At 70.4% G+C, this 115,343-nt stretch carries 95 protein-coding genes, 1 tRNA gene and 1 pseudogene (1 of these 97 running past the window's edge); 69 read left to right on the plus strand and 28 right to left on the minus strand.

The annotated features are described in order from the left end of the window. Positions 1-72: 72 nt before the first annotated feature. Entirely contained in the window at positions 73-429 is a 357-nt protein-coding gene (locus H7827_RS23685; protein WP_432747279.1) for a DUF4333 domain-containing protein, read from the minus strand. 592 nt (positions 430-1,021) lie between these two features. Beyond that, a complete protein-coding gene (locus tag H7827_RS23690) occupies positions 1,022-1,174 on the minus strand; it encodes a hypothetical protein (RefSeq protein WP_200367913.1) in 153 nt (50 codons plus the stop codon). A gap of 200 nt (positions 1,175-1,374) precedes the next feature. Between H7827_RS23690 and H7827_RS23695 the strand changes: the two genes are divergently transcribed. The 3 genes and pseudogenes from H7827_RS23695 (at position 1,375) to H7827_RS23705 (ending at position 4,451) form a co-directional block, all read left to right on the plus strand. Next, a complete protein-coding gene (locus H7827_RS23695) occupies positions 1,375-2,556 on the plus strand; it encodes an NYN domain-containing protein (RefSeq protein WP_432747280.1) in 1,182 nt (393 codons plus the stop codon). A 234-nt stretch (positions 2,557-2,790) separates the two neighbouring features. Then, positions 2,791-3,297 (plus strand): annotated as a pseudogene (locus H7827_RS23700) (ABC transporter ATP-binding protein); the annotation flags it as partial. A 209-nt stretch (positions 3,298-3,506) separates the two neighbouring features. Further along, positions 3,507-4,451 (plus strand): ABC transporter permease, encoded by a 945-nt coding sequence (locus tag H7827_RS23705; protein ID WP_432748046.1) that lies wholly within the window; start codon positions 3,507-3,509, stop codon positions 4,449-4,451. Positions 4,452-4,466: 15 nt separating this feature from the next. Here the strand turns inward: H7827_RS23705 and H7827_RS23710 are convergent, their stop codons facing one another. Further along, positions 4,467-4,886: a VOC family protein gene (locus H7827_RS23710; protein WP_432747281.1), complete on the minus strand. Its 420-nt coding sequence runs from the start codon at positions 4,884-4,886 to the stop codon at positions 4,467-4,469. A gap of 223 nt (positions 4,887-5,109) precedes the next feature. On the opposite strand from H7827_RS23710, the gene H7827_RS23715 reads away from it, so the two are divergent. Continuing rightward, positions 5,110-5,769 (plus strand): ABC transporter permease, encoded by a 660-nt coding sequence (locus tag H7827_RS23715; protein ID WP_386541158.1) that lies wholly within the window; start codon positions 5,110-5,112, stop codon positions 5,767-5,769. A gap of 24 nt (positions 5,770-5,793) precedes the next feature. Here H7827_RS23715 and ybaK read toward each other — a convergent pair whose 3' ends face one another. Next, positions 5,794-6,294: a Cys-tRNA(Pro) deacylase gene (gene ybaK, locus H7827_RS23720; protein WP_200367922.1), complete on the minus strand. Its 501-nt coding sequence runs from the start codon at positions 6,292-6,294 to the stop codon at positions 5,794-5,796. A gap of 10 nt (positions 6,295-6,304) precedes the next feature. Further along, positions 6,305-7,096, minus strand: coding sequence for an LON peptidase substrate-binding domain-containing protein (locus H7827_RS23725; RefSeq protein WP_200367923.1), 792 nt, complete (start codon positions 7,094-7,096; stop codon positions 6,305-6,307). A gap of 115 nt (positions 7,097-7,211) precedes the next feature. Here H7827_RS23725 and hisD point away from each other — a divergent pair, with 115 nt between their 5' ends. The 9 genes from hisD to H7827_RS23770 all read left to right on the plus strand — a co-directional run bounded on the left by hisD (position 7,212) and on the right by H7827_RS23770 (position 14,037). Continuing rightward, positions 7,212-8,534 carry a histidinol dehydrogenase gene (hisD, locus tag H7827_RS23730; protein WP_432747282.1) on the plus strand — a complete coding sequence of 441 codons (1,323 nt, stop codon included), beginning with the start codon at positions 7,212-7,214 and terminating at the stop codon, positions 8,532-8,534. Beyond that, entirely contained in the window at positions 8,531-9,679 is a 1,149-nt protein-coding gene (locus tag H7827_RS23735; RefSeq protein WP_386541304.1) for a histidinol-phosphate transaminase, read from the plus strand. Before hisD ends, H7827_RS23735 begins: the two co-directional genes overlap by 4 nt. Then, positions 9,676-10,266 (plus strand): imidazoleglycerol-phosphate dehydratase HisB, encoded by a 591-nt coding sequence (hisB, locus tag H7827_RS23740; protein ID WP_386541302.1) that lies wholly within the window; start codon positions 9,676-9,678, stop codon positions 10,264-10,266. The genes H7827_RS23735 and hisB overlap by 4 nt, the downstream gene beginning before the upstream one ends. Further along, complete coding sequence (locus tag H7827_RS23745; protein WP_030734244.1) at positions 10,263-10,427, plus strand: hypothetical protein; 165 nt, start codon at positions 10,263-10,265, stop codon at positions 10,425-10,427. Before hisB ends, H7827_RS23745 begins: the two co-directional genes overlap by 4 nt. Further along, a complete protein-coding gene (hisH, locus tag H7827_RS23750; RefSeq protein WP_432747283.1) occupies positions 10,418-11,059 on the plus strand; it encodes an imidazole glycerol phosphate synthase subunit HisH in 642 nt (213 codons plus the stop codon). Before H7827_RS23745 ends, hisH begins: the two co-directional genes overlap by 10 nt. Beyond that, complete coding sequence (priA, locus tag H7827_RS23755) at positions 11,056-11,793, plus strand: bifunctional 1-(5-phosphoribosyl)-5-((5-phosphoribosylamino)methylideneamino)imidazole-4-carboxamide isomerase/phosphoribosylanthranilate isomerase PriA (protein ID WP_386541300.1); 738 nt, start codon at positions 11,056-11,058, stop codon at positions 11,791-11,793. Before hisH ends, priA begins: the two co-directional genes overlap by 4 nt. After that, positions 11,790-12,176: a Rid family hydrolase gene (locus tag H7827_RS23760; RefSeq protein ID WP_030734234.1), complete on the plus strand. Its 387-nt coding sequence runs from the start codon at positions 11,790-11,792 to the stop codon at positions 12,174-12,176. The genes priA and H7827_RS23760 overlap by 4 nt, the downstream gene beginning before the upstream one ends. Continuing rightward, entirely contained in the window at positions 12,173-12,943 is a 771-nt protein-coding gene (gene hisF / locus H7827_RS23765) for an imidazole glycerol phosphate synthase subunit HisF (RefSeq protein WP_030734232.1), read from the plus strand. The genes H7827_RS23760 and hisF overlap by 4 nt, the downstream gene beginning before the upstream one ends. 137 nt (positions 12,944-13,080) lie before the next feature. Continuing rightward, positions 13,081-14,037, plus strand: coding sequence for a DUF4328 domain-containing protein (locus H7827_RS23770; protein WP_432747284.1), 957 nt, complete (start codon positions 13,081-13,083; stop codon positions 14,035-14,037). 141 nt (positions 14,038-14,178) lie between these two features. On the opposite strand, the gene H7827_RS23775 is transcribed toward H7827_RS23770, so the two are convergent. Genes H7827_RS23775 through H7827_RS23785 form a run of 3 tightly spaced genes read right to left on the minus strand, consistent with a single transcriptional unit; the run spans position 14,179 to position 17,620 of the window. Further along, a complete protein-coding gene (locus H7827_RS23775; RefSeq protein ID WP_386541309.1) occupies positions 14,179-14,919 on the minus strand; it encodes a succinate dehydrogenase/fumarate reductase iron-sulfur subunit in 741 nt (246 codons plus the stop codon). Positions 14,920-14,930: 11 nt separating this feature from the next. After that, complete coding sequence (locus H7827_RS23780) at positions 14,931-16,883, minus strand: fumarate reductase/succinate dehydrogenase flavoprotein subunit (RefSeq protein ID WP_432748047.1); 1,953 nt, start codon at positions 16,881-16,883, stop codon at positions 14,931-14,933. A gap of 35 nt (positions 16,884-16,918) precedes the next feature. Further along, positions 16,919-17,620, minus strand: coding sequence for a succinate dehydrogenase cytochrome b subunit (locus tag H7827_RS23785; RefSeq protein ID WP_432747285.1), 702 nt, complete (start codon positions 17,618-17,620; stop codon positions 16,919-16,921). 98 nt (positions 17,621-17,718) lie between these two features. Between H7827_RS23785 and H7827_RS23790 the strand changes: the two genes are divergently transcribed. Next, complete coding sequence (locus H7827_RS23790) at positions 17,719-18,648, plus strand: LysR family transcriptional regulator (protein WP_386541296.1); 930 nt, start codon at positions 17,719-17,721, stop codon at positions 18,646-18,648. Positions 18,649-18,679: 31 nt separating this feature from the next. Here the strand turns inward: H7827_RS23790 and H7827_RS23795 are convergent, their stop codons facing one another. The 7 genes from H7827_RS23795 to H7827_RS23825 form a co-directional block, all read right to left on the minus strand. Further along, entirely contained in the window at positions 18,680-19,321 is a 642-nt protein-coding gene (locus H7827_RS23795) for a DUF624 domain-containing protein (RefSeq protein WP_432747286.1), read from the minus strand. A 6-nt stretch (positions 19,322-19,327) separates the two neighbouring features. Further along, positions 19,328-20,269 (minus strand): carbohydrate ABC transporter permease, encoded by a 942-nt coding sequence (locus tag H7827_RS23800; RefSeq protein WP_432747287.1) that lies wholly within the window; start codon positions 20,267-20,269, stop codon positions 19,328-19,330. Next, complete coding sequence (locus H7827_RS23805; RefSeq protein WP_386541292.1) at positions 20,266-21,228, minus strand: carbohydrate ABC transporter permease; 963 nt, start codon at positions 21,226-21,228, stop codon at positions 20,266-20,268. Before H7827_RS23805 ends, H7827_RS23800 begins: the two co-directional genes overlap by 4 nt. Before the next feature lie 49 nt (positions 21,229-21,277). Next, complete coding sequence (locus H7827_RS23810; protein ID WP_386541290.1) at positions 21,278-22,582, minus strand: ABC transporter substrate-binding protein; 1,305 nt, start codon at positions 22,580-22,582, stop codon at positions 21,278-21,280. 304 nt (positions 22,583-22,886) lie between these two features. Next, the gene (locus tag H7827_RS23815) at positions 22,887-24,866 is read right to left on the minus strand and encodes a rhamnogalacturonan lyase (RefSeq protein ID WP_432747288.1); all 1,980 of its coding nucleotides are present in this window, start codon (positions 24,864-24,866) and stop codon (positions 22,887-22,889) included. Positions 24,867-24,980: 114 nt separating this feature from the next. Next, positions 24,981-26,465 carry a GDSL-type esterase/lipase family protein gene (locus H7827_RS23820; protein WP_432747289.1) on the minus strand — a complete coding sequence of 495 codons (1,485 nt, stop codon included), beginning with the start codon at positions 26,463-26,465 and terminating at the stop codon, positions 24,981-24,983. Between the two features lie 295 nt (positions 26,466-26,760). Then, positions 26,761-27,258, minus strand: coding sequence for an NUDIX hydrolase (locus H7827_RS23825; RefSeq protein WP_432747290.1), 498 nt, complete (start codon positions 27,256-27,258; stop codon positions 26,761-26,763). An 80-nt stretch (positions 27,259-27,338) separates the two neighbouring features. On the opposite strand from H7827_RS23825, the gene H7827_RS23830 reads away from it, so the two are divergent. Both H7827_RS23830 and H7827_RS23835 read left to right on the plus strand, forming a co-directional pair. After that, positions 27,339-27,557 (plus strand): hypothetical protein, encoded by a 219-nt coding sequence (locus H7827_RS23830; protein WP_432747291.1) that lies wholly within the window; start codon positions 27,339-27,341, stop codon positions 27,555-27,557. Then, the gene (locus H7827_RS23835; protein WP_432747292.1) at positions 27,554-27,931 is read left to right on the plus strand and encodes a hypothetical protein; all 378 of its coding nucleotides are present in this window, start codon (positions 27,554-27,556) and stop codon (positions 27,929-27,931) included. Before H7827_RS23830 ends, H7827_RS23835 begins: the two co-directional genes overlap by 4 nt. Positions 27,932-27,991: 60 nt before the next feature. Here the strand turns inward: H7827_RS23835 and H7827_RS23840 are convergent, their stop codons facing one another. Then, positions 27,992-28,630, minus strand: a complete 639-nt coding sequence (locus tag H7827_RS23840; RefSeq protein ID WP_030734187.1) for a TIGR03085 family metal-binding protein — start codon at positions 28,628-28,630, stop codon at positions 27,992-27,994. A 67-nt stretch (positions 28,631-28,697) separates the two neighbouring features. Between H7827_RS23840 and hisI the strand changes: the two genes are divergently transcribed. The 17 genes from hisI (at position 28,698) to H7827_RS23925 (ending at position 58,261) form a co-directional block, all read left to right on the plus strand. Further along, positions 28,698-29,063 (plus strand): phosphoribosyl-AMP cyclohydrolase, encoded by a 366-nt coding sequence (gene hisI, locus H7827_RS23845; protein WP_386539391.1) that lies wholly within the window; start codon positions 28,698-28,700, stop codon positions 29,061-29,063. A gap of 11 nt (positions 29,064-29,074) precedes the next feature. Beyond that, positions 29,075-30,583: an anthranilate synthase component I gene (locus tag H7827_RS23850; protein ID WP_386539393.1), complete on the plus strand. Its 1,509-nt coding sequence runs from the start codon at positions 29,075-29,077 to the stop codon at positions 30,581-30,583. Next, entirely contained in the window at positions 30,580-31,215 is a 636-nt protein-coding gene (locus H7827_RS23855) for a TIGR02234 family membrane protein (protein ID WP_030734178.1), read from the plus strand. Before H7827_RS23850 ends, H7827_RS23855 begins: the two co-directional genes overlap by 4 nt. A 103-nt stretch (positions 31,216-31,318) precedes the next feature. Next, positions 31,319-31,600, plus strand: a complete 282-nt coding sequence (locus H7827_RS23860) for an HGxxPAAW family protein (RefSeq protein ID WP_432747293.1) — start codon at positions 31,319-31,321, stop codon at positions 31,598-31,600. Between the two features lie 138 nt (positions 31,601-31,738). Beyond that, complete coding sequence (locus tag H7827_RS23865; RefSeq protein ID WP_030734172.1) at positions 31,739-32,149, plus strand: DUF2752 domain-containing protein; 411 nt, start codon at positions 31,739-31,741, stop codon at positions 32,147-32,149. Positions 32,150-32,223: 74 nt separating this feature from the next. Continuing rightward, on the plus strand, positions 32,224-33,030 hold the full coding sequence (gene trpC / locus H7827_RS23870) for an indole-3-glycerol phosphate synthase TrpC (RefSeq protein ID WP_030734169.1): 807 nt from the start codon (positions 32,224-32,226) through the stop codon (positions 33,028-33,030). Between the two features lie 5 nt (positions 33,031-33,035). After that, on the plus strand, positions 33,036-33,215 hold the full coding sequence (trpM, locus tag H7827_RS23875) for a tryptophan biosynthesis modulator TrpM (protein ID WP_262832710.1): 180 nt from the start codon (positions 33,036-33,038) through the stop codon (positions 33,213-33,215). A gap of 238 nt (positions 33,216-33,453) precedes the next feature. Beyond that, a complete protein-coding gene (gene trpB, locus H7827_RS23880) occupies positions 33,454-34,710 on the plus strand; it encodes a tryptophan synthase subunit beta (protein WP_432747294.1) in 1,257 nt (418 codons plus the stop codon). Continuing rightward, on the plus strand, positions 34,707-35,525 hold the full coding sequence (trpA, locus tag H7827_RS23885) for a tryptophan synthase subunit alpha (protein ID WP_432747295.1): 819 nt from the start codon (positions 34,707-34,709) through the stop codon (positions 35,523-35,525). The genes trpB and trpA overlap by 4 nt, the downstream gene beginning before the upstream one ends. Positions 35,526-35,594: 69 nt before the next feature. Further along, a complete protein-coding gene (locus tag H7827_RS23890) occupies positions 35,595-36,812 on the plus strand; it encodes a DUF1266 domain-containing protein (RefSeq protein ID WP_030734158.1) in 1,218 nt (405 codons plus the stop codon). A gap of 142 nt (positions 36,813-36,954) precedes the next feature. After that, a complete protein-coding gene (locus tag H7827_RS23895; RefSeq protein WP_432747296.1) occupies positions 36,955-37,704 on the plus strand; it encodes a DsbA family protein in 750 nt (249 codons plus the stop codon). 181 nt (positions 37,705-37,885) lie between these two features. Then, positions 37,886-48,469 (plus strand): LamG-like jellyroll fold domain-containing protein, encoded by a 10,584-nt coding sequence (locus H7827_RS23900; protein ID WP_432747297.1) that lies wholly within the window; start codon positions 37,886-37,888, stop codon positions 48,467-48,469. Positions 48,470-48,482: 13 nt separating this feature from the next. Continuing rightward, positions 48,483-49,106, plus strand: a complete 624-nt coding sequence (locus H7827_RS23905; protein ID WP_432747298.1) for an SMI1/KNR4 family protein — start codon at positions 48,483-48,485, stop codon at positions 49,104-49,106. A 1,127-nt stretch (positions 49,107-50,233) separates the two neighbouring features. Then, complete coding sequence (gene lgt, locus H7827_RS23910; RefSeq protein ID WP_432747299.1) at positions 50,234-51,220, plus strand: prolipoprotein diacylglyceryl transferase; 987 nt, start codon at positions 50,234-50,236, stop codon at positions 51,218-51,220. Further along, a complete protein-coding gene (locus tag H7827_RS23915; protein WP_386539408.1) occupies positions 51,217-51,921 on the plus strand; it encodes a VIT1/CCC1 transporter family protein in 705 nt (234 codons plus the stop codon). The genes lgt and H7827_RS23915 overlap by 4 nt, the downstream gene beginning before the upstream one ends. Positions 51,922-52,236: 315 nt before the next feature. Further along, on the plus strand, positions 52,237-56,805 hold the full coding sequence (gene gltB, locus H7827_RS23920) for a glutamate synthase large subunit (RefSeq protein WP_432747300.1): 4,569 nt from the start codon (positions 52,237-52,239) through the stop codon (positions 56,803-56,805). After that, the gene (locus tag H7827_RS23925; RefSeq protein WP_432747301.1) at positions 56,798-58,261 is read left to right on the plus strand and encodes a glutamate synthase subunit beta; all 1,464 of its coding nucleotides are present in this window, start codon (positions 56,798-56,800) and stop codon (positions 58,259-58,261) included. Before gltB ends, H7827_RS23925 begins: the two co-directional genes overlap by 8 nt. Before the next feature lie 772 nt (positions 58,262-59,033). Here the strand turns inward: H7827_RS23925 and H7827_RS23930 are convergent. After that, positions 59,034-59,576, minus strand: coding sequence for a hypothetical protein (locus H7827_RS23930; protein ID WP_432747302.1), 543 nt, complete (start codon positions 59,574-59,576; stop codon positions 59,034-59,036). A 204-nt stretch (positions 59,577-59,780) separates the two neighbouring features. Between H7827_RS23930 and H7827_RS23935 the strand changes: the two genes are divergently transcribed. The 3 genes from H7827_RS23935 to H7827_RS23945 are packed head-to-tail and all read left to right on the plus strand — an operon-like array spanning position 59,781 to position 62,980. Further along, positions 59,781-61,085 carry a sugar ABC transporter substrate-binding protein gene (locus H7827_RS23935; protein WP_432747303.1) on the plus strand — a complete coding sequence of 435 codons (1,305 nt, stop codon included), beginning with the start codon at positions 59,781-59,783 and terminating at the stop codon, positions 61,083-61,085. A gap of 3 nt (positions 61,086-61,088) precedes the next feature. Next, positions 61,089-62,096 carry a carbohydrate ABC transporter permease gene (locus H7827_RS23940; protein ID WP_078635604.1) on the plus strand — a complete coding sequence of 336 codons (1,008 nt, stop codon included), beginning with the start codon at positions 61,089-61,091 and terminating at the stop codon, positions 62,094-62,096. A gap of 2 nt (positions 62,097-62,098) precedes the next feature. Then, positions 62,099-62,980, plus strand: coding sequence for a carbohydrate ABC transporter permease (locus H7827_RS23945; protein ID WP_432747304.1), 882 nt, complete (start codon positions 62,099-62,101; stop codon positions 62,978-62,980). A 22-nt stretch (positions 62,981-63,002) separates the two neighbouring features. Here the strand turns inward: H7827_RS23945 and H7827_RS23950 are convergent, their stop codons facing one another. Further along, the gene (locus H7827_RS23950) at positions 63,003-63,854 is read right to left on the minus strand and encodes a hypothetical protein (RefSeq protein WP_432747305.1); all 852 of its coding nucleotides are present in this window, start codon (positions 63,852-63,854) and stop codon (positions 63,003-63,005) included. 41 nt (positions 63,855-63,895) lie between these two features. Continuing rightward, positions 63,896-64,279 carry a VOC family protein gene (locus tag H7827_RS23955; protein WP_432747306.1) on the minus strand — a complete coding sequence of 128 codons (384 nt, stop codon included), beginning with the start codon at positions 64,277-64,279 and terminating at the stop codon, positions 63,896-63,898. A 32-nt stretch (positions 64,280-64,311) separates the two neighbouring features. Between H7827_RS23955 and H7827_RS23960 the strand changes: the two genes are divergently transcribed. The 10 genes from H7827_RS23960 (at position 64,312) to H7827_RS24005 (ending at position 76,649) form a co-directional block, all read left to right on the plus strand. Then, the gene (locus H7827_RS23960; RefSeq protein WP_030734120.1) at positions 64,312-64,641 is read left to right on the plus strand and encodes a chorismate mutase; all 330 of its coding nucleotides are present in this window, start codon (positions 64,312-64,314) and stop codon (positions 64,639-64,641) included. A gap of 140 nt (positions 64,642-64,781) precedes the next feature. Then, complete coding sequence (locus H7827_RS23965) at positions 64,782-65,324, plus strand: hypothetical protein (RefSeq protein ID WP_432747307.1); 543 nt, start codon at positions 64,782-64,784, stop codon at positions 65,322-65,324. 176 nt (positions 65,325-65,500) lie between these two features. Continuing rightward, on the plus strand, positions 65,501-66,097 hold the full coding sequence (locus H7827_RS23970) for a hypothetical protein (protein ID WP_432747308.1): 597 nt from the start codon (positions 65,501-65,503) through the stop codon (positions 66,095-66,097). 64 nt (positions 66,098-66,161) lie between these two features. Further along, a complete protein-coding gene (gene pepN, locus H7827_RS23975) occupies positions 66,162-68,645 on the plus strand; it encodes an aminopeptidase N (RefSeq protein ID WP_432747309.1) in 2,484 nt (827 codons plus the stop codon). Positions 68,646-69,017: 372 nt separating this feature from the next. Then, on the plus strand, positions 69,018-70,517 hold the full coding sequence (locus tag H7827_RS23980; protein ID WP_432747310.1) for a pyridoxal phosphate-dependent decarboxylase family protein: 1,500 nt from the start codon (positions 69,018-69,020) through the stop codon (positions 70,515-70,517). Continuing rightward, the gene (locus H7827_RS23985; protein ID WP_432747311.1) at positions 70,514-71,911 is read left to right on the plus strand and encodes a lysine N(6)-hydroxylase/L-ornithine N(5)-oxygenase family protein; all 1,398 of its coding nucleotides are present in this window, start codon (positions 70,514-70,516) and stop codon (positions 71,909-71,911) included. Before H7827_RS23980 ends, H7827_RS23985 begins: the two co-directional genes overlap by 4 nt. Before the next feature lie 207 nt (positions 71,912-72,118). Continuing rightward, positions 72,119-73,552, plus strand: coding sequence for a pyruvate kinase (gene pyk / locus H7827_RS23990; RefSeq protein ID WP_030734101.1), 1,434 nt, complete (start codon positions 72,119-72,121; stop codon positions 73,550-73,552). Between the two features lie 238 nt (positions 73,553-73,790). Continuing rightward, positions 73,791-74,948 (plus strand): Gfo/Idh/MocA family protein, encoded by a 1,158-nt coding sequence (locus H7827_RS23995; protein WP_262832694.1) that lies wholly within the window; start codon positions 73,791-73,793, stop codon positions 74,946-74,948. After that, positions 74,945-75,883: a PmoA family protein gene (locus H7827_RS24000; protein WP_432747312.1), complete on the plus strand. Its 939-nt coding sequence runs from the start codon at positions 74,945-74,947 to the stop codon at positions 75,881-75,883. The genes H7827_RS23995 and H7827_RS24000 overlap by 4 nt, the downstream gene beginning before the upstream one ends. 16 nt (positions 75,884-75,899) lie before the next feature. Next, on the plus strand, positions 75,900-76,649 hold the full coding sequence (locus tag H7827_RS24005) for a cupin domain-containing protein (protein WP_432747313.1): 750 nt from the start codon (positions 75,900-75,902) through the stop codon (positions 76,647-76,649). Positions 76,650-76,658: 9 nt separating this feature from the next. Here the strand turns inward: H7827_RS24005 and H7827_RS24010 are convergent, their stop codons facing one another. Both H7827_RS24010 and H7827_RS24015 read right to left on the minus strand, forming a co-directional pair. Then, positions 76,659-77,435: a transcriptional regulator gene (locus H7827_RS24010; protein WP_432747314.1), complete on the minus strand. Its 777-nt coding sequence runs from the start codon at positions 77,433-77,435 to the stop codon at positions 76,659-76,661. A gap of 109 nt (positions 77,436-77,544) precedes the next feature. Further along, positions 77,545-77,618: transfer RNA gene (locus H7827_RS24015), tRNA-Leu, on the minus strand. Positions 77,619-77,715: 97 nt separating this feature from the next. Here H7827_RS24015 and H7827_RS24020 point away from each other — a divergent pair. The 6 genes from H7827_RS24020 (at position 77,716) to H7827_RS24045 (ending at position 83,886) form a co-directional block, all read left to right on the plus strand. Further along, positions 77,716-78,381 (plus strand): ANTAR domain-containing response regulator, encoded by a 666-nt coding sequence (locus H7827_RS24020; RefSeq protein ID WP_030734086.1) that lies wholly within the window; start codon positions 77,716-77,718, stop codon positions 78,379-78,381. 273 nt (positions 78,382-78,654) lie between these two features. Further along, entirely contained in the window at positions 78,655-79,839 is a 1,185-nt protein-coding gene (locus tag H7827_RS24025) for a branched-chain amino acid ABC transporter substrate-binding protein (protein WP_386540131.1), read from the plus strand. A 100-nt stretch (positions 79,840-79,939) separates the two neighbouring features. Beyond that, positions 79,940-80,863: a branched-chain amino acid ABC transporter permease gene (locus tag H7827_RS24030; RefSeq protein ID WP_030734803.1), complete on the plus strand. Its 924-nt coding sequence runs from the start codon at positions 79,940-79,942 to the stop codon at positions 80,861-80,863. Then, on the plus strand, positions 80,860-82,203 hold the full coding sequence (locus H7827_RS24035; protein WP_432747315.1) for a branched-chain amino acid ABC transporter permease: 1,344 nt from the start codon (positions 80,860-80,862) through the stop codon (positions 82,201-82,203). Before H7827_RS24030 ends, H7827_RS24035 begins: the two co-directional genes overlap by 4 nt. Continuing rightward, positions 82,203-83,108, plus strand: a complete 906-nt coding sequence (locus tag H7827_RS24040) for an ABC transporter ATP-binding protein (protein WP_030734078.1) — start codon at positions 82,203-82,205, stop codon at positions 83,106-83,108. Before H7827_RS24035 ends, H7827_RS24040 begins: the two co-directional genes overlap by 1 nt. 7 nt (positions 83,109-83,115) lie before the next feature. After that, a complete protein-coding gene (locus H7827_RS24045) occupies positions 83,116-83,886 on the plus strand; it encodes an ABC transporter ATP-binding protein (protein WP_364244073.1) in 771 nt (256 codons plus the stop codon). A 37-nt stretch (positions 83,887-83,923) separates the two neighbouring features. Here the strand turns inward: H7827_RS24045 and H7827_RS24050 are convergent, their stop codons facing one another. Continuing rightward, entirely contained in the window at positions 83,924-84,421 is a 498-nt protein-coding gene (locus H7827_RS24050; RefSeq protein ID WP_432747316.1) for a PaaI family thioesterase, read from the minus strand. 79 nt (positions 84,422-84,500) lie between these two features. After that, positions 84,501-86,792, minus strand: a complete 2,292-nt coding sequence (locus H7827_RS24055) for an FdhF/YdeP family oxidoreductase (protein WP_432747317.1) — start codon at positions 86,790-86,792, stop codon at positions 84,501-84,503. A gap of 164 nt (positions 86,793-86,956) precedes the next feature. Here H7827_RS24055 and polA point away from each other — a divergent pair, with 164 nt between their 5' ends. The 5 genes from polA (at position 86,957) to coaE (ending at position 95,073) form a co-directional block, all read left to right on the plus strand. Further along, the gene (polA, locus tag H7827_RS24060; protein WP_432747318.1) at positions 86,957-89,665 is read left to right on the plus strand and encodes a DNA polymerase I; all 2,709 of its coding nucleotides are present in this window, start codon (positions 86,957-86,959) and stop codon (positions 89,663-89,665) included. Between the two features lie 268 nt (positions 89,666-89,933). Then, positions 89,934-91,409 carry a lytic murein transglycosylase gene (locus H7827_RS24065; RefSeq protein WP_432747319.1) on the plus strand — a complete coding sequence of 492 codons (1,476 nt, stop codon included), beginning with the start codon at positions 89,934-89,936 and terminating at the stop codon, positions 91,407-91,409. Between the two features lie 396 nt (positions 91,410-91,805). Continuing rightward, positions 91,806-93,317, plus strand: a complete 1,512-nt coding sequence (gene rpsA, locus H7827_RS24070) for a 30S ribosomal protein S1 (RefSeq protein WP_200367988.1) — start codon at positions 91,806-91,808, stop codon at positions 93,315-93,317. Between the two features lie 194 nt (positions 93,318-93,511). Continuing rightward, complete coding sequence (locus H7827_RS24075; protein WP_432748048.1) at positions 93,512-94,462, plus strand: proteasome assembly chaperone family protein; 951 nt, start codon at positions 93,512-93,514, stop codon at positions 94,460-94,462. A 14-nt stretch (positions 94,463-94,476) separates the two neighbouring features. After that, on the plus strand, positions 94,477-95,073 hold the full coding sequence (coaE, locus tag H7827_RS24080; RefSeq protein ID WP_432747320.1) for a dephospho-CoA kinase: 597 nt from the start codon (positions 94,477-94,479) through the stop codon (positions 95,071-95,073). Positions 95,074-95,149: 76 nt separating this feature from the next. Here the strand turns inward: coaE and H7827_RS24085 are convergent, their stop codons facing one another. After that, positions 95,150-96,403, minus strand: coding sequence for an FUSC family protein (locus H7827_RS24085; RefSeq protein ID WP_432747321.1), 1,254 nt, complete (start codon positions 96,401-96,403; stop codon positions 95,150-95,152). 82 nt (positions 96,404-96,485) lie between these two features. Here H7827_RS24085 and H7827_RS24090 point away from each other — a divergent pair, with 82 nt between their 5' ends. After that, positions 96,486-97,625: a glutathione-independent formaldehyde dehydrogenase gene (locus H7827_RS24090; protein WP_386541975.1), complete on the plus strand. Its 1,140-nt coding sequence runs from the start codon at positions 96,486-96,488 to the stop codon at positions 97,623-97,625. Positions 97,626-97,767: 142 nt separating this feature from the next. Beyond that, positions 97,768-98,646: an SAM-dependent methyltransferase gene (locus H7827_RS24095; RefSeq protein WP_386541977.1), complete on the plus strand. Its 879-nt coding sequence runs from the start codon at positions 97,768-97,770 to the stop codon at positions 98,644-98,646. On the opposite strand, the gene H7827_RS24100 is transcribed toward H7827_RS24095, so the two are convergent. After that, positions 98,639-99,622: a zinc-dependent alcohol dehydrogenase family protein gene (locus H7827_RS24100; RefSeq protein WP_432748049.1), complete on the minus strand. Its 984-nt coding sequence runs from the start codon at positions 99,620-99,622 to the stop codon at positions 98,639-98,641. The two genes, H7827_RS24095 and H7827_RS24100, sit on opposite strands and share 8 nt — an antisense overlap. A gap of 127 nt (positions 99,623-99,749) precedes the next feature. Between H7827_RS24100 and H7827_RS24105 the strand changes: the two genes are divergently transcribed. From H7827_RS24105 to H7827_RS24125, 5 genes are all read left to right on the plus strand, one after another. Next, entirely contained in the window at positions 99,750-101,024 is a 1,275-nt protein-coding gene (locus H7827_RS24105) for a VWA domain-containing protein (RefSeq protein WP_200367992.1), read from the plus strand. After that, a complete protein-coding gene (locus tag H7827_RS24110) occupies positions 101,024-101,854 on the plus strand; it encodes a hypothetical protein (protein ID WP_432747322.1) in 831 nt (276 codons plus the stop codon). Before H7827_RS24105 ends, H7827_RS24110 begins: the two co-directional genes overlap by 1 nt. A 154-nt stretch (positions 101,855-102,008) precedes the next feature. Next, positions 102,009-104,720, plus strand: a complete 2,712-nt coding sequence (locus tag H7827_RS24115; RefSeq protein ID WP_432747323.1) for an ATP-binding protein — start codon at positions 102,009-102,011, stop codon at positions 104,718-104,720. A gap of 46 nt (positions 104,721-104,766) precedes the next feature. Beyond that, positions 104,767-105,135 (plus strand): 6-pyruvoyl trahydropterin synthase family protein, encoded by a 369-nt coding sequence (locus H7827_RS24120; protein WP_432747324.1) that lies wholly within the window; start codon positions 104,767-104,769, stop codon positions 105,133-105,135. 66 nt (positions 105,136-105,201) lie between these two features. Next, the gene (locus tag H7827_RS24125) at positions 105,202-106,212 is read left to right on the plus strand and encodes a DUF5954 family protein (protein WP_386542039.1); all 1,011 of its coding nucleotides are present in this window, start codon (positions 105,202-105,204) and stop codon (positions 106,210-106,212) included. Between the two features lie 31 nt (positions 106,213-106,243). Here the strand turns inward: H7827_RS24125 and H7827_RS24130 are convergent, their stop codons facing one another. Next, a complete protein-coding gene (locus H7827_RS24130; protein ID WP_432747325.1) occupies positions 106,244-107,680 on the minus strand; it encodes a WGR domain-containing protein in 1,437 nt (478 codons plus the stop codon). Between the two features lie 91 nt (positions 107,681-107,771). Here H7827_RS24130 and H7827_RS24135 point away from each other — a divergent pair, with 91 nt between their 5' ends. The 3 genes from H7827_RS24135 to H7827_RS24145 all read left to right on the plus strand — a co-directional run bounded on the left by H7827_RS24135 (position 107,772) and on the right by H7827_RS24145 (position 110,128). Beyond that, positions 107,772-108,215 carry a type II toxin-antitoxin system PemK/MazF family toxin gene (locus H7827_RS24135; protein WP_030734035.1) on the plus strand — a complete coding sequence of 148 codons (444 nt, stop codon included), beginning with the start codon at positions 107,772-107,774 and terminating at the stop codon, positions 108,213-108,215. Positions 108,216-108,347: 132 nt separating this feature from the next. Then, positions 108,348-109,115 (plus strand): MHYT domain-containing protein, encoded by a 768-nt coding sequence (locus H7827_RS24140; protein WP_432747326.1) that lies wholly within the window; start codon positions 108,348-108,350, stop codon positions 109,113-109,115. Between the two features lie 371 nt (positions 109,116-109,486). Then, positions 109,487-110,128 (plus strand): M23 family metallopeptidase, encoded by a 642-nt coding sequence (locus H7827_RS24145; protein WP_200368001.1) that lies wholly within the window; start codon positions 109,487-109,489, stop codon positions 110,126-110,128. 256 nt (positions 110,129-110,384) lie between these two features. Here H7827_RS24145 and H7827_RS24150 read toward each other — a convergent pair whose 3' ends face one another. Continuing rightward, entirely contained in the window at positions 110,385-111,290 is a 906-nt protein-coding gene (locus H7827_RS24150; RefSeq protein ID WP_386542093.1) for a glycerophosphodiester phosphodiesterase, read from the minus strand. 171 nt (positions 111,291-111,461) lie between these two features. Here H7827_RS24150 and uvrB point away from each other — a divergent pair, with 171 nt between their 5' ends. Both uvrB and H7827_RS24160 read left to right on the plus strand, forming a co-directional pair. Then, positions 111,462-113,579, plus strand: coding sequence for an excinuclease ABC subunit UvrB (gene uvrB / locus H7827_RS24155; RefSeq protein WP_432747327.1), 2,118 nt, complete (start codon positions 111,462-111,464; stop codon positions 113,577-113,579). A gap of 55 nt (positions 113,580-113,634) precedes the next feature. Then, positions 113,635-114,219 carry a TerD family protein gene (locus H7827_RS24160; RefSeq protein WP_386542092.1) on the plus strand — a complete coding sequence of 195 codons (585 nt, stop codon included), beginning with the start codon at positions 113,635-113,637 and terminating at the stop codon, positions 114,217-114,219. A 73-nt stretch (positions 114,220-114,292) separates the two neighbouring features. Here the strand turns inward: H7827_RS24160 and H7827_RS24165 are convergent, their stop codons facing one another. After that, positions 114,293-115,343, minus strand: the end of a protein-coding gene (locus tag H7827_RS24165) for a phosphodiester glycosidase family protein (protein ID WP_432747328.1). The gene runs 2,393 nt beyond the window's last position; only the last 1,051 of its 3,444 coding nucleotides appear in the window; the start codon falls outside the window, past its right edge — the gene reads right to left on this strand; the stop codon is at positions 114,293-114,295.

Consider the following 115,343-nt stretch of genomic DNA (forward strand, 5'->3'; position numbering starts at 1 on the left):
GGTGGGGCCGGCGCGCGCGGCGCCCGGCGCCCGCCCTCCCCGCGCCCCGGGCGGGCGGGCCCGGGAGCGGGTCTATTGCGTGGGCTCGTCGTCGACCAGGATGTCGAACTCGGCGTTGTTCCCCTCGGCCGAGGTCGTGGTGATGGTCACGCCGTAGGTCCGGCCGCCCGCCGTCAGCTCGCAGCGGATGCTCGCCCCGACCTTGGCGGGGAGGTCCTCGGCGCAGGTGAGGTCGTCGGGGGCCTGACCGACCCGCTCCTCCAGCGCCGCGGACGCCTGTGCGGCCACCTCGTCCTTGTCCACCACGGGTTCGCCGCCGGAGCAGCCGGTGGCCAGGAGCAGTGACAGGGTCGCCAGGGCCGTGCCCGTGCCCACCCGGGTGCGCCGTGGGATGTGCCGCCTGACGGTCTGCTCGTGTGTGCGTGACATGCGGGGACGGACGCGGGTCGCCGGTGCTCCGGTTCGACGGCGGCCTGAAGCGAGATGATGTCGAGATTTTCGCGCCGGTGTCGCTCCCGGGAGATCGCCTGCGCGCGGCGGCGTTCAGCGGGCGACGGCCGTGGCGTTCGTGGCGTGGTGAGAAGGATGTTCCGGTCTTGATCGGATCATGAGATCGCCTTTACCGGAAAAGGAAACTGCTTTGCCCGAATGAGCAATTGGCGGCGTTACCTTCGATGTGGAGTGAATAGCCCGCTTGAGGGGTGGAATGCCGTGGAAGCCAGAATGATTGAGAAGGCCGTATTTCTTCTGCGTGAGGCACATGTCTCGCGTGGTGCGGTGATACGGGCGCTGGCCGAGTATTTCCCGGGGACCGCGTTCGACGATCGCACGCGGTGTGTGTACGAGGCGTGGGACCAGGTGCATCAGGGTGCACCGGCGCTCCCTTCCGTTCCCTCGGAGCTGTCCCAGGCACGTACGTTCGCGGCGGCGCACGAACGGCACGGATTCTCCGACTGAGCGGCGACGGAATCGCGCACACAGCGAGGGCGCACCCCGGCGGGGGTGCGCCCTCGTGCTGTGGTCAGTTGTGGCCGAAGCGGCGGGGTTTGCCGGAGGGGGCCTCGGACTGCTCGCGTATCTGCTGCTGCTCGCGTTCGTTCATGCGGCGTTCGTCGTCGCCGGAGCGTCCGCTTCTGGGCTGCTGCTGATCGCGGCCGCGTTTCTTCTTGCTCATGATCGCCTCCAGGCTGCGGGAATCAGTGGGCGCGATCAGATTCGCATGATCGTACAGACTTCGCATTTCGGGCAGGTTGCGCGATGTCCCCTGTATGACCGGTTCCTGTCCGACTCGCCACGCCGATGATCGAGTTCAGGCTGATAACGGTGACGCGGTCGGGCAGACTCCAGAAAACGGCTCGGTGAAAGAGGTGCCACGTGGACCGCTGCGTCGTCCTGGTCGATGCCGGGTATCTGCTCGGGGCCGCCGCGAGCCTCCTGGCCGGTGAACCCTCCCGACCTCGCATCAGCGTGGACCACACCGCCCTCATCCAAGGGCTGCGGGAGGGCGCGGAGGCGGACACCGGATGCGATCTGCTGCGCATCTACTGGTTCGACGGTGCCCCGGACCGGGTCCCGCAGCCCGAACACCGGCGACTTCGCGTCATGCCCCGTGTCACCGTACGGCTGGGCGCCCTCACCCGCAGCGACGGACGGTGGGCGCAGAAGGGCGTGGACGCCGCCATGCACGCCGAACTCACCGAACTGGCGCGGAACCGGGCCTGCGCCGACATCGTGCTCATCACGGGCGACGGCGATCTGCTCCCGGGCCTGGTCTCCGCAAAGGAACACGGGGTCGCCGTGCACCTGTGGGCCGTCCAGGCCGCCGACGGCGACTACAACCAGTCCGAGGACCTCGTCGCCGAGGCGGACGAACGACGGGTGCTCGACCGCGCCTGGATCACCAGGGCCATCCGGGTGAAGGAGGCCCAGCCGCAGCCGAGGCCCGAGATCGCCGCGATCCTCTCCGCCCCGCCGGCCCAGGCCAAGAACGGCGAACAGGTGCGGGCCACCACCGCCGCCGTGAGCACCGAGCCGTGCGCCACCGCCACCGAGACCGAGCCGGTGGGAAAAGTGCCCACCCCCAAGGACCTCGCCTCGCTGGGCCGCCCCGCGCAGGCACCCCCGGCCTCCGCCACGCTGCGCTGGTCCTCCGACCGCGGATGGGTGGAGCGCGGCCCCGAGGAGTCGCCGGAGACGGCGGCACTGCCGATGCTGTCGCACCTGACGACCGCCGAGCAGCGCTGGGCCGACCGGGAGGAGGACATCACGGCGGTCAGCGGTGACCCCTTCGAGGTCGGCCAGGTCTTCGCCCGCCGCTGGGCGGAACGGCTCGGCGGCACAAAACCGTTCGCACAGCTGTCGGCCCTGTCCGCCGACTACCCGCGCATCCCGCACCGCATCGACGGCGAGCTGCTGCGCTACGCGGCCCGCTTCGGACTGCTGGCGCACAAGGACGACCAGATCGACGAACGGGACCGGTACGCGATCCGGGCCGGGTTCTGGCGGGAGATCGACGAACGGACGGACACGGTCCGCGCCGCGGGCCCCGAATCCTGAGGCCCGCCCCGAAGAAGGCCCCGGGTCCCGGCCGACGGCGGGCGCCACGTAGGGTCAGGGGCTGTGGGCCCCATTACCGCATGGGTCGGGCGGTCGAAGTCCGGCGTTCAGCAGACAGCGGCGGACAGCGGTGATGCTGTGACCGCGCTGACCGTGCGCGGGCTCGTCAAGACCTACCCGGCGCCGCGCGGCTGGCGGCGCTCCCGGGGCGCCCCGGTGGTGGCCAGCGACGGCGTGGACCTCGACGTCACGGCCGGGGAGATCTTCGGCCTGCTGGGGCCCAACGGGGCCGGCAAGACCACCCTCGTACGACAGCTCACCGGACTCCTGCGACCCGACGCCGGGAGTATCGAACTGCTGGGACACGACCTGGTGCGGCACCCGCGGCGCGCCGCCCGGCTGCTGGCGTACCTGGGGCAGGAATCCAGCGCGCTGGACGAACTGACCGTGGCGCTGGCCGCCGAGACCACCGCACGGCTGCGCGGGCTGGACACCGCGGCGGCGCGGCGGGAACGGGACGCCGTCATCGAGGAGCTGGGCCTGGGGCCCATCGCCGGGCGGCCGCTCAAGAAGCTCTCCGGCGGGCAGCGCCGGCTGGCCTGCGTGGCCACCGCCCTGGTGGCCGGCCGCCCCGTCCTCGTCCTGGACGAGCCCACCACCGGCATGGACCCCGTCGCCCGGCGCGCGGTGTGGGCCGCCATCGACCGGCGGCGCGCGGAGCACGGGACCACCGTGGTCCTGGTGACCCACAACGTGATCGAGGCGGAGACCGTACTCGACCGGGTCGCCGTCCTCGACGCGGGCCGGGTCATCGCCTGCGACACCCCCGGCGGGCTGAAGGCCCTGGTGGGGGACGAGGTGCGGCTGGACCTGGTGTGGCGCGACGAGCCGCCGCTGTGGGTGCCGGCCATCGCCGCGCTGCGCCCCGGGGCCGTGGAGGCCGGGCGGCGCTGGACACTGCGGCTGCCCCCCGAGCGGGCGCGGGCGGCCGTGACCGAGGTGACCACCGGGCCGGCGTTCGCCGCCCTCGACGACTTCACCCTGGCCACCCCCACGCTCGAGGACGTCTACCTCGCGCTGGGCGGCCAGGGGGACGGGCTGGTACGGGCGTGAGCGCTGCCGTTCCCCATCCGCTGGCCCCCGCCGTACGGCTGTGGCCCTCGCTGCGGGCCGTCTACGTCGCGCAGCTGTCGCGGGCGCGGGTGGCCAGGATCCCGCTGCTGTTCGTGGCCACCTTCCAGTCCATCGGGATCATGATCCTGATGCGCGGGGTGGTCGACGGCGGCACCGGGGACGAGGCGCGGGCGGTCGTGGCGGGCTCCTCGGTGCTGGTGGTGGCGTTCGTCGCGCTGAACCTGCTGGCCCAGCACTTCGGGCAGCTGCGCGCGAGCGGCGGCATCGACCACTACGCGACGCTGCCGGTGCCGGCCGCCTCGGTGGCGCTGGGGACGGCGGCGGCGTACGCCTCGTTCACGGTGCCGGGGGTGATCGTCACGGCGGTCTCCGGCAGTGTGCTGTTCCAGTTGCCGCTGGGCGGGCTGTGGGTGCTGCTGGCGGTGATCCCGCTGGCCGGGGCCGCGCTGGCGGGGCTCGGGGCGGCGCTCGGACTGCTGGCGCCCCGGCCCGAGCTGGCCACCCTGTGCGGGCAGCTGGGCATGTCGGCGGCGCTGCTGCTGGGCGTGCTGCCGGCCGGGCGGATGCCGGAGCCGGTGCGGTGGCTGCGCGAGCTGCTGCCGTCCACCTACGGGGTGGAGGCGCTGGCCGAGGTGCTGCGGCCGGGGCCGGACTGGGGGTCGGTGGTCGCGAACCTCGGGGTGTGCGCGGCGGTGGGGGCGCTGGCGCTGACCCTGGCGACCTGGGCCTACCGGCGGGCCGCCATCAGCCGGGCGTTCTGACCCGGTGCCCGCTGTTCAGCCGTTGGACCAGTTCCGGGTGGACAGCACCAGCCGATAGCCGTCGGGGTCCTGGACAGTGACGCCCCACTTGTCCCAGTACGGATTGTGCGCCCGGACGCGTCGGCCGCCGTGATCTTCGAGCCGGTTCACCAGGGAGTCGGGGACGGGCGTGCCCAGGTAGAGAACCAGCAGGCCCTCGGGGGTGGGCCGGGGCTCCACGATGGCCAGCGGGTCCTGCACGAGCTCCAGGTGCCAGGAGGCGTCCGGGCGGCCGAGCATGAGCAGGTGGTGGCGGTGGGCGGGTGTGCCGTCGGCGGCCTGCCGGTACAGCACCTGGAACCCGAGGCCGTCGTGCCAGAAGCGCTCCGCCGCGCCGAGGTCCCGGGAGGGGCGGGCGATGCGCAGGTGGGGGGTGGGGTCGACCGCCTCGGACATGAGGTGCTCCTGTCGGTGTCGGTGTCGGTGTCGGTGTCGTTGCCGTTGCCGCGCCGTGAGCCTAGTGAGCGGTCGGGACGGGCGCCTCGGGCGCCGGCCCTGGGGCGGGAGTCGGACCGGGTCTCGGTCGGGCGACCCTTGCCACGGTGTCGATGATCCGCTCATACATCCGAACGGTCCTACCGATGCCCGAACAGGTGGCCGGTGCTGGCAAGATGTTGGGGTGATCGCGCCCCAGCCTTCCGAGGACCACCGCTCGCCCGCCATGGGCGGCGGCCATGACCCCTGGTCGGTTCCCGCCCAGCCCTCGCCGGAGCGTGCGCGCCCGCAGTGGGGCCGGGAGACAGGGACCGCGCTGCTGGTGGCGCTCCCCGTCGCCGTACTGGCCGGGCTGGCGCTCGGCGCGCTGTGGCCGCTGCTGGCGCCCCGGGTCCCCGTGGTGTCCAACGGCCGTGCGGTGATGCTCCAGAACTCCGAGGGGCAGCAGTCCATCGCGATTGACGGGACGTTTCTGCTGACCGGCCTCGCGGTGGGGGCGGTCGCCGGGGCGCTGGTCTTCTTGCTGCGGCGGCGCAAGGGCGGGATCGCCGAGGTGCTCGGGCTCGCGGCCGGCGCGCTGGCCGGCGCTTTCCTCGCCTGGCGCGTCGGCATGTGGCTGGGGCCCGAGCAGGACCTGGTGGCGCACGCACGCCGGGTGGGGGAGGGCGTGGTCTTCGACGGGCCGCTCAAGCTGGAGGCGAAGGGCGTCCTGGTGGGCCTGCCGTTCGGCGCGGTCGGGGCCCATCTGCTGTGCACCGCGCTGTGGGGTCCGCGCGATCCGCTGCCGGCGCCGGGGCGGACGGTGCCGCAGTGGCCGTCCAAGCCGTCCGGGCCCTCCGCCTGACGGGTGCGGCCCCGCCGGGCGGTCTCAGTCCTTGCCGATCGGGGCCGTCACCGCTGAGGTGAGGGCGATCAGATCGGCCGGGGCCAGCTCGATCTCCAGACCGCGCCGGCCGGCCGAGACGAAGACCGTCCCGTACGCGGTGGCGGAGGCGTCCAGCACGGTGGGCAGCCGCTTGCGCTGGCCCAGCGGCGAGATGCCGCCCCGTACGTAGCCGGTGGTGCGCTCCGCCGCCGCCGGATCGGCCATCGCCGCGCGCTTGCCGCCGACCGCCGCCGCCAGGGCCTTGAGGTCGAGGGAACCGGCGACCGGCACCACCGCCACGGTCAGCGCCCCGTCCACGTCGGCGACCAGCGTCTTGAACACCTGCCGGGGATCGTTGCCCAGCGCCCGGACCGCCTCCTCGCCGTACGAGGAGGAGCCGGGATCGTGGTCGTAGGCGTGCAGGGTGAACCGTACGCCCGCCCCGGTGGCCGCCACCGTGGCCGGAGTGCCGCCCCCGCCCGTCCGCTGCTTCTTCTTCGCCACCGCCGGCCTCTCAGTTCATGCTGGTGGGGCGCAGCGTGTACTCGGCGCCCGGAACCGAGGGCAGCCTACTGATCAGGGTGGTCTCACGGCGCAGGATTTTCAGCTCCTCCGCCAGCCGGGTCGCGGTGTCCTTGGCCTGGAGCAGCCGCTGTTTGTCCGAGGTGTACATGACGGTGGCCGCCGCCACCAGGTACGAGACGACCGAGGGGTCCTCGGGCAGCTCCTGACCGGAGGCCAGGGTGCGTTCGTTGGCGCCCGCCAGCTCCTTCTGGTAGCCGCGGAACGCCCGCAGCACCCCGGAGGCCAGGGCGCCGGCGCCCTCGCCGGGGTCCTCGGGCAGGGTCTCCACCTCGGCCGTGAGATACGGCCCGGTGCTCTCCACGGACAGCAGCCGGAACCGCGTTGTTCCGGTGGCCAGCACCTCGTAGCCGTCGGCGGCCGCCTCCGGCTCGCCCTCCTCGGCGAGCACGGCCGCCGCCGAGGCCGCGCGCGGCCGGATGGTGGAGGCGTCCGCGATGCAGCCGACCCCGTGGAAGGAGTCCATCGGATCGGCGGCGAAGCCCGCTCCGGGCCCGGCCTCCGGCAGCGGCGCGTCGGGCTCGGGCAGTCCGATGGCGCTGGGCGCCACCTCGTGTCCGTCCCTGATCGCGACCACCCCGAACGGCCGTGGACCGTCCTCGGGGAGGTCCAGCAGATCCCGCATCAGGGCCCGGTAGCGCGCCTCGAAGACGTTCAGCGGCAGCACGAGCCCGGGGAAGAGCACGGTGTTGAGCGGAAACAGTGGCAGGCGCGTGGTGGTCACGACCGGCCAGCCTACTGGCTGTGTGGCCCCCCGCAACGGTGGGTCGCCGCTCATCCGGGGACCGCATGGTGAAACGCGCGATCGCCGTGTCACAGGGGTCTGAGAGACTGGAGAAGTGCTGAACCGAATCGATCTGCGCGATTCTCCCTCGTCAGAGGGTGCGATCGACCGCGACCTGCTGCCCCGCGCCGAACTCGACGTCGAGGCCGCCCTGGAGAAGGTGCGGCCCATCTGCGAGGACGTGCGCCATCGTGGCACGGCGGCGCTGGTCGAGTACGCACGGCGGTTCGACCGGGTGGAGATCGAGCGGGTACGGGTCCCGGCCGACCGGATCCAGCGGGCGCTGGCCGAGCTGGATCCCGCCGTGCGGGCGGCGCTGGAGGAGTCGATCCGGCGCGCGCGTCTGGTCCACCGTGACCAGCGGCGTACCGACTCCACCGTGCGCGTGGTGCCGGGCGGCACCGTCAGCGAGCGGTGGGTGCCGGTGGAGCGCGTCGGGCTGTACGTGCCCGGCGGGCAGGCGGTGTACCCGTCGTCCGTGGTGATGAACGTGGTGCCCGCGCAGGAGGCGGGCGTCGCCTCGCTGGCGGTCTCCTCGCCCCCGCAGCGCGAGCACGGCGGGCTGCCGCACCCCACCATCCTGGCGGCGTGCGCGCTGCTGGGCGTCGACGAGGTGTACGCGGCCGGCGGCGCGCAGGCGATCGCCATGTTCGCCTACGGCACCGACGAGTGCGCCCCGGCGCAACTGGTGACCGGCCCCGGCAATGTGTACGTGGCGGCGGCGAAGCGGCTGCTCAAGGGCCGGATCGGGATCGACGCCGAGGCCGGGCCCACGGAGATCGCGGTGCTGGCGGACGACAGCGCCGACCCGCGCCACGTGGCGGCCGACCTGATCAGCCAGGCCGAGCACGACGAGCTGGCGGCGGCGGTGCTGGTGACCGACTCGGCGGCGCTGGCGGAGGCCGTCGAGTCGGAGGTGCGGGCGCAGGTCGCGCTCACCAAGCACCAGGAGCGGGTGACGGCGGCGCTGACCGGCCGGCAGTCCGGGATCGTGCTGGTGGACGGTGTCGAGCAGGGGCTCGCGGTCGTCAACGCGTACGCGGCCGAGCACCTGGAGATCCTCACCCGGGACGCGGCGGCGGTCGCGGCGCGGGTGCGCAACGCCGGCGCGGTGTTCGTCGGCCCCTGGGCACCGGTCTCGCTGGGCGACTACGCGGCCGGCTCCAACCACGTCCTGCCCACCGGTGGCTGTGCCTGCCACTCCTCGGGGCTCTCCGTGCAGTCCTTCCTGCGCGGCATCCATGTCGTGGAGTACGACCGCGCGGCGCTGGCCGAGGTGGCCGGCCATGTGGTCACGCTCGCGGAGGCGGAGGATCTGCCCGCCCACGGTGCCGCGGTGAAGGCACGGTTCGATGGGAAGGTTCCGGACAGCAAGTGACCCGTATCGACGACTTGCCGCTGCGCGACGAACTGCGCGGCAAGACCCCCTATGGCGCGCCGCAGCTCGATGTGCCGGTGCGCCTGAACACGAACGAGAACCCGTACCCGCTCCCCGACGCGCTGGTGCGCCGGATCGCCGAGCGCGTCTCGGACGCGGCGCGCGGGCTGAACCGCTACCCGGACCGGGACGCGGTGGAGCTGCGGACGGCGCTGGCCGGCTATCTGACCCAGACCACCGGGTACGCGGTCGGCCCGCGGCAGGTGTGGGCCGCCAACGGCTCGAACGAGATCCTGCAGCAGCTGCTCCAGGCGTTCGGTGGTCCCGGGCGCACGGCGCTCGGCTTCGACCCCTCGTACTCCATGCACGCGCTCATCGCGCGCGGCACCGGTACGGGGTGGGTCTCCGGGGCGCGGGACGAGGCGGACTTCACCATCGACGAGCCGGCCGCGGTGGAGTTCGTCACCACGCACCGGCCCGACGTGCTGTTCATCTGCTCACCGAACAACCCGACCGGTACGGCGGTCGAGCCCGAAACCGTCCTGGCGCTGTACGACGCGGCCCAGCGGGCGGCGAAGGGCCGGCACGGTGCGCTGGTGGTGGTCGACGAGGCGTACGCCGAGTTCAGCCACCGGCCCTCGCTGCTGCCGCTGATCGAGGGCCGGCCGAACCTGGTCCTCTCGCGGACCATGTCCAAGGCGTTCGGTGCGGCCGGGCTGCGGCTGGGCTATCTGGCCGCGGACCCCGCGCTGGTGGACGCCGTGCAACTGGTCCGGCTGCCGTACCACCTGTCCGCCGTCACCCAGGCCACCGCGCACGCCGCGCTGGAGTTCGCCCCCACGCTGCTGGGCTACGTCCAGGAGCTGAAGTCCGAACGCGACCGGCTGGTGCGCGAACTGCGGGCGATGGGCCTGGAGGTGACGGAGTCGGACGCCAACTTCATCCAGTTCGGGAGCTTCGCCGATCCGCACGCCTTCTGGGAGAAGGTGCTGGAACACGGCGTGCTCATCCGGGACAACGGAGTGCCGGGCCGGCTGCGCGTCAGCGTCGGCACCCCGGCCGAGAACGACACGTTCCTGGAGGCGGCGCGGGCCGCGCTCAAGGAGACGCAAGCAGCAGCACCAGAGAGCGAGGAACGCCCATGAGCCGCGTGGGGCGGGTGGCACGGACCACCAAGGAAACGTCGGTCGTCGTCGAGATCGACCTCGACGGCACCGGGCAGGTCGATGTGTCGACCGGGGTCGGCTTCTACGACCACATGCTCGACCAGCTGGGGCGGCACGGGCTGTTCGACCTGACCGTGAAGACCGAGGGTGATCTGCACATCGACACTCACCACACCATCGAGGACACGGCGCTTGCGCTCGGCGCGGCGTTCAAGCAGGCGCTGGGCGACAAGCGCGGGATCGTCCGGTTCGCCGACGCCTCCGTGCCGCTGGACGAATCGCTGGCGCGGGTGACGGTGGACCTGTCGGGCCGGCCGTACCTCGTGCACAGCGAGCCCGACGGCATGGCGCCGATGATCGGGTCGTACGACACGACGATGACCCGGCACATCCTGGAATCGTTCGTGGCCCAGGCACAGATCGCACTGCACGTCCACGTGCCGTACGGGCGCAACGCGCACCACATCGTGGAGTGCCAGTTCAAGGCGCTGGCGCGGGCGCTGCGCGGCGCCAGCGAGATCGACCCCCGGCAGACCGGGATTCCGTCGACGAAGGGCGCGCTGTGAACTGGGCCTCGATCCTGCTGTTCGCGGGCGGGCTGTTCCTCGGCGGGGGCACGTACTCCTTCATCCAGCAGAAGATGCCGCGCGGCGTCACCGTGCTGCTGGGCATAGGCGCCCTGATGTGTGTCGTGGCCGGTGTCATGGTGCTGGAGGTGTGGGAGTGACGGCCTCGGTGGTCGTGTTCGACTACGGCTTCGGCAACATCCGCTCCGCGGAGCGGGCGCTCGCCCGGGCCGGGGCCCAGGTGGAGATCACCCGGGACTTCGACACCGCGCTGAACGCGGACGGCCTGCTGGTGCCCGGCGTCGGCGCCTTCGCCGCCTGCATGGCGGGCCTGCGCGAGGCGCGCGGCGACTGGGTCATCGGGCGGCGGCTGGCCGGCGGCCGGCCGGTGCTCGGGATCTGCGTGGGGATGCAGATCCTGTTCGCCCGCGGCATCGAGCACGGCGTCGAGAGCGAGGGCCTGGACGAATGGCCCGGCACGGTCGGGCCGCTGACGGCCGACGTGGTGCCGCACATGGGGTGGAACACGGTGACGGCGCCCGCCGGGTCACGGCTGTTCGCGGGCCTGTCGCAAGAGGACCGCTACTACTTCGTGCACTCGTACGCGGTGGCCGAATGGGAGCTGGAGGCGCACAACGAGGCGCTGACCGCCCCGCTGGTCACCTGGGCCACACACGGTGCGCCCTTCGTCGCGGCGGTGGAGAACGGCCCGCTGACCGCGACACAGTTCCACCCGGAGAAGTCCGGCGATGCCGGCGCCCAGCTGCTGAAGAACTGGATTGAGACGCTGTGACGAACACCGCGAACACCGCGAAGTTGGAACTCCTGCCGGCCGTCGACGTACGGGACGGGCAGGCCGTACGGCTGGTGCACGGCGAGTCGGGGTCGGAGACCTCCTACGGCGACCCGCTGGCCGCCGCCCTGGAGTGGCAGCGGGCGGGCGCCGAGTGGCTGCACCTGGTGGACCTGGACGCGGCGTTCGGAACCGGCGACAACCGCGAGCAGATCGCCGAGGTGGTGCGCTCGATGGACATCAAGGTCGAACTGTCCGGCGGCATCCGGGACGACGCCTCGCTGGCGGCGGCCCTGGGCACCGGCTGCACCCGGGTCAACCTGGGCACGGCGGCGCTGGAGTCGCCCGCGTGGGTGGCGCGGATCATCGCCGAGTACGGCGACCGGATCGCGGTGGGCCTGGACGTGCGCGGCACGACGCTGCGCGGGCGCGGCTGGACGCGGGACGGCGGCGACCTGTACGAGACGCTGGCCCGGCTCGACTCCGAGGGCTGCGCGCGGTACGTGGTGACCGACATCGCCAAGGACGGCACCCTTCAGGGCCCCAACCTGGAGTTGCTGACGAACGTCTGCGCGGCGACCGACCGTCCCGTGGTGGCCTCCGGCGGCGTGTCCTCCCTCGATGACCTGCGGGCCCTTGCGACGCTGGTGCCGCAGGGTGTGGAGGGTGCGATCGTCGGCAAGGCGCTGTATGCCAAGGCATTCACGCTGGAGGAGGCGCTGAAGTCCGTATGAGCGGCAGCACGTGGGAAGACACGCTCGGCTCGGCGCGGGCGGTGGCGGCCGGGGACCGGGTGCTGGTCTCCGGGACGGCGCCGCTCGCGGACGGCGGCCGGATGTCGGTGTCGGCCACCGACGACCCGTACGAGCAGACCCGGGCCGCCTTCGGCGACGCGGTGGAGGCGCTGCGGCCGTACGGCCTGGGCCTGGAGGCCGTGGTGCGCACCCGCATGTACCTCAGCCACGTCCGGGACGTGGAGGAGGTGGCCCGGGCGCACCGGGAACTGTTCGAGGCGGTACGGCCGGTGTCGACCGTCCTCGTGACCGCCGGATTCGTGGACCCGAGGGTACTGGTGACGGTGGAGCTGGAAGCGTACCGAGGGGATGAGCGGGGATGAGCCTGGCGATACGGGTCATTCCGTGCCTGGACGTGGACGCCGGCCGGGTGGTCAAGGGCGTCAACTTCCAGAACCTGCGCGATGCCGGGGACCCGGTGGAGATGGCCAAGGTGTACGACGCGGAGGGCGCCGACGAGCTGACCTTCCTCGACATCACCGCCTCCTCGGGCAACCGGGAGACCACCTACGACGTGGTGCGGCGCACGGCGGAGCAGGTGTTCATCCCGCTGACGGTGGGCGGCGGCGTACGCACCACGGACGACGTGGACCGGCTGCTGCGGGCGGGCGCCGACAAGGTGGGCGTGAACACGGCGGCCATCGCGCGGCCCGAGCTGATCCGCGAGATCGCGGAGCGGTTCGGCAGCCAGGTCCTGGTGCTGTCGGTGGACGCGCGGCGGTGCCCCGAGGGCACCGTGACGGCCTCGGGCTTCGAGGTCACCACGCACGGCGGCCGGCGCGGGACGGGCATCGACGCGGTGGAATGGGCGGAGCGGGCCGCGGGCCTGGGCGCCGGTGAGATCCTGCTCAACTCGATGGACGCCGACGGCACGAAGGACGGCTACGACACGGCGATGATCGCGTCGGTGCGCAAGCGGGTGAGCATCCCCGTGATCGCCTCCGGCGGGGCGGGACGGCTCGACCACTTCCCGCCGGCCATCGAGGCCGGCGCGGACGCGGTGCTGGCGGCGTCGGTGTTCCACTTCGGCGATCTGCGGATCGGCGAGGTGAAGGGCGCCCTGCGGGCGGCGGGACATCCGGTGCGCTGAGGCACCGCCCCAGTGGGCCGGGCACGTTGAGCGACTCCGCACGGGTCGCTCAACGTGCCCGGCCCGCGCCACACCGTTCGCACAACGCTGCTAAGGTCAGGCGTTTGTGCTGAACGGGTGAAGAGGGTGGGTCATTGATGAACGCGCCACAGTGCTGGAACTGTTGGCAGCGGCCGGCCGCCTTGCCGGACGGGCTGTGTCAGCCGTGCGCGCAGGCGGTTCCGTATCCGCAGCGGCAGCCGCAGGGCGTACCGCCGTACGCCGGGGCGCCGCAGGGCGGACCGCAGCCGTACCCCGTGCCGCACGGTGGACCGCAGCCGTACTACGGTGCTCCGCCTCAGCCGTACCCGCCGCACGGGCCGGCTCACTTCGCCGACCCGCAAGGGCTGGCGACGGCGGTCACGGTGCTGTTGGGGGTGTGCATAGCCGCCTGGACCGTCGCCGTGCTGGCGGGCGGACGGTTGTACGGGTTGCTGCTCGATGTGGAGCAGGGGCGTTTCGTCAGCAGCAGCACGGCGGACAGCGCCGATTCCTTCTACACGATGTCCGGCGCCCTGCAGGCGTTGGCGATGCTGGCCACCGCCGTGGTGTTCATCATGTGGTTCTACCGGGTCAGGGTGAACGCCGAGGTCTTCGACCCGTACGGGCAGCGGATGAAGCGGGGCTGGGCGGTGGGCGGTTGGCTGGTGCCGATCGTCAACTTCTGGTTCCCGAAGAAGATCGCCAACGACATCTGGCGGGCCAGCGCCCCCGGCGGGGAGCGCCAGGGGACCGGGGTGCTCACCGCCTGGTGGGTGTTGTGGCTGATCACGGTATTCCTGGACAGGGCGTCCTTCCGGACCATGAACCGACAGGAGGAGAGCTTCGCCGAGGAACTGAGCAATATGCAGCAGTCGGTCAGTATGACGCTCCTGAGTGATCTGCTGGGCATCGTCGCCGCGGTGCTGGCCATCGTCGTCGTCCGCCGGCTGACCCAGTGGCAGCTCATGAAGTACGCGCAGGGCCCGATGCCGATGCCGAAGGCCGCGCCGTACCCGCCGGTCACCGCGCCCTGGCCGCCGCAGGCGCCCGGCACTCCGCCGCCCCCGATGTGACCCCGTGCGGCATGGCGGCCCCCGTCGCCGTGCCGCTTCCGCCGAGCCGCGGCGGCTGCGCCGGAACGCCTTGGTGGGTGCGAACGCACCGGCCCGGCACACCGGGACGATCGGTGTGCCGGGCCGGAGTGTGGGTGCGGCTCAGCGCTTGCGCAGGGCTCGCAGGTATTCGCGGTTCATGCTCGTGATCGAGGTCAGCGGGATGCCCTTGGGGCAGGCCGTCGCGCACTCCCCGGTGTTGGTGCAGCCGCCGAACCCCTCGGCGTCCATCGTGCCGACCATGTCCAGGACCCGGCTCTCCCGCTCCGGGGCGCCCTGCGGCAGCACGTTGAGATGGACCACCTTCGCCGAGGTGAACAGCATCGCCGAACCGTTGGGGCAGGCCGCCACGCAGGCGCCGCAGCCGATGCACTCGGCGTGCTCGAACGCCAGGTCCGCGTCCGGTTTGGGCACGGGCGTGGCGTGGGCCTCGGGGGCGGCGCCGGTCGGCGCCGTGATGTAGCCGCCCGAGCCGATGATCCGGTCGAACGCCGACCGGTCCACCACCAGGTCCTTCACCACCGGGAAGGCCGCCGCCCGCCACGGCTCGATGTCGATCGTGTCGCCGTCCGCGAAGTTCCGCATGTGCAGCTGGCAGGTGGTGGTGCGCTCCGGGCCGTGCGCCGATCCGTTGATGACCATCCCGCAGGCGCCGCAGATACCCTCCCGGCAGTCGTGGTCGAAGGCCACCGGCTCCTCGTCCGCCAGGATCAGCTCCTCGTTGAGGGTGTCCAGCATCTCCAGGAAGGACATGTCCGGGGAGATCCCGGAGACCTGATAGGTCGTCAGTCTTCCCTGGGCGTCCGGGCCCGGCTGGCGCCAGATGCGCAGGGTCAGGTTCATCGTCTTGGTGCTCACGCGTAGCTCCGCTGGGTGGGGTGGACGTACTCGAAGGTCAGCTCCTCGCGATGCAGTACGGGCGGGCTGCCCGTACCCCGGAACTCCCAGGCCGCCGCGTACGTGAACTCCTCGTCCCTGCGCTCCGCCTCCCCGTCCGGGGTGCGGCTCTCCTCACGGAAGTGGCCGCCGCAGGACTCGCCGCGGTGCAGGGCGTCCAGACACATCAGCTCGGCGAGTTCCAGATAGTCGGCGATGCGGTTGGCCTTCTCCAGCGACTGGTTGAGGTCCTGCCCGGAGCCGGTCACCTTGATCCGCTGCCAGAACTCCGCCCGCAGCGACGGGATACGGGCCAGCGCCTCGCGCAGCCCCTCCGCCGACCTGGCCATCCCGCAGTGGTCCCACAGCAGTTCGCCCAGCTCCCGGTGGAAGGAGTCGGGGGTGCGGTCACCGTTGTTGGAGACCAGCCGGTAGAGCCGGTCGCTGACCTCGAAGACCGCGTCGGTGACGGCCGGGTGGTCCTGCGGCACCTGCTCCATACCGGGGTTGCGCCCCAGGTAGTCGGCGAGCGTGGCGGGCAGGATGAAGTAGCCGTCGGCCAGGCCCTGCATCAGCGCGGAGGCGCCCAGCCGGTTGGCGCCGTGGTCGGAGAAGTTGGCCTCACCGATGGCGAACAGGCCCGGGATCGTGGTCTGGAGGTCGTAGTCCACCCACAGCCCGCCCATGGTGTAGTGGATCGCGGGATAGATGCGCATCGGCACCTCGTACGGATTCTCGGCGGTGATCCGCTCGTACATCTCGAAGAGGTTGCCGTAGCGCGCCTCGACCGCTTCCCGGCCCAGCCGGGCGATGGCGTCGGCGAAGTCCAGGTACACGCCCTGTCCGCCGGGGCCCACCCCGCGGCCCTCGTCGCAGACGTTCTTCGCGGCCCGCGAGGCGATGTCGCGCGGCACCAGGTTGCCGAACGAGGGGTACTGGCGCTCCAGGTAGTAGTCCCGCTCCGCCTCCGGGATCTCGGCCGCCGGACGTGTGTCGCCCGCGCGGGCCGGCACCCAGATGCGGCCGTCGTTGCGCAGCGACTCGCTCATCAGGGTCAGCTTCGACTGGTGGTCGCCCGAGCGCGGGATGCAGGTGGGGTGGATCTGGGTGAAGCACGGGTTGGCGAAGTACGCGCCGCGCCGGTGGGCCCGCCAGATCGCCGTGGCGTTGGAGTTCTTGGCGTTGGTGGAGAGGTAGAAGACGTTGCCGTAGCCGCCGGAGGCCAGCACGACGGCATCCGCCACATAGGTGTCGATGCGCCCGGTGAGCAGATCGCGCGCCACGATGCCGCGCGCCCTGCCGTCGACGACGATCAGGTCCAGCATCTCGGTGCGGGCGTGCAGGGTGACGTTCCCCGCGTCGATCTGCCGGGACAGCGCCTGGTAGGCGCCCAGCAGCAGTTGCTGTCCGGTCTGGCCGCGGGCGTAGAACGTACGGGAGACCTGGACCCCGCCGAACGAGCGGGTGTCCAGCAGCCCGCCGTACTCCCGGGCGAACGGCACGCCCTGCGCCACGCACTGGTCGATGATCTCCACCGACAGCTGGGCGAGGCGGTGCACATTGGACTCGCGGGCCCGGAAGTCGCCGCCCTTGACGGTGTCGTAGAAGAGGCGGTGGATGGAGTCGCCGTCGTTGCGGTAGTTCTTGGCGGCGTTGATGCCGCCCTGCGCGGCGATGGAGTGGGCGCGGCGCGGCGAGTCCTGGTAGCAGAACTGCTCGACGTGGTAACCGGCTTCGGCGAGGGTGGCCCCGGCCGCACCGCCCGCCAGACCGGTACCGACCACGATCACCGTGTGTTTGCGGCGGTTGGCGGGGTTGACGAGTTTCGCCTCGAAGCGGCGGCGGTCCCAGCGTTCGGCGATCGGACCGTCGGGCGCGGCGGTGTCGCGCAGCGGGGTCTTCGCCGTGGTGTAGTCGGCGTACGGGGGCAGCTGGTCGGTGATCTCGGTCGTCTCAGTCATGTCTGTCAGCTCACGATTCCGGTCATGACGGCGAGGGGTACGGACACGAAGCCCGCGGTCAGCAGGAGCGCGAGGCCGTTGGAGGCGGCGCGCAGCGCGCGGTCGCGGGTGCGGCTGTTGAGGCCGAGGGTCTGCACGGCGCTCCACAGTCCGTGCCGGATGTGCAGGCCGACGGCGATCAGCGCGGTGATGTAGATGACGTTGCCGTACCAGGTGCTGAAGGTGGCGACGACGTTCTCGTACGCCTCGCCGTGCACGCCGTGCGGGTTCACCGTGCCGGTGGTGAGGTCCAGGATGTGCCAGACGATGAACAGCGCCAGGATGACCCCGCCCCAGCGCATGGTGCGGGTGGCGTAGGTGGTGCGGCGGCGGGTGTGCGCGTACCGGACGGGGCGGGCGGCCCGGTCCAGGCGGCTGAGCTGGTACGCGCTCACGCCGTGGGCGACGACGGCGGCGAGCAGCGCGACGCGGGCGATCCAGATGAACCACTCGTGGCCCAGGAATGGCTCGCCGATGGTGCGCAGCCAGTGCGCGTAGCCGTTCATGTCGTCGGGTCCGAAGAAGACCTTCAGATTGCCGAGCATGTGGGTGATCAGGTAGAGGAGCATGATCAGCCCGGAGACGGCCATCACGATCTTCTTGCCGATGGTGGATCGCCAGATGAGGACAGGGGTGCTGCGGCTGCTCGTCCGCGTCGCCAGAGCCATGACACCCGACGGTAGGGAGTGGTGCCGCGATCCGTCCAAGACATAGAACGGGTCATCTCGATAGCTGATGCCTATCATCGCGGGTAGGGTGCGTGGTCATGCAGTTCCAGCAGCTCCGCTATTTCGCCGCCGTCGCGGACACCCGGCACTTCACCCGCGCCGCCGAGCGCGAGCACGTCGCCCAGCCCTCGCTGTCCCAGCAGATCCGGGCGCTGGAGCGGGAGCTGGGCGCGGAGCTGTTCCACCGGGCGCGCGGGCACATCACGCTCACCGACGCCGGGACGGCGCTGCTGCCGCTGGCCCGGCGGATCCTGGCGGACGCGGAGACCGCGCGCCGCGAGGTGCAGGAGGTGGCACAGCTGCGGCGCGGGCGGGTACGGCTGGGCGCCACCCCGAGCCTGTGCGCCTCGCTGGTGCCGGACGTGCTGCGGACCTTCAAGGACCGCTACCCGGGCGTGGACCTGCTGGTGCACGAGGGCGGCTCGCGGGACCTGGTGCGGCTGCTGGCGTCCGGGGAGCTGGATCTGGCCCTGGTCATCACCCCGCTCCAGGCGGACGCGCCGGCGCTGGTGACCAGCGAGCTGCTGCGGGAGGAACTGGTGCTGATCTCGGCGCCGGACGGGCCGCAGGTACCGGGTGCGGGGCGCGGCCGGGCACCGGGGCGGGGGAGCGGGCGCGGGCGGCGGGCCATCGGGGTGGCGGACCTGCGGGAGGTGCCGCTGGTGATGTTCCGGCGCGGCTACGACCTGCGGGAGCTGACGGTCGCGGCGTGCCAGCAGGCCGGGTTCGAGCCGGTGTTCAGCGTGGAGGGCGGGGAGATGGACGCGGTGCTCGGCTTCGTGCGGGCCGGGCTGGGGGTGGCGGTGGTGCCCAGCATGGTCGCGGCCCGCTCCGGGCTGCCCACGACCCCGTTCATGTCCCCGGGCCTGCACCGTACGGTCTCGGTCGCCCACCGCGGGGACGTCTCGCCACCCCGGGCGGCACGCGAGCTCCAGCGGATCCTGATGACCCACCGGGACGGGCTGTGACGGGCCGGGGCAGCGGCGGGCCGGTGAGTGTTCAGCGGGTGGTGGAAAGGCCCTCGGGGTCCTCGGCGCTCTCCGCGTCGTTCGCCGCCGCCTTCGCCGCGAAGCGGTACTGCACCGCCAGGGCGGCCAGGGCCAGCAGCCCGCCCGCCAGCAGGACCATCGGGAGCAGCATCCACACGAAGACCACGCACATCACGGCGGCCAGGGCCAGCAGCAGCGAGCCGGTGAGATCCTCCCGGGCGGCCACCGCCGCCTCGCGGACGGCGCGGCCCGCGGTGGTGTCCCGGTGCCACGCCGCGGCGGTGCGCAGCAGCAGCACCGCCCACACCGCCAGCGCCGTCATCGACACCAGCCGGACCCCGGCCCCACCGGGCAGCAGCCCCGTCTCCGCCAGCGACAGATTCCACAGCAGCAGCAGAGCGGCGGCCGGGAAGGCCAGCGCCAGTGGCCACAGGGCGCGACAGGCGGCGGTGAAGTCCGCCCAGACGTCCGCCATCCGTACGCTGTCGCCGGTCAGCTGGCGCCGCAGGTGGGCGATGCCGGCCGCCAGCGCGGGCAGCGCGGTGATCAGCGGAGCGGCCAGGACGGCCACCAGCACGCCGGTGATCACCACCTCGCCGAACAGCGTGAGACCCGCCCTGATACCGCCGCCCGCGCCGGCTCCGCTCGCCATGCCCGATCAGCCCTTCAGACCCGAGGTCGCCACACCGTCGACGATATAGCGCTGGAAGAGCATGAAGAAGATGATGACCGGGGCAAGGGCCAGGACCGCCGCCGCCATCTGGGCGCCGTAGTCCGAGACCGAGGTCTGGTCGGAGAACTGGCGCAGCATCAGCGGCAGCGGGTACTTGTCCGGGCTGCGCAGATAGATCAGCGGAGCCAGGAAGTCGTTCCAGCTCCAGATGAAGGCGAAGATCGACGCGGTGGCCAGCACCGGCCGCATCAGCGGCAGCATGATGAACCAGTAGATCCGGCCGTGGCCGGCGCCGTCGATGCGCGCCGACTCGTCCAGCTCGCGCGGCACTCCGCGCATGAACTGCACCATGAGGAAGACGAAGAACGCCTCGGCCGCCAGGAATTTGCCGATCAGCAGCGGGATGTAGGAATCGGTCCAGCCCAGTTCGTTGAACATGATGAACTGCGGGATGATCACCACGTGGAACGGCAGCAGAAGCGTGCCGATCATCAGGCCGAAGTACAGCTTTCGGCCGGGGAATTCGATCCGGGCGAAGGCGTAGGCGGCCACCGAGCAGGACAGGCAGACACCCACCACCGAACCGATGCCGAGAATCATCGAATTGCTGAAGAAGGTCCAGAAGGAAACCCCGCCGATGCCCTCGAAGGCCCGGGTGAAGTTGCCCAGGGTGGTCTCGCGCGGAATCAGCCCGACCTCGCCGATGATCTGATTCGACGGCCGGAACGAGGACAGCAGCATCCATACCCCGGGGTAGAGCATCACGATGCCCAGCGCCCAGGTGACCCCGTGGAACAGTACGGCCTTTCCGCCGCCGCGCAGTTTCGCCTTCCGCCGGGCCGCCTGTGCCTCCACGGAACGGGTTTCGGCGGCGGACGGTGCGGGTGGGGGTGTTTCCCCGGTGAGGGTGGGAGTGGTGTTGCTCATCGTGTCTCCCCGCCGTAGTGCACCCAGTATTTCGAGGTCTTGAAGAAGATCAGCGTGATGATGCCGACGACGATCACCAGCAGCCACGCCATGGCCGCCGCGTAACCGAGTTGCCCCTGGCCGAAGCCGCGCTGGTAGAGATACAGCGTGTAGAACAGCGTCGAGTTCGCGGGACCGCCCTTGCCCCCGGAGATGATGAAGGCGGAGGCGAAGACCTGGAAGGAGTTGATGGTCTCCAGCACCAGGTTGAAGAACAGCACCGGCGAGAGCATTGGCAGCGTGATCCGGAAGAACTTCCGCAGCGGACCGGCGCCGTCCACCTCGGCGGCCTCGTACAGCTCGTTCGGGATCTGCTTCAGACCCGCCAGGAAGATCACCATCGGGGCGCCGAACTGCCACACCGCCAGCAGGATCATCATCGGCAGCGTCATGTCCGGGTTGCCGACCCAGCCGCCGGGCTTCATCCCGAAGAACTGGCCGATCTCGTCCACGATGCCCTGGTCGTTGAACATCGCCTTCCAGATGATGGCGATGGAGACACTGGCGCCGATCAGCGACGGCGCGTAGAAGAGCGAGCGGTAGGTGCCCTGGCCGCGCCGCCGGTTGTTCAGCAGCATCGCCACACCCAGCGCGGCGGCCAGCTTGATCGGGGTGCCGACGACCGCGTACAGGCTGGTGACCTGCACCGAGTCCATGAAGCGCGGGTCATCGAAGAGCCGGGTGAAGTTGTCGAACCCGACCCAGCCCCAGTCCCGGATCGGGTGGAAGTTGGTGAAGGAGAGGTAGAGCGAGGCGATCATCGGGCCGGCTGTCAGGGTGATGAAGCCCAGCAGCCAGGGGGCGAGGAAGGCGTAGCCGGCCCGGGTCTCAGCACCCCGCCGCGGCGGGCGCCCATTGCGCGGTCGCCGGGCGGGGGTGCTGTTCGCCGATTCCCGGGACGCCTCATGCGTGAGTGACACGAGGAATCATCCGTTCGGTGCGTCTGTGAGGGGGCTCCGGGGATACCGGTCAGCGGATGAGGTGGTTGCCCGCCTCGGAGAACCAGCGCTGGACGAAGGCGTCGGTGTCGATCTGGCGGAAGTCGAACTCCTTGGCCAGCACCTCGACGTACTCGGTCTCCACCGCACCGAAGCCCTCGGGCTGGAAGGGCACGGTCGCCGTCATGTAGCCCTCGTCACGGGCCTGCTGCTGGTACTCGATGACCCGCTCGTCCAGGCTGCCGGGCTCGATCTCCAGGGCGTCGAGCCGCTCGGCGGAGGCCGGCACGCCCAGGTCGGTGCCGATGATGGCGCCGGCCTCGGGGGAGTTGATGAGGAAGTCGACCAGCAGGGCGGCCTCTTCGGGGTGCTTGGTGTTGGCGCCCATGCTCAGCTGCATGGTGGGCTTGAAGAACATGTGCTTCTGGCCGTCGGCGCCACTGGGCACCGGCATCAGCTGGACGTTGTCGCTGTCGAGGTCGTGCGAGTAGTTGTGGATGAAGTTGTCCCAGTGGAACTCCATCACGGCCTCGCCGTTGGTGAACCCGCCCAGCGGGTCCAGCTGTTCGACCCGCTCGGCGGGGAAGACCTGGTTGTCGGGAGAGCGCAGGGAGGCCGCGCTGTCGATGAAGTCCCGCATGTCGTCCTCGGTGAAGTTCAGTTCACCGGTCTCGCTGAACGGCTCGATGCCCTGCTGCACCAGGTTCTGCATGAACAGCCACCACACCATGGTGGGGTCGTTGGCACCGTACACGCGCGGGCTGTGGTCCGCGCCGGCCGCGCTCACCTCGGAGAGGAAGGCGAAGTACTCGTCCCAGGTGTAGTCCCAGTCCGGTATCTCCAGGCCGAGTTCCTCGATGAGGTCCGGGTTGTACATCAGGGTGAGGGTATTGGTGCCGGTGGGGATGGCCACCAGCTCGCCATTGGCCTCGCCGGAGCTGAGGAGTTCGGCGTCGATCTGCGAGGTGTCCAGCTGATTGCCGGCGTAGTCGTCGAAACCGAGCAGCAGGCCCGAGCCCGCGTACTCCAGAAGCCGGGAGGCGTCCATCTGGAAGACGTCCGGGAGTTCACCGGAGGTGGCGTCCGTGGAGCGCTGCGTCCAATAGTCGGGGAACGCGGCGAAAGACGTCTGGACCTTGATGCCCGGGTTCTGGTCCTCGAACAGATCGATGGCCTGCTCATAACGGGAGGCCCGCTCGTCGCCGCCCCACCAGGTGAACTTGAGGGTGACATTCCCTCCGTCACCACTGCCGCCATCGGAGCCGCACGCCGTAAGAGCCAGAGATCCGGCTGCGGCGATCGCGAGACCACGCAGCGCGGTCTTCTTGAATGACATGTAGAGCCTCCTTGCTCCGTTATGCACAACGGCACTCCACGGGAGGTGTCAATGGCTTCTGATCGCCTTACCGGCCCCCGGTGACACCCGAAGTGAATCGTTACAATACCGCCGGGGCCTGCTCCGGCAACCGGGCGGCGGATAACTTTTCGGAAACGCCGACGTCACGTCGGCGGGGTACGAACGCGGCCGGGCGGCCCGTTGATCGGGCCGCCCGGCGCCAGTCGGACCATGGTCGAACTATGTTCGGTCCTGGTGATTCATGCGCTGACCTGCGCTGTTATGGGGATAGAGGTTCGCCCGCTCAGCGGGCGTTCGGCGCCGCCACGTACCGGATCTGCGGCTTCGAGGGCCGGCTCATCCCGTCCCCGATGAAGAAGGACGGATGCGGCGGCTGGTTGTACGCGACGTTCTGCCACGCGATCGCCAGCCGGTACTGCGGGTCGTGCATGAGCGTGCGCAGCCGCAGATCCGTCTCCTCCACCGTGGTGAACACCCGCAGCGCGGAGTCGTCCTGGGTCCGGTAGACGACCTCCTCACGCCAGTCGCCGTACAGGTCTGCCTGGATCACCGGCGTGCCCTTGGTCCAGTTGTTGGAGTAGACGCCCTGCGGGTGGAAGATCTCCACCTGCCGCTGGTTCTCCCAGTCCCACTTGGCGATGAACGGCGCGCCGGCCGGGTCGTTCGCCTCGTCGAAGGTGTGGTCCAGGATCTCCCGCAGCGGATCGCCGTCCCACCAGATCATGAAGTTGGCCGACGGGATGTCCGTGCCGATCAGGGTGCCGTCCGCGGCGCGCAACTGTCCCTCGCGCGAGTTCCACGCCCCGGTGGCGGTCACCGCCCAGCCCTCCGCGCCCGGATGGGTCGGGTCGATGTCGCCCACCGCGCCCCGGCCGATGTCCCGGGTGGCCGGCATGTCGTACAGGATCTCGCCGCTCGCCGCGTCCCGGAACGTCGCGCCCCGGTTGCCGGACGCCGACATGCTCTCGTGCGCGGCGAACACCTCCAGGCCCGGCCGGGAGGGGTCGAAGTCGCCCACGTGCAGCGCGTCGCCGTGCCCGAGCGTGGTGTTGTACAGCGGGGTGCCGTCGTCGTCGATCGTCAGCTGGCCGTAGACGATCTCGTCCCGGCCGTCGCCGTCCACGTCCGCCACCGACAGGCTGTGGCTGCCCTGCCCCTCGTACTCGCGGCCCCACTCCTTCGAGTCGAACGTCCAGCGCTCGGTGAGGGCGCCGTTCCGGTAGTCGTAGGCCACCAGCACCGTACGGGTGTAATAGCCGCGCGCGAAGACCACACTGGGGCGCTCGCCGTCCAGGTACGCCACCCCGGCCAGGAAGCGGTCCACGCGGTTGCCGTAGCCATCTCCCCACTCGGCGACATTGCCGCGCCCAGGCGCGTAGTCCACGGTCTCCACGGCCGCGCCGCTCTCGCCGTCGAAGACGGTCAGGAACTCGGGTCCGGACAGGATGTAGCCGCCGGAGTTGCGGTGATCGGCCGCCGGATCGCCCAGCACCGTACCGGTGCCGTCGACGGTGCCGTCCGCCGTCTTGACCACGACCTCCGCCTTCCCGTCACCGTCCAGGTCGTAGACCATCAGCTGGGTGTAGTGCGCCCCGGCCCGGATGTTGCGGCCCAGGTCGATGCGCCACAACTGCTCGCCGTCCAGGGTGTAGGCGTCGATGTAGACATTGCCGGTGTACCCGGAGTGGGAGTTGTCCTTGGCATTGCTCGGCGACCACAGCTGGACGATCTCGTACCGGCCGTCGCCGTCGAGGTCGCCGATGCTCGCGTCGCCCAGGTGGTACGTGTACTCCACACCGTCCGGAGTCGTCCCGCCGGCCGGGCGGCTGACCGGGATGTCGCGGTACTGCTGCGACCAGACGCCGAACTCCTCGGTGCGCTCACCGCGCGGGCCGTTGCCGCCCTGCACGACGGCGACCTGGTAGCGGGAGTCCGCGGTGCCCTGCGGATCGGTGTAGTTGGTGGCGCCGCGCACCGGCTGCCGGGTGATGCGCTCGCCGTCCCGGTAGACGTGGAAGGAGATGTGTTCCGGGTCCAGGCCCAGCATCCGCCAGCCCACGTACACGCCGTCCTCGGTGAGCACGGCGACCGGGGCGCGGTCCAGCTGCTCCATCGCGCGGACCGGCGCGGGGGAGGGGCGGCCGGCGGGCGCCGCGGTGCCCGCCGGGGCGGTCAGCAGCGACGCGGCGGTGGCCAGGGCGGCAAGCCCGGCGACGGCCAGGGTGCGGGTGGATCTTCGGACGGTTGCGGCTCGGAAAGCCATCCTTGCTCCTTGGTGCGATGGGCGCGAGGGTCTCGCGGGGTCGGTGGGGTGGCCCGGCCGGTGCGTGCCCCGGCGGAAAGAGGGCGCAGGGGGCGGGCCGGGCCGGCGAGGGGGTCAGCCGACCTTGGTCAGCTCAAGTCCGTTGAGATGCGCGGTCTGACCGGAGATGGTGACGTTCAGCTGCCCGTCGGTGACGGTGATCCCGTTGAACGTGGCCGTGGTGACGGCGCCGGTGCCGGCCGAGACCTGGCCGTGGTCCACGCCCTCGAAGGCGAGGACGGTACGGGCGGAGCCGAGCAGATCGCCCACGTGGACGGTGGCCGAGTACGTGCCGTTGGGGACATCGGCCCGGAATTCGTAGGTGCCGCCGAAGTACGCGACGAAGTCCCGTTGCACTGCGTCCAGCGCACCGCCCCGGTCGCGGTCGATGACGTTGGCGGTGCTGGTGAAGCCGTAGCCGCGCTGCGCGGTGTACAGCGTCTGGGTGTTGACCTCGGTGTAGCCGGCCGCGACCACCTGGCCCACCGGGCCGAAGTCGTAACGGTGGTCGGCGGAGCGGGTGGTGAGGGTGAGCGGGTCGGAGGGGGCCGACTCGCCCCGGGCGTTGACCGCGATCACCCGCACCTGGTGGGCGCTGCCCTCGGCCAGGCCGCCGATGTCGCCCAGCGGGAGGGTGGAGGTGGTGGCCGGCGTGTACTGGCTGTCGGGCGCGCCCTGCGGCTTGCGCTGGACCCGGTAGATGTCGGCGCCGGCCACCGCGTTCCAGGTGAGCCGGGCACCCTGGTGGGAGATGTTCTGCGCGGCGAGCCCGCCGGGCTTGGCCGGGACGGCGCCCGGGGTGCCGGCGCCGGTGACGCGGCCGGCGAGCGGGGTGTTCAGGGCGGCGACGTCCTGGGCGACCAGGCGGGCCATCTGGATGGCGCCGTACTCCTGGAAGTGGGTGTCGTCCACGGTGCCGGTGGGCCGGTTGGGGTAGACGCCGGCCGGGACGTGCAGGAAGACCGACTTGGCCTCCTCGGGACCGATGCTGTCCAGGTAGGCGCGGGAGGAGGCGGACAGGTCGATCAGCGGCACGTTCTCCTCCTGCGCGACCGCGATGGCGCGGTCCACGTACTGCGGGAAGGAGACGTTGAACCGGCCGGTGTCGGCGTCGAAGGAGCGGCGCGAGACCGGGGTGACGACGACCGGGATGGCGCCGCGTTCCTTGGCGCCCCGGATGTAGTCGTTGCGCAGGAATTCCTTGTAGTCGTCCGGCGGGGTGTAGCGCTCGGGCCGGTCGACCGTGGCGTCGTTGTGGCCGAACTGCACGAAGAGATAGTCGCCCGGCTTGATCTGGCCGAGGATGGCGTCGAGCCGTCCCTCCTCGATGAAGCTGCGGGAACTGCGGCCGCCGATCGCGTGGTTGGCGATGGTGACGTCATCGGTGAAGAACCGGTCGAAGACCTGGCCCCAGCCCGCCTGGGGGACCCAGTACGGGTCGTAGGTCTGCACGGTGGAGTCGCTGGCGAGGTACACGGTGATCGGCTCGGCGGCCTGGGCCTGGCCCGGCAGCGCGAGACCCACCACGGCGGTCGCGGCGGCGGCGACCGAGGTGATCACGGTGCGCAGCAGTCCACGGCCGCGCCTGCGGCGGTGGCCGTGGCCGTGCGGGGGTCTCGGGGTGGGTGTAGCAGCACTTCCGCCCATCATCACTCCTATGTGGTGGGTGGTACGGGGCGCGGCGCATGCGGGCGTGGTGGCACACCCAACAAATCTGAATCGATTCATTAGTCATGCGCACGACACGGTGCAAGCGCTTGCTGATTCGCGGGGAGTGTTGCCAACCGGTCACCGCACTGTCAAGACGTCTGCACGCATTCGCACGTGAGCGAACAGGAACGTGCAGGTGGTGCGGTCAGGACGGGGCGATCCTCAGCGCCCTGGCCGCCACCTCGTACACCAACTGCTCCTCGGGCGACCGGTTTTCCTTCAGCTCCTCCAGCCGGTCCGGGCCGAACCAGCCGTACCGCGGATGCTTGGACCACTCAAGGCGCGGCGCGGACAGATCCCCCTCCACCTCCACCAGGTAATCCACCTCGTGCCGCAGGCCGAGACCGTCGTCGCCCTCCCAGGTCAGCACCCCCAGGGAGCGCCGCACCCGGCGCACCCGCCAGCCGGTCTCCTCCGCCACCTCGCGGACCAGCGCCGCCAGGACGCTCTCGCCCGGCTCGACGTGGCCGCCCACCAGATCCCAGGTGTCGGGGAACAGCCGGCGCTGAGCCGAACGCCGTTGGGCGAAGACCTCGCCGCGCTCATTGACCACCGCGGCCCCCACGGCCCACAGCTCACCCGCCCCCGGCTCCGGGAACTCGACGCCTTCATCGATCAGTACGGAAGCGGTGTCATCGGCCATGCCGCCACCCTATGGCCGCCGAAAGGGGCGGCTACCAGTTTCGGTCGCAGGTGTGGTAGCAGCGGGGCCAAGGTGCGCCCATGCTCGGTATCACGATCGAGTTCACCGAGGAAGAGCTGGCGGAGCTGCGTGCGGAGGCCAAGGAGCGCGGGGTGGCGATCAAGCGGCTGGCGCACGACATACTGGCCGAGGACGTGGTGCGCAGACGCCTCAAGCAGCGCTTCGTCGAGGGCGCGGTGCAGTACGCCCTGGAGTACAAGGCCGAATTCGAGCAGGAGTTCCCGGAGGGTCTTCGGTGACGCCGCTGTACGTGGACACCGGGTGGGTGCTGAACGTTCAACTCGAGGTCGGTCCGCCCAGCACCCCGATCAGGGACTGGGGTGCGCTCCAGTGCATGGCCGAGCGCCATCGCTACGAGCGCTTCGCGGGCGAGGCGTACTACGAGGAAGCGGTGACCCGAGCGGCGACGTTCTTGCACACCGCCCTGCTGCTCGAACCGTTCGCGGACTTCAACGCCGCGATCGGTGCCGCCTGCGCGCGCATGTACCTGGATCTGAGCGAACAGCCCATCAGCCCGCCCCCAGGGGCGATGGCCCAGCTCACCCGCAGCATCAGGGAGCACAAGACCGATCTCCAGGACACGGCCCGACAACTGCGCGACTGGCGGCCCTAGCAGCCGGTCCCGGCCCGCCGACTTCCCGGGCCGGGAACCTCCCCCCCTGTCCGCGACGGCTCAGCCGGTCAGGCCCATCTTCGCCGTACCGGCCGCCCGGACCGCCGCCTCCTCGCCGTCCAGGGAGACCTTCGCCGCCCGCTGCCGGCCCGAGGAGAACAGCAGCAGCTCGCCCGGATCCCCGGTGACCGTGACCACCGGCGTGCCCTTCTGGGCCACCACCGTCTGCCCGTTCGGCCGCCGCAGGACCAGGCCCACCGGGCTCCGGCGGCCCATCAGCCGCGCCGAGGACTCCAGACGCTTCCACAGCGCCTCGGTGAACACCGAATCCAGCTCCCGCGGCTTCCACAGGGACCCCGCCCGCCGCACGTCCTCGGCGTGGATGAAGAACTCCACCGTGTTCGCCGCCTCGTCGATCGGCTTCAGCGAGAACGGCGAGGTACGCCCGGGGCCCGACCGGATCAGCTCCAGCAGCTCCGCGTACGGCTTCGCGGCGAACTCCGTACGGATGTTCTCGCCGCGCGCCGCCAGCGGCTTGATCACCATGCCCGCCGCCGCGTCCGGGCGGCGCTCGCGCACCACCACGTGCGCCGCCAGGTCACGGGTGTTCCAGCCCTCGCACAGCGTCGGGGCATCGGGCCCGGCCTCTTCCAACAGGTCGGCGAGCACCAGTCGTTCACGTTTGGCATGGGTAGACATGTCTCCAGACTAGGACGCCCTCCCGCACACCGGCCATCCACCGCGCCGCGCCCGGCACAATGGGGGTATGTCCCGCACCGCATCCGACCTCGACCCCGCCGTCGCCGCCCGCCTCAAGCGCAACGCCGACGGCCTGGTCCCCGCCATCGCCCAGCAGTACGACACCGGCGAGGTGCTCATGCTCGGCTGGATGGACGACGAGGCACTGCACCGCACGCTCACCACCGGCCGCTGCACGTACTGGTCCCGCAGCCGCGGCGCCTACTGGGTCAAGGGCGACACCTCGGGACACCACCAGCACGTCAAGTCCGTCTCCCTCGACTGCGACGGCGACACCCTGCTGGTCAAGGTCGACCAGGTCGGCGCCGCCTGCCACACCGGGGACCGCACCTGCTTCGACGCGGACCCCCTCCCGGTCAGCGGCGGGCAGTAGGCTCACCAGCCATGACGCACCAGGCAACGCCGGACCTCGACCGCTTCCGGATACTGGCCAAGGACCGCAGAGTCATCCCGGTCACCCGCCGGCTGCTCGCCGACGGCGACACCCCCATCGGCCTCTACCGCAAGCTCGCCGCCGAACGCACCGGCACCTTCCTCCTGGAATCCGCCGAGAACGGGCGCACCTGGTCCCGCTACTCCTTCATCGGGGTCCGCAGCGCCGCCGCCCTCACCGTGCGCGACGGCCAGGCACACTGGCTGGGCACCCCGCCGGTCGGCGTCCCCACCGGCGGCGACCCGCTGCACGCCCTGCGCGCCGCCCTCACCGCGCTGCACACCCCGCGCGATCCGGGCCTGCCGCCGTTCACCGGCGGCATGGTCGGCTACCTCGGCTACGACGTGGTCCGCCGCCTGGAGCGCATCGGCGAGCACACCCGCGACGAGCTGGGCCTGCCCGAACTGACCATGCTCCTCGCCTCCGACCTCGCCGTCCTGGACCACCGCGACGGCACCGTGCTGCTCATCGCCAACGCCATCAACCACAACGACCGCGCCAGCGGCGTCGACGAGGCGTACGCGGACGCCGTCGCCCGCCTCGACACCATGACCGCCGACCTCGCCCGCCCCGTACCGGCCGAGGCCGCCCCCCTGCCGCCCTCCGAACTGCCCCCGTACACCGCGCACTGGGGCGGCGCCGACTTCCGCGCCGCCGTCGAGGACGTCAAGGAGCACATCCGGGCCGGCGACGCCTTCCAGGTGGTGCCCTCGCAGCGCTTCGAGACCCCGTGCGAGGCGAGCGCCCTGGACGTCTACCGGGTGCTGCGCGCCACCAACCCCAGCCCGTACATGTACCTCTTCCGCTTCGACGGCTTCGACATCGTCGGCTCCAGCCCCGAGGCCCTCGTCAAGGTCGAGGACGGGCGCGCGATGCTGCACCCCATCGCCGGCACCCGCCCGCGCGGCGCCACCCCGCAGGAGGACGCCGACCTCGGTACGGAACTGCTGGGCGACCCCAAGGAACGCGCCGAGCACCTGATGCTCGTCGACCTCGGCCGCAACGACCTGGGCCGGGTCTGCGCCCCCGGCAGCGTCGAGGTGGTCGACTTCATGACGGTCGAGCGCTACAGCCACGTCATGCACATCGTCTCCACCGTCACCGGCACCCTGGCCCCCGACCGCACCGCCTTCGACGCGCTCACCGCCTGCTTCCCGGCGGGGACCCTGTCCGGCGCCCCCAAGCCGCGCGCACTGCAGATCATCGAGGAACTGGAGCCGGTACGGCGCGGGCTGTACGGCGGCTGTGTCGGATATCTCGACTTCGCGGGCGACGCGGACACCGCCATCGCCATCCGCACCGCCCTGCTGCGCGACGGCACCGCATACGTCCAGGCCGGCGCGGGGGTGGTCGCCGACTCCGACCCGGTCGCCGAGGACACCGAGTGCCGCAACAAGGCGGCGGCGGTACTCAGGGCGGTAGGAACCGCCGCAAAGCTGCGCGGTAGCGTGGAGAGGTGACTCGTGAGCCGGCCAGCAGCAGCCCCACCCGCGCCCCGCGCCGCGCGCTCGGCGCGGCGCTGCTCAGCGGCGCCGCCGGGGCCGCCATCGTCCTGATCGCCGCCGGCCAGACCTGGGGCGAGGGTGAGGCGAGCCAGTCCGGGTTCGGCGCCGGCGAACTGCCCGTCACGGCGAGCGGCAGCGCCGTCTCGGACCTGCCGAGCGCGCTGGCGCTCGTCGGGCTCGCGTCGCTGGTCGCGGTGTTCGCCGTACGCCGCACCGGGCGGATGATCGTCGCCTCCGTCCTCGCGCTGAGCGGGGCCGGCGCGATCGGCGCCGCGCTGGTCGGCGCCTCCGACACCCGGGCCCTGGAACGGGCCGCGGCCGACGCGCTCGGGCTGACCGAGGCCGCGGTGACGAGCGTCAGCCACACGGGCTGGCCGTGGCTGTCGGCGCTCGGCGGGCTGCTGCTGCTGATCGCCGGGCTGCTGGCGCTCAGCTACGGGCGGCAGTGGCCGGCGATGTCCGGACGCTACGAGCGCGGGGAACGGGGCGAGCGCGGTGAACGGCGGGGCCGCCGCACCGCTGTGGACCCGGACCGGCCCGAGGACATCTGGAAGGCCCTGGACCGGGGCGAGGATCCGACGACCTAGGGCCGTCCGTTCGGGACCAAGGGCCTCATCCGTCCTCCGGGAGGGGCCTGACACAATGGCGGTCGGGCGTACCCCACCACCGAGGAACACAAGGAGCATCAGCATGGCGGGCCACGATGACCACGGCAACACCCCTGCCGCCTGGACCGGCGTCATCATCATGATCGCCGCCTCGATCGTCGGCGGTTACTTCATGGTCGCGGGCCAGCCCTTCGTGGGCCTGGGCGCGTGGGTCGGCCTGTCCGCCGTCGGCGTCGTCGCCGGGCTGGCCATGCGTGCGGCGGGCTACGGCAAGAAGCCCGAGACCCTTCCGGCGCAGCGCACCGCCCCGGCGGCGGAGCGCACCGACGAGCCGGCCCCGGCACCGGCCGCCGCCGGCGGCTGACCGGCACGGCGCGACCTTTTCGCGGCGCGGCACCGATCCCCCGATCGGCGCCGCGCCGTTGCGCGTCCCGGTCCGGGTACGGATGCTGAGCGGGTGCCGGACTCCGCGCAGCCGCCCACCGTCCGTTCCGCAGCCCGCATGACCGTGCGTGTCCGGGCGCGGCGTGCCGCCGCCCCGCTCGCCGCGCTCGGCACCGCGGGCGCCGCCTGGGCGGTGGTCGCCGCGGTGGACCCGGGCGCGCCCTCCAGCCCCTATCCCGCCTGCCCGCTGCCCGCGCTGACCGGCTGGCAGTGCCCCGGATGCGGCGGCCTGCGCGCCGCCCACGCCCTGGCGCACGGCCGGCTGGGGGAGGCGCTCGCGTCCAACGCGCTTGTGGTGCTCGCCGCGCTCGTCCTGGGCGTCGCCCTGCTGTGGTGGCTGGTCCGGGAGGTGCGCGGCAGGACGGGGGCGGTGCCCGTACCGGCCGCCCCGTACCGCTGGGCGCTGCTGGGAGGGGTGGCGGCCTTCACGGTGCTGCGCAATCTGCCCCTCCCCCCGCCGTGGGCGTAACCTCTGCCCCGAGCCGGATACCATCGGTGTGTCCGACCCATCCCGATCCCGCCCTGACGACAGGAGGCCGCCGCGTGAGTGTGCTCGACGAGATCATCGAAGGTGTACGCGCGGACCTCGCCGAACGGCAGGCGCGTGTCAGCCTCGACGAGCTCAAGCAGCGCGCCGCGAAGGCGCCCGCGGCCAGGGACGGCGTCGCCGCCCTGCGCGGCGACGGGGTCCGGGTGATCTGCGAGGTCAAGCGCTCCAGCCCCTCCAAGGGCGCGCTGGCCGCGATCGCCGACCCGGCCGGGCTCGCCGCCGACTACGAGGCGGGCGGCGCCGCGGTGATCTCCGTCCTGACGGAGGAGCGCCGCTTCGGCGGGTCGCTCGCCGACCTGGAGGCAGTCCGCGCCAAGGTCGACATCCCGGTGCTGCGCAAGGACTTCGTCGTCACCTCCTACCAGCTGTGGGAGGCGCGGGCGTACGGCGCCGACCTGGTGCTGCTGATCGTGGCCGCCCTGGAGCAGGACGCGCTGGTGTCGCTGGTGGAGCGGGCCGAGTCGATCGGTCTGACGCCGCTGGTGGAGGCGCACGACGAGGACGAGGCGGAGCGGGCGGTGGCCGCCGGCGCGAAGATCATCGGGGTGAACGCGCGCAACCTGAAGACCCTGGAGGTCGACCGGGGCACCTTCGCCCGGGTCGCCCCCGAGATCCCCGACCACCTGATCAAGGTCGCCGAGTCGGGCGTGCGCGGGCCGCACGACCTGATCGCGTACGCCAACGAGGGCGCCGACGCCGTACTGGTCGGCGAGTCGCTGGTGACCGGGCGCGACCCGCGTACGGCGGTGGCCGACCTGGTGGCGGCCGGCGAGCACCCCGCGCTGCGGCACGGGCGCTGATCACGATGCCCGCCGTCACCCCCACCGACTTCCCCGGGCTGGCCCGGGGCGCCGCGCCGCGCGGCTGCCGCGCGCCCGCCCGGCGGATTCTGGGGCGGCGGGTGCGGTACCACATCGGCAGCGAGCCGGGACAGATCAGCGGGCGGCGATGGCCGGGCCGGCGGGGGCCGGCGGCCGTCGCGTAACCGGCGCTGCGGCGTGTTCACCGCGCCGCCCCGACGCGGCGCGCCCGCGCCGTTCCCGATGACTCACGGCCGGGGGCCGGGGGTCGCTCACCTGTACGCGAACGGCCCGCGGGCCGTGCCGCGGGCCGGGTCCTGATCCGGGTCCACCCCTGATCCCCGGCCGCGCCGTGCCGCCCCTCCCCTCCGCCACCCGTTCCTCCCTCACCCGTTCCGTCGCTGACGCCCGGAGGGCTCACACATGTCCGACGTGTACTTCCATCCCGACCCGCAAGGGACGGTCCCCGACGCCGCGGGGTACTTCGGCGCCTTCGGTGGCACCTTCATCCCCGAGGCGCTGCGCGCCGCCGTCGAGGAAGTGGCCGCCGAGTACGAGAAGGCCAAGGCGGACCCCGCCTTCGCCGCCGAGCTGAACGACCTGCTCGTCGACTACACCGGCCGCCCCTCGCCGCTGACCGAGGTGCCGCGGTTCGCCGAGCACGCCGGCGGGGCCCGGATCTTCCTCAAGCGCGAGGACCTCAACCACACCGGCTCGCACAAGATCAACAACGTCCTGGGGCAGGCCCTGCTCACCCGCCGGATGGGCAAGACCCGGGTCATCGCCGAGACCGGCGCCGGCCAGCACGGCGTGGCCACCGCCACCGCCTGCGCCCTGTTCGGCCTCGACTGCACCATCTACATGGGCGAGATCGACACCGAGCGGCAGGCGCTCAACGTCGCCAGGATGCGCATCCTGGGCGCCGAGGTGATCCCGGTGGGCTCCGGCAGCCGCACCCTCAAGGACGCCATCAACGAGGCGTTCCGCGACTGGGTCGCCAACGTGGACACCACCCACTACCTCTTCGGCACGGTCGCGGGACCGCACCCCTTCCCCGCCCTGGTGCGCGACTTCCACCGCGTCATCGGGGTCGAGGCGCGGCGGCAGATCCTGGAGCGCACCGGCCGGCTCCCCGACGCCGTGGCCGCCTGTGTCGGCGGCGGTTCCAACGCCATCGGCCTCTTCCACGCGTTCATCCCGGACAGCGATGTCCGGCTGGTCGGCCTGGAGGCGGCCGGGCACGGCGTGGAGTCCGGCGAGCACGCCGCGACCCTGACCGCCGGCGAGCCCGGCATCCTGCACGGCTCCCGCTCGTACGTGCTCCAGGACGACGAGGGCCAGATCACCGAGCCGTACTCGATCTCGGCCGGCCTGGACTACCCGGGCATCGGCCCCGAGCACGCCTACCTCAAGGACAGCGGGCGCGGCGAGTACCGCCCCGTCACCGACGACCAGGCGATGCGCGCGCTGCGGCTGCTGTGCCGCACCGAGGGCATCATCCCGGCCATCGAGAGCTCGCACGCCCTCGCCGGCGCCCTCGACCTGGGGCGCGAACTCGGACCCGAGGGGCTGATCCTGGTCAACCTCTCCGGCCGGGGCGACAAGGACATGGACACCGCCGCCCGCTACTTCGGGCTCTACGACGGCGACAACGGCGACAGCGAGGGAGCGGCGTCATGACCGGAAACCTGGAGCTGCTCGGCACCACCCTGGCCGCCGCCCGCACCGAGGACCGCGCCGCGCTCATCGGCTACCTGCCGGCCGGCTTCCCCACCGTCGACGCCGGCATCCGCGCGGCCGTCGCCATGGTGGAGGGCGGCTGCGACGTCATCGAGATCGGGCTGCCACACAGCGACCCGGTCCTGGACGGCCCGGTCATCCAGACCGCCGACGACATCGCGCTGCGCGGAGGGGTGCGGATCGAGGGCGTGCTGCGCACGGTCCGCGAGGTGTACGAGGCCACCGGGGCGCCGGTGCTGTGCATGACCTACTGGAACCCCGTGGACCGGTACGGCGCCGAGCGGTTCGCCGAGGAACTCGCGGCGGCCGGCGGGGCGGGCTGCATCCTGCCCGACCTGCCGGTGGAGGAGTCCGAGGTGTGGCGCAAGGCGGCCCAGCACCACGGCCTGGCCACCGTGTTCGTGGTGGCGCCCAGCAGCAGGGACGCCCGGCTGGCGACCATCACGGCGGCCGGCAGCGGCTTCGTGTACGCGGCCTCGCTGATGGGCGTCACCGGCACCCGCGAGTCGGTGGGCCGGCAGGCGTCCGACCTGGTGCGCCGTACCCGGGCCACCACCGAACTGCCGGTGTGCGTGGGACTGGGGGTCTCCAACGCGGCGCAGGCCGCCGAGGTCGCCGCCTTCGCGGACGGGGTCATCGTGGGCACGGCGTTCGTGAAGGAACTGCTGGCCCACGAGGGCGACGAGCGAGCCGGTCTGGACGCGGTGCGCGCCCTGGCCGGGCAACTGGCCGCCGGGGTGCGCCGGTCCGGCTGACGCGGGACCGCAGGGCCGTCCCCGGGCTGCACGGCACGGGGGCGGCCGGGCCCGATAAGGTCTGGCCCCATGGGGAGTATGGGGGCCACACCACAGGGGCCTTGGCAGCCGCCGACGACCGTGGAAGCGGGACTGTACGCGGCCGGGATGAACGGCGACTGGCCGGCGTTCTTCGACGTGCTGGCGGGCACCGATCTGTTCTTTCCGATGTCGCGGGAAGTGGTGGACGCGGTGCCGGGCGGGTTCCGCTTCGCGCCGTTCCGCGACCCCCAGGTGGAGGGGCTGTGCGTGGCCGTCTTCACCCGTGGGATGCTGCCGCCCCCGGTGGCGGGCCAGGTCTTCGAACGCGGCAATCTGGGCCCGCTGGCCAAGGCCTGGCCCAAGACCGTCAGCTGGCTGGCGGTGAACCCCGGGACGCCGGTGGAGACATTCGTACCGGCCGACCCGCGGCAGTGGAAGCGGCACGCCAAGCGGGCCCGCGAGGAGCCGCGCCTGAAGACGCTGTGGACCGGGCCGCGCACCGACGCCATGGCGCACGGCATGGCCTGCGGCGCGCTGCTGCTGGTCAACAACGGCACCTTGTGGAACCAGCTCGGCTGGCAGAACGGCGGCTACTCCGAGACCCGTGAACTGCTGAGGACCTGGTGGGGGATCACCGGCCGGGAGGGCTGGCTGGAGGCTGAGGAGGGCCTGCTGCGCGGCGAGTTGTCGCCGCCGGCGTGGGAGTTCTGTCTGCGGGTGCGGCACGCGCTGATCCAGGAGTACGGGGTGGTGCCGGGCGCGGTGAAGTGGCGGGAGACCTCCGAGCGGGTGCTGCTGGCGCGTACCGCCGAGGTGGTCGACAAGACCGGCCGTCCCCCGCAGTTCGACCTGGACGCGGACATCACCCTGGCGCAGGACCTGATCGGCCGGATCCTGCGGTACGAGGCGCGGTTCCGCGCGGACGGCATCCTGGCGGCGGACGCGTCGGTGCGCTCCGTCCTGGCCTGGGACTTCGGGCGCGCCTCCTTCATGGCGCGAGACGGCCTGGGCGCGCGGTACTGCGACACCCATGAGGCGGAGACGGCGCTGCTGCGGGCGGGTGCGGCGGCGCGCCGGACGTACGTCTCCTGGCCGGACTTCGCGGCCGGGTACATCCTGGGGCGCTGTCTGCACTTCGACGACGAGACGTTCGGCGACTGGTACCGGGAGATGCTGGAGGTGCACCACCTCCTCAGCACGGAGCCGGAGAGCCCGTGGCTGACGGTGCCCTGGGACATCAAGGAAGTTCAGGCCGACCTGAGTTGAGCCGGGCGGGTGACTGATCTCCTCCCTGCCGTCCTGCCGTCCCGCCGTCCGCCGCCGTCCCGCGCCCTGTCCGGGGCGGCCGCGGTCGCCGTCGAGTGGTGGTGAGCCGTGTCCTGACGGCGGGAGACTCGTTGGCCCAGGCGTGAGCCAGAAGAACCGTGACGGAAAAGGCAGGGCCCGCGACCGGATGCGGGAGGAGCGCGAGCGCGAGAAGGCCGCAGAGCGGCGGATGCGTTCGCTCAAGGTCGGCGGAACGGCGGCCGCGATCCTCGCCGTGGCCGGCGTCATCGGCGTGCTGGCCGCCAACTCGGGCGGCACCAGCAACGAGGGCCCCCCGGCGGAGCCGATCACGGTCGGCGAATCGGCCGCCCCCGCCACGCTGGCCGTGTACGAGGACTTCCGCTGCCCGGCGTGCGGGCAGTTCGAGAACGGCTTCCGGGACGTCATCCACGAGCTGACGGACGCCGGGAAGCTGAAGGTGGACTACCACCTGGTCACCATCATCGACGGCAACCTCCGCGGCCAGGGCTCGACGAACGCGGCGAACGCCGCCCAGTGCGCCAACGACCAGGGCAAGTTCTCCCCGTACCACGACGTGCTGTTCGAGAACCAGCCCGCCGAGGCGGACGACGCGTTCGCGGACAAGGACCTTCTGATCGACCTGGCCGGCCAGGTCGACGGGCTGGACAACGAGACGTTCCGCACCTGCGTGGCGGACGGCACCCACGACGAGTGGGCCCAGCGCAGCAACGCCGACTTCATGAACTCCGGCTTCAACGCCACCCCCACCATTCTGCTCAACGGCGAGAACCTCTACGGCAACACCTCGGAGCCGCTGACCCCGGACACCCTGCGCAACAAGGTCAACCAGCTGGTCAGCAGTTCCTCATGATTGATCACAATCGGATCACAGTGTCCCTGTCAGTGGGCTGATATGAGCTGATTCGCCCTCATTTGGCAGAGGCGGCGCGTTCATGGCCCTCTTGCGAAGGCTGAGTGAAGATCACAGTCTGTCCCCCACGAAAGTATCTTTCCCGTGGGGGGCAGCTGTGCGCCGTGTGCGTTCACTCGCCGTGACCATTTCCTTGGTGATGGCCGCAATGACCGCTCTCGACCCAGCCGCGGCAGCGGTCGCGCGGTGGACCAGTGGTCACCAGGCTCCCGATCCCGGAGAACTGCCGGAACAGGTATGGGGTTCGGCGGAGGGCCTCTCCCACACGGCCCAGACTGTGGACACCACCGCGAATCTTGGTGAAACGGGCTCAGGGCCCGGCGCGTCCCACGGCCAGCTCCCTGTGGAGGAACGGTCCGGAACGGAACAGCTCGGAGACACCTCACAACCGCCGCAGGCCGAGCCGGTTGAGATCCTGGAGATGGAGGAACCCCCGGAACCAGCAGGCTTCGACGAAGAGCGCAGCACGGAAATCGTCGATGAGCGTGAGGCACAAGCGCGGACCTTTTTGAATGAGGACGGTTCCTACACCACCCGCTTCTACGACGAGCAGGTCAACTTCCAGATCGGGGACGGGAGCTGGCAGGCCATCGACCCGACGCTTCGGCGTACCACGATGACCGCGCCCTGGACCACGACATCGACCGAGACCGGCATCAGTTTCGCCCCCCGCGCGGACGCTGATCCGATCCTGCGGATGCGCCTCGATGACCAGCGCTCCATCGGGTACGCGGTTGAGGGGGCTGCGGGGGTGGTGGGTGAGGCCGAGGGGCCGGTGTTGACATACCGAGGAGCCCGGAACCTCACCGATCTGGAGTTCATCGGCGGGAACGACTTCATCAAGGAAACGCTGATTCTGCACGGGCCCGAAGCGCCCCTTGAATGGCGCTTCCCGCTGGAACTGCGGGGCCTGACGGCCGAACTCGACGAGGACGGCGCCGTCGTCTTCCTGGATTCGGAAGGCACCTCGCACGCGGTCATGCCTCCGGGCTGGATGCAGGATTCCGACTTCGACGAGCGTTCCGGAGAGGGCGCGATCTCGGGCGAGGTCCACTACGAGCTGCTGCGGATCGACGGGCGGCAGGTCCTCGCCGTCACTCTCGACGAGGCCTGGCTGACGGACCCTGAGCGTGTCTATCCGGTCAGAGTGGACCCTTCGGTCAGCAGAATCGATTCTTCGTCCTCCACCTACGTACAGAAGCCGTACAACATCAACTTCTCGACGGACACCGTCCTCAAGGCCGGCACCTACGACGGTGGAACCCACGCGGCGGCATCCTTCCTCCGCTTCTCCGGCGTCGAAAGCACACTGAAGAACGCCTGGGTGCTCGACGCCCGGCTGGGGATTTACAACACCTGGTCCTACTCGTGCGACCCGCGGCCCGTCACCGTCCACCCGATCACCCAGAACTGGTCCGCGGCAACCCTCAAGAACTATCCGGGCCCGGCCACCGGCGCCGCACTCGGCTCCAAGCGCTTCGCCCACGGCTGGCGCCCCAACGGCGCCGTACCCTACAACTGCGCCCCGGCCTGGGAGTCCATCCCGCTGGGCGCCCAGGGGCGGGCTCTCGTCGACGACTGGACGCACGGTCGGAAGACCAACTACGGCCTGGCCGTCAAGGCATCGGCGACAGACTCCTACGGATGGAAGCAGTTCGGGTCCAGCAGGTACCCCAACGGCGCCCCGACTTTGGACGTCACCTGGACCAAGTATGGTGCGACGTACCGTCTTGGTCAGCTCACCCAGCCGGTCACCGCCGTCAGTGAGGGTGTCCAGAAGGTCACCGTGACCAACCTCGGACGTGACACCTGGAAGAAGGACGGCCAGTACCAGCTGCGCTACAACCTCTACGACTCCGCAGGCAAGGAACTCACCTCCGCCTCCCTGCGCCGGTACACCTTGATGCCCAGGGACGTGGCACCGGGGCAAAGCGTCACCCTCGACGCCAAGATCGCACCCCTGACCCCGGGCACGTACACCGTTGAGTGGACGATGACCGATCTCGGGGTGTCCCGCTTCACCGCGCAGGGCGTTCCCGGCGGCCGCGTCAGGCTCGCCGCCGTCAACATTCCGCCCCAGCTCACCGCCGCCGCCCCCGGGAGCGGTGCGGTCTTCGATTCACTGACTCCCACCCTGTGGGCCGACGGTCAGGACCAGGACCGTTACCCCAACGCCAAACTGCAGTACACGTTTGAGGTCTGCGAGGTCGATGGCGAGAACGCACGGAAGAACTGCCGAAAGGGGACCCGCGGTACACCACAGCAATGGGCCGTGCCCCAGGGCTGGCTTTCCTGGAACAAGACGTATGCCTGGTACGCGTACGTGTACGACGGCAAGGACACCTCGTTGCGTCCGCACCCCTCGTTCTTCAGCACCCGGGTCCCGCAGCCCCCCGTCACTGGCCATCTCGGGGGCGAGGACGGACACGAGTTCAGCCGCCGCAGTGGCAACTACAGCACGGCGGCGACCGACGCTTCCCTCGCCACGACGGGTCCCGAACTCGCTGTGGTCCGTACGTACAACTCCCTCGACCCGCGTACCGATACCGCTTTCGGCCCCGGATGGTCGACCCGGTGGGATATGCGGGCGACCCCGGAGAACGACGGCAACCTGGTGATCACTCTCACCGAGGGCACCCGGGTGCGCTTCGGCCGCAACGCGGACGGAACATTCACCGGGCCGACCGGAGGCAGCGGTACCCTCACCGCTGTCAGCGGCGGAGGTTGGACGCTGCGTGACCGCTCGGGCAGCATGTACACCTTCGCAGCGGATGGCCGTCTCACCACCGTTGCCGACGGCGCCGGCCGGGAGCAGCGACTGAGCCACACGGACGGCAGGCTTACCCGTGTCACCGATGTCCAGTCCGGCCGTACGCTGTCCTTCACATGGGAGGGCACGCGGGTCGGATCGGTGACCACCAACCCGGTGGGCCCGGAGGAATCCGGGCTCACCTGGACCTACAGCTACACAGGCGGCCAACTGGCCGAAGTGTGCCCGCCCACGGCAGGCGAGGACTGCACCCGGTACGACTACACCGACGGTTCGCTGTACCGCAGCGTCGTCCTCGACCAGAGTCCGCTCTCCTACTGGCGCCTCGGCGAGGCCGAGGGAGAGATCGCCGAGAGTATTGCCCCGAGCCGGGCGGGGTTCACACACGGCGAGTACTACAACGTCGAATACGGTGAGTCCGGCTCCATCGATGGGACCACCGACACCTCGGTATCTTTCAACGGCACCGACTCATACGTGCAACTGCCACACGACACGCTGCGCAGCTCCACCTTCCTCACCGTGGAGATGTGGTTCCGCACCACTGAATCGGGTGTGCTTCTCGGTTTCCAGAACGGCCGCTTGGAAGACGGCGCTCCCGACGAGAAGAACCCCGTCCTGACCGTCGACAGCAACGGACGGCTCAGTGGACTGTTCACCGTGGAAGGCAGCACGAGCATCTCTCCGCTCAAGAGCGGCCAAACCGTCACGGACGGTTCATGGCACCACGCCGTGCTGACCGCCGCCGGAACGACGCAAGCGCTTTACCTCGATGGTGCCCGGGTCGGCAGCCGCAACGGGCCGATCGACCACCGTGATCTCTCGTACACCTACTTGGGAGCGGGCTACTCGGACTCCTCGTGGGACGGTGCGGCGGCCGGAGTGCGGTACTTCACCGGTGAGCTGGACGATGTCGCCGTTTATCAGCGTTCGCTCGACTCGACGACCATCGCCGAGCACTATGCGTTGCGGCGTCCCACCCCACAGCTCTCCACCGTGACCCTTCCCTCCGGCCGTACGCACGCCCAGGTTGATTACGACCCGGCGACAGGACGTATCAACCGGCTCACCGATAAGAACGGCGGAGACTGGGAGATCACTGAGCCCCTCTATTCCAATGGATCGAGCAGCTACGCCGATACCATCCGTTCCGGCAACCCCACCGGCTACTGGCGGCTCTCGGAGCGCACCGGAGCGGTCGCCGCGAGCGCTCTGGGGGAGGAGCTGAACGGTAGCTACTTGGACGGCACACGTCTGGGTGGAGCAGGCCCATTCACCGACGGTGACACGAACTCTCCGTACTTCGCCGGAGGCAGCGCCGTGGAAGTGCCGACGGACGCGTGGGGCGACACCAGCGCACAGACCATCGAGCTGTGGTTCAGAACCAGTGGATCCGGAGTCCTGGTAAGCATGCAGGACAAGCCACTGGGCACCACGCCTGACAACTGGTGGCCGATGCTCCTGGTCGACGAACAGGGGAAGCTCCGCGGCCGGCTGCGTTATCCCGGTGACTCCACCACGCTGCTGTCGAACGTGCGAGTTGACGACGACGTCTGGCATCACGTGATCCTCACCGGAAGCGAAGAAGGTCAGGCCCTCTTCCTGGACGGTGAGTACCAGGCCTCCAACCGGAACGGCACCGATGGGGAGCGACTTCCGTACACCTATATCGGCGGAGGCTACGCCTCCGGAAGCTGGAACGGTGAAAGCGCCGGCGACCACAACTTCCACGGGCAGATCGCTGAAGTCGCCCTGTACGACATTGTCAAGGTGACGTTCACCGGCGGGGGGAACGGGATCGGGTATCGCGGGAACATCGCGGAGGCCTACCGAGCTCGTAACGCGCTCATCTCGGGCAACGGCGGCGCCTACCTCGGGTCCGTTCTGGGCGACGGCCCGGTGGCTTACTGGAGACTCGACCAGGTCAACGGCACCACCCTGTCCGACGAGACCGGTCTGCGGGACGCGACCCTGCACAGCAACTCCCCCACCACCGTCAACGCCCCGGGCATCTTCGGGCCGGGGGACGACAGGGCGCTGCGGCTCACCCAGAACAGCGTGGTGGAGATACCGGGTGACATCCTTGGGGGCACTTCCACAATCAGCGCCGAACTCTGGTTCCGCACCAAGGAACCTGGCGTGCTCCTGTCCTTCCAGGACAAGCCCATCGGTCAGACACCGGACTCCTGGCGGGCCGCCATCAACATCGGCGCCGAAGGCAAGCTGCGTGGCGAATGGTGGGTGCCAGGACTCGGCGGTGCGAAGCCGATCGTCTCCAGTCAGTCGGTTACCGACAACGAATGGCACCACGTCGTGCTTGCCGGGGCCGGGAACACCCAGACGCTGTACCTCGACGGCGTGAAGGTCGGCGTGCTCGAGGGCCCCATCGCCAACCAGGGGATGCCTTACTCCTACGTGGGCGGCGGCTGGGGGAGCAGCGGCTGGATGGGGATGCCGGGCAACACCTACTACTTCGGGGGCGAGATCGACGAAGTCGCCCTCTTCCGCCACGCGCTGACCGAGGAGCAGGTGACAGCCCGCTACGCGGCCAAGACCCGGGCCGCAGGATCGGCCCTCGGCGCCACGGTCACCGTGACGGACCCGGTGGGTCAATCCACCAGCGCCACGTATGACGCACTACGCGGATACCGCACCACTTCGGCTGTCGACGCAGACGGCGAAACAACCTCATACGCGTACGACACGGGCGGTTTCTTGCACACGGTAACCGACCCGAACGGCAACGCCACCATCACCGGCCACGACAGCCGGGGCAACACCCTGTCCACCACGACCTGCCGTGGCCCGAAGAACTGCCAGACCTCTTACGCCGCTTACTACCACAACGACAAGGACCCCCTGGATCCGCGCAACGACCGGCCCGTCGCTACCAGCGATGCCCGTTCGGCCGGCCCCGCGGACACCGGCTACCGGACGACGGTCACCTACACCGCCCAGGGCCTGCCCGCCACGACCACTCTTCCCGACGGCCGTACCACCTCCCATACCTACACAGCGGGAACGGAAACAGCTGTGGATGGGGGTAACGTGCCGAAGGGCTTGGTCGCCGACGAAACAGATCTGGCAGGGGCACGCACGACCTACGCCTACTACTCCAACGGGGACCTGGCACATATCACCGCGCCCAGCGGGCTCCGCACGGAGTTCACCTACGACGGCCTAGGTCGGCGGCTCACGGAAACCTGGCTGCCGGAGGACCGGCCCGAAGGCATCACCACGACTTACACCTATGACGCCCTGTCACGCGTCATGGAGGAGACCGGCCCTCAGACCCGGAACGAGATCACGGAGGAGGTACTCACCGCCCGTACCCGGCGTACCTTCGACGCCGATGGACGGGTGCTCAGTGAAACGGTGTCGGCACTCGAAAAGGCCACCGACGAGCGCAGCACGACCTATCACTACGACGCCCGTGGCCTGAATGACCTGATCACCGATGCGGAGGGGAACAGTACCCGTTTTGGGCACGATGCCCTGGGCCGGGTCATCACGGAGACCGACCCGCTCGGCGACACCCTGCGCCACACCTATACCCCGCGCGGACAACTGGCCACCGTGGTCCTGGAGGACTGGGACGGTCACCCCTCGGGAGAGGTACGGGACCTGACCCTGGAGTCCCACGCCTACGACCCCGCAGGCAGGTTGGCCCGGACCACGGATGCCATGGGCACCACCACCTCTTACACCTACTTGGACGACGGGCTCCTCGCCACCACGACGGCTGAAGATGTTCTCCAATCGGACGGCAGCTCGCACGACATCGTGCTGGAGAGCAATTCCTACGACCGGGCGGGCAGGATCGTGCGCCAGGTGACGGCCGGTGGTTCGGCAGAGATCACGTATGCGTACGACGTCACCGGGCGGGTCACCGGTACGGTGTTCGACCCCGAAGGGCTGAACCGCCGGACGACGTACACCTATGACGCGGCCGACCGGGTGCTGGAGCAGCGGCAGAAGGGTGCAGACGAGGAGGAGCATCAGTTCCAGTCGTTCACCTACGATGTCGCGGGCAATGTGCTGTCCGAGACGATCGGGGACGCTGACAGCAGCTTCACCACACGGCACAGCTACGATCAGCGCGGTTTGCGGATCACCACTGTTAGCCCGCGGGGCGCCGTTGATGGTGCGGATGCCGACGAATTCACCACGGAGTTCGACTACGACGCGCTCGGCAGGGCCGTCGTGGTGACAGCGCCCGGGACCGATGCAGGCCGCGCTCGGATTCGTACGGGCTACAACGTTTTCGGTGAAGCCACCGAGAGCGAGAATCCGCTGAGGAGTGTCACGCGGGTGGAGGTGGACCGGCTGGGCCGCCCGACAGCAGCTATCCTGCCCGACTACACCCCGCCGGGCGGGGGGACCATCACCGCGAAGACCGAGACTGTGTACGACGCGCTGGGCCAAGTGGTGGAGCAGACCGATGCCCTCGGTCGCACCACCCGATACAGCTACGACCAGTTGGGAAATGTGAGCCGCCGCATCGACCCACCGGCGGGGCACGTACATGATGACGGCGTGCCGTGGGCCTGGCAGAACGATCTGTCCCTTGACGCCCTGGAGCGTCTGGACCTGCCTGGCGAGACCACGTTCACCTGGACACCGACCGGATTGCAACTGTCGGCCACAGGACCGACAGGGGCAACGTCCGAAGCTACTTACGACGGTCTTGGCAGGCAGCTCACGCAGACGGTGGTCGAACGCCACCCCGCGCTGCACTACCTCACCGCTGTATACACGTGGGACGACGCAGGCCGTCAGGTCACTTCGCGTTCCGCCGGCGGGAGAACGATCCGGGCCGAGTACAACAGCGCCGGAGAAGTGCTGAGCGTGACGAACCGCGCAGGCGATACCGACACCTTCCGGTATGACGCGTTTGGCCGCTCCACAGAGTCGATCGACGCGACAGGCCGACGCAGCGTGAGCGAGTACAACGCCCTGGGCCTGGTGGTCGGAACCGCAGACTACGGCACAGGTGAAGCGATCCTCCGCAGCACTTCCGCCACCTATGACGCCGAGGGAAACCAGATATCGGTAACGGGGGCGACCGGTACCACGCGTACCTTCCGGTACGACGCTCTCGGGAACATGATCGAACAGTCCGAGCCGGTGGACGACGACACGGTGATCACCACGAGCTTCGGTTATGACCTGCTGGGAAACCGGACTCGTATCACGGATGGCCGCGGAAACTCGACCCACTACACCTACACCTCCTGGGGCCTTCCCGAATCGGTGATCGAACCCGGCACGGAGGCTCACCCGGAAGCGGCCGACCGCACCTGGACCCGCGCCTACGACGCCGCAGGTCAGGAGATTCGTCAACTGCTGCCCGGTGGGGTGGAACGGCGCAGGACGTACGACGGCCTCGGCCGACTTGTGCACGAGTCGGGCAGTGGAGCGGAAGCTACGACGTCCGACCGGTTCCTGGAGTACGACCTGGCCGGGAACATGACGGCGCAATGGACCGACGGCGCGCTCGTGAAGGACACCTATGCCTACAACGACCGAGGCCAGTTGTTGGCGGCGGATGGGCCGGGTGGTGATTCAAGGTTCAGTTATGACGCCGACGGCCAGATGATCGAGCGGATCGACGGGGCGGGGACAACGAGGTTCGGCTACAACCATCGTGGACAGCTGTGGTGGGCCGGGGAACACATCGCCGGTTCCCACATCAACTACGCCTACGACGCGGCAGGCCGGTTGACGAGTGCCCAACACCTGGAACCCAAGGAGGGCACCGGCGATGGCTTCGCCGCGATGTCTGAGGGCGTGTGGAATGAACTGGCCACCCGTGAATACCACTACGACGCGCTGGGGCGGCTGACACTGGACCAGTTGCTTAAGGGTCGGGACGGTGACGAGATCAGCGCCATCGCCTACGCGTACGACCTGGACGGACTCCTGACTGAGAAGGAAACCCGAGGCACTGCCGGGGCCGGTATCAATGCCTACACGTATGACCAGGCCGGACGGCTTATCAGTTGGGAACACGACGGCACTACGGTGGAATACGCGTGGGACGCCTCGGGCAACCGGGTTCGCGCCGGTGAACTGACCGCGGCCTTCGACGAGCGCAACCGATTGCTCAGCGACGGGACGTCTTCGTACACCTACACGGCACGCGGCACCCTGAAGGGTGTCACGACAGATGGCGGATCAGCCCGAACCTTGTCGTTCGATGCCTTCGAGCGCAAGATCACGGATGGGGAGAGCCGCTTCGCCTACGACGCCCTGGACCGGGTGACTCACCACGGGGACACACCGTTCCGCTATGACGGGGGGTCCAACAACTTGGTCTCGGACGGAAAAGCGGCATATCGCCGCACCCCGGCCGGCAATCTCCTGAGCATGGTCGAAGACGAGTCGGAGCAGCAACTGCTCACCGACCGGCACGATGACGTGGTGGCCGTCCTCAGCCCAGAAGGGAACACCCTGACGGGTTCCCGCGCCTACGACCCCTTCGGTGAACCGATCGCGGAGGAGGGCGAACGGACCTCTGTCGGCTACCAGTCCGGCTGGACGGATCCGGAGAGCGGCGAGGTGAACATGGCCGCCCGCTGGTACCAGCCGGGCACCGGAACCTTTACTTCGCGCGACACGTGGACACTCCCACCGACCCCCTCGGGCAACATCAACTCCTATGCGTACATCAGTGGTTCGCCATTGAGTGGTACGGACCCCAGCGGCCATGCGGCCGTATGTGCGACTCCGGTGTCTGCCCCAATATGTGGAACCGGAGCAGTGGCAACCATTCCCATTCGCGCAGCGCTGCCGATTCTCATCCCTGCTTCGCTCCTCGGTGGCGGAATTTACGGCGGTTACCAGGCGTACAACAAGTTCAAGCGATGGCGGTCATCAGACGGCAGTTCTGGAGGCAACCATTCCGGAGGCAGCCTGGATTCGCTGAATTATGCAAATGGCCTCGCGGCATCAATTAATGCCCAGGCTTCGCGTTTCGAACGTCTGGCGTTGTCTCAATACATCCTCGGCTTGGCGCGCCAATTGATGAGCCAATATTTGAATCCCGCCGAGGGCCCCGGCGCAGTCGCTGTCGGTGGTGGTATCAGAGGAGGATCCGGAGGAGCGGGCACGAAATTCGCTGCTGCCGGTGGCCGTAGGGACGGCCCGCCTCCCCCTCCGCAAAATCCGAACCGTGGTGATGATCCCATTCCGGCCCCGGCTCAACCGCCCGCCCGCATCAACTGGGAACCAGCGATGGGTCGTTGGACCTCCGAACAGGGCTGGGACATGATTCTGGATGCCCAGGCATCGCTGAATCTCATTGGGCAAAACTCATTGAAGCCCCACTTGATTTCAGCTCCTCTCAATAATCCAGGTGGTAAAAACAACGGGCGGACGCGGCAGGATGATCGTTGTGATGTGGGGCCCGGTGTCAGTCCGACGGGACACGCTGTCTACCTGCCGAGAGAGCGATATTACGATTCCTTTGAAAAGCGTCAGGAATGTCGAGCGACGGGCGCATACGGGCTCCTTGATAAGAGTGACTACAATAAGAATCGCAAAATAACCTGGACCAATACCAACGCATCGACACAGCCTCCAGGAATGAACGAGATTCGCAGCCAAGGTCACAGGCCTCAAAATGGCCACCTTATTCCTGCTATCATGACGGGTTCGGGGATCGACTTGCGCAACTTGGTGGCGGAATATGAGAAAACGAATAGCCCCTATCTGAGCACTGGCGTTGAGAAAGATATACGTGAATGGGTTCTAGAGGGTCACGTGGTACATGTTTCTGTCGTTCCGCACTATAAAAATGACCATTCCGGAATTCCGGAAAAGATTGAGTACAATTATTCTCAAGTTGGCGGGAGTGAGAGTAGGCATTGCGTCATCTATCAGGATCCAACGGGTGGGAAAACGACGGGTAATTTGGAATGCCCGAAACGGTGAGCAGTGGAGAGAAATGGAATTTCCCTATCTTGCGCGCGTGAGATTTTTGCTCGGAGACCCTTGGCGCCCGGAGGTGGTAACTGAGGCATGGAGTGCAGTTGAGTCCGAACTTGGTTTTGCCTTGCCGGAGGATTACAAAAAAATCCTTGGCCTCTATGGACCTGTTGAACTAAATCATCGGATGGACCTCCTTTCTCCCATTCCGGGGCGGTGGAATGTAGCCGATTGGATCGGGTCGACATCCCGTGCCTGGGCGGAAGAGTCTTGGGAGGGGGAGGTCCTCGAAACCGACCCCAGGGCGTCTTTGGGTATCTCTGAAATGCGCTTCGGTCAGCGTGGGGGCCTCATTCCCTCTGTGCCGACAACCGTGGCTTCTGAAATTGTTTTCATGGCCAATTCGCCAGTAATCGACGGCTGGTGGATATACGTGTATCGGGACTATGAGTTCTATGAATATAGAATGAACTTCTCGGAGTGGCTATATCAATATTTGATATGTGGCGATGTCGTGCTCTATGAACCTCCGTTGAATGCGAGGGCTGTGGAGCTGCGTAGTCTTCCGATGTCGGAAAGTGATTCTGTGCGCACTTGGTACGGCCCAGATCCAGGTCGCGAGTGCGGGAGCATGGGTAAGTGATTTCTGCAGGGGTGTAATGGAAGAGCTAAGCGGCCCGCCAGGTCATATCCCGACTGTGGAGTCGGCTGGCTGGGTCAGCTTTGCCCACTGGTTGATGCGGTGAGAGCCAGGCGTTGATCGCAAGATTCCGGATCTTCTTTCCAGCAGGCGTAGGAGAAGATTCTGCAGTTTGGACAAGTAAATGTCGAGGTCAGAGAAGACCGCCAGCCAGACGGTGGGAACGGGAGCCGATGTAGATCGGCTTCGGGTGCTGCTGAGTGGGACACGAAAGCTACTCGGCGAGTGAGAGGTGCATAGTGGAAGGTGGTGTCGGCGGTTTACGTCAAGAGTGACCTGCACTGGTGATGCAGGCCGCCATTGATCAACTACCGGTTCTCCTGGGTCGGTCTCCTCGTCGGATGCCAGGAGAAGCCGCTGGCGCCCCGAGGCCGAGGCGGTCAGGGGATTCCTGTGGAGGAGGCGGCCGAGTGGCTGGAGACGATGCAGGAGTTTCTGGTCGCCATCAGCGTGGGCCTCGAAATACCGGTCGGTAGGTGCCCACGAAGGCCCTGAGCCTGTTCGATCTGCTGTCCGGCTCCCACGGCGACGTGACGGGCGGTTTGGAGGACCCACCATGGAGAATGACCCTATGGCGGTCTTCAGCCGGTTCAACCCCCAATTGACCTCGACCCTGGGGATGTGGCGAAGCTCCAGGGGCGGATGAAGGCGACGGTCGAGAGCAAGGCGCGGGCATCGAGACCGACTACACCTTGTCTGTCCCGTGTTGTCCCTGATGGGTTTGGAAGAGTGCAGCTGGGTGGTGGCGCGGCGCACATGGCGTGGTCGGTCCTCGCTTCCGTGGCGTACGAGGACACTCCCGGAAGGCTCTGGCCGAGCGATTGGACGGTCAACCCGGGGAAAGATGACTGCACCCGCACCGAGGGCCATCTCAATCCGATGGTTGATGCCCAGCCCTACGCCTCGCGCCAAAGTAGTTCTGAATCGGATCCCGATGACCGCAGCGGTGAGGTGGCGGAGGGGTGCGGCGTGGCGTCCCTCATCCGGCTGGGCACACAGTGTGATCCCGGTCGGGAAAGCGGGCCGTGGATTCCCGGGTGGGCGTCCGGCGCGGTAGCGTCGGGGACACCATGGAGATCCTTGCCTCTATTCCCAGCCCAGGCACCAGCGAGGTCCATCTCGGGCCCCTGCCCCTGCGTGGCTATGCCCTGTGCATCATCATCGGTGTCTTCGTCGCCATCTGGCTCGGCGGGAAGCGCTGGGTCGCCCGGGGCGGCCAGCCCGGGACCGTCGCCGACGTCGCCGTGTGGGCCGTGCCCTTCGGCCTGGTCGGCGCCCGGTTGTACCACGTGATCACCGACTACCAGCTGTACTTCGGTGAGGACCGCGACTGGGTCAACGCGTTCAAGATCTGGGACGGCGGTATCGGCATCTGGGGCGCGATCGCCGGTGGCGCCGTCGGTGCCTGGATCGCGTGCCGGCGGCGCGGGATCCCGCTGCCCGCCTTCGCCGACGCCGTGGCGCCCGGTATCGCGTTCGCACAGGCGATCGGTCGCTGGGGCAACTGGTTCAACCAGGAGCTGTACGGCAAGCCCACCGATCTGCCCTGGGCCCTGGAGATCGACAACGGCATCGATGTCGGTACCTTCCACCCCACCTTCCTGTACGAGTCGCTGTGGTGCGTGGGCGTCGGTGTGCTGGTGATCCTGGCCGACCGGCGGTTCAAGCTGGGGCACGGCCGGGCGTTCGCGCTGTATGTCGCCGCCTACACCGCGGGCCGCTTCTGGACCGAGTACCTGCGCATCGACGAGGCCCACGAGGTGCTGGGCCTGCGCCTGAACAACTGGACCTCCATCGTCGTCTTCCTCGCCGCCGTGGCCTACCTGGTGATCTCCGCCAAGCGCCGGCCGGGCCGGGAGGAGATCGTCGAGCCGGGGGCCGAGGAGGAGCAGACCGGAGCCGACGCCGACGCCGACACCCAGGACGGTGACGCCGACGCCGACGCCGCCGGGAAGGGTGACGGCGAGAAGGAGCCCGCCGCCAAGGGCCGGGTCGGCCTGGCCAAGGGCGACGACGGCGACGGGACCGACAAGGCGGGGGCCACCTCCGCGTCATGACGGGTTCCGCCGAGGCCCACCACCGGCACCGCGACGTGAGCGGAGGCTGGCTGCGTCCCACGGTCTTCGGGGCGATGGACGGGCTGGTCTCCAATCTCGGGCTGATCAGCGGTGTCGTGGGGTCCTCGGCGTCGGCCCACACCATCGCCATCGCGGGAATGGCGGGCCTGGCCGCCGGGGCGTTCTCGATGGCGGCCGGGGAGTACACCTCGGTCGCCTCCCAGCGGGAGCTGGCACTGGCCGAGATCGAGGTGGAGCGGCGCGAGCTCGCCCGCAACCCCGACGACGAGCTGGCCGAGCTGACCGCGGTCTATGTGGGGCGCGGGGTCGAGCCGGAGCTGGCCCGGGAGGTCGCCCGGCAGCTGTCCCGCGATCCGGACCAGGCGCTGGAGATCCACAGCCGGGAGGAGCTGGGGGTCGGCCCTTCCGATCTGGCCTCGCCGATGGTCGCGGCCCTCTCCTCCTTCGGATCCTTCGCGGTCGGGGCCCTGCTGCCGGTGCTGCCCTATCTGCTGGGCGGCACGTCCTTCTGGCCCGGTCTGCTCCTCGCGCTGGCCGGGCTCTTCCTGTGCGGCGCGGTCGTGTCCCGGGTGACGGCCCGCTCCTGGTGGTTCAGCGGGCTGCGGCAGCTGCTGCTGGGGGCCGCGGCGGCCGGGCTCACGTACGGGATCGGCGCGCTGCTCGACAACGCCCTGAGCTGACCCCTTCGCCCGGAGCGTCCGGGAATATACCGGGCGGCCCCGCACGCTATGTACTCATCGGCGTGCCCATGGGTGAGCTTTGTTTCCGGAGGGTTTCAGTTCGTTTCCTGCGGGCATGAGGCTTCCACGTCCGCCAGCGCCGACATATCCGCCATTCTCCGGCCGGAGCCCGGCAGAACGTAGTCCGCATCGTGGACAGAGGTATCCACTTCTCGGGAACCTCGCCATCGTGTAACCTGCACGAAAATTTAAGCCAGCCAGGGCCAGCGTCGTCCCTCGGTACACAACACCTACCAAGAGACGACGGGAGAGCCGATGCGTTCTGCGTCCCACCCGGTGAAGCAGGGTATGTACGACCCGGGCAACGAACACGACGCCTGTGGCGTCGGCTTTGTCGCCACCCTGACGGGCGAGGCCAGCCACGAGCTGGTCGATCAGGCGCTGACCGTGCTGCGGAACCTCGAGCACCGCGGCGCCACCGGCTCCGACCCGGACACCGGGGACGGCGCGGGGATCCTCATCCAGATCCCCGATGCATTTTTGCGGGATAACGTTCCTTTCGGTCTCCCCGAGGCCGGCTCCTACGCCGTCGGCACCGCCTTCCTCCCGGTGGACGCCGACGAGAACGCCACCGCCACTACCGCCATCGAGGCCATCGCCGCCGAAGAGGGCCTGACCGTCCTCGGCTGGCGCGAGGTGCCGGTCGCCCCCCAGCTGCTCGGCGCCGCCGCCCGCGAGGTCATGCCCGCCTTCCGCCAGCTCTTTGTCCACGATGCGGACGGCGGACGGACAGGCATCGAGCTGGAACGGCGCGCCTTCGTCCTGCGCAAGCGTGCCGAACGCGAGACCGGCGTCTACTTCGCCTCGCTGTCGGCACGCACCCTGGTCTACAAGGGAATGCTCACCACCGGACAGCTTGAGCCGTTTTTTCCTGATCTTTCAGACCGTCGCCTGGCTTCGGCCATCGGCCTGGTCCACTCGCGGTTCTCCACGAACACCTTCCCGAGCTGGCCGCTCGCACACCCCTACCGGTTCGTCGCCCACAACGGTGAGATCAACACCGTGCGCGGCAACCGCAACTGGATGCGCGCCCGCGAGTCCCAGCTGGCCTCGCCGCTGTTCGGCGAACGCATCGGCGACCAGGACGCCCTGGACCGGATCTTCCCCGTCTGCACCCCGGACGCCTCCGACTCCGCCTCCTTCGACGAGGTCCTCGAACTGCTCCACCTCGGTGGCCGCTCCCTGCCGCACTCCGTGCTGATGATGGTCCCCGAGGCGTGGGAGAACCACGAGTCGATGGACCCCGCCCGGCGCGCCTTCTACCAGTTCCACTCCACCCTGATGGAGCCCTGGGACGGCCCCGCCTGCGTCGCCTTCACCGACGGCACCCAGGTCGGCGCCGTACTGGACCGCAACGGGCTTCGCCCCGGCCGGTACTGGGTCACCGACGACGGGTTCGTCGTCCTCTCCTCCGAGGTCGGCGTCCTCGACATCGACCCGGCCACCGTCGTGCGCAAGGGCCGGCTCCAGCCCGGCCGGATGTTCCTCGTCGACACCGCCGAGCACCGCATCATCGAGGACGACGAGATCAAGGCGGGCCTCGCCGCCGAGCACCCCTACGCGCAGTGGCTGGACGAGGGCCTCATCGGCCTCGCCGACCTGCCCGAGCGCGAGCACGTCGTCCACACCCACGCCTCCGTCACCCGCCGCCAGCAGACCTTCGGCTACACCGAGGAAGAGCTGCGTATCCTGCTCGCTCCCATGGCGGGCAGCGGCGCCGAGCCCATCGGCTCCATGGGAACGGACACCCCCATCGCCGCGCTCTCCGACCGGCCGCGGCTGATCTTCGACTACTTCACCCAGCTCTTCGCCCAGGTCACCAACCCCCCGCTGGACGCCATCCGCGAGGAACTGGTCACCTCCCTGCACTCCTCCCTGGGCCCCCAGGGCAACCTGCTGGACCCCTCGGCCGCCACCTGTCGCTCCGTGAACCTCCCGTTCCCGGTCATCGACAACGACGAGCTGGCCAAGCTCATCCACATCAACGCCGACGGCGACCTCCCCGGCTTCGGCACCGCCACCCTGTCCGGCCTGTACCGGGTCAGCGGCGGCGGCGCCGCGCTCGCCGACCGCCTCGCCGAGATCCGCGCCGAGACGGACGCCGCCATCGCCGACGGCGCCCGCCTCATCGTCCTCTCGGACCGGCACTCCGACGCCGAGCACGCCCCGATCCCCTCGCTGCTGCTCACCTCGGCCGTCCACCACCACCTCATCCGCACCAAGCAGCGCACCCAGGTCGGGCTGCTCATCGAGGCCGGCGACGTCCGCGAGGTGCACCACGTCGCCCTGCTCATCGGCTACGGCGCCGCCGCCGTCAACCCCTATCTCGCCATGGAATCGGTCGAGGACCTGGTCGCCCGCGGCACCTACCTGCCCGGCATCGAGGCCGAGACCGCCATCAAGAACCTCATCAAGGCGCTCGGCAAGGGCGTCCTGAAGGTCATGTCCAAGATGGGCATCTCCACCGTCGCCTCCTACCGCGGCGCTCAGGTCTTCGAGGCCGTCGGTCTCGACGAGTCCTTCGTCGACACCTACTTCCACGGCACCACCACCAAGATCGGCGGCGCCGGCCTCGACGTCATCGCCCAGGAGGTCGCCGCCCGGCACGCCAAGGCGTACCCCGCCTCCGGCATCGCCCCCGCCCACCGCGACCTGGAGATCGGCGGCGAGTACCAGTGGCGCCGCGAGGGCGAACCGCACCTGTTCGACCCCGACACCGTCTTCCGGCTCCAGCACGCCACCCGGCAGCGCCGCTACGACATCTTCAAGCAGTACACCGAGCGGGTGAACGAGCAGGCCGAACGGCTGATGACGCTGCGCGGACTGTTCCGGCTCAAGGACGGCGAGCGCGCCCCCGTCCCGCTGGAGGAGGTCGAGCCGGTCAGCGAGATCGTCAAGCGCTTCTCCACCGGCGCGATGAGCTACGGCTCCATCTCCCAGGAGGCGCACGAGAACCTCGCCATCGCCATGAACCGGCTGGGCGCCAAGTCCAACACCGGTGAGGGCGGCGAGGACTCCGAGCGGCTCACCGACCCCGAGCGCCGCAGCGCCATCAAGCAGGTCGCCTCCGGACGCTTCGGCGTCACCAGCGAATACCTGGTGCACTCCGACGACATCCAGATCAAGATGGCCCAGGGCGCCAAGCCCGGCGAGGGCGGCCAGCTGCCCGGGCACAAGGTGTACCCGTGGGTCGCCAAGACCCGGCACGCCACCCCCGGCGTCGGCCTCATCTCGCCGCCCCCGCACCACGACATCTACTCCATCGAGGACCTCGCCCAGCTCATCCACGACCTGAAGAACGCCAACCCGGCCGCCCGCATCCACGTGAAGCTGGTCTCCGAGGTCGGCGTCGGCACGGTCGCGGCGGGCGTCTCCAAGGCACACGCCGACGTGGTCCTCATCTCCGGACACGACGGCGGTACGGGCGCCTCCCCGCTCACCTCCCTCAAGCACGCCGGCGGCCCCTGGGAACTCGGCCTCGCCGAGACCCAGCAGACGCTGCTCCTCAACGGACTGCGCGACCGCATCGTCGTGCAGACCGACGGACAGCTCAAGACCGGCCGCGACGTCCTGATCGCCGCGCTCCTGGGCGCCGAGGAGTACGGCTTCGCCACCGCGCCACTGGTGGTCTCCGGCTGCGTCATGATGCGGGTGTGCCACCTGGACACCTGCCCGGTCGGCATCGCCACCCAGAACCCGGTGCTGCGCGAACGCTTCAGTGGCAAGCCCGAGTTCGTCGTCAACTTCTTCGAGTTCATCGCGGAAGAGGTGCGCGAACTCCTCGCCGAGCTGGGCTTCCGCACCCTGGAGGAGGCCGTCGGTCACGCCGAACTGCTGGACGTGACCCGCGCGGTCGACCACTGGAAGGCCGCCGGCCTGGACCTGGCCCCGCTGCTGCACGTGCCCGACCTGCCGGCCGGCGCACCGCTGCACCGCACGATCGCCCAGGACCACGGCCTGGAGAAGGCCCTGGACAACGAGCTGATCCGGCTCTCCGCCGACGCCCTCACGGCCGACACCGCCGAGGACGCCCGGCCGGTGCGCGCCCAGGTCGCCATCCGCAACATCAACCGCACGGTCGGCACCATGCTCGGCCACGAGGTGACCAAGAAGTTCGGCGGCGCCGGACTGCCCCAGGACACCATCGACATCACCTTCACCGGCTCCGCCGGCCAGTCCTTCGGCGCCTTCGTGCCGCGCGGCGTCACCCTGCGCCTGGAGGGCGACGCCAACGACTACGTCGGCAAGGGCCTGTCGGGCGGGCGGCTGATCGTCCGGCCCGACCGCGGCGCCGAGCACCTGCCCGAGTACTCCACCATCGCCGGCAACACCCTCGCCTACGGCGCCACCGGCGGCGAACTGTTCCTGCGCGGCCGGGTCGGCGAACGCTTCTGCGTCCGCAACTCCGGCGCCACCGTGGTGGCCGAGGGCGTCGGCGACCACGGCTGCGAGTACATGACCGGCGGCCACGCCGTCGTCCTGGGCGAGACCGGACGCAACTTCGCGGCCGGCATGTCCGGCGGCGTCGCGTACGTCATCGACCTCGACGAGCACAACGTCAACCCCGGCATGGTCGCCGTCGAGACGCTGGGCGAGACCGACCGGGACTGGCTGCACGAAGTGGTGCGCCGCCACGCCGAGGAGACCGGATCCACGGTCGCCGGCAAGCTGCTGAAGGACTGGGACGCTGCCGTCGCCCGCTTCAGCAAGATCATGCCCACCACGTACAAGGCCGTGCTCGCCGCCAAGGACGCCGCCGAGCGCGCCGGACTCGGCGAGTCCGAGACCCACGAGAAGATGATGGAGGCGGCGACCCATGGCTGACCCGAAGGGCTTTCTCACCACCGGCCGCGAGACCGCCACTTCCCGGCCCGCCGCCGAACGCGTCAAGGACTGGAACGAGGTCTACGTCCCCGGCTCGCTGCTGCCCATCATCAGCAAGCAGGCGTCGCGGTGCATGGACTGCGGCATCCCGTTCTGTCACAACGGCTGTCCGCTGGGGAACCTGATCCCCGAGTGGAACGACTACGCCTACCGCGAGGACTGGGCCGCGGCCAGCGAACGGCTGCACGCGACCAACAACTTCCCGGAGTTCACCGGGCGGCTGTGCCCCGCGCCGTGCGAGTCGGCGTGCGTGCTGGGCATCAACCAGCCCGCCGTCACCATCAAGAACGTCGAGGTCACCATCATCGACAAGGCGTGGGAGGCCGGGAACGTCACCCCGCAGCCGCCGCAGCGCCACTCGGGCAAGACCGTCGCCGTCATCGGCTCGGGCCCCGCGGGCCTGGCCGCCGCCCAGCAGCTCACCCGGGCCGGGCACACGGTCGCGGTGTACGAGCGCGCCGACCGCATCGGCGGCCTGCTGCGCTACGGCATCCCCGAGTTCAAGATGGAGAAGCGGCACATCAACCGGCGCATCGAGCAGATGCGGGCGGAGGGCACCAAGTTCCGCACCGGCGTGGAGATCGGCCGCGACATCGACGCGGCGAAGCTGCGCAAGCGGTACGACGCCGTCGTCATCGCCGCCGGTGCCACCACCGCGCGCGACCTGCCGGTGCCCGGACGCGAACTGAGCGGCGTCCACCAGGCGATGGAGTACCTGCCGCTGTCCAACAAGGTGCAGGAGGGCGACTTCATCACGGCCCCGATCAGCGCCGAGGGCAAGCACGTGGTCGTCATCGGCGGTGGCGACACCGGCGCCGACTGCGTGGGCACCGCCCACCGGCAGGGCGCGGCCTCCGTCACCCAGCTGGAGATCATGCCCCGGCCGAGCGAGGAGCGCCCCGCCCACCAGCCGTGGCCCACGTTCCCCATGACCTACAAGGTCACCTCCGCGCACGAGGAGGGCGGCGAGCGGGTCTACTCCGTCTCCACCACCCACTTCGAGGGCGACGAGGACGGCAACGTGCAGTGGCTGCACCTGATCGAGGTCGAGTTCATCGACGGCAAGCTCACCCAGAAGCCGGGCACCGAGCGGAAGATCCCGGCCCAGCTGGTCACCCTGGCCATGGGCTTCACCGGCACCGACCAGGAGAACGGCCTGGTGCGGCAGTTCGGCGTCGACCTCGACGCGCGCGGCAACATCGCGCGGGACGCGGACTACGCGACCAGCGTCGACGGCGTGTTCGTGGCCGGTGACGCCGGGCGCGGCCAGTCGCTCATCGTGTGGGCGATCGCCGAGGGCCGCGCGGCGGCCCGCGGTGTGGACCGTTTCCTGACCGGCGCGCCCAGCGCCCTGCCCTACCCGATCCGGCCGACCGACCGCTCCCTGACGGTCTGACCGGATCCCCCGAACTTCCGTACAACGTCGTACGGAAAGTGGCCACGGCGCCTGCCTCTCCCCGACCGAGTGAGGGCAGGCGCCGAGGCATGTCCGCTGGAGGGCCGGGCAGGGAGGAGAGGAAGGGCTCGGGGGAGCGGGGGAGCGGTGACGGGGGTACGCAACGGTCTGGCCCGGCTGGCGGGCGCGGTCATCGGTCTCGCGGCGGTGGGCACGGCGTGCGTCGCGGCGGCGCTGTTCCATGTGCTGACGAACTCCCCGAAGGGCGGCGTCGCCGGGCTGATCGGCGTGATCGTGCTGGTGATCGCGGTGGTCCTGCTGGGCCCCGCCATGCTGGCCATCACCTCGTCCCGCGACTGGCAGTGGCGCACCAAGGCCGCCTGCTGGATCGTCACCGCCCTGTGCACCGGGCTGGTCATGACCTTCGAGCAGACGGTGATCTCCTGGCGCGGTGAACGCGTGGTGGCCGAGGTCACCGAGGTCAGACGGTACGCGTTGGGGCCGCCTTCCAATGGCGAGTCGGTGGAGTGCCGGCTGCGGCTCGCGGACGGCCGCGTCCCGCCGAAGCCGCTCCGGCAGGGTTATCTGTGGCGGCAGGGCGACTGCCGGGGTGACGTGGCCGCCGGGGACACGGTCAGCGCCTGGATCGACACCGGGGGAGCCATCCCCCCGCAGCCGGCCGCGCCGTATCTGCCGGCCTGGGTGGTGGCCACGCTGGCCGGTGGCGCGGCGGTGGCGGTGACGACCCTGGCGGCCGGGGCTGCGGTCCGGTTCACCGCGAGGAGGAAAGCGGGGCCCCGGAGACCGCGTCGATCACGGGGCGGTCGCCCAGCGCCGACTCCAGGCCGATCCGGTACGGGTCGGACAGCCACTGTTCCGTACAGGCCACCGTGGAATCGGGTACGTTCCAGCCGCCCACGATCACCAGCTCCTCCGTCTCCCGCAGCCAGGCGCCGAACTCCGTATCGCAGGCGCCATGGCCGACGTGGACAGTGAGCGCGGTGTCCTCGGGGGAGACGGCGTCCATCCCGGGCAGCGGCAGCAGCTCCGCGCCGCCGCCGTCGAAGGGCCCCGGGTCCGGCCACGCGCGGACGATTTCGTCCGCCCGCTCCTCGAAGAGCGCGGGGGAGGGTGCCTGCGGGGCGGGCCCCTGCGGCCATGGACCCTGGGGCAACGGGTGGGCGTACGGCAGCGTCTGGATGTCGTTGTGCCGGCCGAACTGCTGCATCCACAGCACCGCGCCCAGCCCCACGCCCGCGATCGAGAAGCCCAACACCGCCCCGATGACGACCGATCTGATGATCCGCGGCCGCATCCCATCCCCCTCCGTCGGCACCGGTCGTACCACTCCGGTGGGACGGTCCGTACCTTCGGTCGGTTCCTCCGCGACCTCCAGTGGTCCAGGCCACAAACGGTGCCATTCCGTGATGCCAGGACCTGGAACGCGTGAACACACCGCTGTCACAATCGACGCTCCATCCGGCTGGATGATCTCCCTACCTTCAGGAGGGGACTGACCATGTCGCACACCCCCGGCCACTCCGGCACCCCCGCCCGCCGCCTCCTCGCCGGTGCGGCAGTGCTGTCCCTCGGCCTGCTCACGGCCTGCGGTAGCGACTCCAACTCCGGTGACAGCGCGGCGACAACCCTCGACGTCTGGATCATGGAAGGCACCAACCCCGACGCCGGCCCCTACTTCGAGGAACTGGGCGCCGCGTTCAAGGAACAGACCGGCGCCGAACTCAACGTCCAGTTCATCCAGTGGGCCGACGCCCACGACCGGATCACCACCGCCATGGCCGGCCGCGAACTCCCCGACGTCGCCGAGATCGGCACCACCTGGGCCCTGGAATTCGGAGCCGTCGGCGCCCTGCGCGACCTCGCCGGCGACATCGAGGCCGACGGCCTGGGCGGCGACCTCGTGCCCGCCCTCCACGAGGCCGGCACCGTCGACGGCGCCACCTACGGCATGCCCTGGCACGCCGGCACCCGCTCCCTGATGTACCGCGCCGACGTCTTCGCCGAACACGGCCTCCAGCCGCCCACCTCCTGGGACGAACTCCGCGACGTCGCCCTCCAGCTGAAGGAACTGGAGCCCGACATGATCCCGTTCCCGGTGATCGGCGGCACCGAGTACACCGTGGACCCCTTCATCTGGGGCGCGGGCGGCCAGATAGCCCAGGCCGGCGACGACGGCACGTGGACCTCCACCATCAACGCCCCCGAGGCCGTCGCCGGCATCGAGTTCTACACCTCGCTCGCCACCGAACACGGCCTGTCTGTCGCCGCCGCCGAGACCTGGCTGGAAACCGACCAGCTCCAGAGCTTCCAGACCGGCCAGGCCGCCATGGTCATCAACGGCAACTGGACCATCAACACCCTGCTGGAGGACGACCCCACCTGGGCCGACCGGCTCGGCGTCGTCCCCATCCCCGGCCAGCAGCCCGGCACCTACAATCCCTCCTTCGTCGGCGGCTCACTTCTCGGCGACTTCAACAGCGACGAACCCGAACTCGCCTGGGAACTCATCAAGCTCATGTCCACCGGCGAGTACGGCGCCCGGTGGGCCGAGCAGTCCGGCTTCTTCCCCGGCCAGCAGTCCCTCCTCGAAGACGTGGCGGAGCAGGCAGGACCCCTCGTCGCCCCCTTCGCCACCCAGATGCTGGAGGCCGGCGCCAGCGTGCCGGTGACCGAGCTGTACGGCCAGGTCCAGGGCGCACAGGTCATCCCGCGGATGCTCCAGTCCATCCTCTCCGGCTCGGCCACCGTGCAGGAAGCCGCCGACACGGCGGCAGCGGCCATGGACGAGACCTTTGGCAACTAGCCGATGAGCACCGACACCACCGACCCCGCGCGGCACCGGAACGGAAACCGGCGCCGCGACCGGGGCCGGACACCGGACCCCGAACGGGAACGGCACCTCGCCCGCCGCCGCGCACAACGCACCCGCGCCCTGCGCCCCTGGCTGCTGCTCGCCCCCGCCCTCGCCGTCCTGGCCGTCCTGCTGCTGTGGCCCCTGCTGCGCGTGGTGCTCCTGTCCTTCCAGGACTACGGCCTGCGCCAGATCTACACCGGCACATCGAACTACACCGGTCTCGACAACTACCGCACCCTGCTCGGCGACAGCGCCCTGTGGTCCACGGTGCTGCCCAACACCGTCGTCTTCGCCGTCGTCTGCGTCGCCCTCACCGTCATCACCGGCACCCTCGTCGCCCTCCTGCTGCAACGCCTGGGCACCGTATGGCGGGTCATCTGCTCCACCGTGATCATGATGGCCTGGGCCATGCCCGCCGTCACCGGCACCTACGTGTGGATCTGGATCTTCGACCCGCTCAACGGCATCGTCAGCGGCGGCCTGGACTCCCTGGGCCTGATCGAACCCCGCGAGACCAACTGGTTCACCGACCGCTGGTCCTTCTACGCCATCGCCACCCTCAACGTCGTCCACCACGGCTTCCCGTTCGTGGCCATCACCGTCTTCGCCGGGCTGCTCACCATCCCCAGGGAACTCCCCGAGGCCGCCCTGATGGACGGGGCCAACGCCTGGCAGCGGTTCTGGAAGATCACGGTGCCGACCATCAAACCGGTCTTCATGGTCGTCACCATCCTGTCGACCATCTGGGACTTCAAGGTCTTCGCCCAGATCTACCTGATGCCGGGCGGCTCGGGCTCCAACCCCGACATCTTCAACCTCGGGGTCTGGTCCTACCACCAGTCCTTCGTCAAGAACCAGTACGGCATGGGCTCGGCCATCGCCGTCCTGCTCACCCTGCTGCTGCTCGCCATCACCGTGGCGTACATCAGGGCCCTGTTCAAGGAGAGGGACGAACTCTGACGATGGCGACCACCCCGACCCCGGCCCCGAAGACGCCCCCGGCCCCGAAGACGGCAGCCGGGCCGGCCGGCGGCCGCGCACGCCGCGCCGGGCCGGCCCTGGCCGTCGCCGCGCTGCTCGCCTTCTCCCTCTTCCCCGTCTACTGGATGGTGTCCTCCGCCTTCGACCCCGGAGCCGGCACCCGCGGCGCGTCCGTCCTGCCCTCCGGCTTCACCCTCGACCACTTCCGGTACGTCCTGGACACCGGCGACTTCACCACCTTCCTCGCCAACTCCGCCCTCGTCGGCGCCGGTACGGTGCTGCTGTCCGGGCTGCTCTCCCTGTTCGCCGCGGTTGCCGTGGCCCGCTTCCGGTTCCGGATGCGGACCAAGGTGCTGGTGATGATCCTCATCGTGCAGATGGTGCCGCTGGAGGCCCTCGTCATCCCGCTGTTCCTCCAGATGAGCGACCTCGGGATGCTCAACAGCCTGCTCGGGCTGACCGTGGTCTACCTGGCCTTCTCCCTGCCGTTCGGCATCTGGACGCTGCGCGGTTTCGTCGCCGCCGTCCCCCGGGAGATCGAGGAGGCCGCCTATCTGGACGGCTGCGGCTGGTGGCGGATGTTCCGCTCCGTCCTGCTGCCGCTGGTGGCCCCCGGGCTCGTCGCCACCAGCATCTTCGCCTTCATCGTGGCCTGGAACGAGTTCATCTTCGCCTTCACCTTCATGCAGGACGACAGCAAGTACACGGCCGCCGTCGGACTGCACCGGTTCTTCGGCCAGTACAGCACCGACTGGGGCGCCGTCATGGCCGGCTCCACCCTCATCACCGTGCCGGTACTCATCTTCTTCGTCGTGGTGCAGCGCCGGCTCGCCGGCGGACTGGCGGCCGGAGCCATCAAGTAGCGGCCCCGGACCCCGCCGTCCGTCAGGTGTCGCAGTCCAGGACCGTGCGGCACAACCCGCAGCGGGCCCGGCGCCGCCCCGCCACCGGCAGCCGCAACCGCTGCCCGCACACCGGGCAGCCGAAGACCACCTTCAGCGGATCCCCCTGCTCGAAGGCATACCCCGCGCCGCCCTCACCCGGCACCGAGCGCCCCCGTACCGCCAGCGCCCGCTCCGCCGCGTACCGCTGCCGCACCGCCCACGGGCCGCCCGCCAACGGCGGCCGCACCGCGTCCCGTTCCGCCAGCCGGCGGCCCGCCTCGTACGCCTCGTACGCCTGCGGGCTGGTGAACCAGATCCGCGGGTCCTCCCCGAACACCGCCGCCCGCCGCGCCAGGACGTACCCGTACTCCTGCGGCGTCAGATAGCCCAGCCGCTGCGAACCGAGCGCGTCCTCGCGGAACGCGTCCAACAGCAGCCAGCCCGTGCCCAGATACGCGGCTGCCGTGTCCGTGAGAATCTCGTCCTCGGCCGTCACCGGCAGCGACAGACCGGCCCGGTGCAGGTACACGTGCATCACCTCGTGCGCCAGCACCCCGCCGATGTCACGCCGCTGACCGTCGAACCGGCGGTGCAGATCAACGGTGTACACGCCACCCGGCGCCGCCTCGACCTCCACCCACGCGGCCTCCGGCATGTCGTCGCGGAACCGCACCCGCACCGGCCCCGGCGGCAGCCCCAGATGACGCACCATCACCAGCGCCACCCGCTCCACCCCGGCGGCCAGCTCCTCGGCGTCGTCGAACGCCACATCCACCGGGAGCACACTCGTCGCGAAGCCCCGCACCGTCTCCGGTGACAGCCCGCGGTACAGCGCCGTGACCGCCGAACGCACCGACGCCAGATGCGGAAACGCCCCGCGGGCGGCGGCGGAGCTCAGGGCAACTGCCCGTAGCAGAGGCAGAACGGATGACCGGCGGGATCCTCGTACACCCGGAACCCCCGGGTCTGACCGCCGCTGTCGTGCAGGAACCGCGCCCCCAACGCCAGCACCTCCTCCTCCGCGCGCAGCACATCCTCGCGGGTGGGCACGTCGAAATCGAGATGCATCTGCTGGGGGTGCGAGGGATCCGGCCAGCGGGGCGGCTGGTGGTCGGGCGCGTACTGGAAGGCGATCTTCCGGCGGGTCGCCGCGTCGGTGAGCGTCACCCACGGCGGCGAGGAGTCATCCAGCTCCCAGCCGAGGATCGAGCCGTAGAAGCGGGCCAGGGCCATCGGGTCCGGACAGTCGATCACTGTGCACTGCAACGTCGCGATCATGCAGGCAGCATAAGCCGCATAGGGTATACGGCATGAACGACATCGACGACGACGTGCGCGCGGAGCTGACACGGCTGCGGGAGAGCATCGACAATATCGACGCCGCCGTCGTCCACATGCTGGCCGAACGCTTCAAATGCACCCAGCAGGTCGGCCGCCTCAAGGCGGGCCACCAGCTGCCGGCCGCCGATCCGGCGCGCGAGGCACGCCAGATCACCCGGCTGCGGCAGTTGGCGGAGAACGCCCACCTGGACCCGGCGTTCGCCGAGAAGCTGCTGAACTTCATCATCGCGGAGGTCATCCGGCACCACGAGACCATCGCGAACGAGTCCGTGAGCAAGGAAGACACCGCGGGCCGATAACCGCCCCATGTCCGGAGGCCATTGGGACGGCGCGGTGACACCCGCCCCGGCCTCGCCCTCGGCGGTCCACTCGACCCGCCGAGGATCACAGTCCCGTCACGCGGCACACACACCCCACGAGCGCGGGGAAGGGTGACGGGATGACACGGAACCGCGTGATTGCCGCTGTTGCTGTCCTCTCGCTCCTGTCGCTCGCCGGGTGCGGCTCGGGCGGCGAGGACGACACGGCCACCCCTACCCCCACCCCCATCCCGGAGCTGCCGGAGGTCACCGGCACGCCCGATCCGCAGCAGCTCGGCTGGGTCCTCTCCGACCTCGGCGGGGAAGTGGAGCTCGACGACGGGCTCCGCCTGTCCGCGGAGGTCGGCGAGGTGTTCGTCCCCGATGATTTCGGCAGCTACGGCGACAGCGGCAGGTACGCGCTGGTCGTGGTCTCCGCCACGAACGGCACCGGAGCCCCGCTGACGCTGGACGGGGTGGTGGTCGAGTGCGTGGTGGACGGCATACCCGCCGAGCGGGCGACCTTCGACGGCATCACCGTCGCACCGCCGTCCGTTGTCGAGGAGGGAGCGGACGCCGCGTGGTCGGAGGCGTGCTCCCTCGGCGAGGGCCAGGGGCTGGAGTTCGGTCTCGGGATCGGCGATCGCGACGCGGTGTGGTTCATGGGAGCCGTCGAGGGGTGAGCTTCCCCCGGCCCGGGAGGCCACCGCCCGCCTCTGACCGCCCCCTGAGTACACGTCACGATCACAGAATCATCACATCGGGCCCGAACGTCTGCGCGTTCGGGTCTCCTTCGCGCAGGATCGGTCTTCCCCCACACCGCCACGACCGTGCTCGCCGATGACCCATGGGGTGGACCATGACCCAACCGCCGCAGCAGCCCGCCTACCCGCCGCACCCCCAGCAGGGACCCCCGCCCACCGTCCCGGGGCCGTACACGGTCCCGGGACCGAAGAATAAGGGCCAGGGCAAGACCATCCTCACGCACGCCGCCGTCGGGATCGTCTGCCTGCTGATCGGTGTGGGCCTGGGGGCCGGGGGCACGGAGCAGGACGAGGCATCCGCCTCCCCCAGGGCCAGTGATCCGCCCGCGACATCCCCCGAGGCGGAGCCGGCCGAAGAGGAATCCCCGGAGCCCGAGCCCGAGCCCGAGCCGGAGCCGGAACCCGAACCCGAGCCCGAGCCCGAACCGGAGCCCGAACCCGAACCCGAGCCGGAGAACACCAGCTTCGGTCCGGGCACCTACCTGGTCGGCGAGGACATCGACCCCGGCGAATACCGCACCGACGGCGGGGGAGACAGCCTCATGGGCGCCTGCTACTGGTCCCGCAACAGTGACGCCTCCGGAGAGTTCGACTCCATCATCGCCAACGACTTCTTCGAAGGGCCCGGCCGCGTCACCGTCAACACCGGCGAATACTTCGAAACCAGCGGCTGCACCTGGAAACAGGCCTGACACCTCGCGCCCACACCCACGACGAGCAGCCCGGCACGGCCCACCCTTTGGCAGCATGACCCCCATGGCCACACTGACGCGCGACGAAGCCCGGACCCGGGCCGGACTGCTCGAAGTCCACACCTACGCCATCGACCTCGACCTGACCCGCGGCGAGGACACCTTCGCCTCCACCACCACCGTCCGCTTCAGCACCCGCGAGGCCGCCGACACCTTCATCGAGTTCCGCCCCCACACCCTGCACCGCGCCACCCTCGACGGCCACGACCTCGACCCCGGCACCCTCGTCGACGGCCGGCTGCCCCTGACCGGACTCGCCGCGGGCCCCCACGAACTCACCGTCACCGCCGACATGCCCTACTCCCACACCGGAGAGGGCATGCACCGCTTCACCGACCCGGCGGACGGGCTCACCTACCTCTACAGCATGTGCTGCATGACCGACGGCCCGCTGGTCTACGCCGCCTTCGACCAGCCCGACCTCAAGGCCACCTTCGATGTCACCGTCACCGCCCCCGAGGAGTGGACCGTCCTCGGTAACGGCATCGCCACCCCCGTCGCCGGCGCCCCCGGCCGCTGGCGCTGCGCCACCACCCCGCCCATCAGCACCTACCTGATGGCGGTCGCCGCCGGCCCGTTCCACTCGGTGCGCACCGAGCACGCCGGACTGCCCTTCGGCATCCACGTACGGCAATCCCTCGCCCCCTACCTCGACCAGGACGCCGACGAGATCCTCGGCATCACCCGGGCCGTCTTCGACCGCTACCACGAGATCCTCGACGAGCCCTACCCCTTCGACTCCTACGACCAGGCCTTCGTGCCCGAGTTCAACGCCGGGGCGATGGAGAACCCGGGCCTGGTGACGCTGCGGGACGAGTACATCTACCGCTCGGCGGTGACCGACACCCAGCGGCAGCTGCGCGGCGTCGTCATCGCGCACGAGATGGCCCACATGTGGTTCGGCGACCTCGTCACCCTGCGCTGGTGGGACGACATCTGGCTCAACGAGTCCTTCGCCGAGTTCATGGGCTACCAGGTACTCGCCGACGCCGTACCCCACTTCACCCCGTGGACCGAGTTCGCCGTGGACCGCAAGTCCTGGGGCTACGACGCCGACCAGCGGCCCACCACCCACCCCGTCGCGCCCGAACCGGACGGCGTCCCCGACACCGCCTCCGCCTGGCTCAACTTCGACGGCATCTCCTACGCCAAGGGCGCCTCCGCGCTGCGGCAACTCGTCACCTGGCTCGGCGAGGACACCTTCCTGGCCGGCGTCAACGACCACTTCGCCCGGCACCGCTTCGGGAACGCCACCCTCGCCGACTTCATCGACGCCATGGCCCGCGCCTCCGGGCGCGACGTCCACGGCTGGGCGGACGCGTGGCTGCGCACCAGCGGACCCGACCTTCTGGCCCCCCGCGTGCGGGAGACCGAAGAGGGATGGGCCGTGACGCTGACCCACGAGGGAAGCCGCCCGCACCGGCTGCGGCTGGGCGTGTACGACGGCGCGCGGCACCGGGAGACACTGGACGTCGAACTGGGCGCCGACGAGCCCGCCCAGGAGGTGACCGCCGGCGGCCACCGCCCCGACCTGCTCATCGTGAACGACGGCGACCTGACCTACGCGAAGGTACGGCTGGACACGCCGTCCTGGGACACGGCCCAGCGCGTGCTGTCCGACCTGCCCGACCCCCTCACCCGCACCGTGGTGTGGAACGCGGCACGGGACATGGTGCGCGACGCCGAACTCGCCCCGCGGGCCTACCTGGAGGCGGCCCGCAGACACCTGCCCGCCGAACCGGAGACCGCCATCGTCGAAGGAGTCCTCTCCTTCGCCACCGGCCAGATCGCCAACCGCTACCTGCCGACGGCGGCCGGCCGCACCGAAGCCCTCGGTCTGCTCTCCGACCTGGCCGCCGACCTGCTGAACCGGGCACGCGAGACGAAGGACGAGGCGAAACAGCTCATCGCCGTACGGACCTCCATCCGCTGCGCGACCACCGAACGCCCGCTGCGGGAGTGGCTGGCGGACGACGCCATCGGAGGCGACCCGGAACTGCGCTGGCAGATCCTCTACCGGCTCGCGGCCCTGGGCGCAACGCAGGAAGCCGAGATCCGGGCGGAGGCCGAACGGGACCCGGGAGCGAAGGGCGAGGAGGGCGCCGCCCGCTGCCTCGCCGCCCTGCCGCAGGAGGCGGCGAAGGCCGCCGCCTGGGACGCGCTCTTCGACCCGGCGGACGTGCTGTCCAACTACCTCTTCACGGCCACGGCCCAGGGCTTCTGGCAGGCGGAGGAGGCACAGCTGGAGCTGCTGCGCCCGTACGTGGCACGCTACTTCCCGGCCGCGGCGGGCGTGGCCACCCGTCGGGGGCACGCCCTGGCGGTGGCCGCGGCGAAGGCGGCCTTCCCGCATCCGTTCACCGAGCGGGCCACGCTGACCCTCGCGGAGGCGGCACTGCGCGAGGACCTCCCCGCCGCCCTCCACCGCAAACTGACCGACGAGACGGATGACCTGCGCCGCGCCCTGCGGGTGCGGTCCAGGAGCTGACGGCCGCCCGGCCCCCGGCCGGCCCGGGAGGGGCCGGCCGGGGGCCGGGTCGTGGCGTGTCTCGGAACTCCTCCACGGCGTGACGGGTGCGGGTCTCCACCATCTCTGAGCACTTGTGATTTTCCGTGATCGCTTTATGCCGAGATACGGAATTCTTTCTCCGTTCGTTTCTTCTGTTGGTGATCGCGCCGTCCCCGGTGGCGGCAGCGCATTCACCGCAATCCCTTCGCCCCCCACCGCCCCGCGAAGTTGGCGGGAAGGGGCGCCCCCCGGGTCACCCGAACGGGGGAAGAATGGCATTCCGTGGGATCGACGGTCCGCGTGGCGCGTAGCTTGTGGCCACTCATCCGCCCTCGTCGAAAGGGCTCTCCCATGCCTGCCTCACCTCCCCACGACCCCACCCTGCTCGCCGGCGGCGCCGGCGGTCCGCGCGCCCTGCGGCCCCTGGTCGACACCGTGTTCACCGCCCTCGCCGACGGTGCCGCCGCCCGGTGCGGGCCCTTGCCCGATGGGGGACCGGACGGCGTGGCAAGACGGGTCGCCGACCGCGGCACCCCCGTCCTGCCCGAGCAGGGGCACGGCGCCCACGACGCCCTGCGCGAACTGGTGTACGTCCTGGCCGAGGGCGCCGCCGATCCGGCGGACCCGCACTGCGCCGCCCATCTGCACTGCCCGCCGCTGGCCGTGGCCACCGCCGCCGACCTGGCCGCTTCCGCGCTGAACCCGTCGATGGACTCCTGGGACCAGGCCCCGGCCGCCTCCGCCCTCGAAGAACGGGTCGCCGCCGGGATCGGCGCCCTCGTGCACCCCTCGGGCCGGGACCCCGACGCGCTCGTCACCACCGGGGGCACCGAGTCCAACCTGGTCGGCGTTCTCCTCGCCCGCGAGGTCCACGGCCGGCACCTGCGGCTGATCTGCGGCGCCGACGCGCACCACAGCGCACACCGCGCCGCCTGGCTGCTCGGCCTCGACACCCCCCTGGTGCTCCCCACCCCGCGCGGCGTGCTCGACCCCACGACGGTCGACGAGGCACTCGCCGGACTCGACGCACTGGAGTGCCCGTCCCCGCGACCGCCCACCCCCGCCGTCGTCTTCGCCACCGCCGGCACCACCGACACCGGCGCCATCGACCCGCTCGGCGCGCTCGCCGACGTGGTCGCCGCCCACCGCCCGCACCGCGCCGTCACTCTGCACGTCGACGCCGCCTACGGCGGCCCGCTGCTGTTCAGCGACCGGCACCGCACCCACCTCGCCGGGGTGGAACGGGCCGACACCGTCACCCTCGACCTGCACAAGCTCGGCTGGCAGCCGGTCGCCGCCGGGCTGCTCACGGTCCCCGACCGCACGGCCCTCGCCCCGCTCGCCCACCGCGCCGACTACCTCAACGCGGACGACGACACCGAGGCGGGCCTGCCCGATCTGCTGGGCCGTTCCCTGCGGACCACCCGCCGCCCGGACATCCTCAAGATCGCCGTCACCCTGCGCGCCCTGGGCCGGCGCGGCCTCGGTGAACTGGTCGACGCCGTCTGCGCCGCCGCCCACCAGTTCGCCGATCTGATCGAGGCAGAGCCCCTGCTGCGGCTCCGCGCCCGCCCCGGCATCAGCACCGTGCTCTTCCGCCCGCACGACGCCACCGACGCCCAGGTCGCCGCCGTCCGCCGCGGCCTGCTCCACGAAGGGCACGCGGTCCTCGGCCGGGCCCGGGCGCTGGACCCGGCCACCGGCCGTCCCGCCCTGTGGCTCAAGGTCACCCTCCTCAACCCCCACACGCAGGAGAGCGACCTGCACGGCCTGCTCAAACTCGTCCTCGATCAGCACCAGCACCAGCACCAGCACCGTCACCAGCGCCAGGAGCGGGACCCGCGACGATGACCCACCCACAGCCCCACGACCTCGTCGGCATCGGCATCGGCCCCGCCAACCTCTCGCTCGCCGCCCTCGCCCACACCCAGCCCGGACTGAAGGCCGCCTGGTACGAGCAGCGCCCCGCCTTCCACTGGCACCCCGGACTGCTGATCGAGGGCGCCACCCTGCAAGTGCCCTTCCTCGCCGACCTGGTGACCCTGGCCGACCCCACCAACCCGTGGAGCTTCCTCAACTACCTGCGGCACCACCAGCGGCTGTACCCCTTCTACTTCTCCGAACGCTTCCACAGCCCGCGCGCCGAGTACGACCACTACTGCCGCTGGGTCAGCCGCCAACTGCCCTCCCTGCACTTCCGGCACCACATCGACGCCGTGCGCTGGAACCCCGAACAGGCCCTGTTCGACATCGACTACACCCGCCTGGGCCCCAACGGCGAGGCCGAGGCGGTCGGACGCTCCCACGCCCGCCACCTGGCCATCGGCATCGGCACCACCCCGCACGTCCCCGAGGCCCTGCGCCCGCTCGCCGAGCGGCCCGTCGTCCCCGTCGTGCACTCCGCCGACTACCTCGACCACCGCGAACAACTCCTGGAAGCCGGGCACATCACCGTCGTCGGCTCGGGCCAGTCCGGCGCCGAGGTCTTCCTCGACCTGCTGCGCCGCCGCCCGCCCGGGCGCGAACGGCTGCACTGGATCACCCGCACCCCGGCCTTCGCACCGATGGAGTACAGCAAGCTCGGGCTCGAACACTTCACACCCGACTACACCCGGTACTTCCACGCCCTGCCGGAGCAGCGCCGCGACGAACTGGTGGCGCGTCAGTGGCAGCTGCACAAGGCGATCGACCACGAGACGCTGGCGGCCATCCACGACGAGCTGTACCAGCACAGCATCGGAGGCGGCTGGCCGGACGTGGTCCTGACCCCCGGGGTGAGCGTCCGTACCGCCGGGCGACTGGGCACGACGCAGGTCGAACTCCACCTCGACCACGCCGAACAGGGAGAGCGCTCCCGGCTGGTGACCGAGGCCGTGGTGATGGCCACCGGCTACCGCGAGCGCCCGCTGGACCCGCTGCTGGCCGCGCTCGATCCGGTGCTGCGCCGGGACGCGGCGGGGCGTGTCGTGGTGGACGAGCAGTACCGGCTGGTGCTGGACCGGGAGGTGACCGGCTCGGTGTACGTACAGAACGCGGAGCGGCACACGCACGGGGTCGGGGCGCCGGATCTGGGCCTGGTCGCGCATCGCAGCGCCACCATCCTCAACGCGCTGACCGGGCAGGAGCGCTATCCGCTGCCGGAGCGGAGCGCGTTCACCACCTTCGGGCTGCGGCGGCCGGGTGCGGGCGGCGCGGGACCGGGGGCGGCCGGACCGTCGCAGGGGGTGCGGAGGGTGGGCGTGTAGCTCCCGGGGCCGGCTTGCGGCCCGAAAGGGACGGCGAGGATCGAAACCGTCTGAATATTCCGAACATATGCCGCCCGGAAATGCCGGACGGCTCAAAGGAGCGGTCTTCTGCTCATGGGCGAGTTGTCAATGCCTCTTTAATTTCAGGTCGTTGCCTGGTCACTTTCCGATAGCTCTCTACCCGCTGGTACGGCCTACTGTTGAGGTATGCGCCGAGCAAAAATTGTCTGCACACTTGGGCCCGCCACTGACTCATATGAGCGCATCGCCGCGCTTGTCGAAGCAGGAATGGACGTAGCCCGGCTCAACCTCAGCCACGGCGGCCACCGCGATCACGAACAGCGCTACCAGCGCGTCCGCCGCGCCGCCGCCGAATCGGGGCGCAGCATCGGAATTCTGGCCGATCTCCAGGGCCCGAAAATCCGGCTCGGCAGCTTCCGCGAAGGCCCCGTACTCCTTGAACCCGGCGACGCGTTCACCATCACCACCGAGGACATCGAGGGCGACCAGTACCGCTGCGGCACCACGTACACCGGACTCGCCACCGACGTGCGCCCCGGTGAACGCATCCTCATCGACGACGGGCGCGTCGCCCTCGACGTCACCGCCGTCGAAGGACCGGAAATCCGTACCACCGTCGCCGAAGGCGGCATGATCTCCGACCACAAGGGCATCAACCTCCCCGGCGTCGCCGTCTCCGTACCCGCCCTGTCGACCAAGGACATCGACGATCTGCGCTGGGCCCTGCGCACCGGCGTCGACATCATCGCCCTCTCCTTCGTGCGCACCGGCGACGACATCAAGGACGTGCACCGGGTGATGGCCGAGGAGGGCCGCTTCCTCCCCGTCATCGCGAAGATCGAGAAGCCGCAGGCCGAGGAGAACCTCCAGGACATCGTCGACGCCTTCGACGGCATCATGGTCGCCCGCGGCGACCTCGGCGTCGAAGTGCCCCTCGAAGTCGTCCCGATGCTCCAGAAGCGCGCCATCAAGCTCGCCAAGCGCAACGCCAAGCCGGTCATCGTCGCCACCCAGATGCTCGACTCCATGATCGACGCCTCCCGCCCCACCCGCGCCGAGGCATCCGACGTCGCCAACGCCGTCATGGACGGCACCGACGCCGTCATGCTCTCCGGCGAGACCAGCGTCGGCCGCTACCCCATCGAGACGGTGCGCACCATGAGCCGCATCGTCACCGCCGCCGAGGAAGAGGTCCTCGCGCGCGGCCTCGTACCGCTCGAAGAGGCCACCAAGCCCCGCACCCAGGGCGGCGCCGTGGCCCGCGCCGCCGCCGAGATCGGCGACTTCCTGGGCGCCACGCTCCTGGTCGCCTTCACCCAGAGCGGCGACACCGCGCGCCGGCTCTCCCGGTACCGCTCGCCCATCCCCGTCATCGCCTTCACCCCCGACCCCGCCACCCACGCCCAGCTCACCCTCACCTGGGGCGTGGAGACCTACCTGGTGCCCACCGTCCGCTCCACCGACGAGATGGTGAGCCAGATGGACGAGCAGCTGCTGCGCATCGGCCGGTGCGCCAAGGGCGAGATCGTGGTGGTGACCGCCGGGTCGCCGCCCGCCATGGCCGGGACCACCAACCTGGTGCGCGTCCACCACGTCGGCGAGGACGACGCCCCGCACTGATCTCCCGCACCACCTCCCCGCTCCGGCCTCCCGCGCCGGCGTCCCACCGACGTCCGCGGGGCGCGGTGCGCGTGTGCGGGTACGCCTCGCACACGCGCGCACGCGCACCGGGAAGGAGCGCTTCCGGGCGCCGCGCAGATTGGGCGGCGCCCCTTGTCATGCCGGGCGACGGCATGGTTGGCTTTTGGCGATTTCCGATTGAAAGCGCTTACTATCGCCCAGCCAGGAGTCGCACCGCATGGCTGACCAGCCCGCCCGCACCCGCATCCGCACCGCCGTCGTCGGCACCGGAGGCATCGTCACCGGCGCCCACCTCCCCGCGATCGCCGCGCACCTCGACGAACTCGAACTCGTCGCCGCCGTCGACATCGACCAGAGCCGCCTCGACGCCTTCCACGCCACGGCCACCGCCATCGACGGCATCGGCCCCGTCACCGGCCACACCGACCTGGCCACCATGCTCGCCACCGAGCGCCCCGAGCTCGTCCTCCTGGGCACCCCGCCCTCCCTCCACCACCAGCAGGCCCTCGCCGCGCTGGCCGCCGGCGCCTGGGTCTGGGCCGAGAAGCCGCTGTGCCTCACCCTCGCCGAATTCGACGACATCGCCGCCGCCGAAGGCGACGACACCGGCCACGGCCCCTACGCCGCCGTCGTCGCCCAGCACCGCTACGGCTCCGGCACCACCCACGCCCGCCGCCTGCTGACCACCGGCGAACTCGGCGCACCACGCGTCGCCCACTGCCAGACCACCTGGTACCGCGACACCGACTACTACGCCGTCGACTGGCGCGGCCGCTGGGCCACCGAGGGCGGCGGCCCCACCATGGGCCACGGCATCCACCAGACCGACCTGCTGCTCCACCTCCTCGGCGACTGGACCGAGATCCGCGCCCTCGCCGGCCGCCTCGTCCACGACATCGAGAGCGAGGACGTCTCCACCGCCCTCGTCCGCTTCGCCGACGGAACCATCGCCACCGTCGTCAACAGCGTGCTCTCCCCCGACCAGGTCAGCCGCATCCGCATCGACTGCGACGACGCCACCGTCGAACTCACCCACCTCTACGGGCACAGCAACGACGACTGGCGCTACACCCCCCGGCCCGGCATCGACGAGGACCGCGTCACCCAGTGGCGCACCAACCCCGACAACACCCCCAGCTCCCACGCCGCCCAGCTCGCCGGCATCATCGACGCCTTCCGCGCCGGCACCCGCCCACCCGGCAGCGGCGACGACGCCCGCCGCACCATCGAACTCAACGCCGCCCTGTACAAAGCCGCCTTCACCGGCCGCCCCGTGCACGCCGGCGAGATCACCGCGGACGACCCCTACTACACCGCCATGCACGGCAACCACCCCGACTGGGCCCCGGCCCCCGCCACCGAGGAGCAGCAGTGACCGTCGCCCCCCTCACCGTCACCCACGCCCACGGCGACCGCATCACCGTCACCGCCGCCGGCACCGACATCCTCGCCTACGTCTACCGGCCCGACCCGGACGCCTACGAATCCCCCAAGCCGTACGCCCACCCCCTGCGCACCCTCGCCGGCAACCTCGTCACCGGCTACCGGCCCAACGACCACCGCTGGCACAAGGGCGTCCAGATGACCGCCAGCCACCTGTCGGAACAGAACTTCTGGGGCGGCAACTCCTACATCCACGGCCAGGGATACCAGCGCATCCCCGAACGGGTCGGCTCCATGCGCCACGACGGCTTCGACACCGTCACCGCCACCCGCGACCGCGCCGACATCACCGAGAACCTCACCTGGGTCAACCACGCCGGCCAGGACTGGGCCCGCGAGACCCGCACCCTCGCCGTGCACTCCGCCGACACCGGCGAAGGCGCCTGGACCCTGGAATGGTCCATCGACCTCACCAACGTCCGCGGCGAACCCCTGCGCTTCGGCAGCCCCACCACCGCCGGCCGCACCATGGCCGGCTACACCGGACTCCAGTGGCGCGGCCCCCGCGACTTCACCGGCGGACAGGTCATCACCCCCACCGGCCCCAGCACCGACGCCGACACCATGGGCACACCGGCCGCCGACGTGCCGTGGATCGGCTTCACCGCCCAGCACGACGACCACGACGGCCACTCCACCCTCATCTTCGACCACGCCCCGGAGAACAGCGGCGAGGCGGCCATCCACCCCTCGCACTGGTTCGTCCGCTCCACCCCCATCCCCACGGTCGCCTTCTCCTGGGCCTTCTTCGACGAGTTCGAACTCGCCGACGGGGAATCCTTCCGCTACCGCTACCGCGTCGTGGTGGCGGACGGCGCATGGGACACCGACCGCATCGCCGGCTACCTCAAGAACCACCCCTGGTAAGGACGGGACGGCACACATGACCACCCTGCACAACCCCCTCCCCGGCGCCGTCGGCGTCTCCCACATCTCCGCCTACGACTGGCTCGCGGCGGACGGAGCCTGCGGCGGCAGCCCCCACATGCACCTCGCCTGCATCGAGGCCTACGTGGTGACCGCGGGGGAGGGGGCGGTGCAGACCCTCACACCGGACGGCTACACGGAAACCCCGCTGCACCCCGGCGTCATCGCCTGGTTCACCCCCGGCACCGTCCACCGGATGATCAACGGCGACGGCGCCCTGCGGGTCACCGTCCTCATGCAGAACAGCGGCCTCCCCGAGGCGGGCGACGCCGTCTTCACCTTCCCGCCGGAGATCCTCGCCGACCCCGAACGGTACGCGGCGGCCGCCGCGCTGCCCGGCAAGGAGGGCGAGGCCGTGGCAACGGCGGCCCGGGCGCGCCGGGACCTGGCCATCGCGGGGTACGAGGTGCTGCGCACGGCCCTGCGGGACGGGGACACCGCCCCGCTGGAAGCCTTCCACCGCGCGGCGGCGCGACTGGTGGCGCCGAAGGTCGCCGAATGGCACACCCGCTGGCAGGACGGGGCGCTGGCCGCCGCGCGCAGGACGGAGGAACACCTCAAGGCACTGGCCGAGGCGGACCCCACCCACCTCGCGGAGGCGCGGATCACCACGAGCACCCCCACCAGGGCCGCCGGCTACGGCATGTGCGGCCGGCGCCAGGAGTACGAGATCCCGGGCACGACGCTGCCGTACTACGGGGAGTAGCGGCACCGGTCAGTATTTCGCCCCCACATGGGCGTCCATGAGGGCCACGGACCCCCTGCGGGCCACCGACACGGTCTGCGCCGCGCGCCGCTGGTTGAGGTGCTTCCACTCGACACCCAGTGCGTCGAGGGTGCCGGTGAACAGGCCGATGATGTCGTCCGAAGTGTTGGTGAAGAAGTACCGGGGGTACTCGTAGCGCTTGGGTTCGCCGGCGATGGTCTTCGTCGTCCGGTTGACCACGCGGCAGCCGTCGGAATGGATGAGCCCTCGGACGAACTCCCACCGGTGCGCGGAGACAACGGACCGTTGCCACGGTTCGAGGACGATGGCCCGCTCGTGCTTCCTGCCCGGTCCGTGTTGGGGGAACAGGCAGGGCCAGTGGTTGCTGTAGGCGGTGACCAGCACACATCCCTGTTTCCGCGCCCGGCAGACGCGGTTGGCGGGACGGATGGCCGTGATGGCTCTTTCGCACGCCCTGATGAGACCGGGCCAGGCGGTGCCGCAGGCTATGCGCAGGACGTACGTCCGTCCGGACCGGGTGATGTGGCCGTCGCCGAGATAGAGGCCCAGGAGGTAGGCGTATGCGGCGTGGTCCAGGTCGCTGTCGTCGCACCGGGGACAGGGCCGGTGAGCGGGCCGCGCGGGTGCGGCGGAGGGGAGGCCATCGAGGCGGACCCAGTAACCGATGGTCCCGGAAGGAATGTCGAGGAGTCGGCCGATTTCGGCATGGCTGGCACCTGAACGTGCCAGAGCGACAGCTCTGCTGCGGATGAGCGGATCGTGCATGGCCCGATCATCGGGAGAAACGGCGGAGCGACACGCCTGTACGAGGAATTGTCCCCTCGAAGGGGGGAACGATCATGAATCGCTGGCAACCTTCGAAGCAAAGGCAAAGTGCCCCGAGTGGGATTCGAACCCACACTGTCGGTGGTTTGAGCACCGTCTCTCTAACCGTTGGAGTACCGGGGCCTTGGAAAGCAAGGTCGTGGTTGCCTGCTGTGCCCTTAGCCTACCGCAGGTAGGTACCCTCAGTGGTGCCCCCATCCTGCAGGAAACGAGGAGCATCGTGAGCACCCCCGAGGTCCCCGACGAGCCCACTGGCACCGACACCGGCACCGGCGCGGGAAGCGCGCATGTGCCGCCGCTGACCACCCGTGTCGTCATCGCCGAGGACGAGGCCCTGATCCGGCTGGATCTCAAAGAGATGCTGGAGGAGGAGGGGTACTCCGTCGTCGGTGAGGCCGGTGACGGTGAGCGGGCCGTGGAGCTGGCGCGGGAGCTGGCGCCGGATCTGGTCATCCTCGATGTGAAGATGCCGGTCATGGACGGCATCTCCGCCGCCGAGAAGATCGCCGGGGAGGGCATCGCCCCGGTGCTGATGCTGACCGCCTTCTCGCAGCGCGACCTGGTGGAGCGGGCGCGGGACGCCGGTGCCATGGCGTACCTGGTGAAGCCGTTCAGCAAGAGCGATGTGATCCCGGCCATCGAGATCGCGGTGTCCCGTTTCACCGAGCTGAAGACGCTGACCCAGGAGGTCGCAGACCTGGCGCAGCGGCTGGAGACACGGAAGCTGGTGGACCGGGCGAAGAGTGTGCTGCAGACGCAGTACGGGCTGTCCGAGCCGGCGGCGTTCCGGTGGATTCAGAAGACGTCGATGGACCGGCGGCTGTCGATGCATCAGGTGGCGGAGGCCGTGATTCAGGACGCCGAGGAGAAGAAGCAGCGCAAGTAGGTTTGAGTTGAGGGTGGATGGGGAAGCCGGGCAAAATTTGCCCGGCTTCCCCATGTTGTTGCTCCTTCGGGGGCGGCGTCATGGGTTGGCTGGAATGTTCGCTGAGCGGTAAGCAGTGTTCTGTTTCCGACGCGTGACGCACATCACGAGGCGGTCACATCTGTGTCGGCTGTCTATCTGCGCCGCATACCTGGGCAATAGATTCCGCACACGCCATGCGGATGTCGTAGGGCGTTCATATAGATCTTGTGGCTGCCTCCAGGGGGTTTCCTCGTGCTCAACAGATCCATCGTGAAGCTGGCGATACCTGTCGCCATCGGCGCGCTCGCGCTCACCGCGTGCGGCAGCGACGATGGCGGCAGTGACGGCGGCGGTGGCGGAGGCGGCGGCGGTACGACGTACAAGATCGCCTTTCAGGGTCCGCTCTCCGGCAAGAACGTCGCCCTGGGCGAGAACATGCAGAACGGTATCCAGCTGGCCATCGAGGAGGCGAACGCCTCGGGCGATTACGACTTCACCCTGGAGTACGTGGCCACGGACGACCGCGGTGAGCCGGGTCAGTCCTCGGCCGCGGCGCAGCTGGTCATCGACGATTCCGATGTGATCGCCGCGATCGGCCCCGCGTTCTCGGGCCCGGCCGAGGTGGCGGCGCCGCTGTACGGCGAGGCCGGCCTGCTGGCCGCCTCCTCGTCGGCGACGAACCCGACGCTGACCGAGCAGGGTTTCCCGACGTTCCTGCGGGCCGTTCCCAATGACAACGCGCAGGGCGCGGGCATGGCGGAGTTCCTGGCGGCGCAGGACGGCGTGGAGAAGGTCATCGTCGTCGACGACGTGTCGCCGTACGGTGAGGGTCTTTCCGATGTCGCGGTGGAGTCGCTGACGGAGCTGGGTCTTGAGGTGGAGCGCGCGAGTGTTCCGGCCGACACCCCGGACTACAGCGGTGCCGCGCGCAACGTGGTGCAGTCCGGTGCGGACGCCATGATCTACGCGGGTTACTACGAGGCGCTCGGCCCGTTCGCGGTCAGCCTGGAGTCGGCCGGATTCGACGGCATCGGTGTCTCGGGTGACGGCAGCAATGACGTGCAGTTCATCTCGCTGGCGGGTTCGGCCTCGGACCAGTGGTACCTGACGTGCCCGTGCACGGACGCCACGGCCGAGGCGGCGACGGTCGACTTCGCCGAGCGGTACCAGACGGCCTTCAACCAGCCGCCGGGTACGTACTCGGCCGAGTCGTACGACGTGGCGCAGATGATCATCGGCGCGATCGCGGAGCTGGGTGCGGACGCGAGCCGTGAGTCGGTGTACCAGGCGGTCGCGACCGGTTCGTACGAGGGGTTGACGAAGACCTTCGAGTTCGACGAGACGGGTGAGTTCACGAACGATGCCATCTTCATCTACCAGGTGGAGGGTGACGGCATCGAGTACCTGGGGCCGATCGAGGAGTTGACCGGCGGCTGATTCGGCGGGATTCCGTCGCTTTCCCAGTGTCTTGGCGGGGCGCGGTGTTCTCATCGCGCCCCGCTCGCTTTGTCTCCGTTCCCACAAGGAAGTCAGCTCCATGTCCCTCCAGGATTTCTGGGACGTTCTCGTCCTCGGGGTGGTGCTCGGCTCGCTCTATGCCGTCATCGCCATTGGTTACACCCTTGTTTACGGTGTTCTTCAGCTTCTGAACTTCGCGCACAGCGAAGTGTTCATGTCCGGCGGTTTCGGCGGACTCATCATTTTGACGATCGTGGTTCCGGCCGCCGATCCCAGTGGGATCCAGTCGGTGGGATATGTGCTGCTCGGCATCGCGGCGGGGGCGTTGATCGGTGGCGGTGTGGCGTTCGGTCTGGAACGGGTGGCGTATCGCCCGTTGCGCAGACGGGGCGCGCCGCGGCTGGTGTTCCTGATCACCGCGATCGGTGCGTCGTTCTTCATCTACAACCTGGCGGGGAAGGTGTTCGGCCGCAACGCGGCGCGGATGCCGACGATGTACGAGAACAAGACGCTGTTCACGCTGTTCGGCACGCCGATCAATGTGACGCAGGCGCTGGTGGTCGCGTCGGCGGTGCTGATGCTGATCCTGGTGGACTTCGTGGTGAATCGCACCAAGCTGGGGTCGGGTATCCGGGCGGTGGCGCAGGACCCGGAGGTCGCGTCGCTGATGGGGGTGAACATCGACCGGGTGGTGTCGCGGACCTTCGTGCTGGGCGGCCTGATGGGTGGTGTGGCCGGCTTCCTGTACGGGACGACGACGCAGGTCTGGTACACGATGGGCTTCCTGCCGGGCATCACGGCGTTCGCCGCGGCGGTGCTGGGGGGTATCGGCAATGTGCGCGGGGCGATGCTCGGTGGTCTGCTGCTGGGTGTGGTTGAGGCCATGACGGTGGAGATCTGGGGCGATTCCTGGCGTTACGTCGGGGCGTTCGCGGTGTTGGTGGCGGTGCTGATGTTCCGTCCGACCGGAATTCTGGGCGAGCGGGTGGCGAGGACGGCATGAGCACGGTGAAGGAAACGAAGGGCAGGGGCTCCGGCGGGGAGCGGATGCCCTCGGCCGCGAAGCTGCGGCAGGTGCGCTGGTATCAGGAGCCGCGCTGGAAGCGGCTGGGTGCGCTGCTGGTGCTGGCGGTGGTCGGCGCGCAGGTGACCGGGGTGCAGGGCACCTCGACGGATCTGTTCTACGCGCTGGGGGAGAATTTCACCGGTTCCGGGATCTGGATCTGGCTGGCGCTGTGTGTGGGTGTGTGGCTGATCCGGGAGTTCCTGAGCGCGCCGGTGAACAGTGCCTGGACGTCGGTGCGGGATCAGGTGTCGCCGCCGGTGGCGCGGGTGCGCGGGGTGTGGCAGGGCGATCCGCGGCTGCGGTACGGCGGCGGGGGTGTGCTGCTGATCGTGCTGATCGCGCTGCCGTTGTGGGTGTCGACGTACTGGCAGCAGGTGATGGTGGACCAGATCGCCATCTTCGTGCTGCTGGCGATCGGTTTGAACGTGGTGATCGGCTGGGCGGGCATGCTGGATCTGGGCTTTGTGGCGTTCTTCGCCATCGGGGCCTATTCCGCCGCGTACTGGACGGGTTCGCTGCCGGTCGAGCCGCCGATGGTGCTGAACACCTTCCTGGTGATCCCGATCGCGATCGTGACGTGTCTGCTGGCGGGGGTGCTCCTGGGGGCGCCGACGCTGCGGCTGCGGGGTGACTATCTGGCGATCGTGACGCTGGGCTTCCACGAGATCGTGTACCTGGCGGCCCGTAACTGGACGGATTTCACCGGTGGTTCGCGCGGTGCGCGGATGTCGGAGCGGTTCGTGATCGATCTGGGGTTCTGGCGTTTCGAGTGGGGTCTGGATCCGAAGCCGTACTACTGGCTGCTGCTCGGTTTCATCGTGGTGATCATCTTCCTGTTCCTGCGGCTGGAGCACTCGCGGGTGGGCCGGGCCTGGACGGCGATCCGGGAGGACGAGGTGGCGGCGGCCGCGACCGGTGTGAACACGGTGCGGATGAAGCTGTTGGCGTTCGGCATCGGGGCGTCGACCTCGGGTGTGGCCGGGGTGGTGTACGCGAGCAAGGTGGCGTACATCTCGCCGGAGAACTTCGTGCTGCTGATGTCGATCCTGGTGCTGGCGTACGTCATCTTCGGTGGCATGGGTTCGGTGCCGGGTGTGCTCGCGGGGGCGGCGCTGCTGGTGTGGCTGCCGGAGTTCCTGCGCGATTCGGTGGATCCGCAGGACCGTTTCATGTATCTGGGCGCGCTGCTGGTGATCATGATGATCTACCGGCCGCAGGGTCTGCTGCCGTCCAAGCGCAGACAGCGTGAGCTCCAGCTGGCGGAGGTGAAGGCGTGATGGCCGCGGCGGAGCGGATCCAGGAGACGCGGCCCGAGGTGGCCGCGGAGAACGTGCTGGAGGTTTCGGGTGTCACCCTGCGGTTCGGGGGCCTGACGAGCCTGAACGATGTGGCGCTGTCGATGGGCCGCGGGGAGATCCTGGCGATCATCGGGCCGAACGGCGCGGGCAAGACGTCGTTCTTCAACTCGCTGACCGGCGCGTACATCCCGCAGGAGGGTTCGATCGGGTTTCTGCCGCGCGGCGGCGGCCGGCACGAGTTGCGGGGCTGCAAGCCGCATCTGGTGTCGCGGCGCGGGGTGTCGCGTACGTTCCAGAACATCCGGCTGTTCGGGGCGCTGACGGCGCTGGAGAACGTGAAGATCGCGGTCGAGACGCGGCAGAAGACGGATGCCCTGTCGATCATGCTGGGGCTGCCGCACGCCCGGCGTGCGGAGCGGGAGAGCGACCGGCGCGCGCACGAGGTGCTGTCGTTCGTGGGCCTGGAGGGCCGGCTGAACGAGCTGGCGTCCTCGTTGAGTTACGGCGAGCAGCGGCGTCTGGAGATCGCGCGGGGGCTGGCGACCGATCCGGAGCTGTTGCTGCTGGATGAGCCCGCGGCGGGTACGAACCCGACCGAGAAGCGGGATCTGGAGGATCTGATCCGCCGGATCAACACCGATCTGGGCGTGAGCGTGCTGCTGATCGAGCACGACATGCGGCTGGTGATGTCGGTGGCGGACCGGGTGGTGGTGCTGAACTTCGGCAAGAAGATCGCCGAGGGCACGCCGGCGCAGGTGCAGCGGGATCCGGCCGTGATCGAGGCGTATCTGGGCGCGTCGGCGGAGGAGGACGCGGCGGCGGTGGCCGATGTGGTGGCCGCGCAGGCGGAGTCCGAGGGCGATGTGGCCGAGGGTGAGAGGTGAAGGGCGCATGAGTACGCAGCTGGAGAAGGACCCCGTGGGGGGTCCCACGACGGACGCACCGGCGCCGGCGCTGCTTGAGCTGCGCGATCTGCATGTGTTCTACGGTGCGATCGAGGCGCTCAAGGGTGTCGAGCTGACGGTGGCCGAGGGTGAGGTCGTCGCCCTGCTGGGCGCGAACGGCGCGGGCAAGTCGACGACGCTGAAGACCGCTTCGGGGATGCTGAAGCCGCGTTCGGGTGAGGTGGTGCTGCGCGGGGAGCGGGTGGACGGCATCCCCTCGCACGAGCTGGTGAAGTTCGGCATCGGCCATGTGCCGGAGGGCCGGCGGGTGTTCGCCCGGATGACGGTGCTGGAGAACCTGCAGATGGGCGCGTACCGGCTGCGCCGCCCCGATCCGGCGGACCTGGACCGGGTGTTCACGCTGTTCCCGCGGCTGGCGGAGCGCCGCAAGCAGGTGGCGGGGACGCTGTCCGGTGGTGAGCAGCAGATGCTGGCGATCGGGCGGGCTCTGATGGGCAAGCCGGAGCTGCTGTTGCTGGACGAGCCGTCGATGGGTCTGGCGCCGCTGATCGTGCAGCAGATCTTCGACATTCTGCGGGAGATCAACGAGCAGGGCACGACGCTGCTGCTGGTGGAGCAGAACGCCTCGCAGGCGCTGCAGTTGGCCGACCGCGGCTATGTGCTGGAGACGGGTGCGGTGGTGATGTCGGACGAGGCGTCCGAGCTGTTGTCGCACCCGCGGGTGCGGGCTGCGTATCTGGGGGAGGCCGCCGAGTAGCGGCCGCCCCCCGATGTGCCGGGCCCCGTCTTCCCGTTCAGTGGGAGGCGGGGCCCGCGGCGTCCGTGTTGCCGTTGGGTGCGGCGGGGCGCAGGGCACAGGTGAGGCGTGCGGTGCACACCCGCTTGCCGCTGTCGTCGGTGATGACGATCTCGTAGGTGGCCGAGGTGCGTCCGGCGTGCACGGGGGCGGCGGTGCCGGTGATGGTGCCCGAGCGTACGGCGCGGTGGTGGGTGCAGTTGAGGTCGACGCCGACGGCGATCTTCTGCGGGCCGCCGTGCAGCATGGCGCCGACCGAGCCGAGGGTTTCGGCGAGTACGGCGGAGGCGCCGCCGTGCAGCAGCCCGTAGGGCTGGGTGTTGCCCTCGACGGGGAGGGTGCCGACGACCTTGGCGGGGGCGGCCTCCAGGACGCGCACGCCCATGCGTTCCCCGAGGGCGCCGGCGGAGAACAGCCGGGGCAGGTCGAAGCCCAGGCCGGCCCACTGTTCGATGGTCTCGTGCGGGAACCGGGTGCTGGTGGTCTGGTCGGTCATGGCGGTACGGCTCCGATCGTGCGTCGCTTGTGGCGCGTGGGTCGTGACATGACGGGACGGTGGTCCGTACAGCGTTGTATCAGGTGGCGTCGGGGCCGGTGGGGGTGAGGCGGACGATGAGGGATTTGCTGGTGGGGGTGTTGGACCTGTCGGCGGTGGAGTCGAGCGGGACGAGCACGTTGGTCTCGGGGTAGTACGCGGCGGCGCAGCCGGGCGCGGTGGGGTAGTGCACGACGCGGAAGCCGGGGGCGGTGCGTTCGCTGCCGTCGGTCCACTCGCTGGTGAGGTCGGCGTAGGAGCCGTCGGGCAGGCCCAGGCGCTGGGCGTCCTCGGGGTGGACGAAGACGACGCGGCGGCCGTTCTTGATGCCGCGGTAGCGGTCGTCGAGGCCGTAGATGGTGGTGTTGTACTGGTCGTGCGAGCGCAGCGTCTGGAGCAGCAGCCGGCCTTCGGGGACGTGGGGCCAGGTGAGCGGTTCGGCGGTGAAGTTGGCCTTGCCGGTGGCGGTGGGGAAGGTGCGGCTGTCGCGGGGCGGGTGCGGGAGGGCGAAGCCGCCGGGCTGGGCGACCTTGGTGTTGAAGTCGGTGAAGCCGGGGATCACGCGGGCGACGGCGTCGCGGATGCGGCCGTAGTCGGCGGCGAACTCCTCCCAGGGGGTGGCGCTTCCGGGGCCCAGGACGCGGCGGGCGAGGTCGCACAGGATGGCGGTCTCGGAGCGCAGCTGGGGTCCCGCGGGGGCGAGCCGGCCGCGGGAGGCGTGCACCATGCCCATGGAGTCCTCGACGGTGACGAATTGTTCGTCGCCCTCGGGGGAGCGGTCGCGTTCGGTGCGGCCCAGGGTGGGGAGGATGAGGGCGCGGCGGCCGGTGACGCAGTGCGAGCGGTTGAGCTTGGTGGAGATCTGCACGGTGAGCCGGGCCCTGGTGAGGGCGGCCTCGGTGAGGTCGGAGTCGGGGGTGGCGGAGACGAAGTTGCCGCCGACGGCGAAGAACACCTTGACGCGGTCGTCGCGCAGCGCGCGGATGGTGTCGACGACGTCGAGGCCGTGCTCGCGCGGCGGTGTGAAGCCGAATTCGCGTTCCAGGGCGTCCAGGAGTTGCGGGGTGGGGCGTTCGACGATGCCCATGGTGCGGTCGCCCTGGACGTTGCTGTGGCCGCGCACGGGGCACACGCCGGCGCCCGGTCGGCCGATGTTGCCGCGCAGCAGGAGGAAGTTGACGATCTCCTGGATGGCGGGCACCGAGTTCTTGTGCTGGGTCAGGCCCATGGCCCAGCACACGATGATGCTGCGTGAGGCGAGGATCATCTCCAGGGCGGACTCGATGGCCTCGCGGGTGAGCCCGGTGGCCTCCAGGGTCTCGTCCCAGGTGGCGGTGCGGGCGGCGGTGGCGAAGTCCTGGAAGCCGTGGGTGTGGTCGCGGATGAACGCGTCGTCGGTGGCGCCGTCGCGTTCCAGCAGCAGTTTGTTCAGCAGCCGGAACAGGGCCTGGTCGCCGCCGATCCGGATCTGCAGGAAGAGGTCGGTGAGGCTGGTGCCGGGGCCGGCCAGGCCGCGCGGGGTCTGCGGGTTGTGGAAGTTCTGCATCCCCGCCTCGGGCAGCGGGTTGATCGTCATGATCTTGGTGCCGGCGCGCTTGGCGCCCTCCAGGGCGGTCAGCATCCGCGGGTGGTTGGTGCCCGGGTTCTGTCCGGCGACGATGATCAGGTCGGCCTTTTCGAGATCCTCCAGCAGCACGCTGCCCTTGCCCACGCCGATGGTGTCGCCCAGGGCGTAGCCGGAGGACTCGTGGCACATGTTGGAGCAGTCCGGCAGATTGTTGGTGCCGAACTCGCGGGCGAACAGCTGGTAGACGAACGCGGCCTCGTTGCTGGTGCGGCCCGAGGTGTAGAAGGCGGCCTCATCGGGCGAGTCCAGCGCCTTCAGCTCGTCGGCGATCAGGTCCAGGGCGGCGTTCCAGCCGATCGGGGTGTAGTGGGTGGCGCCCTCGGCGAGGTACATCGGCTCGGTGAGCCGGCCCTGCTGCCCGAGCCAGTAGCCGGAGCGCTCGCGCAGTTCGGCCACCGGGTGCTCCGCGAAGAAGGCGCGGGTGACCCGCCGCAGGGTGGCTTCCTCGGCCACGGCCTTGGCGCCGTTCTCGCAGAACTCGGCGGTGTGGGTCTTGCCCGGCTCCGGCCAGGCGCAGCCGGGGCAGTCGAAGCCGTTCGGCTGGTTGACGCGCAGCAGGGTGAGCGCGGTGCGCCGTATCCCCATCTGCTGCTGGGCGGCGCGCAGGGCGTGGGTGATCGCCGGCAGGCCGACGGCGGATTCCTTCGGGGCACTGACCTCCGGGGCGTCCTGGACCGGATCGGCGGCGGGCGGCTTGGCGGGCATGGGGCGGCTCCCTTGACCTTGACGGCGGGTGACGGCTCGGTACGGGGTCGGACATGATCGTGCCATGCCGGGTGGCGGCGGGCACCGTGCGGGGCCGCGCGGGGTGCACACGGCGGATGTCGTCGCAGGCGGGGACTGTCAGTGGTCCGTGGGAGGATCGCTGTGTGGCTGAGAACGCATCGCAAACCGAGACGACCCCGGCGCCGCGCCTGCTCCTGCTGGACGGGCACTCGCTGGCGTACCGCGCGTTTTTCGCGCTGCCCGCGGAGAACTTCACGACGGCCGTGGGGCAACCGACGAACGCGATCTACGGCTTTGCCTCCATGCTGGCGAACACCCTGCGTGATGAGCAGCCCACGCATCTGGCGGTGGCGTTCGATGTCTCGCGCAAGACCTGGCGCTCGGACCGTTACGACGGTTACAAGGCGACCCGTTCGGCGTCCCCCGACGAGTTCAAGGGGCAGGTGGAGCTGATCGGGGAACTGCTGGACACGATGCGGGTGCGCCGGTTCGCGGTCGACGGTTTCGAGGCCGACGACGTGATCGCCACCCTCGCGACCAGGGCGGCCGACGAGGGTTTCCACGTGTCGATCGTCACCGGGGACCGGGACTGCTTCCAGCTGGTGAGCGACCGGGTCACGGTGCTGTATCCGACGAAGGGCGTCTCGGAGCTGACCCGGTTCACCCCGGAGAAGGTCGAGGAGCGGTACGGGCTGACCCCGGCCCGCTACCCGGACTTCGCGGCCCTGCGCGGCGACCCGTCCGACAACCTGCCCGGCATCCCGGGGGTGGGGGAGAAGACGGCGGCGAAGTGGATCCACCAGTTCGGTTCGCTGGACGAGCTGCTGGAGCGGGCGGACGAGGTGAAGGGGAAGGCCGGCGCCAATCTGCGCGAGCACCTGGACTCGGTCCGGCTGAACCGGGAGCTGACCGAGCTGGTGCGGGACATGGAGCTGGAGTGCGGCCCGGTGGACCTGGTGCGCTCGCCCTATGACCGCGAGGCCATGACGGTCCTGCTGGACGTCCTGGAGTTCCGCAACCCCAGCCTGCGGGAGCGGCTGTTCGCGGTGGACCCGGGCGCCGAGGGCGAGGAGACGGTGCTCGCCGAGGGCGTCACCGTGGAGGGCACGCTGCCGGCGGCCGGCGAGCTGGGGGCGTGGCTGGCCGGGCACGGCGGGCAGCGGCTGGGTGTGGCCACCCTGGACGACTGGAAGCTGGGCGCGGGCGCGGTGCGCGCCGTGGCGCTGGCGACCGGTGAGGGGCCCGCGCTCTGGTTCGACCCGGCCGCCATCGACGCCGACGACGAGCGGGCGTTCGCCGCCTGGCTGGCCGACGCCGACCGCCCGAAGGTGGTGCACGGCGCCAAGGGCCTGCTGCGGGTGTTCGCCGAGCACGGCTGGGGCCTGGCCGGGGTCGGTATGGACACCGCGCTCGCCGCCTACCTGGTGCAGCCGGGGCGCCGCTCCTTCGCGCTGGACGCGCTGAGCGTGGAGTTCCTGGGCCGGGAGCTGGACAAGCCGGAGGACGACGGCGGCCAGCTGGCGTTCGGCGCCGACGACGAGGCCGAGGCGTACAACCTGATGCGCCAGGCGCGCACCGTGCTGGACCTGGGCGCGGCCTTCGAGGGCCGGCTCACCGAGGTCGGCGCCACCGGGCTGCTGCACGATCTGGAGCTGCCGGTCTCCGCGCTGCTCGCCCGCATGGAACGGTCCGGCATCGCCGCCGACCGGGCCCATCTGGAGCGCATGGAGCAGCGGTTCGCCGCCGCCGTGCAGCAGGCGGTGACCGAGGCGCACGCCTCGGTGGGCCACGAGTTCAACCTCGGGTCGCCCAAGCAGCTCCAGGAGGTGCTCTTCGGCGAGCTGGGCCTGCCGAAGACGAAGAAGACCAAGACCGGCCTCACCACGGACGCCGACGCCCTCGCGTGGCTGGCGGGGCAGACCGAGCACGACCTGCCGGTGATCATGCTGCGCCACCGGGAGCAGGCGAAGCTGCGCACCACGGTGGAGGGGCTGATCAAGACGATCGCCTCGGACGGCCGGATCCACACCACTTTCCAGCAGACGGTGGCGGCCACCGGCCGGCTGTCCTCCACCGACCCCAACCTGCAGAACATCCCGGTCCGTACGGACGAGGGGCGCGCCATCCGCGGCGGCTTCGTGGTCGGCGAGGGCTTCGAGACGCTGCTGACCGCCGACTACAGCCAGATCGAACTGCGGGTGATGGCCCATCTGTCGGAGGACGCCGGGCTGATCGAGGCCTTCACCTCCGGGGAGGACCTGCACACCACGGTGGCCTCGCAGGTCTTCGGCGTCGGCAAGGACGCGGTGGACGCGGAGATGCGCCGCAAGATCAAGGCGATGAGCTACGGCCTGGCGTACGGGCTCTCGGCCTTCGGGCTCTCCCAGCAGCTGTCGATCAGCCCCGACGAGGCACGGAAGCTGATGGACACCTACTTCGAACGCTTCGGCGGGGTACGGGACTACCTCCAGCGCGTGGTGGACGAGGCGCGGGCCACCGGGTACACCGAGACGGTGCTGGGCCGCCGCCGCTATCTGCCGGACCTCACCAGCTCCAACCGGCAGCGCCGCGAGATGGCCGAGCGGATGGCGCTGAACGCCCCGATCCAGGGCACCGCGGCGGACATCGTGAAGATCGCGATGCTGCGGGTGGACGAGGCCCTCACCGAGCGGCGGCTGACCTCGCGGATGCTGCTCCAGGTCCACGACGAAATCGTGCTGGAGGTCGCGCCGGGCGAACACGAGGCGGTGGAGGCACTGGTGCGTGAACAGATGCCGAACGCGGTCAGCCTGCGGGCGCCGCTGGATGTCTCGGTCGGCTGGGGCCCGACGTGGGAGGCGGCCGCGCACTGAGCGGGGCGGGGGAGAGACCACAGGGCGGGGCCGTGCCGGCGGGGTGCCGGTGCGGCCCCGCCGGTGCGTCGGCGGGCTCCCGTGGTCCGCGGCGGCCTTCGGTGGGGCGGTGGCCCGGCCGTACCCGGGCGGGAAACCCCAAGTTCCTCAAAGTGTCACGGGGTTGGGACAGATGCGCAGGGTCGGACGCCTGCGGGCAGGGGTGTTCGCACGTATCGTAATGTCGAATTCGTCGATGGGGACTTGGCGTGATCGGGAGGGGACGCGTGTGACGTTGCGCATCGGGAAGATCCGCAGGGGGATATCCGGCTCGGCCGTGGCGGCGGTCGCCATGGCCGCGCTGACCGCCTCCCAGGCGTCCGAGGTGCTGGGCGCCGAGCCCGCGGCCGAGCAGGACCCGAGGGAGAACACCGCACAGGGGGAGCCGGAGTACGCGCAGGAACATCTCGGCCTGCCCTATCACACCGATCTTCCGCCACTGCTCCCGATCGGCCCGGCGGAGCCGCCCCTGGACCTCGGGTACGACCCGGAGGGTGAGGGCGAGGCGGGCGGCGGTGGCGGCCTCGTCGGAGCCGCGGAGGCCGGGATCCCGGCGACCGTCCTGGACGCGTACCGGCAGGCCGAGGCCGCGGTGGCACGCTCCACCCCCGGTTGCGGACTGGACTGGCAGGTCCTGGCGGCGATCGGCAAGGTCGAGTCCGGCCATGCGAGCGGCGGCCGGGTGGACGCCGACGGCAATACCCTCAACCGGATCACCGGACCACAGCTCAACGGCAACGGCTTCGCCCGGATCCTGGACACCGACGGCGGGCGCTGGGACGGCGACCCGGTCTTCGACCGGGCGGTGGGGCCGATGCAGTTCATCCCCTCCACCTGGGCGATGTGGGGCGCGGACGGCAACGGGGACGGCGTCAAGGACCCCAACAACGTCTACGACGCGGCTCTGGCGGCCGGGAACTATCTGTGCGCCGGCGGTCGCGACCTGACCACCGAGGACGGCCTCAACCGCGCGCTGCTCAGCTACAACCACTCGTGGGACTACGTCCGCACGGTGCGCTCCTGGCTCGACTTCTACTACGAGGGCACCCACGAGGTTCCGGACGGCACGGGCCGGCTGCCCACCAGTCCCGGCCCCGGCAGGCCCTCGGACGGCGGAGGGGACGCCGGGCGGGAGCAGAACGCGGAGCGCGAGCCGCAGGCCCCCGGCGCGGAGGAGGGGAAGCGGCCGTCCGGCCAGAAGCCCGCCGCGCCGAAGCCCGCGGACCCCATCGAGGGCGGCATCAAGCCCATCGGCCCGCCTCCGGCCCCGGACCCGGGCCCGAGCGAACCGCCCGGGGAGGACCCGGACACCGAGGACCCGGACACCGAGGACCCGGACACCGAGGAGCCCGGCACCGAGGACCCGGATCCGGAGAACCCCGAGGAGCCGGGCGAGCAGCCCGAGTGCCCCGTGGACCCGGACGAGGAGGAGCCCGGCGAGGACGCCGGCACCGAGGACGGCGCGCAGGAGAGCGAGGACGCCTCTCCCGGCACGGACGGAACCGGTGACGCGGACGACGAAGGCACCGAGGACGACGGGGAGGAGTCCGAGGAGTCCGAGGACCCCGAGGGGATCGAGGGCTGTGACGACGCCGAGGACACCGACGAGGACGGGGACGAGGACGCCGGCGACGAGGAGGGGGACGCCTCGCAGGGCGAGGACCCCGTGACACAGAGCGCCGCGCCGCTCACCCGCCGCGTCTGATCCACCCCCACCGCGCACGGCGCGTCCGGGCCACCGCGGCACCGGGCGCGCCGTTTGCGTACGGTCCGCGGCGCGCCACGCCCGGTGAGAGGGTGATGTACGTCCCGCCCGACCCGTGAACTGCCGGTTTTGGCTGGATATCGCATGGCGTGGGGCGAACCACGCATTGACCCCGCCCCGATGCGCCCGTATGCTATAAGACGCGCTGCGGGCCTGTGCGCCTCGGACGGAGCAGGCCGCGCTCGCATCTGTTGTATGTCCCCTCGGTTTACGGGGCGCTTCCGGAAAGCAACTTCTGGAGAGCGCTTCTCAGGCTGTCCGGCTTCGGCAGTGCGATACGGGCCCCATGCGTAGCAGTGCCTACGACACCCTGTCCGTACCGGAGCCCTTTACCACATGACGAGCAGCACCGAGACCACCGTGACCACCCCGCAGGTTGCGGTCAACGACATCGGTTCCGAGGAAGACTTCCTCGCCGCGATCGACGAGACGATCAAGTATTTCAACGACGGCGACATCGTCGACGGCGTCATCGTGAAGGTCGACCGGGACGAGGTCCTGCTCGACATCGGCTACAAGACGGAAGGGGTCATCCCCTCCCGCGAGCTGTCGATCAAGCACGACGTGGACCCCAACGAGGTCGTGGCCGTCGGTGACGAGATCGAGGCCCTTGTTCTCCAGAAGGAGGACAAGGAAGGCCGTCTGATCCTGTCCAAGAAGCGCGCGCAGTACGAGCGTGCCTGGGGCACCATCGAGAAGATCAAGGACGAGGACGGCATCGTCACCGGTACCGTCATCGAGGTCGTCAAGGGTGGTCTCATCCTCGACATCGGCCTCCGTGGCTTCCTGCCGGCGTCCCTGGTCGAGATGCGTCGCGTCCGCGACCTCCAGCCGTACGTCGGCAAGGAGCTCGAGGCCAAGATCATCGAGCTGGACAAGAACCGCAACAACGTGGTCCTGTCCCGCCGCGCCTGGCTGGAGCAGACCCAGAGCGAGGTCCGCCAGACCTTCCTCACCACCCTCCAGAAGGGTCAGGTGCGCTCCGGCGTCGTCTCCTCCATCGTCAACTTCGGTGCCTTCGTGGACCTGGGCGGCGTGGACGGTCTGGTCCACGTCTCCGAGCTGTCCTGGAAGCACATCGACCACCCGTCGGAGGTCGTGGAGGTCGGCCAGGAGGTCACCGTCGAGGTCCTCGACGTCGACATGGACCGCGAGCGCGTCTCCCTGTCGCTGAAGGCGACCCAGGAAGACCCGTGGCAGCAGTTCGCCCGCACCCACCAGATCGGCCAGGTCGTTCCGGGTAAGGTCACCAAGCTGGTGCCCTTCGGTGCGTTCGTCCGCGTCGACGAGGGCATCGAGGGTCTGGTCCACATCTCCGAGCTGGCCGAGCGCCACGTGGAGATCCCGGAGCAGGTCGTCCAGGTCAACGACGAGATCTTCGTCAAGGTCATCGACATCGACCTGGAGCGCCGCCGCATCAGCCTCTCGCTGAAGCAGGCCAACGAGAACTTCGGCCCGGACCCGCTGGCCGTCGAGTTCGACCCGACCCTGTACGGCATGGCCGCGTCCTACGACGACCAGGGCAACTACATCTACCCCGAGGGCTTCGACCCCGAGGCCAACGACTGGCTGGAGGGGTACGACAAGCAGCGCGAGGAGTGGGAGCGCCAGTACGCGGAGGCGCAGACCCGCTTCGAGCAGCACCAGGCGCAGGTCGTCAAGTCCCGCGAGGCGGACGCCCAGGCCGAGGCCGAGGCGGCGGGTGCCGGTGTTCCGGCTCCGCAGTCCGGCAGCGGCGGCGGCGGCGGGGGATCGTACTCCTCCGAGGGCGCTGAGGACACCGGCGCGCTGGCTTCCGACGAGGCGCTGGCGGCGCTCCGCGAGAAGCTGGCCGGCGGCCAGAGCTGAACGCTCACCGCTGATCCCGCCGACTGAGGTGGGCTGACGCCGTCAGGGCCCGCACCCCATCAGGGGTGCGGGCCCTGACGCATGTCCGGAACGGGGCGGGGCCCGGCGGTACAAGCGGGCTCGAACGGGAATGCCTTGCTGTCACGGGGCGTTCTGCACTGTGCACGCAAGACGGCGGAAGGGGTGCGGTGACGGTGCGGGATCCGCAGGAGTTGTACACATGGGACGCTCGTGGTCTCCGGGTGGCCGAGCAGAGCGCGGACGGAGTGGGCGGCGCCGGGCCGGTGCTCATCCACCAGTTCGAGGGCTTCATCGACGCGGGGGAGACCGGAACGCAGCTGATCGAGCAACTGCTGGACGGCCGCCCCTACACCACGGTGGCCCGGTTCGACCACGACCGGCTGATCGACTACCGGGCGCGGCGCCCCGCGATGACGTTCCGGCGCGACCGCTGGACGGCGTACGAGACGCCGGCCCTGGAACTGCGCCTGGTGCACGACGACACGCATCAGCCGTTCCTGGTGCTGTCGGGCCCGGAGCCCGACGTGGAGTGGGAGCTCTTCGCGGCCGCCGTGCGGCAGATCGTGGAGCGGCTGCGGGTACGGCTCGCGGTGACCTTCCACGGCATCCCGATGGGGGTGCCGCACACCCGGCCGGTGGGGCTGACGCCACACGGCAACCGGACGGATCTGCTGCCCGGGCACCGGGGCATGTTCGACGAGGCGCAGGTGCCGGGGAGCGCGGCGGCGCTGGTCGAGCTGCGGCTGGCCGAGGCCGGGCACGATGTGCTGGGGGTCGCGGCCCACGTACCGCACTACATCGCGCGCTCGCGCTACCCGGACGCGGCGCTGGTGGTGCTGGAAGCCGTCACCGGGGCGACGGGCCTGGTGCTGCCGCAGGTGGCGCACGCGCTGCGCAACCGGGCGCTGAAGACCCAGAACGAGATCGAGCGGGAGCTCGCCGAGGGCGACTCCGAGCTGGTGGCGGTGGTACGCGGCCTGGAGCAGCAGTACGACGCGCTGGCGGGGGCGGCGACACGCGGCTCGCTGGTGGCGGAGCCGGCCGAACTGCCGTCCGCCGACGAACTGGGCGAGGTCTTCGAGCGGTTCCTGGCCGAGCGGGAGCAGGGGGACGGCGACCGGTGACGTAGCCTGCGGGCATGCTGAGCGTGGGACTGACCGGCGGGATCGGGGCGGGCAAGAGCGAGGCCGTGCGGCTGCTGGCCGCGCACGGCGCGGTGATCGTGGACTCGGACCGGATCGCGCGGGAGGTGGTGGCGCCCGGCACGCCGGGGCTGGCGGCGGTGGTCGAGGAGTTCGGGCCCGGAGTGCTGGCGGCCGACGGGACGCTGGACCGGCCGGGTCTTGGCCGCGTCGTCTTCGCCGACCGGGAGCGTCTGGCGGCACTCAACGCGATCGTGCATCCGCTGGTCGCGCGGCGCTCGGCGCAGTTGCAGGCGGAGGCCCCGGAGGACGCGGTGGTGGTGCACGACGTGCCGCTGCTGACCGAGAACGGGCTGGCGGACCGGTACGACCTGGTGGTGGTCGTGGATGTGGCGCCCGAGGTGCAGCGGGATCGGCTGGTGCGGCTGCGGGGGATGAGCGAGGAGGACGCCCGGGCCCGGACGGCGGCCCAGGCCGGCCGCGAGGAGCGGCTGGCGATCGCCGATGTGGTGCTGCACAACGACGGCACCCGGGAGGACCTGGCGGAGCAGGTCGACCGGCTGTGGGAGCGGATCGGCGCCGGACGGGGATGAACGGGGACATCCCGGTGGGTTTGGGCGGGGGCCCGTACCCCGGTGAGCGTGCCAGGGCCCGGAGCGTTCCGGGGGCTCACTCGGAACGTTTGATCCGGATTCTGGCCTTGCGGCGCAGCCGCCGCATCCGGTCGCTGCGCTCCCGCGAGTAGCGGTCCAGCTCCTCCATCACCCGCAGGGACCGCTTCTCCACGTCCAGCTCGTCCAGCATCCGGTCCGCCTCGGCCAGCATCGAGCCGTGGAACTGCCACTGCCGGGGATGCTCCTGCACCCCCGCGAGCATCAGCCGTGCCAGCCGCTCCCGGCTGGCACGGCTGGCCTCCAACTGCTTGATGAGGTTGTCCTCCGCCTCCTCCGCGGCGGCGTTCACCTGGCTGGTGATGAGCGTGGCGAAGCTGTCCACGGCGCTCGCCAGGTGCGCGAGCAGATCGCGCAGTGCCGGGCCCACGTCCGGGGGGACCAGGGGCTCGCCTGTGCGCCGGGCGGCGATGTCCGTCTGGGAACGGGACATGGTGCGCAGGATGACGGCGCAGACCTCCAGGGTGTCCAGGCCGGTGCGCAGCACGATCCGGGTCAGCAGGCCCTCCTTCACCCGCGGGTTCAGCCGCAGGCTCTCCTCGGCCTGTTGCAGTGAGGCGTCCACGTAGGTGATGTCCTGGTCGAGCCGCCGGGCCTCGTCCAGCTTCTGCTCCGCGCGGGTGACGGACAGCCGCTGGGTCTCCGACTGTTCGGCCAGCCGCAGCAGCAGATCGCGCATCCGGGCCGCGAGGTCCTCGATGTCCTCGCCCGCGGTCTGCACCCACACCGGTGGCACGAAGATCACGTTGAACAGCAGCCCGACCACCGCGCCGATCAGGGTCTCGGCGACCCGGTCCCAGGCGGTCTCGGCGACCTGCGCGACGCCGAGCACCAGCATGGCGCTGATGGCCACCTCGGGGACGAATTCGCTCACCCGCACCACGTGCCCCACGGACAGCGCGCAGAGGATGAGCAGGCCCAGGCTCCACCAGCTGAGTCCGACGATGGCGCTGAAGCCGGCCGCCACGACGACGCCGGCCACCACGGCGCCGACGCGCCGGACGCCGCTGGTGATCGTCGCGTACAGGGTGACCTGGACGACGAGCAGGGCGGTGAGCGGGGCGAGCAGCGGAGCGCTGACGTTGGTGAGCCACAGCGCGGCGAGGTAGGCGAGGGTGGCGGCGGCGGTGGAGCGCAGCGTCTGGGCGACGACCGGCTCCCGGCTGCCGCGCTTGGCGAGGTCGACGACTTGCTCGGACAGATCGGGCACGCTGCCGCCCTTCTGGTGCTTCTTCCCGCCGTTCACACCCATGTGGCTGGACCAGATACCACACCTTAATATGACAAAAAGGATGGCAGCCATTGGTCGGGGGCCACACAGCAGGGAGGACCCAGTGAAGGCGGTTGTGTATCAGGAGCCTTTCTCCGTCGAGGTCAAGGACGTCGAGGACGCCCGAATACAGGCGCCGAACGATGCCATCGTCCGGGTGACGACGGCGGCGATCTGCGGGTCCGACCTCCATATGTACGAGGGCAGGACAGGCGCCGAGCCGGGCATCGTCTTCGGCCACGAGAACATGGGCATCGTCGAGGAGGTGGGATCCGGCGTCACCACCGTCAAGAAGGGCGACCGGGTCGTGATGCCGTTCAACGTGGCCTGCGGCTTCTGCAAGAACTGCCTGGCCGGCAGGACCGGCTTCTGTCTGACGGTCAACAAGGGGTTCGCGGGCGGCGCGTACGGCTATGTGTCGATGGGGCCCTACATGGGCGGCCAGGCCGAGTACCTGCGGGTGCCGTACGCCGACTTCAACTGTCTGCAGCTGCCGATGGGGGAGGAGCACGAGGACGACTTCGCGCTGCTCGCGGACATCTTCCCCACCGGCTACCACGCCGCCGAGATGGCACAGGTGTCCCCGGGGGAGTCGGTGTGCGTCTTCGGCGCGGGGCCGGTGGGCCTGATGGCGGCCTACTCGTCGATCCTGCGCGGCGCCGCCCAGGTGTTCGTGGTGGACCGCCAGCCCGACCGGCTGCGGCTCGCGGAACGGATCGGTGCCGTCCCCATCGACTTCGCTCAGGGCGATCCGGTCGAGCAGATCAAGGACCGCACCGGGGGCGAGGGCACCGACAAGGGCATCGACGCGGTCGGCTACCAGGCCACGGTGCGCGAGGGCGACGAGCAGCCGGCGGTGGTGCTCAACACGCTGATCGAGTGCGTGCGGCCCACCGGGATGCTCGGCGTCGTCGGCCTGTACGTCCCGGCCGACCCCGGCGGCCCCTCGGAGAGCGCCAAGCACGGAGAGCTGCTCTTCAAGATGGGCCGCTTCTTCGAGAAGGGCCTGCGGATGGGCACCGGCCAGGCCAATGTGAAAGCGTACAACCGGCAGCTGCGGGACATGATCGTCGCCGGCCGGGCCACCCCGAGTTTCCTGGTCTCCCACCGGCTGCCGCTGAGCGAGGCCCCCGACGCGTACCAGCACTTCGACCAGCGGGACGACGGCTGGACCAAGGTCCTTCTCAAGCCGGCCATGGCCTGAGCGGAATCCTGACGTCAACCTGCCCGCCGCACCGTCCACCGTGCGGGTGAATCGGGATGCGGCGGGCACTGGGGCGGGCGGCGTGCGGGCAGGTTCGGGGCGGCGAGCAGAGCTGCCGCCGACCGGAAGGGGGAGCGAGACGATGCCGGAGACCACGGACACCGGGCTGCCGGGGGCGCCGACACCGCAGGCGGTGGGGGAGTTCTACGACGCGAACAACCGGGCGATCACCGAGATCTACGGTGGCAGCATGCACTACGGGTACTGGCTGGGCCCGGACGACACCAGCGACTTCGCCACCGCCGGGCAGCGCCTCACCGACCTCCTGATCGGCCGGCTGGGCGCCGGGCCCGGGGACGAGGTGCTGGACCTGGGCTGCGGCACCGGCGGGCCCGGCGTGCGGCTGGCACAAGCGACCGGCGCGCGGGTCACCGGCGTGTCCATCAGCGCCGGGGACATCGCCCTGGCCGGGGAGAGGGCGGAGGCCGAAGGGGTGGCGGGACAGGTCCGCTTCGAGCTGGCCGACGCCATGGAACTGCCCTACCGGGACGCCTCCTTCGACGCCGTGCTCGCCTTCGAGTCCATCGTCCACCTCCCCGACCGGGGCCGGGCCCTGCGGGAGATCGCCCGGGTGCTGCGCCCCGGCGGCCGGCTGGTCCTCACCGACCTGGTGGAGCGCGGCGCCCGGGAGGAGGACGAGCACAAGCGGCGCGCGGTCGCCGAGATGCTGGCGATCTGGCGGGCCGCCCCGATGACGCGCGCCGAGGACTACCCCGGTTTCGCCCGGGACGCCGGACTGGTGATCGACGAGATCGCCGACATCACCGAACACACCAAGTACACCGCCGCCCACATCTACACCGGCACCCGCGACCATCTGCGGCGGCACGGCGAACTCCCGCCGGACCTGGCCCGCATCCACGCGATGGGCGAGCACGTCGACTGGGCGGAGTTCACCGCGGCCGAGCAGAGCGACGGCATGATCATCGTGGTGGCGCACCGCCCGCACGCCGTCACATGAGCAGGACGGCCGCGCCGTTCACCCGGTCCGCCGCCAGGTCCTCCAGTGCGCGGTCGGCCTCCGCGAAGGGATAGGGGGTGACGGTCGTGCGCACGGAGTGGGCCTGTGCCGAGGCGAGGAAGGTCCGGCCGTCCTCGCGGGTGTTGGAGGTGACGCTGCGCAGCGTGCGTTCGTGGAAGAGGTGGCGCTCGTAGTCCAGGGCGGGGATGGGGGAGAGGTGGATGCCGGCGACGCTCAGGGTGCCGCCCGCGTCCAGCGCCGCCAGGGCGGTGGGGACCAGGTCGCCGGCCGGGGCGAACAGGATCGCCGCGTCCAGGGGTTCGGGCGGGGTGTCGTGGGCGCCGGCGGCCGAGGCGGCACCCAGGTCCAGGGCCAGCCGGCGGGCCTCGGCCGAGCGGGTGAGCACATGCACCGTGGCGCCCTCGGCCATGGCCACCTGCGCGGTCAGATGTGCGGAGCCGCCGAAGCCGTAGATGCCCAGCCGTCCGCCCGGCGGCAGTTCGGCACGGCGCAGCGCGCGGAACCCGATGATGCCCGCGCACAGCAGCGGCGCCAGTTCGGCGTCGGAGTAGCCGCCGGGCAGCGAGTAGGCGTACGGGGCCGGGACGGTGGTGTACTCCGCGTAGCCGCCGTCCGCGTCCCAGCCGGTGTAGCGCGAGTGCGGGCACAGATTCTCCCGTCCGTGCCGGCAGAAGCGGCAGTGCCCGCAGGTGTGGCGCAGCCACGGGACGCCCACCCGGGAGCCGACCGGATGGCCCTGGGCGCGCGGTCCGGCGGCGACGACCTCGCCGACCACCTCGTGCCCGGGAACCACCGGTGACCGGTGCGGCGGCAGGTCTCCGTCCCGTACGTGCAGATCGGTGCGGCACACCCCGCAGGCCCGCACCCGTACCAGCAGTTCGTCCTCGGCCGGGTGCGGCACCGGGAGTTCGGCCGCCTCCAGGCGGCCGGGGGTCCGTACCGTCCAGGCGCGCATCGTCGCGGGCACCGTTCCGGGGTTATCGGCAGTCATGTCCGACAAGGTAGTGGTGGCGGTGGTGGATTGGCCGGGAGGCGACCCGCTCGTTTTGAGATGCACACCTGACGGTCAATAGGATCCGCCAATGATCATAAGAAAGTGGTCGGTTGCCCTGAGCGGGTTGCTGACCGTCCTGATGGCGGGCGCGTTCGCGCCCAGCGCCCTCGCCGATGGTGTGGCGCGCGAGGGCGAGCCACCGCCCCGAGTGGAACTGGTCCTCGATGTCAGCGGTTCCATGAAAGAACGCGACATGGCCGGCGGGCAGTCGCGGATCGCGGCGGCCCAGCAGGCGTTCAACGAGGTGCTCGACGCGATGCCGGAGGAGGTGCACCTCGGCATCCGTACCCTGGGCGCCGGCAACCCCGGCGACGACAAGGTCGCCGGGTGTCTCGACAGCGACCAGCTGTACCCCGTGGGGCCGGTGGACCGTCTCGAGGCCAAGACCGCGGTGGCCACGCTGCGGCCCACCACCGGTTTCACCCCGATCGGCCTCGCGCTGCGCGAGGCCGACAACGACCTCGGCGACGACCCCGGCACCCGCCGGATCGTGCTCATCACCGACGGCGAGGACTCCTGCGGCCAGCCCGACCCCTGCGTGGTCGCCCGTGAACTGGCGGCCAGCGGTACCCACCTGGTCATCGACACCCTCGGCCTGACCCTGGACGACGCCGTGCGCGAGCAGCTCAGCTGCATCGCCGAGGCCACCGGCGGTACGTACACCGCCGTCCAGGACGCCGACCAGCTCGCCGACCGGATCGGGCAACTCGTCCGCCGCGCGGATGTGCCGGTGGAGAACCCGGCCGCCGTCGAGGGCGCCACCGTGTGCGCCGACGCGCCGCTGCTGGGCGCCGGGGTCTACATCGACCGCGCCGAGTTCGGCGAGCCCCGCTGGTACCGGGTGCCGGTGCGCCCCGGCCAGGAACTGCGGGCCTCCGTGAGCGTGGCCGCCGACCGGGCGATGGACCCCGACCACGGGGTGCTGCTGCGCGCGGTGAGCGAGGACGGCCAGGAGCTGACCCGTGGCACCGGCGCCGGCCACGGCCGTACCGATGTGATGTCCACCGGGCTGCGCTACCCGCTGCCCGAACCGGAGGAGGGCGATTCCTCCACCGCCGTCGCCGTGTGCCTGGAGGTCTCCAACTCCTTCTCCGTCCCCGAGGGCCAGCCCCGTACCCCCGGCCTGCCGGTGGAGCTGTCCGTCGACGTGGTGTCGGGACCCGACAACCCCTCGGACGTCGCGGCCTTCGGCCTCGCCCGGGGCTGGGTGCCGCTGTTGCTGCTGACCGTCGTCGGCCTGGTCGCCGGCGTGCTGTGGGGCCTGCTGGTCCGCATGGGGATCGCGCTGGGGAGGGCCCACTGATGCGACAGGGACTGCGACGTACGATCCAGGGCGCGGCGCTGCTGCCGCTCGTGGGGCTGCTGCTCACCGGCGCCGGAACGGGCACGGCCGCCGCCGAGGACCAGGCGGCCCCCGGCGAGGCGGGCACCAACTTCCGTACCGCCACCGTCATCGACCAGGACGAGAGCGCCACCGCCACGGCCTCGACCGGCGACTACCTGTACTGGACCTTCCCGGCCGGTGCCGGACAGACCGCCACCGCCGAGGCCACCGTCACCCTGCCTGACCCGGCGGCGCGCAGCGGCCCGGTCACCTGGCAGCTGGACGTGTACGACGGGCTGCGCCGCCGGCAGGCCTGCACCGAGGGGCAGCAGACGGTGACCGCGGCGGAGAGCGCCGCCTCGCTGACGCTGAGCTGCACCCTGCGCCCGGTGAAGGCGTGGTCGGAGCCGTGGGCGGACGACCCGCTGCCCGGCGCCTACTACCTGCGGCTGACCGTCGTCGAGCTGCCCGAGCGTGACCTGGGCCTCGGCGTCTCCACGCAGGTGCAGGTCACCGCCGTGGAGTCGGGTGGTGCGCGGGCGAGCGGCGGAGAGCTGTCCGAGCCGCTGATCCCGATGGCCAGGGCCGGTTCGATCGTCGACCTGGAGGCCGACCCGGACGCCGAGGACAGCGGTGACGACGACACGGCGGGCGGTGTGCGGCCGGTGGCGGTCAGCGAGCCCGAGTCCGGCTGGATGGGCTCGTGGTGGACCGATCGCTGGTTGTGGACGGCGGCAGGCGGCGTGCTGGGCGCGATCGCCGGCGTGGCCGGCTATGTGCTGATCCGGCCGCGGCACCGGGAGAGCTGACCCGGCACAGCGGGGTGTTCTCCACAGTCGGCCGCCGGGGCACGATAGCCTGGCGGCCGGCTCCGTTCCCGGCTGGTCACATACCGCGACCACCTCTGGTAAGTCCGCCGCGCCGGAGCGCCGTTGACGGCTGAGGGTGAAGCGGGGGACAACAATGCGCACCGCCTTTGTGGACCGGGTCGACTCCATGGGTGTGCTGCTGGAGGTGGTACACGGGCTGACGACCGGCAGGGGCCGGGCGCTGGTCGTGGAAGGCCCTTCCGGGATGGGTAAGTCCGCCCTGCTGAACGCCTTCGCCCACACCATCGAGAACGATCCGGAACAGCGCCGTGCCGTACGCCTGGTAACGGTCCGCTGCGCGCCCGATGTCGGGGACGCCGGCACCAGCCCGTACGCCCCGATGGCCGAGATTCTGCTGAAGCTGAACGGCCAGGCGGGGGCCTGGCGGCGCTGGCAGCGGGCCGCCGGAGCGCTCGGCCGCGGCATTCCGCGCCTGCTCGGCCAGTTCGTTCCCGGTGCGGGAGACCTCCTCGACACCGGCCAGGACATCGTGAAAGCGGCGCTGCGGACCGGCTCGATGCCGGGGGACAGCCTGCTGCCGCAGCAGGAGTCGATGGCCCTGCGCACCGCCGAGGCGCTGCTGGCCGAGGCCGCCGACGGCCGCCCCGCGCTGGTGCTGCTCGACGACATCCAGTATCTCGACCTCAGCAGCCTCCAGGTTCTGGACCGGCTGATGAGCGCGATGCCCGACGCCCCGCTCGGCCTGGTACTCGGGCACCGGATGGACGGGCTGGACAACGAGGGCGTGATCGCCGAACTCCTCCAGCGCTGGGAGTACGCCGGGACGCTGCACCGGGAGCGGCTGGGCGGACTGCCCGATGAAGCGGTGGCCCAGCTGGCCCAGGTACGGCTGACCGGGCGGGCCGTCTCCGCCGGCTTCGCCGCCCAGCTCGCCGAGGCGACCGAGGGCCATCCGATCTTCGTCGAACAGATCCTGCGCCAGCTGCCGCCGGGCGGCCTGGAGCGGGTACGGCTGCCGCACGATCTGCCGCAGGCGGTGCGCAACCGCTTCCGCGAGCTGGACCCGCCCACCCGGGAACTGCTTCGGGTCGGCGCGGTGCAGGGCCGGGCCTTCCTCTCCCGCACGGTCGCCGAGGTGGCCGGCATGTCCCACTCCGAGGCGGTGGAGCGGCTGCACCGGGTGGCGGCCGGCCGTCGGCTGATCCGCGAACGCACCGAGCGGGCGCCTGAGTGGGTACGGCGGGCCGGGTCCGATCTGTACGAGTTCGAACATCTGGCGTTGCGTGAGGGCATCTACCGGCAGGAGCAGTCCACTGCGCAGCGCGAGCAGCGGCACGCTGAACTGGCCGCCGCCCTGGGCAGGCTGACCGAGGAGTTCGGGGCGGACCAGGTGCCGTACGAACTGCGCAGGGACATCGCCGGACAACTGCGGGCCGCAGGGCCGCGCCGGCTGGCCGCCTCCGCCACCGCCCACCACGAACTGGCGCTGAGCGCCGCGCTGTCCGCCCTGTCCTTCGCGGACGCCGAACGCTACTGCGCGATCGCCATCGACGCGGCCCGCCGACTGCCCCCGGACGGCGGCGAACGCGACCGGGCGCTGGTGCGCTCGGTGGAACTGCTGCTCTCCCTCACCGAGGTCCGCTGGCGTGGCCACCGTGCGGCCCAGGGCACGGAGACCGACATCGACGCGCTGGCCGAGGAGGCGGAGGCGGCGGCTCGCCGGCTCGCCGACCGGCAGCTGATCGCCCGCACCGCCCTTCAGCGCGGCAAGACCCTGATGGCCACCCAGGGGCTGCGGCGCTCCCTGGAGAAACTGGCCGAGGCGGTGCGCCGGGCGCGGGAGAGCGGAGACCCGGTTCCGCTGTTCGTCGCCAAGGTCGAGTACGGGCGGCAGGTGTCCAAGCGCGATCTGGCGGCCGGGCTGCGCGAGCTGTCCGAGGCGGAGGAGCTGTACGCCAACGAGCCGCTGCTGGGCGCGTCCGACAACCCGGTGCTGCGGCACGCCCGCAACCTCAACGAGATGCAGCTGGGCGTCAGCCTTTTCGACGCCGGCCGGCTGGGGGAGGCGCTGAAGCGGTTGGAGGACTGCACAGGGCGACTGCGTGCCGAGTCGCTGCGCGCGGAGCTGCCGATCGCGTTCAACTATCTGGCGCAGCTGTACATCGCGCTGGGTGCCGAGCGCGAGGCCGCCGCCGTGCTGCGCGAGGCGCTGGCCTTCGAGGAGGAGCGGGGCGGGGACAGCGGCTGGCACGCGTACAACACGGCACTGCTGGCCCTGTTGCTCTCCCGTGATCCGGCCCGCCGCGTGGAGGCGCTGGAGCTGGCCGAGGCGGGCTGGCTGGAGACCCAGCGCACCTGGCTGGCGAATCTGGTGCCGATCGTGCGCAATCTGTACGCGGAACTGGTCCTGGACACCGCGCGTGGCCCCGCCGACCTGGAGTGGGCGCAGCGGCTTGCGGTGGACACGTGTGTGGAGACCGGCGGTCCGGACGGGAGCGGCATGGTGCGCAGCGAGGTCGCGGCGCTGGTGCTGCGTGCACGGATCAGGCTGCGGCAGGGCGCGGCGACGGAGGCCGCGGAGCTGGGCCGGGCGGCGCTGGCGCTCCTGGAGGAGCATGGGGACCTGCCGGCGCTGCGGACCGAGGAGGTGCTGTACTGGGCCGCCCGCGCCCTGGTGGCCGATGGGGCGGACGGCGCGCGGGAGGAGGCCGGGGCGCTGCTGGCGCGGGCGCGGGCGGTGGTGGCGCGCAAGGCGGAGAGCCTGGCGGAGCACCCGGAGCGGAGGGAGAGCTTTGCACGCGTGCCACTGAACCGGTGGATCACCACGGGCGAGGGATTGGGCTGACGGGTACGGTGCGAGCACAGGAGAACGCGGAAGGGGGTGGTGCCGGATGTTCATGATCAGCAAGGAGTTCCACTTCTCCGCGAGTCATGTCCTGGACCGTCTTCCCTCGTGGCATCAGTGCGCCCGGATGCACGGGCACAACTACGTCGTGGTGCTGGAGCTGTCGGCCCGCGCCGAGGACCTGACGGAGGCAGGCTTCGTCCGGGACTACCGTGATCTCGACCCGTTCAAGAAGTGGCTGGACGAGACGCTCGATCACCGGCATCTGAACGAGGCGATGGGGGCGAGCGTCTCGCCGTCGGCCGAGAACCTGGCGAAGTGGATCTTCGACGCCTGGGTGGAACGGGTGCCCGAGCTGGCGGCGGTGAGGGTATCGGAGACACCCAGGACATGGGCGGTGTACCGGCCGGATTGACCCCCGGGAGGATGATGTGGGGCTGATTCGCCGCCAACTGGCTGACAGCGCCATCACAATGCGTGTATGAGCGATGGCCAAGCGGAACTTCCCGAGCCCCACCGCGTCATCAGCATGACGCGTTTCGATGACCCGGTGTCGGTGATCTCCGATACGGAGGCATGGCGGGCGCGGGACACCTACCCGGACATCATGGGCAGAGGACCGATGTTCGCCCTGGTCGAGCAGGAGGCCGACGGCCGGTGGCGGGTGCTGCTCGCCGATGAGGGCAATCCGCAGGGGTGCCGGGACGAGCTGGCCCGGGAGTGCCGGCTGCGGGCGGCCGACGCGGTGGCGGTGAAGGACCGGGAGGCGCAGCGGCTGTGGCTGACCGGGGCGCGCCGCATGGACTGGGAGAAGCTCAACGAGCTGAAGGTGGGCGAGCACCGCTTCCGGATCGCCCGGGGCGACATGTTCATCCGCATGGGGCCCGACGGGCCCGAGCCGCCCCGGCCCAGTGACCCCGATCCGATGCGGCCGGGCGAGGGGCACCGGGCGAGGCCGCGTACCAGGGGGTTCCTGATCGACCCGGCGGCGGCCACCGGCATGTCCGAGGGCATGCTGCGCATCGATCTGCTGAGCTTCGTGTACCCGCCCTCCCGGGTGCCGCACGATGTACGGGCCGATTCGCTGCGGGCGTTGCAGAGTCACCCGGGCGGGGTGCTGCTGCCTCCGGTGTTCGCCATCACCGAGTTCACGGAGGGACGCTGGACGCCGATGACCGGTGGCGCGGACACCCCGCAGGAGATCCGCGACACGCTGGTGACGTATCTGCGGGACGTGGCGCCTGCGGTGTACGCCGAGGACGCGGTGCCGGCGGCGCACTTCCGCGCGGCGGCCGAGGCGTTGGCGGGCACCCGGCGCGACGAGGTGCGATGCGCCGGCCTGCACTACCGGGTGATGCGTCTGGAGCGGCTGATCCGGGTCGGGCCCGACGGGCCCGAGTCGCCGCGGGCCTCGGACTGGGACCCGGAGCTGCCGGTGGAGGCCCAGGCCGAACGGGACCGGCTGAACGGGGTGCGGTACGGGGCGGACTGACCCGCGCCGACCGCGCCGCGTGGGCCACTGCTCAGAGCAGCCGCTGGATCTCGCCGTGCACCCGGTAGAAACCACCGGGCGAGGTGTGCAGCGAGTCGACGACGTAGCGGGCGCCGGCCTGCCGTATGTGCCGGGGGAACTGCACGTTCCAGGTGGGGTCGTAGCCCGCGCTGGTGACCCGCATCCGCAGCCGGGAGCCCTCCTGGACGCATTCGATGACCACCCCGTTCGCCGGTACCGAGGCCACCGCCCGCACGCTCTCCGCGGACCGGGCGGGGGTGAAGGTGGGCATGCCGGCGGCCGACTTGATGTCCACGGTGGTGGGGACCGTACCGCGTTGGGCGTCCGCGATGGCCGCCTCGCTCGCGTCGACGCAGGCCAGCGAGCCGTCGGTGGTGACGATGTACAGCTTCTGGTCGCGGTACTGCATGGACAGGGCGGAGCCGGCGCCGGTGCCCAGCTTCCACAGCCGGGTCCCGTCCTCGGCGAAGCAGTACACGGAGGAGGACGAGTCGCCGGCGAAGACGTAGCGGCCGCCGGGCGCGGTGGCGCACGAGTAGACGACGGAGTCGCAGGTGTAGGTGGCCTCCACCCGGCCGGTGTCCTTGGCCAGCCGCTGCACCACTCGCCGGTCGGTGCCCGCGTACACCGATCGGTCCTCCTGCCAGCCGAAGAGCACCGAGCCCCGGGTCCGGGTGTGCCACAGCTCCCCCGAGCCGTCCAGGCTGTACGCGGTGACACCGTCCGCGTGGCCGTGGTAGACCGCGTGGTCGTCGCGGCGCACCATCCAGGCGTGGTCTCCGGAGCTCTTGCGGGACCACTGGAACTCGTCCTCGTGGTCGATGACCGTCAGCCCGCCCTGGCGGTCGGCGACGTTGAGCACCCCCTCGTGGATGTCGAGCCAGAAGATGTCGACATCGGTGGCTATCTCGTAGGCGGCGAAGGGCAGCTTGGAGGAGAGGTCGTAGACGGTGCCGTCGTCGCAGCCGGCGTAGATCCAGAAGTCGTCCGCGACCAGGCACTTGACGCCCTCGGGCAGCCGGTAGCGCGCGAGTACCTCGCCGTCGTGGCCCAGGGTGTAGACGTCGCCGTTCTGGTTGCCCACCCAGCAGCGGTCCTCGTCGATGTGGATCCCGAACGCGGCGGCGTCGGTGCGGAACCGCCACAGCACCGGTGCCACCGAGCGGGCGGTGGAGGGCGCCGAGGTCACCTGGCGGCGGGTCACCGGGCGGGCGGCGCGGCCACCGGGGACGGCCGGCGCGTACCCCTTGCGGACCTTCTCGCCGATCTTCCTGGCGGCCGCCGCCTTGGCCTTCTCCACGCTGGGGAAACTCTGCGTCTTCAGCTGCCCGCCGGCGCCGATCCGCCCGTACCGTACGCTCACCGCCGTGCCGTCCACCGTCACCTCGTAGAACTTGTGCGCGCCGCCGCCGTCTTCGGACAGCTCGAGGTACGTGGTGGTGGACATGGCGATCTCCCTGCCGTTGCGTCGGTCGCGTCAGTGGTCACAACGTAGAGGCGCGCACTGACAATTGACCGGGCGGCGATAGCGTGGCGGTATGACTATCGATGCGGATGAGGTGCATGGGCGTGGTGGGCCCACCGGGACCACCGAGGTGCGGGCGGGCTCGCTGGGGGTGGTGCGTGCCGAGTACGCGCCGGAGTTCGACGGCGACCCCGACCCGGGCGAGATCGTGTGGACCTGGGTGCCCTACGAGGAGAACGACGGCCGCGGCAAGGACCGCCCGGTGCTGGTGGTGGCCAGGGAGGACGCCGGCACCGTGCTCGCCGTACAGCTGAGCAGCAAGGACCGGGACGGGGACCCCGAGTGGTTCCCGCTGGGGACCGGTCCCTGGGACCGCACCGGCCGGGAGTCGTGGGTGGACCTGGAGCGGGTGCTGCGGGTGCATCCGGAGGGCATGCGGCGCGAGGCGTGCGCACTGGACCGGGCCCGGTACCAGAGTGTGGTGCACAGCCTCCAGGCGCGGCACGGCTGGCGGTGACGCCACGGCCCGGCCGGGGTGGGCCGGGCCACCGGGGCGGAATATGCCTCAGCACACTTTGATCACGGACGGTACACGCTTGATCGATCCCGCCTTAATATCCTCACAAATGACCAGGTGGGGAGATGCAGGGTGCGTGCAGTCGAGGTAACCGTCGATCACTTCAGCTATGGGTCGATCACCCCGGTACTGGGCTATCTGATGGCGGTACTGGGCGCCGCCCTCGGCCTGCGCTGCGCCGCGCGGGCCCTGCCCGGGGGGTCCGACGGCGGCCGGCGGCCGGGCTGGCTTGCCCTGGGCGCCCTGTCACTGGGGTCCGGCATCTTCACCATGCACTTCATCGCCATGATGGGCTTCACCACCGGCGGGGTGCACATCGCCTACGACCTGGGGCGGGCCTTCGCCAGCCTCGCCATCGCCATCGTGGTGGTGGCCATGGGGCTGCTGCTGGTCGCGGCCGTCCGGCACACGGCCCCCGCCGTACTCGGCGGCGGACTGATCACCGGGCTCGGGGTGGCGGCCATGCACTATGTCGGCATGAGCGGCCTGGTCATGGCGGCCGAGGTGCGCTACGAGCCGCTGTACGTGGCGGCGTCCGTGGTCATCGCGGTGGTCGCGGCCGTCCTGGCCCTTTGGTGCGCCGTCGCGGTGCGCGGCCTCAAGGCGGCGGTCGGGGCCAGCGCACTGCTGGGTATCGCCGTCAGCGGCATGCACTACACGGGCATGGCGGCGATGTCGGTGCACGCGCACACCGTCAGCGCTCTGGAGACCCGGGCGCCCATCGAGACACTCATGCCGATCCTGATCGTCCCGCTGCTGCTGATGCTGCTCACCGGGCTCTTCGTGGGCCTTGATCCGATGGCTTCGCGGACCGGGGAAAGGGCGCCGCAGCGCATTTGACGCTGCTTTCCTGTGGCCCTCGACACAGCGCATCCGGACCTTACGAACGGCCGTAGGAGAGAAATGTGACCAAAGGCCGGGACTTTCGTCCCGGCGCCCCGGGGAATTCGGCAGGGGGAGGCCGGGAATTCCGGCGGGCGGCGGCCGGGCCCTGCCCCGAGCCCCGGGGGCCGGGGCAGCGCCGCAGGCGGGGCGGGAAAGATGGGTGCGCCGGGGTTTTTCCGGCCCTGTTAAGGGACCTTTTTCCCTTCTCCGCGCTACGCCTTCCGATAGTAATAAGGGCGTTTGAATGCCGGGGAATCGGTCGCTAAGAATGGGTGTTGTTCCGGCCGATGGTCGAATATCCCCGAGCACCGCGAGGTAATCCCCGAATGTCGAACCGCATCACGAACCGCATCGCCAAGGTCTCCAATGTCCGCACCCGTGCCGCCGTCCTGGCCGCAGGCCTGGGGGCATCGGCGGTCCTGACGGTCGGCGTGGCGACGGCCGCCGAGGGTTCCCAGCAGACCCCGGACCTGTTCGCCGCCCACACCGCCAGCCAGCTCGCCGACTCCACCGGCGCCCAGGCCGACGCCGTGACCGCCACCCAGCAGTCCTGGGTCAGCCCGATCGGCGGCGACTACAGCCTGAGCGCGAAGTTCGGCAACAGCGGCGACCGCTGGGCCAGCAAGCACAGCGGCCAGGACTTCGCCGTACCGGTGGGCACCGACGTGCGCGCCGTGCACAGCGGCACCGTCGTGAAGGCCGGTGGCAACGGAGCCGGTGACGGCCCCGCGTACGGCAACGCCATCGTGATCAAGCACGACGACGGCAGCTACTCGCAGTACGCCCACCTGAACAAGATCGACGTGAAGGTCGGCCAGAAGCTGAACACCGGCGACAAGATCGCCGAGTCCGGCAACACCGGAAACAGCAGTGGCCCGCACCTGCACTTCGAGATCCGGACCACCCCGGACTACGGCAGCGCCGTGGACCCGGTGGCCTTCATGCAGAGCAAGGGCGCCTCGTTCTGACGCCTGCCCCCCGCTCCACCGACCGCGCCCCGTCCGGCACCGCACAGGTGCCGGGCGGGGCGCCGCCATGCGCGGACCCCGCACCGGAGCCGCCCGGAACAGCGGCTCCGGCCAGGACCCCTCTCCGGCGCCGGCCGTGCCCGTTTCCCCGGCGGCCCGCCCCGAAGCCCTCCGGCGCCGCCGTGCCCCGCCACCAGGCGGTGGCGGGGCACGGACACCGGCTCGGGGGCCACGTCCCGGCCCGCGATCCGTGTTCTCAGCCGCCGATGGCCTCCCGCACCACGTCCGGGAAGTTGGTGATGATCCCGTCCACCCCGAGCCCCGCGATCCGGGCGGCGGTCGGACCGTCGTTGATCGTCCAGGCGTTGACCTCCAGCGGCTCCCCGTGCACGCCGTCCACCGCCTGGATGGCCGCCACGTACTCGGCGGTCAGATCCGTGTACCGGGGGCCGATCTGGTCGGAGAACTCCGCGTAGGCGGGCAGCTCGGCCACCTTCGGGGTGCCGAGGAAGCCGGTCTTCACCTCCGGTGCCTGTTCGTGCACCGTGCGCACCGAGTCGGCGCTGAAGCTCTGCAGCACCACCCGCTCGCCGGGGTACTCCTCCTCCAGCCAGCCCGCGTCGTCCAGCACCCGCAGGATCTGCCGCTCCACGCCCGGGTACAGCTCGGGCGACTTGATCTCCAGCAGCAGCTTCTGCCCGTTCGCCGTCAGCCGGTGCAGGAACTGCCCCAGCGTCGGGACCCGCTCGGCCACGAACTCGTCACCGAACCAGCTGCCGGCGTCCAGCCGGGCGATCTCCCGGGAGGTGAAGTCGGCGACATTCCACGGCGCGCGGTCGGGAAAGACCGCCGCCGCGTTGGTGGTGCGCGCCAGCGTGGTGTCGTGCATCAGGATGAGTTTGTGGTCCTTGGTGCGCTGGACGTCGATCTCCACCCACTCGGTGTTCAGCCGCGCGGCCTCGTCGGCGGCCACCAGGGTGTTCTCGGGCGCATACCCGGAAGCACCGCGATGGGCGACGATCAGCGGAGTGGCGGTGCCGGTGAGGGTCGTCGTGCTCCCCGCCGGAGCGGCAGCGGCGCCGCCGGCGGGAATCACGGTGAGCAGGAGCGTGATGACACCGAGGGCGGCCGCCGCGACCGCCGATCCGGGGCGTTTCGACACAATGACTCCGATGCGTCGGTGATAGGACGTGATGATCTTTTCCCCGCGTATGCCCTCACCAGACAGAAAAACGATGACCTACGGCTGAACAGGTAGCGACAATCTGTCACCAACGGTGGTCCCGAAGCGCTGCGGAGCCGATTGTCAGTGCCGGGTCGTACCGTGGAGGACATGCGGCCCGTTTCCCACATCGAACGTACGGTGGCGCCCTTCGAGGTCGTCAGTCCCTTTCAGCCCAGCGGCGACCAGCCGGCGGCCATCGCCGACCTGGAGCGCCGGATCAAGGGCGGTGAGAAGGACGTCGTCCTGCTCGGTGCCACCGGCACCGGCAAGTCGGCCACCACGGCCTGGATGATCGAACGGGTCCAGCGCCCCACTCTGGTGATGGCGCCCAACAAGACGCTGGCCGCCCAGCTGGCGAACGAGTTCCGCGAGCTGCTGCCGAACAACGCCGTCGAGTACTTCGTCTCGTACTACGACTACTTCCAGCCGGAGGCGTACGTCCCCCAGACGGACACCTACATCGAGAAGGACTCCTCGATCAACGAGGAGGTGGAGCGGCTGCGGCACAGCGCCACCAACTCGCTGCTCACCCGGCGTGACGTGGTCGTGGTGGCCTCCGTCTCCTGCATCTACGGCCTGGGCACCCCGCAGGAGTACGTGGACCGGATGGTGCCGCTCAAGGTGGGCGAGGAGATCGACCGGGACGCGCTGCTGCGGCGTTTCGTCGACATCCAGTACGCCCGCAACGACGTGGCCTTCACCCGGGGCACCTTCCGGGTGCGCGGGGACACCATCGAGATCTTCCCGGTCTACGAGGAGCTGGCCGTCCGGATCGAGATGTTCGGCGACGAGATCGAGGCGCTGTCCACCCTCCACCCGCTCACCGGCGAGGTCATCTCCCACGAGGATCACCTGTACGTGTTCCCGGCCTCGCACTACGTGGCCGGTCCCGAGCGGATGGAACGCGCCATCGCGGGGATCGAGAGCGAGCTGGCCGAGCGGCTGGCCACGCTGGAGCGGCAGGGGAAGCTGCTGGAGGCCCAGCGGCTGCGGATGCGCACCACCTACGACATCGAGATGATGCGCCAGATCGGCACCTGCGCCGGCATCGAGAACTACTCGATGCACATCGACGGCCGTGCCCCCGGCACCGCGCCGCACACCCTGCTGGACTACTTCCCCGACGACTTCATGCTGGTCATCGACGAGTCGCATGTCACCGTCCCGCAGATCGGCGCCATGTACGAGGGGGACGCCTCCCGCAAGCGCACCCTCGTCGACCACGGCTTCCGGCTTCCCTCGGCGGTCGACAACCGGCCGCTGAAGTGGGAGGAGTTCCTGGAGCGGATCGGCCAGACGGTGTACCTGTCGGCGACCCCCGGCTCGTACGAGCTGTCGCGCGGCGACGGCGTCGTGGAGCAGATCATCCGGCCCACGGGTCTGGTGGACCCGGAGGTCGTGGTCAAGCCCACCGAGGGCCAGATCGACGATCTGGTGCACGAGATCCGCACCCGCACCGACAAGGACGAGCGGGTCCTGGTCACCACGCTGACCAAGAAGATGGCCGAGGACCTGACCGACTACTTCCTGGAGCTGGGCATCCGGGTCCGCTATCTGCACAGCGACGTGGACACCCTGCGCCGGGTGGAGCTGCTGCGCGAGCTGCGGGCCGGTGAGTACGACGTGCTGGTCGGCATCAACCTGCTGCGGGAGGGGCTCGACCTGCCCGAGGTCTCCCTGGTGGCGATCCTGGACGCCGACAAGGAGGGCTTCCTGCGCTCCGGTACCTCGCTGATCCAGACCATCGGCCGGGCCGCCCGTAACGTCTCCGGGCAGGTGCACATGTACGCGGACCGGATCACCGCCGCCATGGAGCGGGCCATCGAGGAGACCAACCGGCGCCGCGCCAAGCAGATCGCGTACAACGAGGAGCGGGGCATCGACCCGCAGCCGCTGCGCAAGAAGATCGGCGACATCGTGGCGACCATCGCCCGCGAGGAGGTCGACACCCAGGAGCTGCTGGGCTCCGGGTACCGCAAGGGCGGGGAGCCGGCCAAGGGCAGGGGCAAGGCGCCGGTGCCGGCCAAGGTGGCCCGGGAGAACGCGGGCACCGAGCAGCTGACCGAGCGGCCCGCCGCGGAGCTGGCGGAGACCATCGAGGCGCTCACCGAGCGGATGCGGTCGGCTGCCGCCGAACTTCAGTTCGAGGTTGCGGCCCGGCTGCGGGACCAGGTCTCCGACCTGAAGAAGGAACTGCGTCAGATGCGTGAGGTGGGCCTGCGCTAGCGTCGCCCTTGACTCTTTCTTTACCGGAGTCGCCTGACAAGGAAGGGGAGCTGTTGTGGGCGTCAATCTCTCGAAGGGACAGGCCGTCAGCCTGGTCAAGTCCGGGGGCGGCGGTCTGTCCGCCGTACGGATGGGGCTCGGCTGGCAGGCGGTGCGGCGCGGGTTCTTCAGCAAGATGCTCGGTGGCGGCGGGGAGATCGACCTCGACGCCTCCGCGGTGCTGTACGCCGGGACCGAGTCCAAGGACGTGGTGTTCTTCCAGAAGCTCACCAGTGACGACGGCTCGGTGATCCATACCGGGGACAACGTCGTGGGCGGCGCGGGCCAGGAGGACGACGAGTCGATCATCGTCGACCTCGCCCGGCTGCCCGCCACCGTCGACACCATCGTCTTCACCGTGAACTCGTTCACCGGCCAGACCTTCGCCGAGGTCGAGAACGCGTTCTGCCGGCTGGTGGACGAGACCACCGGCGAGGAACTGGCCCGCTACACGCTGGCCGGCGGCGGCGCGCACACCGCGCAGATCATGGCCAAGGTCAGCCGCGGTGACAGCGGTGAGTGGCAGATGACGGCGATCGGCGAGCCCGCCTCCGGGCGGACCTTCCAGGACCTGCTGCCCGCCATCGCCCCGTACCTGTAGCCGGAAGCGGCCCGGGGGCCGGGGCCGGAGCCGATCGACCCGGCTCCGGCCCCGGCCGTACCTCACGCCGCGCTCAGCGGGTGATCCGTACGGTCACCCGCTCCCGTACCCCGCTCACCTCCACCTCGAGGGTGACCTCGCCGGCCCGCAGCCCCGTCAGCAGGCCGGTCGCCGGGTCGAAGGCCGCCACCTGCCCCCGCTCCGCCCCGCCGGGCGGCCCCACGTACAGACCGCGCGACCCCGACCAGTCGGCGCTCACCGGGAACGCCACCGGCACCTCCCGCGCCCCGGCTCCGGTGCCTTGCGACACCGTCGCCGTCACCCGCTCCGCACCACCGGCCGGCAACACGGCCGGGGCGTCCAGCGTCAGGGCGTCCACATGGGGCCTGGTCTGCACCGAGAGCCACCCGCCACCCCCGCCGTGACCCCGCGCCCCGCCCTCCCGCGGCAGGGAGCCCGCGGCGCCGTCGACGCCCACCAGGGCCCATCCGGTGAATCCGCCCTCCCCCGGGGCGGCGGCCGGCGCCTTCCCCGCGTCCCCACCGATCACATACGGCACCCCGTCCCGCCAGGAGCTGTCGAAGACCCCGACATGCGCCCCGAAGAACGCCACGTCCTTGCCCGAGGAACGGCGGAAGTCCGCCAGCCAGCGCTCCAGCAGCGCCGCCTCCATGCGATCGGTGAGCTGACTGGCCGGCCGGACGGTCGGATCACGCGGCGGCACATGGCTGAGCACCACCACCGAGCGCACCGACCGGTCCTCCGCCGCCGCGTCCAGTTCCGCCCGCAGCCGCTGGAACTGCGCGAACCCCCCGCCCCTGAGCGTCAGCGACGAGGTGTCCAGGGCGATGAAGCGGGTTCCGCGGTGGTCGAAGGTCTGCCGGGCGGGCCCGATGATCTCCTCGAACAGCCCGATGGAGCCACCCATCACCTCATGGTTGCCGGGCAGGTAGTACCAGGGCAGCGCGTCGCCCAGCTCCTCCTCGATCATCTCCCGCGCGAACTCCAGGTCGGCCCGCGAGCCCTCGTCCACCCAGTCCCCGTTGATCACCACGAAGTCGGGCTCGGCCGCCCGCGCCTCGCGCAGGGTGCGCCGGGCCGCCGCCGCGATGGCGCTGTCCGGG

The sequence above is a fragment of the Streptomyces sp. JH002 genome (assembly GCF_050916115.1).
Lineage (GTDB): Bacteria > Actinomycetota > Actinomycetes > Streptomycetales > Streptomycetaceae > Streptomyces > Streptomyces xiamenensis.

Coding starts and splice junctions, on each gene's coding strand:
- H7827_RS23685 (WP_432747279.1), bottom strand. CDS start 429: ATGTCACGCACACACGAGCAGACCGTCAGGCGGCACATCCCACGGCGC.
- H7827_RS23690 (WP_200367913.1), bottom strand. CDS start 1,174: ATGAGCAAGAAGAAACGCGGCCGCGATCAGCAGCAGCCCAGAAGCGGA.
- H7827_RS23710 (WP_432747281.1), bottom strand. CDS start 4,886: ATGTCCGAGGCGGTCGACCCCACCCCCCACCTGCGCATCGCCCGCCCC.
- hisB (WP_386541302.1), top strand. CDS start 9,676: ATGAGCCGCGTGGGGCGGGTGGCACGGACCACCAAGGAAACGTCGGTC.
- H7827_RS23760 (WP_030734234.1), top strand. CDS start 11,790: ATGAGCGGCAGCACGTGGGAAGACACGCTCGGCTCGGCGCGGGCGGTG.
- hisF (WP_030734232.1), top strand. CDS start 12,173: ATGAGCCTGGCGATACGGGTCATTCCGTGCCTGGACGTGGACGCCGGC.
- H7827_RS23770 (WP_432747284.1), top strand. CDS start 13,081: ATGAACGCGCCACAGTGCTGGAACTGTTGGCAGCGGCCGGCCGCCTTG.
- H7827_RS23775 (WP_386541309.1), bottom strand. CDS start 14,919: ATGAACCTGACCCTGCGCATCTGGCGCCAGCCGGGCCCGGACGCCCAG.
- H7827_RS23785 (WP_432747285.1), bottom strand. CDS start 17,620: ATGGCTCTGGCGACGCGGACGAGCAGCCGCAGCACCCCTGTCCTCATC.
- H7827_RS23790 (WP_386541296.1), top strand. CDS start 17,719: ATGCAGTTCCAGCAGCTCCGCTATTTCGCCGCCGTCGCGGACACCCGG.
- H7827_RS23795 (WP_432747286.1), bottom strand. CDS start 19,321: ATGGCGAGCGGAGCCGGCGCGGGCGGCGGTATCAGGGCGGGTCTCACG.
- H7827_RS23800 (WP_432747287.1), bottom strand. CDS start 20,269: ATGAGCAACACCACTCCCACCCTCACCGGGGAAACACCCCCACCCGCA.
- H7827_RS23810 (WP_386541290.1), bottom strand. CDS start 22,582: ATGTCATTCAAGAAGACCGCGCTGCGTGGTCTCGCGATCGCCGCAGCC.
- H7827_RS23815 (WP_432747288.1), bottom strand. CDS start 24,866: ATGGCTTTCCGAGCCGCAACCGTCCGAAGATCCACCCGCACCCTGGCC.
- H7827_RS23825 (WP_432747290.1), bottom strand. CDS start 27,258: ATGGCCGATGACACCGCTTCCGTACTGATCGATGAAGGCGTCGAGTTC.
- H7827_RS23830 (WP_432747291.1), top strand. CDS start 27,339: ATGCTCGGTATCACGATCGAGTTCACCGAGGAAGAGCTGGCGGAGCTG.
- H7827_RS23840 (WP_030734187.1), bottom strand. CDS start 28,630: ATGTCTACCCATGCCAAACGTGAACGACTGGTGCTCGCCGACCTGTTG.
- hisI (WP_386539391.1), top strand. CDS start 28,698: ATGTCCCGCACCGCATCCGACCTCGACCCCGCCGTCGCCGCCCGCCTC.
- H7827_RS23850 (WP_386539393.1), top strand. CDS start 29,075: ATGACGCACCAGGCAACGCCGGACCTCGACCGCTTCCGGATACTGGCC.
- H7827_RS23860 (WP_432747293.1), top strand. CDS start 31,319: ATGGCGGGCCACGATGACCACGGCAACACCCCTGCCGCCTGGACCGGC.
- H7827_RS23865 (WP_030734172.1), top strand. CDS start 31,739: ATGACCGTGCGTGTCCGGGCGCGGCGTGCCGCCGCCCCGCTCGCCGCG.
- trpM (WP_262832710.1), top strand. CDS start 33,036: ATGCCCGCCGTCACCCCCACCGACTTCCCCGGGCTGGCCCGGGGCGCC.
- trpB (WP_432747294.1), top strand. CDS start 33,454: ATGTCCGACGTGTACTTCCATCCCGACCCGCAAGGGACGGTCCCCGAC.
- trpA (WP_432747295.1), top strand. CDS start 34,707: ATGACCGGAAACCTGGAGCTGCTCGGCACCACCCTGGCCGCCGCCCGC.
- H7827_RS23890 (WP_030734158.1), top strand. CDS start 35,595: ATGGGGAGTATGGGGGCCACACCACAGGGGCCTTGGCAGCCGCCGACG.
- H7827_RS23905 (WP_432747298.1), top strand. CDS start 48,483: ATGGAATTTCCCTATCTTGCGCGCGTGAGATTTTTGCTCGGAGACCCT.
- lgt (WP_432747299.1), top strand. CDS start 50,234: ATGGAGATCCTTGCCTCTATTCCCAGCCCAGGCACCAGCGAGGTCCAT.
- H7827_RS23915 (WP_386539408.1), top strand. CDS start 51,217: ATGACGGGTTCCGCCGAGGCCCACCACCGGCACCGCGACGTGAGCGGA.
- gltB (WP_432747300.1), top strand. CDS start 52,237: ATGCGTTCTGCGTCCCACCCGGTGAAGCAGGGTATGTACGACCCGGGC.
- H7827_RS23925 (WP_432747301.1), top strand. CDS start 56,798: ATGGCTGACCCGAAGGGCTTTCTCACCACCGGCCGCGAGACCGCCACT.
- H7827_RS23930 (WP_432747302.1), bottom strand. CDS start 59,576: ATGCGGCCGCGGATCATCAGATCGGTCGTCATCGGGGCGGTGTTGGGC.
- H7827_RS23935 (WP_432747303.1), top strand. CDS start 59,781: ATGTCGCACACCCCCGGCCACTCCGGCACCCCCGCCCGCCGCCTCCTC.
- H7827_RS23940 (WP_078635604.1), top strand. CDS start 61,089: ATGAGCACCGACACCACCGACCCCGCGCGGCACCGGAACGGAAACCGG.
- H7827_RS23945 (WP_432747304.1), top strand. CDS start 62,099: ATGGCGACCACCCCGACCCCGGCCCCGAAGACGCCCCCGGCCCCGAAG.
- H7827_RS23955 (WP_432747306.1), bottom strand. CDS start 64,279: ATGATCGCGACGTTGCAGTGCACAGTGATCGACTGTCCGGACCCGATG.
- H7827_RS23960 (WP_030734120.1), top strand. CDS start 64,312: ATGAACGACATCGACGACGACGTGCGCGCGGAGCTGACACGGCTGCGG.
- H7827_RS23965 (WP_432747307.1), top strand. CDS start 64,782: ATGACACGGAACCGCGTGATTGCCGCTGTTGCTGTCCTCTCGCTCCTG.
- H7827_RS23970 (WP_432747308.1), top strand. CDS start 65,501: ATGACCCAACCGCCGCAGCAGCCCGCCTACCCGCCGCACCCCCAGCAG.
- pepN (WP_432747309.1), top strand. CDS start 66,162: ATGGCCACACTGACGCGCGACGAAGCCCGGACCCGGGCCGGACTGCTC.
- H7827_RS23980 (WP_432747310.1), top strand. CDS start 69,018: ATGCCTGCCTCACCTCCCCACGACCCCACCCTGCTCGCCGGCGGCGCC.
- H7827_RS23985 (WP_432747311.1), top strand. CDS start 70,514: ATGACCCACCCACAGCCCCACGACCTCGTCGGCATCGGCATCGGCCCC.
- pyk (WP_030734101.1), top strand. CDS start 72,119: ATGCGCCGAGCAAAAATTGTCTGCACACTTGGGCCCGCCACTGACTCA.
- H7827_RS23995 (WP_262832694.1), top strand. CDS start 73,791: ATGGCTGACCAGCCCGCCCGCACCCGCATCCGCACCGCCGTCGTCGGC.
- H7827_RS24005 (WP_432747313.1), top strand. CDS start 75,900: ATGACCACCCTGCACAACCCCCTCCCCGGCGCCGTCGGCGTCTCCCAC.
- H7827_RS24010 (WP_432747314.1), bottom strand. CDS start 77,435: ATGCACGATCCGCTCATCCGCAGCAGAGCTGTCGCTCTGGCACGTTCA.
- H7827_RS24030 (WP_030734803.1), top strand. CDS start 79,940: ATGTCCCTCCAGGATTTCTGGGACGTTCTCGTCCTCGGGGTGGTGCTC.
- H7827_RS24035 (WP_432747315.1), top strand. CDS start 80,860: ATGAGCACGGTGAAGGAAACGAAGGGCAGGGGCTCCGGCGGGGAGCGG.
- H7827_RS24040 (WP_030734078.1), top strand. CDS start 82,203: ATGGCCGCGGCGGAGCGGATCCAGGAGACGCGGCCCGAGGTGGCCGCG.
- H7827_RS24045 (WP_364244073.1), top strand. CDS start 83,116: ATGAGTACGCAGCTGGAGAAGGACCCCGTGGGGGGTCCCACGACGGAC.
- H7827_RS24050 (WP_432747316.1), bottom strand. CDS start 84,421: ATGACCGACCAGACCACCAGCACCCGGTTCCCGCACGAGACCATCGAA.
- H7827_RS24055 (WP_432747317.1), bottom strand. CDS start 86,792: ATGCCCGCCAAGCCGCCCGCCGCCGATCCGGTCCAGGACGCCCCGGAG.
- rpsA (WP_200367988.1), top strand. CDS start 91,806: ATGACGAGCAGCACCGAGACCACCGTGACCACCCCGCAGGTTGCGGTC.
- coaE (WP_432747320.1), top strand. CDS start 94,477: ATGCTGAGCGTGGGACTGACCGGCGGGATCGGGGCGGGCAAGAGCGAG.
- H7827_RS24085 (WP_432747321.1), bottom strand. CDS start 96,403: ATGGGTGTGAACGGCGGGAAGAAGCACCAGAAGGGCGGCAGCGTGCCC.
- H7827_RS24095 (WP_386541977.1), top strand. CDS start 97,768: ATGCCGGAGACCACGGACACCGGGCTGCCGGGGGCGCCGACACCGCAG.
- H7827_RS24100 (WP_432748049.1), bottom strand. CDS start 99,622: ATGCGCGCCTGGACGGTACGGACCCCCGGCCGCCTGGAGGCGGCCGAA.
- H7827_RS24105 (WP_200367992.1), top strand. CDS start 99,750: ATGATCATAAGAAAGTGGTCGGTTGCCCTGAGCGGGTTGCTGACCGTC.
- H7827_RS24110 (WP_432747322.1), top strand. CDS start 101,024: ATGCGACAGGGACTGCGACGTACGATCCAGGGCGCGGCGCTGCTGCCG.
- H7827_RS24115 (WP_432747323.1), top strand. CDS start 102,009: ATGCGCACCGCCTTTGTGGACCGGGTCGACTCCATGGGTGTGCTGCTG.
- H7827_RS24120 (WP_432747324.1), top strand. CDS start 104,767: ATGTTCATGATCAGCAAGGAGTTCCACTTCTCCGCGAGTCATGTCCTG.
- H7827_RS24125 (WP_386542039.1), top strand. CDS start 105,202: ATGAGCGATGGCCAAGCGGAACTTCCCGAGCCCCACCGCGTCATCAGC.
- H7827_RS24130 (WP_432747325.1), bottom strand. CDS start 107,680: ATGTCCACCACCACGTACCTCGAGCTGTCCGAAGACGGCGGCGGCGCG.
- H7827_RS24135 (WP_030734035.1), top strand. CDS start 107,772: ATGACTATCGATGCGGATGAGGTGCATGGGCGTGGTGGGCCCACCGGG.
- H7827_RS24145 (WP_200368001.1), top strand. CDS start 109,487: ATGTCGAACCGCATCACGAACCGCATCGCCAAGGTCTCCAATGTCCGC.
- uvrB (WP_432747327.1), top strand. CDS start 111,462: ATGCGGCCCGTTTCCCACATCGAACGTACGGTGGCGCCCTTCGAGGTC.